Origin of the sequence: Zunongwangia sp. HRR-M8 (genome assembly GCF_027594405.1) — a bacterium.
Taxonomy (GTDB): domain Bacteria; phylum Bacteroidota; class Bacteroidia; order Flavobacteriales; family Flavobacteriaceae; genus Zunongwangia.
Genome location: NZ_CP115161.1, coordinates 288357 through 403699, shown reverse-complemented (window position 1 = coordinate 403699; position 115343 = coordinate 288357). Strand labels below are relative to the sequence as shown.

Sequence of the window (115343 nt, the reverse complement as noted above, 5' to 3'; positions counted from 1 at the left end):
CCCAAAACAGGATCACATATTTTCGAACCTATTAGTGAGTTTTTATATTTAGATTATTACTGAAGGCGCAGACATAGTGATATCTTAGGCTAAGATAGAAATTAATAAAGTCCCAGAAGCTTACAATCCCGGATGCATTTCATTATCATAATCGGTATTGAAAATGCTAGAAAGATACATTCAACCCACCAATATTTTATCGTCTTTTATCCGCACTATACTGATTAAAATCAATGAGGTTAAAAAGTTCCCGCATCCTACTTCGTATACGAATACCGTAGCGCTTTTCCAATTCCTCGGTATTAAGGCTCGTAGCAACATAGGTTTCCACCTTCCCTTTTATATCTTAAACAACTCATATATAGACAGTAATAACTCTATAAACATTGCATCTTTACCATAATATCAACGATAAGGTTACAAACCAATATCATCAAAACGAAAACTACCAGAATCTCCCTATGACTAAACGATTTTAAAACCAAGGTGATTAAAACTAAAACTACATTTCTGGGGGGGAATCATTTCATTAGGTGTCTTATTGATAACATTCATCAAGATGATATATTCAATGAGTTTTCATAATGCTTGTTTTTCCACAGCCCTCAAGGTTTCCTATGAACATGGCATATCTATAAAAGTAAATTTTGATCAGGCGGACGTCATCGAAAAAATTCGAATGCAATGTAGCGTCCCGATTTTTCATCGGGTTAGCGAAATGGAGGTCTAAATTTCTTCGATGGTGTCTAAGACTTTTGTAGAGAAGTGCTTTTCCCGAAATGAAGCTTTTGCGAAATGGAGTGGAAATGGACTGAACGGGATAAAAACAGAGACTTCTATATTTAGCGGTTCATCAACATACACTAAAAAATATTCATCATTATTGCTTATAGATCTAAGTCGAGGTAGAAAATATTAATCTAATCATTGAATCCAATTTTTATAAATCAAGGCACTATGAGAATCTTCAATAAAATAGTAACTTCATCTTATGGGTTTCAAGAAAACCTACACCAATTCACATCAATCAATTCCATCCCCGTTTCATTAGGTTATACTCTATTCTAATTATTCGCTAATCATGACTCTAATTTCTTTAAAAAGTCCTTTTACGTCAACGGGCCAATAACTCAAACTTATTGAAAATCAAGTGTATTGCTAAATTACAGTAGCCTTTCTGAAATAGGATAAGTGAACCCTATAGATTCATAGGAGCATATTTTTATTTCCTATATTTAAACTCATTATTATTGATTGATTTCTATCCATAGGAACTAGTCTTTCATTAGAATTTAATATTTATAAGTTTTTGATGGATTTTAGCGTTGATACCGATATCTGGTTTGTTTTTAGCATCCTATTCATTAGTGGATTGGGGCTATTTATGACAGGTTTCATAGTGATTCCTTACTTATTAAGAAAAAACCAGATCAAGCGTTTACAATTTAAGTTTGAAAGAAAAAGTGATCGTTATGAAAAGATCGCACAAAAAAACTCCTCTCGCAGGGAACTACTATTGAAAAAAAACAATCAGCAGTTAAAATCTGATCTTAAAATATCATTAAGAGAATTATTAAAAAACAAAGGCTCAGAAGCCGAGATCCTTAGCTTTTATTCTGATTTCGAGAAAATATATCCTCATTTCACTTCTTCTCTTCAAAAAATCATTCCGAACATCACATCGAATGAACTCAAGTTATGTGCTCTATTGCGAATGAATTTGAGTGCCAAGGAAGTAAGTGAACTGTTAAACATCACCCCAGAAAGTGTGCATAAAGCACGGTATAGATTAAGAAAGAAGATAGGCTTAACACCTAAAGAGGACTTAGATGTTTTTATTTTAAAAATATGATATTCAAACAGTTAAACCCATGTCCATTATTTGTCCATTATTGTTTTTATAATAATTGAAGGACTTCTCTATAGGTTTGTTAAAAACATAACCCATGAGAGCTTTCGAAATTATTTTATTGCTAACGGCTAGTATTTTACCCATCTTATTCATATTCAAACCCGGAATTCCCAAAAAGAACATCTTTGCAATTTTGATAGGGATTGTTTTCATTTTACATCTTGTAATGGAAGGATTACGATGGCAAATGCACCCATGCTACATCATCATTCTGGTAACTCTTATGCTATGGAAAAAAGCGGAGTGGAAAGCTTGGAATCTATTTACAAAGATCCTCATTACCGCAGGCTTTATTATTGTTTTAGTGTTTAGTTGGTGCCTCCCTATTATTTTACCGGTTTTTAAATTACCTGCGCCTACTGGTCAGTTTGCCGTAGGTTCCAGGTATATTCATATAATCACCGACCGACCAGAATTAATAACCCCAGACCAACAAGACCAAAGGGAATTAATGCTAAAAGTCTGGTATCCCGCCCAAATTGGAGCAGAAAATTTGGAAGAGTATCTGGATAAGGGAAGCAGGCTTGGCTTTGCAACGAAATATGAATTACCCAGTTGGTCTATGAATTACTTAGATCTTATAAAAACCCATACCTATAAACATCCAGAGGTAGCTAACGGAAAATTCCGGTTTTAATTTTTTCTCACGGCCACTATTCAAAAGCATTTGGGTACTATGCGCTCTTGGAAGAAATTGTAAGCCAGGGATATATTGTTGTAAACATCAATCATACCTATGAAAGTACGGGCGCCATATTTCCAAACGGAGAAATAAAACTTTACGATTCCACCTATGATAGCCTCACTAATAATGCAGAACAGGCTGAAATAGTATGGAATGCCACTCAGCAATTTCAACAAGCAGAAAGTGAAAAAGAGGAGTATGAGGCCATTAAAGATATATTGACCGATTACATTGCAGCTACAAGTATTCAACGGTGGAGTAAGGATATATCTTCAGTAATCGATCATTTAGAAAACGATGTGCACATGTCATTCCTATCTACTCATAGGAAGAAATCAGGCATTGGTGTTTTTGGCCATTCACACGGAGGAGCTGCAGCGGGTCAAGCTTTGCTTAAGGATCAACGCATACAAGCGGCAATTAACATTGACGGAACACAATGGGGAGACATGGTAAATAGCACTCTAGATCAACATTTTGCCAGTATCTCTTCAGCATGGCCTGATGGGCATCCTAATTTCAATAAACATGCATTTCGAAATAAAAGTAATGCCGACTTTTATACTATAGAAATTCAACAAACTGGACATTCCAACTTCATGGATATCCCATTAATGGTTAATTTTTCGGGGATAAACCAGGCGGGAAGCATAGCTCCACTCAAAGCTTATAAGATCACAAACTCACTTGTCCTCAACTTTTTTGATAAATACCTATTGAATAAACCGATCAACATTTCTGCAATTGAAAATAAATTTAAAGAAGTGAACGTCCAACACGAACTTTAGCTACTAAACCAACATTCATTGTGTTATAATTTGGTAATAGGTGCATGGAACGTTTTGGTACATACTACAGGTGCTTCATTATCTAAGGAACACCTATCCCAAAAATCTAAAGATTTACAGGATTAAAGACCAAAAAATCATGGCGCATTTAAACATCTGTCCGAGGTGTCAAGGCGATTTATTATTAAAAGAAGGCCGTTATGGTAACTTTTATGGATGTTCTAATTATCCAAGTGTACTTACACCAAAAACCTTAGATCGTAGTAAATTTTAATGACTACATATAAATATTTCTGTTTATCATAATTCTCATTTTATTTCATCGCGGGAAGGCTTTGTTGTATATGCTGCGCGCATTTAGTGAGTGCTATTGAGACCTCACCTTACGGGTGTACAAGTACCCTCATTATTATATTCAATCCACGATAATTATGGACTTACATCTTTTTTATAGTCTGTTGATCATTATTTTATTTCCTCTCAACTCTAAGGGGAAGGTTTGTTGTATATGCTGCGCGCATTTAGTGAGCGTAAATAGAACCTCACCTTACGGGTGTACAAGCACCCTCATTTTTAATTTTAATCCACGATAAGTTCAATTCCGGCTTTTTCAGCCTTATATTTTATTTTGGTCATAAGTTCATAGTAATTCCAATTCCTTAAAACAAATCCATTTTCCTTTTTGGCGATCTCCATTTTATCTTCCTGATTTATTAAAATGAGTGTACCTGCTTGCTGTTTGATACAAAAATCAATAAGCATCCGACTGTATACATGCAAACGGTTACCTACATAATTTTTTTCTTTTTCTTGAAATCTTTCTACTGCTTTTGTTTTGCGTTTACGACCTTTTCCTGATCTACAATAGGCAGTAGCATTTTGCACTCTTTTTAAAGCAGCCTGAATGGCTAATCTTCTATATAAAAACTCTTCTCTACTACCAATATTAAGCTTTGCTTTACTAGATTTCACTATAATAGGATATTCAAGAGATAGGGAGGCTTCTGCAATTTCTTCCGGTTTTAGGCTATGCTTTTCTTTCGGAACTTCAAATACGGCTAACCAATAAATTTTTCCTTTTTTCAGTTGAATTTTAGAAGCGCAAAGTTTGATTTGGCTGGCTACTACCTGTTCCAGCAAGCTTCGTTTATCCGTATAATCCCTACCTAAATAGGTTTTAAAAGGAATAGAAAATAAACGAAAGCAAAATGCTTTTTTCTCTTTTTTATAGGATAATCCATGAATCCCTATCGTTCCAAAGGGAAAAGGAATATCCCTTCTATAATTTGCAAGCGAGCGCTCTCCCCTCCTATATTGCACCAAGTTTTTACTAAAATTATTCATGATATTATAATTCATATAGGCTAAAATGTTGGTTGGGACCTCACCTTTAAAAAGATCAGAAACCACCCGGTAGGTACAATTGCTCTTGGAACGATTGAGCATGCCATCTTCAGCTTTCTTATCATCCACCAGCCTATATTTTATCCCTTCAGATAAATAAAAAAAATCCTTAATCATTTCCTGAATATACTGGTGGGAAACAATAAGGTTACCCGCCCTATAGCTTCGGTTCTGCCAACGGTATAGAGTATCAAGAGCCTCTTTTCTTTCTTCTTTGGTAGGTGCATCCACTAGCAACTGGATTTTTCGGGTGAGTTTTATAGTTTCTTTTCCCATGATTAAGCAGATTTCTGTTGTGTGTGTTTGCTTTGTAAAAGCTTATAAGCAGTCACAAATTCCTTGTGGACTTCTTTTTGGGATAGTTGAAGTTCTTCTGCAATAGCCGCAAAGGAATAGTGCATTTCATTACGCAGTTGTAAGACCTTTTCCTGTTCCTCTGTCATCTTGCCCTGTAGTTTTACCGTAACCTCCTGTTTTTGTTTTGAATCCAAATTTCTCCCTTGATGAATAATTTTTTTAAGATCAGCGATCGCTCTTTTTACCTCATTACTGGTATAGGTAGTGCTTGTTCCCATAACCCGAGCAATATTTTTATACTGAAAACCGTATTTTAAGCAGAGTTCAATGAGACGTCGTCTTTCTGGGCTGAGTAAAGGAAAAACACGGCTTATCTGATCGAATGCTTTTTGGTCGGCTTCCTGAGCCTGTAAATGATGATCCTCTTTTTGAGGATCATAACCGTGCATATACTCCTGGTAGTTCTCATAATTATCCAACCTGTTGATGTTCCTATGAAACCTGTTCCTAGGTCGTGTATAGTAATAGGTACAATCCCTCTTCATCACATAGCGGAGAAAAAAGAAAATATGTTCCGGTTCCTGTATCCGGTCCCTATTCTCCCATAGTTTCAGAAATGTATCCTGGAGGATGATTTCAATGACAAATTCGTCCCGAATTAATTTCTTTCCTAACCCAAAAAGCCTACGATGATATCTAGCATAGATAAATTCCATAGCATCGGGATGCCCTTCTTTTAAAAGTTTAAACTCACGTTCCATAGTCAACAGTTTTTAATGTTGGATCAGATCTTCAAAAAGGGACTGTACTAACAAATAATACGAGTCTAGCGGTGTGGAGTATAGTTTTCATAATTTGCTGTGGTTTTGTTTGTCTTTAATTAGTTTATGAAACCATAGGCCTTCCCAAAAAAGCCGTTAAACTTAGGGAAAGGCTTATGCTTGAGGGAAGGCTTTCTGGCTTCTAGCCTAGACTAAATAGCTAATTCATTAAACGTTGGTTTCTTCTTATAGGTTTGGTTTTAAAATCTCAAAGAATTTTACATGATAAATTCAATGATGAAATCACGGCTTAACGTAAAAGGCTGTACTTGTAGTTGTTGGATAAAGATATAAATAATTTTTTAAATGTTGTAATATACACCAACAATATTTTTGATTTTTTTATTCATCTTAGGCTTAGAAAGGGCTAAGATGCAAAACGAGAAAGATAAAGTTGATTTTTTAATCCAATTTGGAGCTAATTTTGGTAAAATTAGAAAAATGAAAAACTTAAGTTTTAGAGCTCTTTCCCAAAAATGTGATTTAGACTACGCTGATCTTAATAAAATTGAGAAGGGAAAAAGGAATATTACTCTTACTACTATAGCTGAACTAGCAAGAGGACTCAGTGTACATCCTAAAGATTTATTTGAATTTGATAAATAAATATGTGAAATATATTTATAAATAGTTGACTTTCAAATATTATTAAAATGTTCTAAATTTAGAACATGACTATATCATATAAAAATGATGAAGTACGAGAATATTGTTATTTATTAGGTACTTTTGCAAAAAATTCACCATTTACCTCTGATGAAATAAAAGAATTGAGAGCCTTCATTTCTGATTTAAGAGCATCCCCTAGATTAGTTGATTCTCCTATCAACTACTTAATAGATCGTAATAGAAATTTAGTAATAATTGAAAACAATTCTTTTAAGATAATAAGCGAAATAATTAGCTCCTATGAATCCCCAAATGATAATCAAATTGAAAGATTAAAGATTATTCAAATTATGAAAAAAGGGCTTCAAATTGATTCAACGGATAAAAGGAATAGATATAAGTAAAATTCAAATGAACACAGATTACGAAATAGCTTCTCCCCCAAGTGATACAATTCTAAGAAGAATTTCTGAACTTGACATTAACTTGAAAATGTTTAGAGAATATCTAGATCTAAGTATAGATGATTTTGGAAATTTAGTGCATGACCAATTAAAAATTAGCTCCAAAATTGCATATCAATTATCTCAAATTTTAGGAGGGTCGGAAATATTTTGGATTAATCGTTACAATAATTACATAAAAGATACTGATAGATGTAATTCAAAAATTTACAAAGAATATAAATTGATTCTGGATGAGCTATGTTCTTCAAGACAAACTGATATTAACAACTTGCTCAGTGATTTTCAATATTCATCGTTCGAACATTTAGTATTAGACTATTTTGAAAGCCCAATTATTCTATACAGTAAAACTCAGAGGTTTGAACCTTCACCTATTAAAATAGCAAATTGGATAAGAGAATGTGAAAAAGAAGCAGAGTCTTTGATTTATGATGGGAAAATAAATATGTTTTCTCGAGAAGCATTGAGTACACATTTATCTGAAATTGTATCACTAACAAAAGTCAATCGAGTTGAGAAAATTCTGAATAAAATTAACGAAATTTGTAATAGGTGCGGTATAGTAGTTCTTTTTAAACCAAGTAAATCAGGTTATGGTGTATCTGGTTTTACTAAGAAAATTCTAAAAGATTACAGGTTGGTTGTCGTTACAGATAGATACAAAAACAACGCTGCCTTTTGGTTTACGCTTTTACATGAGTTGTCGCATTGCCTTTTACATAGTCTTCGGCAACCCTTAATTCATTATTCTGATGATGAGTTTCAATTAGCTTCTCTTAAATCAGATAATATATTTGAAGAACAGGAAGCTAATGAATTTGTGGAGTCCCTACTTTTCCCAGATAACATTAAAAGAAAAATTAAAAATTGTAATTCCTATAAAGATATTCTATCATTAGCAGTAAAATATGATATATCTGCTTCACTTATAGTAGCCCAAGTACATAGGGATAAAATTGCTCCATACAGTTGGTATAGAAAAGTTTATCGTAAAATTGAATTCTAAGGGACTATCTCAAAAACTGTGTAAGTAGAAAATATCGGGGTTTGCAAACCCCGATATTTTTTTAATCTTGCCTGTAATTTCAGGCCTCTAATATTTACACAGTAATGAAAAAAGAAGATTTATTTGACGATGATTTTTTAAAGCAGTTCAAATCCGGAGAAGAACTCAGTAATTTCCTAAAACAACTCCAAAAGCGTGGTCTGGAAAAAATGCTGGAAGGTGAGCTTGATGGTCACCTTGATTACGAGAAAAACCAGCGATCTAAAGAAGGTAATACCCGCAACGGCTATTCCCAGAAGAAGGTTCGCAGTTCCTATGGAGAAGATTCTATAAAGGTTCCAAGAGACAGGGACGGATCCTTTAATCCCATGATTGTTCCAAAGCGGCAGAATATGGTTGATGGAATCGAGAATGTAATTGTCTCTCTTTATGCCAAAGGAATGAGCAATAGTGATATCGAAGAACAGATCTCTGAAGTCTATGGTTTTGATGTTTCTACTTCCACCATATCCCGAATAACTGACCGGATTAGCAATGATATTGTCGCCTGGCAGAACCGCCCTTTAGAGCCGGTTTATCTTATTGTCTGGATGGATGGGATTGTGTTTAAGGTACGAGAGAACTCCAAGGTAGTCAACAAAACGATTTATATCGCAGTAGGTCTTAGGAGGGATGGAAAGAAAGAGGTTCTTGGCCTATGGCTGGGTAAGAATGAATCTGCGGCTTTTTGGATGAGCGTACTTACTGATATGAAAGCCCGTGGTGTGGAGGATATTCTGATCACCGCTACAGATAACCTGAATGGATTTACCGATACCATTAGAAACGTATTCCCGGAATCCAGAACGCAAATATGTGTAGTCCACCAGATCAGGAATGCTTGCAGGTATGTGGTCTGGAAAGATAAAAAAGCCTTTACAAAGGATATGAAGCTCATCTATGATGCTCCGACCAAACAGGCCGCAGAAGCTGCCCTAGAGGATTTTGCACGCAATTGGAATGACAAGTATTCCTATGCTATTAAAAGCTGGAGAGACAACTGGGAAGATCTTACAGTTTTCTATGAATTCCCACTCGAGATCAGGCGTATCATTTACACCACCAACCTGATTGAAAATTTAAACGGTAAGATCAGGAAGTACACCAAGAATAAATTATCCTTCCCAACAGATGATGCTGTTATGAAATCAGTATATTTGGCATTAAGGGAAGCCACAAAAAAGTGGACTATGCCGGTTAGAAACTGGGGAATTATCCTCAATCAGTTCTTAACTATATATGAAGAAAGGGTTCGACTTTAAGTAATAAAGCCAAACCCCCTTATTTAAAACTTACACACTTTACGGGATAGTGTCAATTCTAATTTTTTTAACCACTATACTTAATATATTTTCTAGTATCTTTCTGCCAATTACAAATTGCATCTTCAAGTACTTGACCTACCATAAAAATTTCACTGTGTTTACTAAACCAATCTACTAAATCCTTACTTAGTCCTATTTGTGACTCTTTTGAGGTATTGCTATTGGTCATACTTAAAATTAATTTTAAGCCTTGTAAAGGTCCTGTACTATTTTCTGCATACATTGATTTTGGTTCTTCAACATTGAAGCCACATTTAACAAGAGAGCTTGTAAAATCAAATCCAGCTAATCTACCAAAATTGGGTATACGTCTGGATAATTTGTACATTTTATCAAAACTAATTTTTTCTTTCGGTAAGTACATTTTAAAGTTATCAACGAAAAAATTTGCACTTTGGAAAAACCCATTGTCTCCATGTAATCTTTTTGCTGTAAATTTTCTATGATTTGAAAACTGGCATTGGTCAAAAAAATCAAAACTAGCTAAATACTTAAAATACTTATCCAAATCAGATATAATACTATGAAATGAAATTAGAGTTTGATTTCTATCAAATGCAGCTCTTTCAAAAAGAGTCCATTTTGATTTATTACTTTTTCCGAAATATGTAGCTAAATAAATTATCCAAATTCTTTCTTCAAAACTTAAATCTTCTCTTTGAGCTAAAACAAAAGGATTAGATGTATAAATAAATTCTTGTTTATCTTTAACAGCTCTGTAAGCTCTAGATTTGTATACTTTATAAACTTCTATTCTTCTGACACTATCATTAGTTTGATTTGCCAGAACATTTAATTCCTCACCACCTATTTGGCTATTTAAAAGTTGGCTGATTGAATCCGACCAAAGTAATTCTAATTGATTTATTTCCATTATTTCGAAATACTATTAGCTGCGATACTACGCATTTCTTCATTAATAAATTTTTCCTCCCAAGTTCCAATGTTTTCTTTTTTACAGCAATTGTTAGAAAATAAAATATAATCTTTCCAGTAAGAATCTAGACTTTCAGCCTCCAAACTAGATAAAGTTTTATTAAAGGCCTTAGAAACCAAATTCAATGTTTCTGTATCACATTTAGTTATATTTGGCATTTCAATTGGTTCGTGTTTTCCTTCCGAAAGATAATCCTTTATATTTTTTATATGCCTCGGATAAATATGCATCGATGTAGAGTAATGTGTATAATCTCCTAAAGGTATATTTGTTCTACAAGAAACTAACTCTTGCAACATTGTAAAACAAAATATATCATGAGGAAGACCATAATAAGCATCATTACTTCTCATATATACTGATAGGTTTAATTTTTTCTTTCTAACATAAAAATGTAGACCTATAGTACATGGTGGACTCTTAAATTTTTGTTGCCTAAATTTATATTCTTTGCTTTCACTTATAACTAAAAATGCTTGCTTAGTAGCCCGTCGCTTAATTATTTGTTCAATGACTCTTTCAAATTGCGATTTTTGATTACATTTCGAACCAAAAATTTTAGGACCATATGCTCCTAAAATTTTATCATTCTGCTTTTCCTCTTTATCATACACTGATATATAAGGTTTAATATAATCAATATTTGAGTCCTTCGATAAATACCATGCAAACTCAGCAAATTTACTTCTTACTAGCTTTCTATCCAAAGACCTAGAAGTTCTAACTCTTGGGTTTGTTAAAGTCGCAGCATATTGCGTAATTTCTAAAATATCAATATCTCTTTTACTATTGATTAATGTTCCCTCATTTAGTAAAGTTTTATAAGTAGCAAATAATAAATCATCGAGCGAAAAAAAACTACTCGGTTTATTTAGCATAAATCATAACTAATGTTAATACATTTAAATATACATTAATATTATGAGTTTTATTCAAAAATCCATCATCAATTGAGATTAGATGAAAGAAATAATTCCATTGCCAAATCATAGGTATTCATTTGAATAGTTTTCTATTATGAATTCCAACTGTGTAACATTTTCATCATCTAAAAGATATTCATCATTAACAGCCTGTATAGTAAAAAAATTGTTTTTCGCATTTTCAACCGGAAAATTATAATGTCCATAACCACTTAATTTAGAATCTTCAAATTCAATTTTATCTAAATTAATTTCAGAGGTGTCAATTTTAATTGATAGGCCACTCATTTGATAACGCGTTTCATATCTACTAGCATACACAGAATTCACTTTTTCAAGCAAAATACTATCATTTAAAGCTCTATTAATGATTTCCCTAAAACTGCCTTTAAATTTTTCCTCTACTCTTAATTTCTTAGCTAACCTGACATTATTTATAAACTTAATATATTGATCAGTAGTCGTAGAATCAGCTTTAATTCCTCCATAAATACCCCATTCCGGCAAATCCCTATCGAAATAATAATAATATCTATATTCATTATAACTGATGAAAAATCCGTCTTCAACTGCTGTTAAAATAAATCTTGTTTGATCTGGCTTATAACCTGAAAAAATATCATTACTTAAAGAATACTCTAAAATATTATAACATATATCTCGTCTATGCTTTTCAGAATTAAAAATATCAATCGGCAATCTGACATAGATTGTTTTTCTGTTCAATTCTTTTTTATAAATAAGCGAAAGAGGCTCTGTTGGAACATAAGTCTTATTTGATTTTTCATGAATAGCCATTACATATCCTCCATGTACTAAATCAATAGGGAAACTTTCTTTAGGAATTTTACGCAAAACCCTTTCTGAAATATTTGCAAATGTAAATGAGTATTTGTACTGATATACACTTAGAATCAAATAGACACCTGATAATAAAAGAATGATCGAAAGAGAAGAATACATATTGCTTGAATATGTCTTATTCACTAATTTAATTTTCAGAAAATAATCTAAAATGTGAAACTTTCCCAGACTAATTAAAGAAACTAAAATATCGGATATAAGAAATACTATAGAAATCTTTATTACAAAGGACGCATCCTGATTAATTATTTCTTTGTTCCAATACGGAAATTCTGTTATTATAGTAATTGGATTAAGGGCTGGAACGAGAAAGACTAAATAAACTAAATACTTGAAAAAAAGTTGAATTTTTAAACCCTCTTTTCCCAACCATTGCAAATTTACTATCTGTTTTCCTAAAGTATTACGAAACAGTATTATCGGGCAAACAAAGACAAATATAAAAGTGACCGAAAAAAGAAAATTTAAGTGAGAATGGATATACTCAAAATCCGCAACTATCGTAAATAAAAGAAATACAACTACATATAGGAAAAAGTCAATGAAATTTGATAATAATCTTTTGAGTAAAAAAATCATTCACTTTGCTTTTTAGCGTTTTTTATTCCAAAATAGTAAACACCACAAAAGATTATTATGGCCATAAAAAAAAACTGGAAAGTATTTTTATATACATACCCTTGAAAACCACTTACATAATAATCGTTTTCAAAAAATCCATCTCCATCATCATACGTTACTAATATGTTCTGGTTTACTGGACTTTCAGTAAAACTACCCCAGATATTAATTATGACTTCTTTATTGGGAGGTAAATCAATTGGATTTTGAAAATAAATAATTTCTCTTTTATCGTCCAAGATCAAATTATCGTAAAGATAATTTTGTTCATCGCTTGTTAGAAAGGATGAAGTAATACTAAAAGCACTAAGATTTTTTGTGTTAAGGTGTTTGAAATTAACATTTTTTAAAGTTTTGGAACTGGTATTTCTCAAAATTATCCTCTTGATATCTGTCGTTTTTAATAAAAACTCATATATTCCAAAGCTTTCAACAACTAAAGTATCTTTATCTGACAAGTAATCATTTACTTTTCCAAAGCTTTCAGAAATGCTACGAGGATATACCACCGCTTCCGTGGTAACACTAACTTTTAGATCAGAAGGAGCTATAATAATGTTGTAAAGCCATATAAATATACCTCCAAAAAAAATCAGCATACCTATTAATGCATGGTAAGGTGTCAATTCCTCTACCGCTTTCTTTATATCGATTTTCATTTAGATAGTTTTAACAAACATAGTTAAAATAATAAATTTATTACGAACCTTATTACCCACCAAAAATAAAAAAAGCTATTAACTGTAGTGTTTAAGGAGCCTATAGAGTTATAAATATGGCCCCACCTGGGTTCGAATCAGGGACCCCTTGATTATAACCAGCTTTATTACAACTATTAGTTCAAAATCATTTTTCCATTCCCTTAGCAACAACCTGCATATCCTTAGCAATTTTATCATCCAGAACTTTTGCATAAATCTGAGTAGTTTTTAAAGATTTATGTCCTAACATTTTCCCTACAGACTCGATTGGCACGCCTTTAGAAAGCGTTACCGTTGTCGCAAAGGTATGTCTAGCCAAATGAGTGGTTAAATTCTTTTTTATTCTACAAAGGTCTGCTATTTCCTTTAGATAGGCATTCGACTTTTGATTAGACATTACCGGCAGAACATTGTCACTAAATTTAACTCTGGGATGATCTTTATATTTCTCCAAAATGTTCTCCGGGATTTGTAATAGAGGAATACTACTTAAAGAATTTGTTTTCTTCCTTTTGGTCTTTATCCATCGTTGATCTCCGTTAGAAATGATATCATCTTCAGACAGCTTCTCTATATCTGCAAAAGCAAGCCCTGTATAACATGAAAAAACGAACATATCCCTTACCAAATCTAATCGGGTGATATCAAAATCTTTTTCTGACAACCTTTTTAATTCCTCATCATTTAAATAAGCCCTATCTGAAGATTTCCAGGTTCCTTTCCAATGGAAAAAAGGATCACTACTAATCCATTCATTTGCTAAAGCGATCCTAATAATCTTTTTAAAATTCACAATGTATTTAATCGAAGTATTATGCCCGCATTCCTTTTGAGATTTTAAGAAGTGTTCGAAACCAGTGATAAATGAATAATTAACCTCTTTAACCGGTATATTCTTTACTTCAAATTTAAATTCGAGATAATCTTCAATATGCTTTTTGCAGGCTTTATAACGCTGTAAGGTTCCTTTTGTATAGCCTTTTCCAATCAGCCGTTCCATTTGTTCATTATGCTCATTAAAAACTTCCAAAAGCGTGTATTGCTTCTCCTCTTTTCCAAGATAAGTATCTCTTATAATTTTCGAGGAGATATTCTTTTGCTCCCGAACTAAACGATCATGGATGTCGTATAATCTAGTACGCATGTCATCAAGATATCTTTTAATGATCCTGGACTCTCCAGAGTTACCTCGAGTACTATTTGTATGAGAATTCCATTTACTCACCTCTATTTTTCTGGAAGTACTAAAGTCTGATCGATTACCATTGTATGTGATTCGAGCATAAATAATAGCTTCATTCGAATGTCTTGAAGTGGTTTTTTTTGGATAAAAAATGATTGATAGTGAATTATTCATCGATGCTGGCATTAAAATATGCACCTCAAGTTAGCAAAAGCAAATGTTAAAGAAAAGCCCCAAGACATTTATTAACAGTGCATTAGGAGTTTCGAGGTGCATATAAAATGAGCTAAATAATATGCACCGAATTCAGCACCAAACACTTAGGTTAATATGCGTTAAAATGAAGGTAGGGAAATAAAAAAAGCCTTTAAATCATTGATTTAAAGGCTTTTTGCTTTTATTTGATACTTTAAAAGCGGTCTGGACGAGACTCGAACTCGCGACCTCCTGCGTGACAGGCAGGCATTCTAACCAACTGAACTACCAGACCGTTGCGTTATTGCGAGTGCAAATATACAGCTGTTTTTCACTTCCACAAACTTTTTTTTGAGTTTTTTTGATCTTTTTTTTAGCCCGTTATGCAAGCTTTTGTCTTTCAACAAAATAAGACTGTAAAATTTTATTGAAATTTTTATTGATATCTACCGGAACGTAACTTATCCGGTACTTCGCGCATTCCAATTTTAGATTTTCAAAGTAGCTTTTAATCGCTTTTTTATAATTTTCCTGAATATTTTCCGAATATAAGTCTATCTCATCTCCCGTTTCTACATCAAAAAATCGCTTCGGCGCATTTTCAAAATCAAATCCAAGCTCTTTTTTATTATCTAAAACATGAAACAAGATTACTTCGTGCTTATTATATTTAAGATGTCGTAAAGCTTCAAATAGTTCGGCTTCCTCTTTATCGCTTTGAAACATATCAGTAAACAGAAATACCAAAGATCTTCTTTTTAGTTTTTCCGCAATTTGGTGCAAATAGGTATAGGTTTCTGTTCCGCGTTTAGACCCGCCAGAATTTACCGCGTTTTCTAAATGATTCAGCAATAAATGATGATGGCGTTCTCCTGCTTTTTCTGGCGCATAAAATTCAAACTTATCACTATACACACTTAAACCCACTGCATCACGTTGTCGCTTTAGCATATTCATAATACACGCTGATGCTAGAGCCGAAAAACCAATTTTATTTAGTTTTAAGAGACTTTGTTTCTTTAAAGAAGGATAATGCATCGAAGCAGAATTATCGATGATAAGGTGACAGCGCAAATTGGTTTCTTCTTCGTAGCGCTTCGTGTACAATTTATCAGTCTTCGCATAAAGCTTCCAATCGATATGCTTGGTACTTTGTCCCTGATTGTAAATCTTATGCTCTGCAAATTCCGCAGAGAAGCCGTGAAACGGACTCTTATGCATCCCCGAAATATAACCTTCGACAATTTGCCGCGCCAATATTTCAAGATTTAAAAATCCTTCAGTTTGATGTACCTGTTGTTGTAATTTCAAAGTAAAATTATTTGTTGCAGGAATATACAAAAAACGAGTTGACAGTTTACAAAATACAATAAGCAATGAAGAATGAACGGTGAACAGAAAAGTCTTCATTGAAAAGCAATTCAGAATTCAGCATTTTATAATAATTATCTTGTCTCTTTTCAATATTCTATGTTAGAATAACTGAATTCAAAAAAATCTCTCCACAAGGTCGAGATGACGATAGCGCTCAAGGTAAAAGTGTTGTGTCGAGAACTCTGTTTTCTGTATACAGTTTACAGCTATTCAACTTTTCAGCATTTAGAATTCAAATTCATGGTTCTCTACTCTATTTTCTAACTTCTCAATACTAACTACGTCAAATCAAGAAACAAAAAACCCGGCAAAAGCCGGGTTCAATATTATTCAAAAATCGCTATGGATTATAAAAGCTCGTTTAAAGCACTTGCATAAGTATCTTTTGGAGCAACACCAACCTGGCGACCTACAACTTCTCCGTTTTGGAAAATAAGTACTGTTGGGATATTTCTAACTCCGTATTTTGCAGCAAATTCCTGGTTAGCATCAACATCTAATTTTCCAACAACTGCTTTCCCTTCATACTCGCCGCTAAGCTCTTCGATTACCGGTCCTACCATTCTACAAGGTCCACACCATGCTGCCCAAAAATCAACCATTACTGGTTTATCGCTTTTTAATACTGTTTCTTCAAAATTTGCGTCGGTTATTTCAATAGCCATAATCTTTATTTTTCTAGTAAATTATCAATACGTAAAAGTAGTCAAATATTTTCGGAAACCTTACAAATCAAATATCAGATTTCGTTATAAGCTGATTGTCAATAATTATACGGCGGGCTCCTTCCTTCAGATTTCATCTTCAGGAAGGACCGGGCTTTACGCGCTACACGGTAGCTTGCTTCAATCCCTGCCCGAAAGTAAAAAACCTCAGCTTTAGTTCAATTTATAAACCACATGCTCAGCTTCCAAACTTTCTAATAATTCAGGACAGATCTTTATTTTTTGGCGCTTACTAGGCATATGTAATTTCAGTTGCTCTTTCATTTCATACACCACAAAATTCAGTTTATGATCACCGCGATAACTTCTAAAAATCTCTTTTAAAATATCGATTTTCTCTTCCTTCAAATCATTTATATCTAACTGAATGGTAAGTTTTTTCGCGTATGAATCCATGATATCGTGCAATAGCTGAAAGCTATTAAACTGAATTCTAGGCTCTCCTTTTTTGCCGGTATCTTTGTTGGTCCACCCTTCTTTAATAAAAGCTTTTATATGCACAAAGGAGTTTGGAACCAGAAAATGTCGGTTTTTAAGATATTCTTCGCCAAACATTCTAAACTCGTAAGATTCGGTATAATCTTCAACGGTAAACATTGCCCAACCTTTTCCCATTTTTGAAGTTCTGTGTTGAACATCGCTAATCACTCCGCCAAAAGAAATTTCACGATTTACTATTTTTTCAAGCTCTCTAAAATCTGATAAACTTCCATTACAGAAATACTGAATCTCTTTCTTAAAATCATCCAATGGATGCCCAGAAATATAAATTCCCACCACTTCTTTTTCACGACGTAACTTTTCCATCGTCCCCCACTCTTCACAAGGCGGCACACTTGGCTCTGGAATCTGCACTTCGCTGGCTTCGCCAAATAAACTTACCTGAGACGAATTTTCATTTTCCTGAAATTTAGCAGCAAATTTCACCACTTTCTCCAAAAAGCTCATTCCGTCTCCTTCATCGTGAAAATACTGTGCGCGATGCGTTTCTTTAAAACAATCAAATCCACCTGCCAAAGCTAAATTCTCAAAAGCTTTTTTATTGGCTGCTCGCAAATCGATTCGTTTTGCCATATCGAAAATAGATCGATAATGCCCAGCTTCGCTTTTACGATTTTCTACGATAGTGGCTACTGCACCGGCTCCAACTCCTTTAATAGCTCCCATTCCAAACCGGACAGCGTAATCTTTGTTTACAGAGAATTTATAGTAAGATTCGTTTACATCGGGACCAAGTACGTTAAGTTTCATTCGCTTACATTCTTCCATAAAGAAGGTAACTTGCTTGATATCGTTCATGTTATTAGACAATACCGCAGCCATATATTCCGCAGGATAATGGGCTTTTAAATATGCCGTTTGATAAGCAATCCAGGCATAACAGGTAGAGTGCGACTTGTTAAACGCATAAGAAGCAAAAGCTTCCCAGTCTTTCCATATTTTCTCTAAAACTTCTCGAGGATGGCCTTTCTCTTCTCCACCGTCAAGAAACTTGGGTTTCAGTTTTTCCAGTAAAGCAAATATCTTTTTACCCATTGCTTTACGTAGCATATCGGCTTCACCTTTAGAAAAGCCGGCTAACTTTTGCGAAAGCAACATTACCTGCTCTTGGTAGACCGTAATACCATAGGTTTCTTGCAAATATTCTTCCATATCTGGAAGGTCATAACTTATCTCTTCGTCCCCGTGTTTTCTGGCAATAAAGCTTGGAATATATTCCATTGGCCCTGGGCGATACAAGGCGTTCATTGCAATTAGATCGTCAAAAACCGTTGGTTTTAACGCCTGCATGTGTTTCTGCATTCCTGGAGATTCATACTGGAATATTCCTACTGTTTCTCCACGTTGGAAGAGTTTATAAGTTTCTTCATCATCCAAAGGAAATTCATCGGGAACTAGATCGATCCCATGTCTTCCTTTTACAATTTTAATGGTATCCTTAATTAGGGTTAACGTTTTTAACCCCAAGAAGTCCATTTTTAGTAGACCCGCATCTTCTACAACCGAGTTATCGAACTGCGTTACATATAAATCGGAATCCTTAGCCAACGAAACCGGAACGTGATCGGTAATATCACTAGGGGTAATAATTACCCCACAGGCATGGATCCCGGTATTTCTAACCGACCCTTCTAAAACTCGCGCCTGATTTACCGTTTGCGCTTCAAGATCGTCTCCTTCAGAAATATTTAGCAGCTCGTTAATACTGTCTATTTCTTCGCTTCGGAATTTCGATTTTATCGTCTTTTCATCCATTGCGAAAAGCTTCCCTAGTTTGGTATTAGGGATCAATTTCGCTATTCTATCGGCATCACTTAAAGGTAAATCTAAAACCCGAGCAGTATCCCTAATCGATGACTTTGCAGCCATGGTTCCGTAGGTAATAATTTGCGCTACCTGATTGGCACCATATTTCCCGATTACATAATCCATAACCCGGCTACGACCTTCATCATCAAAGTCGATATCAATATCGGGCATACTCACACGATCTGGATTTAAGAAACGCTCAAAAAGCAGATCGTACTTAATAGGGTCGATATTCGTAATTCCTAAACAATAGGCTACCGCACTACCAGCCGCAGAACCCCTTCCCGGTCCCACCGAAACATCAAGATTCCTGGCTTCACGAATAAAATCTTCAACAATTAAGAAATAACCCGGATATCCTGTTTTTTCGATTACTGATAGCTCAAAATCCAACCTTTCCTTAATATCCGGAGTGATTTCGCTGTAACGTCCTTCGGCTCCCTTAAAGGTAATATGCTTTAAATAGGCATTTTCGCCTCGCTTACCACCATCTATTTTATCCTCTTCAACCAAAAATTCTTCAGGTATGGTAAAAGCCGGAAGTAATACGTCTCGTGCCAACTCAAAAGGCTCTATTTTATCTACAATCTCTTTAATATTCGATATTGCTTCAGGCAAATCTTTAAAGAGATTTTTCATCTCTTCAGCAGTCTTAAAATAATACTCCTGGTTTGGCAATCCGTAACGATAGCCGCGGCCACGACCAATTGGTGTTGCCTGCTTCTCGCCATCTTTAACACACAGCAAAATATCGTGTGCATTAGCATCGTCTTTATTCCAATAGTAGGTATTATTGGTGGCGATTAATTTTATATCATGCTTTTTAGAAAACTCAACCAGAACTTGATTTACCCGATTTTCATCTTCCTGATTATGGCGCATCATCTCTATATAAAGATCGTCACCAAACTCTTCTTTCCACCAAAGCAAAGCTTCTTCGGCTTGCTTTTCACCAACATTTAGAATTTTACTCGGTACTTCACCATAAAGGTTACCGGTAAGCACGATTACATCTTCTTTGTATTGTTTTACAACCTCCTTATCAATTCTAGGTACATAGTAAAAACCATCTGTATACGCCTTCGAAGACATTTTAGCCAAATTGTGATAGCCTTTTTTATTTTTGGCCAACATCACTACCTGGTAACCGTTATCTTTTCTTGATTTATCGGTGTGATTTTCACAAACAAAAAACTCACAACCAATAATCGCCTTTATTTCATTGGCTTCTGCAGGCTCACCATTAGCAATGGCTTCTTCGTTTTTTGCTTTTACACTTTTATTATAATTCCCAACTTCTTTTACAAAATGAAAGGCTCCCATCATATTTGCATGATCGGTAAGCGCTACTGCCGGCATATTTTGCTCGCCCGCGGCATTTACAAGATCGGGAATACTTATAGTTGACTGTAACACGGAGAATTGGGAATGATTGTGAAGATGCGCAAAAGGCACCTCATCTAATTTTTCAAGGTTCTCCTCGATTTCTTCCGTAGTAATTTCATCGGTTGGCTGCAGTTTTTCCAGCCTTTTTCGAATTGCTTCGGAAGCTTTTTTAAGATTAATATGCTTTAAACCAATTGGCTGAAATGGCTCTGGATTAGCATCTATATAATCTTCAAAATAACCGGGAGCAGCATTTAACTCTTCCGCAGAATAAGTTCTCTTTCTCACTAGTTCCAGGAAACAACGCGTTGTTGCTTCAACATCGGCAGTTGCATTGTGTGCTTCGCCAAAAGGCTCATCGAACAGATATTCATGCAATTCGGTTAGCGTTGGCAATTTAAATTTTCCGCCACGTCCACCGGGAATTCTACACATCTCTGCCGTAGTTTCTGTACAGGTATCTAAAACCGGAAGTTCGAGTAATTGGCTATCCATACCGGCACGATGCAACTCGGCTCCCATAATATTAACATCAAAACCAAGATTTTGTCCAACGATAAATTTGGTCCTTCCCAAAGCTTCGTTGAATTTCTCCAACATTTCCTTTAAAGAAATACCTTCTTCTTTGGCCAAATCTGTTGAAATTCCGTGAACGCGCTCGGCATCATAAGGAATATCAAAACCTTCTGGGCGCACCAGATAATCCTGATGCTCCAAAAGATTACCCATCTCATCATGTAACTGCCAAGCGATCTGTATACATCTTGGCCAGTTATCAGAATCGGTTAAAGGCGCATCCCAACGCTTTGGTAATCCGGTGGTTTCGGTATCAAAAATTAAATACATTGGCTCTTAGTTATTTACACCCTGTATGAAGAAAAAGGGCAATTCAGCAACATCTTATCTTGCAAAACTAAGCATAATTTCAGTTGAGAAAAAGTGTGTTTTTCAACAATTATTAACCAATAAAAAAGCCTCACGGTAATTGAAGCAAAACTTCTTTTCCGTGAGGCTCGATACGAACATTAAAACTACTACTTCAATCAAACATCTATTCGCATCAAAATTTTATATTTTTTCTTCTAGTCAAATTTATATTCAAGAGATTTCACCTCGTTTAAAGAAGCTACTATAGAATTTTTTTGTTTCAGAAGAATATTTTGAGTTGATGCTGGCACGTTAGTATCGTCTAAGATCTTTTGGTATTCCTCAACGGCTACCTTTTCACCTCTTATAGCTTCCTCTAAAACTGCTTCTTCTTTGTTTCCAGAGAATGCTGTTTTTAAGTTCATCCAAGTACGGTGAGCATCACCTGCTAAACTAGAACCTTTATCTGGCACTTCACCATAATTTCTAATTTCAGACTTTAACTCATGTCCAAAATCGTAGCGTTCTTGTGCTCTTTCAGTGAAAAAAGATTTTAGCTTATCGTTTTTAACATTTTCAGCTGCAAATTTATATCCTTTCTCTGCATCATAGTTTTTTTCTAACAGCTCATTTAATTTTTCTGATACTTCTTCTGAATATTTCATAATCTTTTTTTTATTGTTTCGCTGAGTAAATTTACAACTCAAATACCGCCACAACAACCTATTTAACAGGGTTTAGCACTAATTAACTGCTTTTAACAAGAGTGCAGTATTTTACTGATTTTTATTGTCTTTTATTTAGTATTGATATGAGTTCATCATCGTTCTAGAAGAGCTACAATATTTTATTGCCAAGGTCTTGTATATTAGAAAAATGTAGTATCTTTGCAGCCTTATTAATAATAGGGGTCGGGAACCCCATAAATTAATTTTTATGCCTGTAAAAATAAGATTACAAAGACACGGTAAAAAAGGAAAACCTTTTTACTGGATCGTAGCAGCTGATGCACGTTCAAAAAGAGATGGTAAATTCTTAGATAAAGTAGGAATTTATAATCCAAATACAAATCCTGCAACTATCGAGTTAGATGTTGACGGAGCTGTAAAATGGTTACAGAATGGAGCACAGCCAACTGATACTGCTCGTGCTATTCTTTCTTACAAAGGTGCATTACTTAAAAATCACCTTGCTGGTGGAGTTAGAAAAGGTGCTTTAACTGAAGAAGAAGCTGAGAAGAAATTCCAAGCTTGGTTAGAGGAAAAAGAAAGCAAAATTAACAACAAGAAAGAAAATCTTACAAAAGCAGAACAAGAAGCAAAAGACAAAGCTTTAGCTGCTGAGAAAGAAGTAAACGCTAAACGTGAAGCTGCCGCTGCTGAAGCTGCTGCTGTTACTGAAGAAGGCGAACCAGAAGCTGATGTAGACAAAGAAGTAGACGCAGCTACAGGTGAAGAAGCTAAAACTGAAGAAAAACAAGGTTAATTTCTTAGCTAGCGATGACTAAAGAAGAATGTTTCTACTTAGGGAAAATCGTTAGTAAATATAGCTTTAAAGGGGAACTCCTTATCAAATTAGATACAGACGAACCCGAATTGTACACAGAGATGGAATCAGTTTTCGTTGAATACAACGATAATCTGGTTCCATTTTTTATTGAAAAAAGTTCCCTGCATAAAAGCACACTACTGCGTGCAAAGATCGAAGATATCGATACGGAAGATGATGCAGACGATATGATTGGCTGTGAGCTTTATCTCCCACTTACTTTCCTTCCTGAACTAGACGAAGATCAGTTCTACTATCACGAAATTATAGGTTTTAAGGTTATTGATGCTAAACATGGCGACATTGGTATAATCACTTCAATAAACGATAGCACCGCTCAAGCTTTATTCGAAATTAAAAAAGACGATAAAGAAATTCTTATTCCCATGAATGATGAATTTATCGAAAAAATCGACAAGCCAAACCAAACCATCAACGTTACTACTCCTGAAGGACTTATTGATCTTTATTTAGGCTAGTTAGAAGCTAAAATCTAGACCGGCTGTGCCTTTTAGAACTTAGACCGCTCCGCTTTTAGATATTAGAAAATAGACTTTATATTTAGAAGGTTGAATTTGATCATTAAATAGAAAAAATAGCTGTTTTTCATTTTTTCCTTTCAACAAAGTCCCTTTTAATTTAGGCTATATTTCGTTTCATAGACTTTACTCTCCAGTTAATTGATTACTAAATCATATTTTCTTAATAGATAATTAAACACGCAAGCAGATTTTTTACTACCGTATGGATACAGTCTTTTTGTAAGCAAAAATGTATAGTATTCAATTCCCAAATAGTGATAATAAATCTTAAATTTGTATTACATTATTTGTTAAAGTTAGAAACCTTTCTTTGATAAGCGCTCAATCCATCTTTTTTGAAAATTATGTATTATCCTATTCCATGAAACATATACTATTTTTTTTATGTATTTATACATGTTCAATAATAAATACGTTCTCTCAGGTAGGGATTAATACTACAGAACCTAACTCAAAAAGTCTATTGCATATTTCAGAAATTGACAGTCCATCTGGAAATTTCAAAAAAAGGTATTTTAATTCCAAGATTAACCCAATCTCAGCGAGATTCAATTAAGCCTAGCCAATCCGAAAACAGCCTTTTAATTTTTAATATTTCTGAGGGATGTTATAATTTTTGGGATAGTAACAATACACAATGGAGAAGTTTGTGTGGTGATGCATTATACAGTGAAGCGACCTTAGATTGTAGTGAGATTACTATCGAAGGTACTTTTTTTGAAAGAAAAGATCTTTCGCCAAATGAATATTTAACGGCATCTGTAGATGTAAAAAAAGTTGGAAAGTATTCTATTACAGCAAATACTTCTAACGGTTATGGATTTTATGCTGAAGGACGATTTTTAAATACTGGAATACAAAGAATTAGGCTAGAGGGGCAAGGACGTCCTGAAAATGTACAAAAGGACGAAGTTTCCATTACAGCATCTGGAATAGACATAAACTGCAACAATCCTGTTTCTATTGATGTTGAAGCTTTAGGGACTTTTAGTATAAATTGTAGTGGTGCTGAAGTATTGGGGAGTTACCATGTTGGGGTACCTTTGAATTATAAAAATCAAATAAAATTACAGGTAGAAGTTACTGCTCCTGGATATTATAATATTACAACCAAATCTGTAAATGGCATCTCATTTAAGGGTTCAGGCACATTTGATACATCAGGAAATCAAGATATTATTTTACAAGGCAGCGGGACACCATCTTCAACATCAAGTACAGATATTAATATCACTGATCAATCTGATTCTTCTTGCAAAGTTAGCATTCCGGTAAATATTGTTAATACTAAAAAAAGACTACTTAGCATTGGAAACGACAAAGATGGATATGGCTATAACTTTTCTGGAAATGCAGCTTCTAACAGTTTAATAACTAGCCCAATTAATTACGGAGATTTAGCAAATAGCACCGTTGATTTTAACGGGTGGAGTGAAATTATTGATGGTACCAATGCTCCAGGTGCTGTTAACCTAAAACAATGGACTACCGGTAAAAATCCGGTAGATATCATAATTATTGGCTTCTCCTGGAATCCTTCTGAAGAAGAAGCCTCAATTTTAATAGATTATTTAAATAATAATGGAGTAGTTCTTTTGTTTTCAGAAGCAACTACCGGTCTTGAAATTCTTTTTAAAAAATTATTCAATTCAGATGATATTAAAACAGGCTATTCACATCCGGCAGGTGCTTTATATGAGTTTAGCTCAAACAATGATGATATTTTAAATGGTCCTTTTGGAGATATAAGGCAAAAAGCTTGGGGAGAAGATGCCTCTTCCACAAATTTTGTAACAGGTATTCCTTCTAGCGCCATAACAGTTTATTCTCACAATACTGATATCTCACAAGCTAACCCCGATATTGAATTAGATAAAATTACAGCATTTAGGCACAATTCTTTAAACCTGATTTTTGTTGGGGATGGAGGGTTTAACTCTAATGGTTCAAATACTTCAGATACGGTTACACCATTTATGTTAGATGCTAATAATTTCCCTGTATTTAAGCCATCCTATGGCCGCGGTCCAGATTCTAGAGATAAAGATGTCTATAATTCCGTATTCACAGCGAATGCGATTGCCTGGGCAATTAAAATGGCAAATTCTTATGGTATAAACTCTAATTAATAGCTTTTTAAATGATTTTTATTGAATTAGATACTTTATCTACTTCTCGTAAAAATACATTCATTAAATCTAGTTTCTGAACAAAGTTTATTCAAAAGCTGAAAACAAAAAACCGCCTTATTCTATTGAAAAAGGCGGTTTTTTTATTGATTTTGGATAAAATTACCCAACAATATTTACAATCTTACCCGGTACAACAATCACTTTTTTAGGAGTTCTACCGTCTAATTGTTTCTGAGTACGCTCGTCTTCCATTACCGTTTTTTCGATCTCATCTTTGTTCATATCTAATGGTAACTCCATCGTAAAACGCATTTTACCGTTAAATGAAATTGGATAATTTTTAGTGCTTTCTACTAAAAATTTCTCTTCAAATTTAGGATAAGCAGCGGTTGAAATAGATTCGGAATGACCCAAGTTATTCCATAATTCTTCGGCAATATGTGGCGCATAAGGAGCAATCAATACAGCTAAAGGTTCTAGAACTTCGCGACTATTACATTTTTGTGCATTCAGTTCATTCACACAAATCATAAAGGTAGAAACCGACGTATTAAAACTGAAATTCTCAATATCTTCCGTGACTTTTTTAATGGTTTTATGCAATGTTTTTAACGAATCTGCCGAAGCTTTTTCCTCTGAAACGTCAAATTGATCGTTGTTGAAATATAATTTCCACAATTTCTTTAAGAAGTTATGCACACCGGTAATTCCGGCGGTATTCCAGGGTTTTGCCTGATCGATTGGCCCCAAGAACATTTCGTACATTCTTAAGGTATCAGCACCATAATCATTACAAATATCATCTGGATTCACCACATTATATTTGGACTTCGACATTTTTTCAACCTCTCGACCTACAACGTAAGCTCCATTTTCTTCAGTAAGAAATTCCGCTTCTTTAAATTCTGGTCGCCAGTTTTTAAAAGCTTCAACATCTAATTCATCTGAAGCATTTACAAATTCTACCGGAGCATGAATTTGCTGAACCGATTTTCCTTCAGTAAGATTTTTAGAAACAAACTTATTTTCACCTTCAAGGCGATATACAAAAGCACTCGTCCCCAAAATCATTCCTTGATTGATCAGCTTTTTAAAAGGCTCTTCCACGTTTAAATGTCCGCGATCTTTTAAGAATTTCGTCCAGAATCTCGAATATAATAAATGCCCGGTTGCGTGTTCGCTTCCACCGATATATAAATCTACATTTTTCCAATAATCCAGTGCGGCTTCAGAAGCAAAAACCTCCTCGTTACCGGCATCCATATAACGGAATAAATACCAGCTACTTCCAGCCCAACCCGGCATGGTATTTAGCTCTAATGGAAATACGGTTTCATGATCGATTTTATCGTTACTTACCACTTTATTGGCTGCTGTATCCCAAGCCCAATCGGTAGCATTTCCTAACGGCGGTTCTCCGGTTTCTGTTGGTAAATATTTTTCCACTTCCGGCAAATGCAAAGGCAAATGCGCTACATCGATTAGCTGTGGTAAACCATTTACATAATACACCGGGAAAGGTTCTCCCCAATACCGCTGGCGAGAAAATACGGCATCTCTTAATCGATAATTGGTTTTTCCGTAGCCTGCTCCTATTTCTTCTAACTTAAGAATCGATTTTTGTAGTGCTTCTTTATATGCTAATCCGCTTAAAAAATCGGAATTTGCGATTAGCGTTCCTTCTTTTCCGCTATGGGCTTCTTCAGAAATATCGGCGTTTTCGAAAATATTTTTAATTGGGATTTCAAAATGCTTTGCAAAATCGTAATCACGCTGGTCACCACAGGGCACTGCCATTACCGCTCCAGTTCCGTAACCTGCCAATACATAATCTCCAATCCAAATTGGCACCGGTTCTTTAGTAAACGGATGTTCGGCATACGCACCGGTAAATGCTCCGGAAATGGTCTTTACATCAGCCATTCGTTCACGTTCACTACGCTTTGCAGTCGCTTCAATATAAGCCTCTACTTCTTCTTTTTGCGCTTCCGTTGTAATCTCTTTTACTAATTCATGCTCTGGTGCAAGCGTCATAAAAGTTACTCCAAAAATCGTATCAGGACGGGTTGTGAAAACGCCAACTTCATGATCCGTCTCCTGAATTTTAAAATTGACATGCGCTCCAACCGATTTCCCTATCCAGTTACGCTGACTTTCTTTTAGACTGTCCGTCCAATCTAGTTCTTCCAAACCAGTAAGCAAACGCTCTGCAAAGGCAGAAATACGCATACTCCACTGCGTCATTTTTTTACGAATTACCGGATAACCGCCACGTTCTGAAACGCCGTTTACAATCTCATCGTTCGCTAAAACTGTTCCTAATTGTGGACACCAGTTTACTTCAGTTTCCGCTAAATACGTTAATCGATATTTTAATAAAATTCGTTGTTTTTCTTCGGAAGAAAATTTGTTCCACGCTTCAGCCGAAAAATCTTCAATAGCATCGTCGCAAGCTGCTTTTACACGAGTATTTCCTTCCGCAGCAAAAATTGCTTCCAATTCAGAAATCGCTCTTGACTTATTAGCTTCTAAATCGTACCAAGATTCGAACAACTCACTAAAAATCCATTGCGTCCATTTGTAATATTCCGGATTACTGGTACGCACTTCCCTACTCCAATCGAAACTAAATCCAATTTTATCTAACTGCTCGCGATATCTTGCAATGTTCTCTTTAGTAGTAATTGCAGGATGCTGCCCGGTTTGGATCGCATATTGCTCGGCCGGAAGTCCGAAACTATCATAACCCTGTGGATGCAACACATTAAAGCCTTTATGGCGCTTGTAACGCGCATAAATATCACTCGCAATATACCCTAGCGGATGCCCAACATGTAAACCGGCTCCCGAAGGATAAGGAAACATATCGAGTACATAATATTTTGGCTTATCTGAAGTGTTAGATGCTTTAAAAGTTTGGTTCTCGGCCCAATATTTTTGCCATTTGGCTTCAATTTCGTTGAAGTTGTAGTTCATTTCTATGTATTTCTGAACGTCCTTAAACGGACTATATTTTAATCGGAACTCGATAATCGAGATTAATTACTTAAGGCTAGCCTCGCAATAAAAATCTTCTAATAAAAGTTTTATGGACTTTCCTTAAAGTAATTTCCTAAATTCCGTAATTATCAATTGTTAACAATGGCTGCAAATTTACAATTTTAAACCAGTTGCAGCAATTAAGAATAAAAATAGGTTTAGATCGTTTGCAGCAGTTATTTTTTTAGTTGCCATCTCTCAGGTTTTATTATTTGGAAATTCGTGTTAAGATGCTGAAAAAAGTTCAGTAAGACAGACAACAAAATCAATCTAAATTCAATATTCAGCATTTAAAATTCAACATTTCTTGTCTAATTTTTAACATCTCAATTCTAACTTCTAACAGCGAAGCGCTCCAAACTCTTAATTCTAATTCCTCGCTTCCTTCTCCATTGGCAACAACGCCCGATAAATAAATTCGTTTACCGGAGTTTCGATTCCTAATTTCTTACCCTGTTTTACGATATATCCGTTAAAATTTTCTAATTCTGAAGGCCGCCCGGCCATAATATCTCGTTGCGTTGAAGCTGTTGCTGATTCTCCTTGCTTTCCGATAAACTGAAATAACTGTGCTATATCTTCATCATCAAAATTAACTCCCTTTGCTTGTGCGATGGCTTGAATTTCAAGACCAGTTTTCTTTAAAACATCTTGCAAATAATCATCTTGCCACATTTTTCCTATACTCACCCGGGTTAATCCACCTAAGCCACTTACCGTAGCAATAAATCCGAATTTCTTCCAGATCGCTTTATACATATCATCTGGAACAATTCCTTTAAAACCAGCATTATTAAATATTTCCTTCAGTTCTAAAACCCGATCTGATTTTTCGTTATTTAATTCTCCGAAAATAATTTCAGGATCAAACTGAAAATGATTAATTACTCCCGGCGCTTCTTTTTTACTGTAAATTCGGCAAAAACCAGCCAAAACATTCCTTTTAGGCAATATTTCCTGAAGTTTTTCCATATTATCGGCTCCATTTTGCAACGGCAATACCATAGTTTCTTCAGTAATAATCGATTTTAGTTGTTTTGCAGCATCTTTTATTTGCCAGGATTTCAAACCTAAAATTACCAATTCTGGCGTTTCAACTTCACTAATATCATCGGTTACTTTTGCAGGATGTACCGTAAAATCACCATTTACACTCTTAACGACAAGTCCGTTTTCCCTAATCGCTTTTAAACTTTCGTTCCTGGCAATAAAAGTAACGTCGTGGCTCGCCTGTGCCAGACGACCTCCAAAATAACCGCCAACACCACCAGTGCCGTATACAAGAATTCTCATAGTTTCAATTTTCTTTTATTCGAGTTTTGAGCTAAAAAATTTAATAGCATTTTCACACAATATGAATCTTATTCTTTCAAATTTACACTTATCAGAATAATTAATAAAGTTTGGGCGTTAAGAAAGTCTTGGAACCGTTTACTTTATTATTTTTACAAAAAATTGATAGCTGTTTATGAGCACATCTTTTGAAAGATATCAAAAGCGCCGTTTGATTTCATCCTATTTCTCTGTAGTTCTAAGTATCGCGTTAGTACTTTTCTTACTGGGAATGCTGGGTTTATTGGTATTAAACACCAAAAAAGTAGCAGATCATTTTAAAGAGCAAATTGCTTTGACGGTTTATTTTAATGATGGCGCCAAAGAGGAAGCGATGCAGAGACTAACCAAAAGTTTAGATACCGCTTCTTATACAAAATCGGTGACTTTTGTATCTAAAGAAGAAGCTGCTGAACAAACAAAAGAAGCTATTGGGGAAGATTTTATGGAATTTTTGGATTACAATCCACTTCAAAATTCTATTGATGTTTATATGAATGCGGATTTTGTTTCTTCGGAAAGGGTTGAAGAAATTGCAGCTCAACTCTCAGAAAATAGCGCCGTAGATGAAGTTTCTTACGACAAGCCATTAATTTCTTTACTGAATAACAATCTTAAAAAGATAAGCTTCTGGGTGTTAATCGTTAGTGCATTATTCACTTTTATTGCGGTTCTACTTATCAACAGCTCGATAAGATTATCGGTGTACTCTAAACGTTTTACAATAAAAACCATGCAAATGGTTGGCGCTACCAAAGGTTTTATACGCCGCCCATTTATTTGGAACAGCGTAAAGCTAGGAATGATTGGCGCTGTAGTAGCACTTATAGGAATGGCTGCTGTAATTTATTATCTAAACGATAGTTTTGCTGAGTTAAATTTACTGGCCGACAAAAAACTTATATTAGCCTTATTTGGTGGTGTTTTTGTAACAGGTATCGTAATAACCTGGCTAAGTACCTTTTTCGCCACCACAAGATTTTTAAATTTACAAACAGACGAGCTTTATTACTAAAGTTAAAATTACAATAGATGAGCAATAACACCAAACCCCAACATCAAGACAAAAATTTTGTATTTGGTAAAAAGAATTACAAATTCATGTTTATCGGTCTGGCGGTAATCGCTTTAGGATTTATTTTGATGGCAGGCGGTGGTAGCGACGATCCTAACGAATTTAATGAAGCTGTTTATAATTTTCAGCGTATTCGCCTTGCCCCCACTATCGTTTTAATTGGTTTTGGGATTCAGGTTTTCGCTATTTTAGTAAACCCAAACAAAAAATAGAAATTGGATACTTTAGACGCCATTATCCTGGGAATTATTCAGGGATTAACTGAATTTTTACCCGTTTCTTCTAGCGGACATTTAGAATTAGGAAAAGCCATTTTAGGTGACAGTAGTTTGCCAGAAGAATCTATGATGTTTACCGTAGTCTTACATTTTGCGACGGCCTTAAGTACGATCGTTGTTTTTAGAAAAGACATATTGGACATTTTTAAAGGACTTTTTCAGTTTAAATGGAACGAGGAAACGCAGTTTTCAGCCAAGATTATTATCTCTATGATTCCGGCTGCACTAATCGGTGTCTTTTTTGAAGATTATTTAGAAGAACTTTTTGGTGGCAGTGTTGTTTTTGTGGGCTTTATGCTAATTATTACCGCACTTTTACTCTGGCTTGCTGATAAAGCAAAAGATACAGGTAAACCGGTAAGTTTTATGAATGCCTTCGTGATTGGTGTTTCACAAGCTATCGCCATGTTACCGGGGATTTCACGAAGCGGTTCTACAATCTCAACTTCAGTTCTTTTAGGAAACGACAAAACCAAAGCAGCTCGTTTTTCATTTTTAATGGTAGTACCATTGATTTTTGGAAAAATAGCCAAAGATTTAATGGATGGGAATATTACCGAAGAATCTGTTGGTGGTTCCCATTTAATTATTGGTTTTGTTGCCGCATTCTTATCTGGTCTTGTTGCCTGTACCTGGATGATTTCTCTCGTAAAAAAGAGCAAACTCTCTTATTTCTCTATTTACTGTTTTATCGTAGGAATTATCGCTATTGGCTTTGGCTATTTTGCATAACTCATTCTGAATTTATTGCTGAAGATCTAAATAGAAATTTCAACAAAAACTGAAATTATTGCTTTCGATCCTAAATTTGTATTTAAGTTTGAAGCCCTAAACAGATTTTAATCTATGGATCATCCTATAATTACTGCTGAAGAATTTAAAGCAGGACAAATCTTACTTTTCGACAAACCATTAAACTGGACCTCTTTTCAGCTTGTGAATAAAGTACGATGGATGATTCGTAAAAGCTGCGATATTAAAAAGATTAAAGTTGGCCATGCCGGCACTTTAGATCCCTTGGCAACCGGGCTTCTAATTATTTGCACCGGGAAATTCACCAAAAGAATACCTGAACTACAGGGACAAATTAAAGAATACACCGGAACATTTAAATTAGGTGCAACAACGCCTTCTTATGATCTGGAAACTGAAATCGACGAAACTTTCCCGACAGACCATATTTCTGAAGAAAATATAACCGAAACTACCAAAAGCTTTATTGGAGATATTGAACAATATCCGCCGGTATTTTCAGCATTAAAAAAAGACGGAAAACGACTTTACGAATATGCTCGAAAAGGCGAAAAAGTTGAAATAAAATCTAGAAGAATAAGTATCCAAGAATTTGAAACTGATGCTTCAGATTTTCCAAATATTAACTTCAGGGTAGTTTGCAGCAAAGGAACTTATATAAGAAGTCTTGCCCACGATTTTGGTAAAAAACTTGATAGCGGCGCACATCTTTCCGCATTAAGAAGAACTAAAATTGGTGATTTTAGCGTAAAAAATAGTTTAAGCCTTGATGATTTTGAAAAACAATTACCAAGGCCTATTTCAAATTCCTAGAAACGTTTACCTATAGAAACGCCAAGCCTAGGATAAACTTCAAAATCGTTGCTGTCGCCAAAAAGCCTACCGGCACCGGCATAAATTTCACCAATATAATTGTTTCGTGTTAACAGTTTAAAACCAACTGCAGCCCCTAAACCAAAATTGGTCGTTTTTTCATCATAAATATTAGTTTGTTCTTCATAATAGTAACCGTCATCATCGTAATTATAGGTATACTCATTATAATAATCATGATAAGAAGCTATTGCAGCATTAGCTTCTATAAAAAAACCAGCATTCTTCTTTTTTCCAAAGAAAAGCCGGTAATAAGGCGTAGCAATAAAACGTAGCGCCAAATCCTCGGGCTCGTCTAAGCCTACTCCGATAGATAAACCTATACTGCTATTATCTTCTAAAAAATACTCGTAACTTACTTCTGGAATCCCTGCTACAGCCATTCCTAAATTTAATTTTAACTCTTGTTTTGTAAGATCAATTGATTCTTCAGTTTCTTGTGCTGAAATAAAAAAGCTTGTGCATAAAAAAAGCAAGGATAATAATCTAGTTCTCATTTGATTGATGTTTATAAAGCTAAGATACTTAAATATCGATATGGTTGCATTTTTTTTTACATTCTCCAATTTTGGAATACATTCTGCAGCATTACTCAGTAAAAAAGCAAGTAAGGTTTGATGCTAAAACATCAAAGTGTTTTATTGATTATAAGTTTGAAAGATACTAACTTCACCAAAAAAATTGTAAGACGTATATATTGATGTCATTTTTTGAAAAACATAAAGCACTGCTTTTAACCATTCTAATATTTATGGTGCTTTTGTTATTGCTTTTTAATTGGCATTTAGAAAATAGCTCTCAGAAAAACCAGGAATTTTTGGTAGACCTAAGCGCTGTTACTGAAGCTTTAAAGACTGAAAAAAAGGAACCTGAAAACGATCAAAAGCAAGAAATTACAAGTAGTAAAACACAAACACATCGCGCTTTTAATCAAAACCAGGAAGCAAGATCATCCAATTTCAACAGAGAATTAAATGCTATTTTTGAGAAAAATTCTGCTTCACAACAGGCGACATCAAAAAATAGTGAAACTGCTACATCTGGCAGTTATAATCTTAAAAAATCGGGAAGTAGAGAAAAGCAACAGTCTGATGGAAATAATTCGACCTCCAAAATTTCTAGCAAATCTGGTAGTTTAAAAAACAGTTCTATTTCCTTTAATCTTAAAGGTAGAACGGCTGTAAACATCCCCAACCCAATTTACACATGTAGTCTTTCAGGAAAAATTGTAATTAATATAAAAGTAGATGAATCTGGCAGGGTAAAATCAACCTCTTTTAACGAAGCTAGTTCTTCTACAGATAATAAATGTCTTGTAGAAAATGCTTTATTATATGCTTCTGAAGCAGTTTTTAGCAAGCTTTCTGGCAGAGATGACCAACCCGGTACAATTACTTATCAATTTAAACCTTAAAATAATTTATGACTGAAAAACATAGATGTGGCTGGTGTTTAGGCGACAATTTATATGAAGCTTATCATGATGAAGAATGGGGTGTGCCGGTACACAATGAACAAAAGTTATTTGAGTTTTTGATTTTGGAAACTTTTCAGGCTGGTTTAAGCTGGATCACTATTTTACGAAAGCGAGAAAACTTTAGGGAAGCTTTTGATAATTTCGATTATAAAAAAATCGCTGATTATTCTGAAGATAAAATTCAGGAATTACTTCAAAATTCGGGTATTATTCGGAACAAATTAAAAGTAAGAAGCGCGGTTTCCAATGCACAGCATTTTATAAAACTTCAAGAAGAGTTTGGCAGTTTTGATCACTATATCTGGAGCTTTGTAAACCATAAACCAATCCAAAATAAAGTTGAAAATTATAAAGAGGCACCTGCCACTACAGCTATTAGCGATAAGTTAAGTAAAGACCTTAAAAAAAGAGGATTCAAATTTGTTGGTTCTACCGTGATGTATGCTTTTATGCAAGCCACCGGAATGGTTAACGATCACGAAGTTTCTTGTTTTCGATATAAAAAAGTAAAACAACTTTCGCAGTAAATGGCAGTCGTTTAATCCCAGTATTTAGAAGAACAAGAAACAAATACAATAAAGGCCAATAGTAAAATTAGTGATTTTTTAATCTGTTTTTGATTAATATCATAAATGAGACAACCGCCTTTTATTTCAAAAAATTCAAAAACTCGTTTCTAGAAATTTCCTCAGCACCAAGGCTTTCTAAATGATGAGTATATACCTGGCAATCGATAAGTTGCACGCCATTTTCCTGAAGTTTCCTTACTAAACTTATAAAACCATATTTTGAAGCATTACTTACTTTAGCAAACATACTTTCCCCGCAAAATACTTTTTTATGTTTTAGATAAATCCCATACAAACCTCCTACAATTTCGCCATTCTCCCAAACCTCAACAGACTGTGCAATTCCTTTTTGATGCAAACCAGAATATGCTTGTTTCATCTCTGGCGTAATCCAGGTTCCTTGCTGTCCCTTTCTACTTATTTTAGCACAATTATCTATTATCGTTTCAAAAGCTTCATTATAAGTCACTTTAAAAGCTTCTTTCTTCAGCAATTGTTTCATGCTTTTTGAAACTTTTAATTTCTGCGGAAATAAAACCATCCTGGGATCTGGACACCACCACAAAATCGGCTGAGAATCATCATACCAAGGGAAAATTCCTTTAGAATAAGCTTCTATTAAGCGGTCTTCTGTTAGCGACCCGCCAATAGCAAGCAATCCGTCATCTGAAGCGTAAGCTACATTAGGAAATGGATCGTATGGTTTTAGAATTTGCACGTTTAGGGGTTTTAGTTTTCAGAAAATTACAAAAACAAAAAAGCTTAGTACGTTAAGTGCATACTAAGCTTTTACAAAAAATTGTGCTAATATTTAGAAAGGAAGATCGTCGTAATCTTCGTCTTTAAAATCTTGTGCAGGCTCAAATTGATCTGCCGGTGGCGGCACATTTTGACCACCCGGCTGTGATGGTTGTAGATTTTCAATTCTCCATCCCTGGATAGAATTAAAATATTTGGTTTCCCCCTGTGGGCTTACCCATTCTCTACCACGAAGGTTAATACCAACTTTAACAGGCTGCCCTACCTGATAACTGTTTAAAAGATCTGTTTTATCCTGAACAAACTCAATCATTAAATGCTGTGGATATTGCTCTTCTGTAGTGATAACTAATTCTCTTTTTCTAAATCCGTTATTACCAAAAGTTTTGGTATCTCCGATTAATTTAATCTTTCCTTGTACTTCCATCTTCGTTTAAAAATTTGCTAGTAATAATTTCCACGCTTCTATCACTCGTTCTTCATTTAGCAATAACTGCGCCTGTTTATGAATTGCTTCTGTTTCTTTTGCTGCAATAATCTCTGTAAACAAATCATCTTCAGAAACATATAATTTCGACTCTTCTAAAGTAGGCAGATTTTCTACATTTCCTAATTTACCAAGATCATTTCCTGTTAAGATATTACTTTCTCTAATTTCCTGCGGAATTGCATCTACTCCAATCCCTAAATTGGCAATTGGTTTTGGTACTTCGAACATCCCATCTTTGGCACGAGTATACCAATTTCCACCCATTCGAGCAACCTGATCGATCTTTACCTGGTCGATATAACCATCTTCATCGAGAATTTCTTCTTTAATATGTGTTTTTAAAATTTCACATATTACCAAATTTCCTGCTCCGCCTTCATCTCCAAGTTCTATAATTTCGTTTACTTTACATTCAAACTGAACCGGAGATTCTGCGACCCTAAATGGCTTCACCAAATCTGATTGCTGCATGGTAAGCCCAGATTTTTCAAATTCGTTTACACCTTCAGCATAATCTGTACTACTTAAAGACATTTGCTGTACCATTTTGTAATCTACAATATTGATTACACATTCCTTAACAACCTGCAGATTTAAAAATGTATGTTTCAGGCTACCATCTTTACCTCGTCTTACGGGTGAAAACACCAATATTGGAGGATTGGCACTAAACACATTAAAGAAACTAAAAGGAGCCAAATTTGGTCGTCCTTCAGCATCTAACGTACTTGCAAATGCAATAGGCCTTGGTCCTACCGCACCGCTCAAATATCTGTAAAGGGCGCCAGAAGGTGATTCCTTAGAATCTATACTTAACATGCTTTGATTTTTCACAAAGGTAATAATTAGGATAAGGAATTTAAAGCATGTCTTCACAATAATATTCATATTAAAACGCTTATCTTTAACCGCTTTTAAAATGAAGAGGAACTCTTTATGAATTTTAATGACGAACGAAAGTTTAATCGCTGGTTTATTATATTTGCAGGTCTCGCTGTAATTATTTTAGTCTTGTGGAATACGACCATCTTTTTTAACCGGCTTAAAGATGAAGAGCGCACAAAAATGAGCATTTGGTCTGAAGCGCTATTGGAACTGGATCGCGCTAGCAGCAACGAAAATTTGAGTCCGCTTATCTTAAATGTTTTAAATAGTAACACCAGTATTCCAACAATACAAACAGACGAAGAAGGAAATATAGTTTCTACCCATTATATCGATCCTGAAAAAATCGATACTCCTGAAAAAGCTGAAAACTACCTTAATCGACTAAGAGCTGAAAACGAGCCTATAATTATGCATTTAGATAGGTTTAGGACTCATTTGGTTTTCTACGGAAATTCTCCCGTTCTAAATAGTCTTAAGTACTATCCACTAGGATTGGTAACCATTGGTTTTCTAATTATCGGAGTAATTTATTTTTTCTATACTACCACAAAAAACAGTGAACAAAATAAATTGTGGGCAGGAATGGCAAAAGAAACTGCACATCAAATTGGTACGCCATTAAGTTCACTAATAGGATGGACAGAAATTCTGAAACAAGAAAATGTAAACGAAGTTTATATTACTGAAATCGAAAAAGACATAACCCGCTTACAAACAATTACAGAACGCTTTTCTAAAATTGGTTCTGCTCCTTTATTAGAAGAAACCGATCTTGTAGAAGCCACCCGAGAGAGCTATCGATATTTACAATCCAGAAGTTCTAAACTTATCGATTTTAACCTCATAGTACCGAGAGAAGAAATAAAAGTTAACTTAAACACGCAACTTTACAGCTGGACGATAGAAAATTTAGTAAAAAATGCCATTGACGCAATGCGAGGAAAAGGAAAACTTTCTCTTGAAATTAGACAAAATGAAAAACAGGTTTTTGTTTATGTACATGATACTGGAAAGGGAATCGACAAAAATCGCTTCAAAGTAATTTTTGAACCAGGACAAACCACCAAAAAACGAGGATGGGGATTGGGACTGTCTTTGGCGAAACGAATTGTAGAAGAATATCACGATGGGCGTATTAGAGTAGCAAAAAGTGAAATTGGCGAAGGAACTACTTTTGAAATTATGCTTAAAAAAACCTAATATCGATCTAAGATTTTCCTTAGACTTTCTGGTATTGCATTTGTTTGTTTCTCGTTGAAATTATAAAACACAGCCACATCTTTACCTATTGCACAAATTTCTTGTTTCTCGTTTAAAATATGATGTTCTATTTTAAAACTTTTAGTGCCAATTTCAGTGATTCTTGTTTTCACGAGAACATTTCCCGGGTAGTATAATGCGTTTTTAAAATCACAATGCGTAGAAACTAACATTGCACCTTTTTTACTATCAGTATACATTTTATGCAATCCGGTAGCTTCCCAAAGATTTACTCTACCAGATTGCATAAAACGCATAAAGCTGAGATTATTTACATGGCGATACATATCCAGATCGCTCCAATCTATTCTTAATTTTAATTCAAGTTTAAACAAGGATAAAAGCTCTTATAGATTTACATGAATTGATGCTGCGAGTTTCTGAAGCTCTTCTTCACTCATTTCGTGATGGTTTGCAAAATTCATATCCCCCATGTTATTTAACGGAATTAAATGTACATGCACATGAGGAACCTCCAATCCAACAACGGCGACACCTACCCTTTTGCATTCTACCGTTTTTTCTAAAGCCAACGCGACTTTTCTTGAAAAACGCATAAGCTCCATATACATTTGTTCATCCATATCGAAAATATAATCGACTTCTTTTTTAGGAATACAAAGGGTATGACCTTTAGCATTCGGCCGAACATCAAGAAAAGCTAGAAACTGACTATCCTCGGCTACTTTGTAAGCAGGAATTTCACCATGAACTATTTTTGTAAATAACGTAGACATATCGATTTGGTTTTTAATTAGGTAGTTTAAAAATAAAAATCCTTTTCTTCAATCTTAGTTAAAAGACTTAGAAAAGGATTTTTTGAACTCTTAAATATATTTTATTATTCTCTCCAGATTTCAAGTACTTCAAACTTCATTACACCGTTCGGCACGGCAATATCGGCGACTTCACCTACTTTTTTACCCAAAAGGCCTTTTCCGATAGGAGAATCTACAGAAATTTTGCCGGATTTTAAATCGGCTTCGCTTTGTGCAACCAACTTATATTTTACTTCTGCTCCGTTGTTTTGATTTTTAATTCTCACGTGGGAGTGAATCAAAACCTTAGAGGTATCTAATTGAGATTCGTCTATTACTCGTGCATTTGCAACAACTTCTTCCAGTTTTGAAATCTTCATTTCTAAAAGCCCCTGCGCTTCTTTTGCCGCATCATATTCTGCATTCTCACTCAAATCTCCTTTATCTCTAGCTTCAGCAATAGCTTCAGAAGCTCTTGGACGTTCTACATCTTTAAGATGATTTAATTCTTCTCTCAACTTTTTTAGTCCTTCCGCAGTGTAATAAGATACTTTACTCATAACTTCGTCGTTTTTATAATTGGTAAAGGGCCTTGGTAAAGAGGCCTGTTTCCAAAAAATAATATGTTTTTAATGATTGTTTTAAATCTAATGACCTTAACCAGGTATAGTGTATAAAAAGATTATCACTAATTGTAAATTGCCAAGTATCGCGGTCTGACTGCGAACTTGAATATTCTAAGCTGCATTTTCATTAGATTAATATTTTATAATAAAAAAATCCCACCTATAATGGGATTGATTCTAACAAATATAACAAATTTACATTTGCGATAAAAAAGAAATTGAATGAAGGGTTTTTTATTTTTTAATTTGCTATTGGTTTTATTAACAGGCTGTTCTTCTAGCGACGACAACCTTAATAATAATCCAAATTTAGTCAACATCAATTTTGGCTTCAACATAAATCTAGACTTACCGCAGTACAATCAACTAAATTTTCCGGGAAATCAAATCGCTATTTACAACGAAGGCATCGGGATTAAAGGTGTGGTTATTTATAATATAAACAACGATCTTTTTCTAGCCTACGAATTAAGTGATCCAAACCACGCACCCAATGATTGTTCTGCAATGGAAATGAACGGAATTGAAGCAACTTGTAGTTGCGAAGGCAATGTATATAACATTATAAGCGGTGAGCAAGTAAAAGGCAACGGTGAATATGCCATGAAGCCTTATCGCGTAGAGAAACGAGGCAATACAATTACAATCTCTAATTGAGATTCTTTAAAAGCTACTGAAAGCAGCAGTTGCTTTTCTATAGAAATTGATAAATTACTTATAATAAAAAATGAAACAAATCTATTATTCTTTAAAATTTAAGCGTGATACCGGTTAAAAAATTTATTCCTGCTTGGGGATAATAACCAACATAGCCTCCATCATAATAGCCGTTCGAAACATATTGCTCATCAAAAATATTATTTACTAAACCAGTAAACAGAATTTCCTTAAAAAATGGTGCATTATTCCAGGTGTACTGAATATTTAAATCGTTTACAAGATAATCATCCAACTCTGAACTTTCTGCTTCGATATTACTCATATACTGCTTGCCCACATACTTTGTTAACCAGTTTACCTGGAAATTCTTAAAAGGATTCACCTGTATCATATTCCCGCCTACAATAGAAGGAGAAAATGAAATATCGGTATCGCCTAAGTTTACCTGCTCTCCATCTATCGTACTTACAAAATCTATATTTTTATTTCTACTTAAAGCAATATTTGGTCTTATTGTTAAAAAATCTGTTATTCTAAAAGTTGCGTCGATCTCTAAACCCAATCGATAACTCTCACCACTATTCTCCCTAATTGCAGCACCTTCGTCATCGATTTGACCGGTAAGCACTAATTGATCCTGATAATCCATAAAATAAAGATTAGCGTTTATTTGGGTTGCAGCAGTATTAAAGCGCCACCCAAACTCAAAATCGTTTAAGGCTTCCTCTTTTGGCTGCGATCTATCGTTAAGTATGGCATTTTCGTAATCTACTCTAACGGGTTCACGATGTGCTCTCGCAAAAGATCCATATAATTGATGTGCTTTATTGAACTGGTAAGTAAATCCAAATTTTGGATTGAAGAAAGAAAAGTGATCATCTACAATAAACTGATCAAGTTTTTCTGTTGGCCCCTCTGCTTCATAATTTATAGTTCGTAATTGTAAATCTCCATAAACTGCTAAAGATTCTGTCAAAGATATTGTTGCTTTAGTGTAAACATTGAAATCAGTTTTGATAGCATTGTTCAGATAGAAAGGCTCAAATGGATCATTATTCTGAGCAAAACGTGTATAAATTACTTCACCAAAATGATCTCCGTCATAACGATTCCAGCCTCCCCCTAAAATAGCGTCTATTTTACTATTCTTATAATTCAAACTAAAAGTGGTTCCATAAAAATGGTTATCCAACCAGCTGGTATTTACAAGATCTGATGTAGTTACTTCTTCTCCATCAGCGCTAAAATTAGATAATCCATAGGAATTTAAATCGGCGTCTTCCTCGTATTCTTCATAATATCCTCTTCCGTAGGTATAATGCAATGCTAAGTTAGACGACCAATTATTATTGAAGGTCTGATTCCATAGTAACTGATAATGATCTTGTTGATAATTATCGGTTTGATTATCATAGAATTGATTATTCCCATCTTCATCGGTGTATTGTCCTGCTGGATTATAGGTACGATCATTTTCTAAAGTTTCAGCATCAATTCCGTACCAAGCTTGATAGGTTTTTTCTTTCCCTCCAAAAACCAAAGCTTTAATTAACGTATTATCTGCTACATAAGCGCCTTGCAAAAAGTAAGATTTTAATTCAGAATCTGCTCGATCAATATACCCGTCACTTTTAATTAATGAAGCCCTTCCTGAGAAATCCCAGTGCTCATTAAAAAGACCTGTATTAAATTTAGCCGTATGTTTATGGGTATTGAAAGATCCATAACTATTGGCAACCTCTGCAGATGCTTCTTCACTATACCTATCGGTTAAAATATTAATGCTCGCACCAAAAGCTCCAGCTCCATTTGTAGAAGTTCCTATTCCACGTTGCAACTGAATATTCTCTGTAGAAGAAGCAAAATCTCCCAGATTTACCCAAAAAGTACCCTGACTTTCAGCATCGTTATACGGCACTCCGTTTATGGTCACATTTGTACGCGTAGCATCACTACCACGAACTCGAATCCCGGTATACCCAACACCATTACCGGCATCGGTAGTAGTTACTACAGATGGTAGATAATTCATTAAAACGGGAATATCCTGCCCTAAATTTCTACTTTCTATTTCTTCATTGGAAAGATTACTAAAAGTGATTGGAGAATCTGCATCTACACGAATTGATTTCAGAAAAACTTCTGCCAAAACCTCTTCGGCATCGCCAAAATCTACATCTAATGTTTGATCTTCAGTAAGGTTTACTTCATAGGATTTTCTATTTCCAAAAACAAAATCGATAGTATAATCGCCTTCTGGCAAAACAAGTTTATATTCTCCTATATCATTGGTTTGCGTACCTTCTTTTTCTTCAGAAACATAAACTGTTACTCCGCTTAAGGCTTCTCCTTTTCGACTTACTGTACCTTTTAGTTCATATTGCTGCGCAAGAGCAGACATACTAAAAAGCATAATTAAACTACTGAATAATATATTTTTCATTCGTAACAATGATTTACGAATAAAAGGGGCCATTATTCCATTTAAAAATTTGGTTGAAAAAATAAAATCCTGAATTTCTCAAATAAATTTTAGAGCATATCCAGGAGTACTAGTGCTTTTTTAGCACTTTATCCCTTGGCAGCATTACCCGCCCAGGTTCATTGGGTATAATCTCAGCCCGTTAGGCACCCCTTATGAGATCGCTGCAAATGTAAAACGCTTTTTTTGATTTACTGCTATCATTGCAATTGATTTAAATCCTGTATTTTTGAAGTGTTTGAAAAAGATATGCAAAACACCAAAAGATCTATAACCTTAAAAGTAGTTACGGGCTACGTTCTTATCGCAATTTTAGTGGTTGTAGCAGTCTGGTTTATTTACAATCGCGTTGTCATGTTTAGCAACATGGCGCAAAGCAACAGTAATAATAATGCGCAATTATTTTTGGTAAGCGAAATCACAAGCGATCTTTATGAAACTGAAAATGTTAGTCGACGTCTAATTCAAACTGGCACTAAAGAAGATATAAAACTCTACCAGGAACAATTAGATTCAATTAAATTAAACTTGATTGAATTAGATCAAGAATACGACGAAAACAATCTGCATACCGAGTTAGACAGCATTTATAAACTTCTGGATTTAAAAACAGAGAATCTGGGAGCACTACTAAAATTACGCGAGCAGGAAAGAAACACCAATTACTATAAGCAAGTAATGGAAGAACTTAACCGCGTAAACGAAAATTTTGAAGCCAATCAAGGCTACGAGGATCGTTTTAATGACCTGGAGCCTTATCAAAAAAAGGTATTAGTAAAATGGCTGGAATATGCCAAAGAAGATAACGCTAAGTCGCTTACCAATCAGACAGCAGATTCGTTGGTTAGCGCAGTAAAAAAAGTATTAAACGACTTTCAAAAAGCTAATATTCGATTTAGAAACTCGGTATTTGAAAAAGAAAACGATCTGTTGGATAACGACATGGTTCTTAATCAGCAATTAAGAAAAATTCTTGCTAATATAGAACAGGATGAACGTGAAGCGTCTATAGAACGAACAGAAAAAGCACAGCAAACTTTAGAAGACACTGTAAGCATTATAATGATTTCGGGTAGTGTTTGCGTGATCGTAATCCTATTATTCTTGATGCTAATTATACGAGATGTACGCCGCAGCCAGCAATATCGAATAGAATTAGAAGAAGCGAAAAACTTTGCAGAAACATTGCTAAAAAGGAGAGAGCAATTAATGGCAGCCATTACCCACGATCTTCGTTCGCCTTTAAATACTGTAATTGGCTATTCTGATTTGTTGGACAAAACCCAACTTGCCAGTAAGCAACAACATTATTTGAGACAGATCAATAAATCATCTGAATTTATTCTTCATCTGGTAAATGATTTACTGGATTTATCGAAACTGGAAGCCGGCAAAATGCTGGTTGAAAATTTACCATTTAATCCTAGAAATTTAATTACCGACACGGTACAAAACAATATTCCTGCAAAGCAAAATAATGATCTTGAAATAAAAATTGAAGTTTCTGAAGAGGCAGATGCGCAATTTTCCAGCGATCCTTTCAGGATCAAACAAATTATTGCCAACCTTGTAACCAATGCCATTAAATTTACTGAAAAAGGTGAAATTCTAGTAACAGGAGCTATTCAGAAAAAAGCTAAAAACTCTTCCTGGTTAATTATAAAAGTAAAGGATACGGGAATTGGAATTTCCAAAGCGAAACAAGAAGTAATATTTGAAGAATTTAGCCAGGAAAATAGCGGAATCGAAAAAAAATATGGCGGCAGCGGTCTTGGCCTTACCATCACAAAAAGCCTTACGTCGCTCCTAAAAGGAAAAATTGAGCTACAGAGCGACCAAGGCAAAGGAAGCGAATTTACAGTAAGCATTCCTGTAAAAGAATTGAGGAAGAAGGATGCCAAGAATAAACAAATAGAGCCTACTCCCAAAACACAGAATATTGACTTCGGAAATAAAAAGGTTTTGGTAGTGGACGATGAGCCGGCACAACTAGCACTAACTTTAGAATTTCTAAAAAGTCATCAATTGAAGTTTGATACCGCAGAGAACGGAAAAAAAGCCTTGGCGCTTTTAAACAAAAATCAATACGATCTAATTCTCACCGATATCCAAATGCCTATCATGGACGGATTTCAGTTGATAAACAACATTAAAAAAGATGAGAGACTGAAAAAAATCCCGATTATCGCTTTATCCGGTCGCACCGATATGAAAGATGAAGTATATAAACTTACCGGTTTTACCGCAAAACTGACTAAACCTTTTAAAGCAAACGATCTTTTAATGAAGATCAGCGAAATATTTGATCTCAATCTGAACAACGGACATGTTTCAGCTGAAAGCAAATACGATTCAATTTCTAACGAAACTGAATTATATAATTTAGAGGATATCTATATGTTTTCAGGAGAAGATAAAGAAGCGATGTTAGTTATCATCAAAGCATTTATAGAAAGTTCAGAAGAAAGTATTGAAAAACTGAAGTACCATAATAAAGAACAAAATCTGGAAGCTATGGGGCAAATTGCACATAAAATGCTACCCATGATCAGGCAAATGAAAGTTCTTCATTTAATTACAATTCTAGAAAAGTTGGAGCGTAAACAAGAAACTACAGTTGCTGAAGTAAATCAGCTAATTAATCAGTTAGAGATATTAGTCCAATCTTTAGAAACCGAGATTACAGCTTAATATCATACTGTTTTAATTTGTTGTAAAGCGTTTTTCGATCTATTGATAACATTCTTGCCGCTTTACTTTTGTTTCCTGCAGTTTTCTCTAAAGCTTCAAGAATCATTTTTTCTTCATTCTTATTTTTGAAAAGTCCGTAGTCTTCCTCATCCTTTTCAGCTGTAGCAATTTCATGCGGTAAGACCTTCATAGGAATCAATTTATCCTGAGTTAACAGCACCGCACGCTTAACCATATTTTTTAGCTCTCTTAAATTCCCCGGCCAAGAATAGTTTTTAAAAGCATCCACAGCATCATCGGTAAAACCTAAAACTTCTTTTTCCAAATCAGTATTTGCTTCTTCTAAAAAGTGATCGGCAAAAAGCATCAAATCTTCTTTACGATCTTTTAATGAAGGAACTTTTACCGAGAATTCGTTTAAGCGATGATATAAATCTTCTCTAAATTCACCATCTTTCACAGCTTGTGCAAGATCTTCATTTGTTGCCGTGACTACGCGAATATCTACTTCAATCTCTTTATTGCTACCAACCGGTTTAATACGTCGCTCTTGCAAAGCTCGCAGTAATTGCACCTGTAACTCGTAACTTAAATTCCCTATTTCATCCAGAAACAAAGTCCCACCATTGGCCGCCTTAAAATGTCCAATCTTATCGTTAATGGCACCCGTAAAAGAACCTTTAATATGTCCAAAAAATTCACTTGAAGCAATTTCTTTAGGAATAGCGCCACAATCTACTGCGATAAATGGAGCGTCTTTACGTTTGCTTTGGTAATGGATACTTTTAGCAACATTTTCTTTCCCTGTTCCACTTTCCCCGGTTATCAATACAGACATGTTGGTGGGAGCGACCAGCTCGATATAATCATTCAACTTTCTAGAGGCATCACTTACACCTTTTATGTACTGTATATTTGATTGCGGAATTGTTTTTTTTACTTCTGTATTTTGCTTCTCTGGCTTTTTCTCCTCAACAACCTTTGTTTGTAGCGCGTTCTCTATAGTCTGCAAAATCGACTCTGGTCTAAAAGGTTTACTTACATAATCAAAAGCCCCATCTTTCATTGCTTTAACCGCCATACTGATTTCTGCATAACTAGTCATAACAATAACTTGTGTTGCTGGATTTTTGGCTTTTACTTCTTTAAGAATTGCTAATCCATCCTTGTCTGGAAGCCTAACATCGGTAAGTACAAGGTTAAAATTTGATTTAGATATAATTTTCAATGCATCTTCACCTGAAAAACACAATTCTGTCTCATAATCTCTTTTAGATAAAAATGTTTTGAGCATTGTACCGAAAGGAACGTCATCTTCTACTATGAGAATTTTGGGCATAATCAAATTTTAAATCGAGATGACAAATTTAGTAAACATAAGTTCAACTTTTTAAAAAGAATGCATAAAAAAAGAGGTCCGCAATGTGACCTCTTTAAATCTAAATTCGAATATAGCCTATAAATTAATTCCCATTTTTTGGCACAATCGGCTAGCAAAATCGCCAAATTTTAAATGTATTTTTTTGAATTGCCCTAATGTTAGTTAGTAGTTCCAGGGCTATCATTATTTAATACGTGCTAACCGATTGTTGCTCAATGCCGCAAAGTTGGTCTCTTTGAAATTCGGCTTTTGTTCTCTTAATAACTAGTCTATAACTTCATCTTCTTTTAACCATTCTCCGTTAGTGTTTGCATAAATCATTTTGCTTTCACCATCTACGTCAACTTTTAATTTGTAAATTTTCTGATCGTTTTGCATTTTAACCCAGGCATCAGAAGCTACAGCGTTAAATTCTGTCATTGTAGCATCTTTAATGGGTTGTGGTAACGCTAGCACGTCAATAGATTTAAATTCTGAAATATCTGAAGCAGATTTTACTTCTTCTACTTCTGTAGTTTCTGGTTCCATTGGTTCTTCTTCCTGTGCTTGTATAGACTGTGTAACAAAAAATAATCCCAAAATTGCAACTGAGGATAATATTGACTTTTTCATAATTTGAGCTTTTTGATAATTTCTTCCGATCTATTTTTTAGATCTTATAAATAAAGTAGTAAAGATTATGCCGCAATCTCAAAATAAGCACAAACCAATGAATAACAGCGCTTTATACTAAACTTAAAATCCTACAAAACGAGAGATTCTGTAGAAATTACGAGATATTATGATTCTATTATGTAGAAAATCTGCACATAATAATATACTCAGCGATAAATAAAATGTGGAAATGCGATTTGGTAATAAAAAAAGAGGCCACCACAGCCTCTCTTTAATCCGAAAATCTAAATTATACAACAGTATGAGCTGTTGCGTCAGTTATTTAAAATCCTTCAATAACCCTAACATTTTATCATATAGAAAAATTATGCCATAACGCTTTGCACCTAAAATAACATGTATAACACTATGTTACAGCCACTAATAAGTAAAAGCGAAATTAAATAAGTTTTAAAATTGTGGAATTCTACAGTTCACAAGTCCACAATTGTAGAAATATTACACAATTCTATTTCAATGGATTTTTTCTATTTTGTTTCTTTTCTGACTGAATTTTCTTTTTTCTTAGCCTTTTCAGTTTAGCCATTTTACTGGGTTTTGTTTTCTTTCGCGCTTTGGGTGCTTTTGTTCCAGATGTAATCATCGATAAGAATTGACTTATTACGGCGTCCTTATTTTTATGTTGACTTCTGGAATTTCCGTTTTGCAGAATAAAAACCTTTTCTTTTGTGATTCTGGTTGCAAAGTTTGCGAGTAATCGCTCTTTTTGAATCTCTGAAAGTGATTGAGATTTCTCTATATCAAAATATAACTCGACTTTAGAAGCTGTTTTATTAACGTGCTGCCCACCGGGACCGCTACTTTTTACAGCTCTAAAGTCGAGTTCTTTTATTAATTCTTCTTCGTTAATCATTCATCCGTCTGGTGACTTTCTTTTAAAAGGTCTGCTACTGTCTTTACTGGATTAAATGTCGTTACAGGAACTTCTACAAAAACAGTATTCCATTTCGCCATTGCACCATTCCATAATCCTGGACGTTCTAAGGCTTTTAAAGGTTTACCATCTTTAGTTTTGTTGGCAATAAAACTCATATTAGGATCTACATATTTCTCAAGATCATAAGTACTGCCATCTGCTTGCTTTACACTACAAACAATATCAACAGGATTAAAATGTGTAGATTCTTTAACGATTTTTACCTGTTCTGGATTATTATCATCAATTTGCGCACCTTCAATAATCTGAAGCGAAATCTCACCTTCTTCATCTTTCACCAAAAATGGACCACCACCAGGTTCTCCTTCATTTTTCACCATACCGCATATACGTAATGGTCTATCTAGCTTCCCTAATAATTCTGAAGCCGACTCAGATCCTTTTAAAGATTTAACAAATAATTGCTTACGCAAAAATTCTGAAGCTTCTTTTAAATCTTCTTCGGAAGGATTTCCCTGAAGTTTATTTATTAAACCGAAAGTTTTGTCTTTTAATTCTAACAGCTTACCTGCAAGCATTTTTTTGTAATCAACTACATCGCCAAGGTTAGACCATGTCACTACATTATCGATATTTTTTACAAAAATTAGATCTGCGTTCTGCTGATTTAAATTATCGATTAACGCACCATGACCTCCTGGACGGAAAAACATTTTACCCTCCTCTGTTCTAAATGGTGCATTTTCATCATCAACAGCGATCGTATCTGTTTTTGGATCTTGGTAAGAGTAAGAAATTTCAAACTTTAAACCTGTTTTCTCTTCTACTCTCGTTTTAATCTTATCAAACTCTGCTTCAAATTTTTCTTTATCACCTTGCCCAACTGTAAAATGCGATTTTACTACACCTTTACTGTCGGCATATTTTGCTGCTTCATATAAATGTTCTTCAAAAGCAGTTACAACAATATTATCATACTTATGAAATGGAACCAGACCTTTTGGAAGATCACTTAATCCGAGACCTTTTTCGTATAAAACATTTTCAGCTATCACTTTCTTTTGCTCGTCGTTGCTAAGCTCGTCGAAACTGCTGTTATCTTTTTTAGCTGCTGTAATTGCCTCATTATAAAAAGGCAGTTTTTCTATATGGTTAAAAAATAACTGTAAGCTAGAATCCCCTTTTTCATCTAAATAATCCCGTAAATCTTTTTCTTTAGGATCAAACTCGTCTACAAAATTATGCAATGCTTTAAACATTCTCGTTGCTGCACCAGATGCAGGAACAAATTTTAAAAGATCTAGCTCATCCTTTTTGTGTTCAAAGTCTTTTATGTATTCAGTCCGCTGCTCGTCTGAGATTTCAGAAATTCCATTTCCTATTGTTGCCGCTTCTTGAATATCAACTTTAATATTTCCACGCTTAAAAATTTCAATTTGTCTATTTACTTCTTCAGTATTTAATCCTTTTTCCTGAATTTGCAGGATATCTGATTCGTTAAATTTCACGGTTTAGTTAGTTTTAGTTAGTTGATTAATTGCTGATATTATATTTTGTAGCCATTGTTTTTGACCACATTTTAATTTCTTAGCTAGTTTATTTGATTATTTTAAGGAACTCTGAAATTTGAAGAACTTTGCTCCTCCTTCCTTAATATTTTTATACCCATTATAAAAATCTAAGGCTTGTCAATATACGTTAAAAAATAGAATTTTAGGGCGTCAATTAACGCATATTTAATAATTTCAAGATTAAATAAAGATCATTAAACAGCTTCTTAACAGCACTTTAATCAAATAACTCCGCAAAATAACTTCACTTAAAGACAGCGGGCTTTAACATAGAATTTAAAAATTTCAGCACAATTAATTTCATTAATATCTATTAGGAATCAACGTGACTTCCAATATTTCTCTTCCAAACAAGATACCCCTGAACTGCCATAACTGTAAAAATAATATATTGCAAGGCTAACACACCTAAACCTCTGTAGGCATAAAGAGGAACCGTAATTAAATCTGCAAAAATCCAAAGCGTCCAGTTTTCTAACTTTTTTATTGCCATATACCACATGGCGGTAAAAAATATTCCTGAAGTAAAAATGTCGATATAATTTGCGGTTTCGATCTCTCGACCAAAGGCTTTATAAACGCCAAATGTTACCAGCATGGTAAGCACAAATAATCCGAAGCCAATTATTTTTTCTTTTTTATTTGTTCTAGAAATTGGCAATAAAGGCGTTCCATCTTTTTTTCTGGCCCAATTGATCCAACCGTAAATACTCATCACCGAATAATAGAAATTCATCATCATATCTCCATAATATTCGGCTTTAAACAGAAGATAAACAGTGATAATGGTTGCAACAAGCCCTGTAGGATACACCAGAATATTTTCCTTTTTAGAAAAATAAACACTTGCAATCCCAAAAATGAAGACAGTTGCTTCTAGAACGATATCAAACGTAGTTGCTCCTTCATAATAATCCAGAAAAAAATTCGAGATCTGCTCCATAATGCTAATAACTAATTTTAATAGAATCCAATGACACTGCAAAAAGAGCGCTTAAAAACAATACCTGAAATTCTACAATTTTATACCATAATTTTAAAAACCCTGAAAGTACTTCCTTTTTCACACGGGAATGATCTAATAAAAATTCTTTAATAAAAACCGACTGATAATTTTCTGCTGAAATATTCATTTATTCTATCTAAAATTCATTCTCAAAAATAATCATTATAAAGTGCGAAAAAGCCCTATTTTAATGAGAATTGCTTATTTATTTTAGGTTATTTGAAGATCGATTTTCGGTAATTTCACTCATGTTTTCGTTTGCCCATTGCACCAGACTTTTTAGCTTCGGTAAAAGGCTAAAACCAAGTTCTGTAAGCGAATATTCAACTTTTGGCGGCACCTGTGGAAATACTTTTCTAGCCACCAATCCATCTGCTTCCAGCTTCTTTAAAGTTACTGCCAGCATTTTTTGAGAAACGGTACCAATCATTTTCTGCAATTCGTTAAATCGAAGCTTGTCATAATCCCCTAAGATCAAAATAACCAGTGTAGACCATTTATCTCCAAACCGGTCTAATATATTACGAACCGGACAATTTTCAGCTTCCGAATAATTTATTTCTATTTTCATTCCCATAACAGTTTGATTTTCAATAACAGTTACTTCTTAGTAACTTAACTACCAAGTTGAAACTTCTTGATTTTTCACTTCTCTTTAATTACCTTTACTTACCAAAAGTAACTAAATATCTATTGGTAATTAAAAAATATTGAAATGAAAAAGACATTGATTACCGGTGCAACCGGAAGTTTAGGACAACTTGTAATTAAAAATTTAATCGAAAACACCGATCCTAGTAACCTTGCGGTATTGGTTAGAGATACTGAAAAAGATATTGTAAAAGAATATAAAGCTCAAGGTTTTGGAATTAGAGTAGCCGACTATGACAACCCGGCAAAATTAGAAGAAGCTTTAAAAGATATCGAGCAGGTTTATCTAATTTCAGGTAGTGATTTAGAAGCACGCCTAGAGCAACATAAAAACGTGATTGCTGCAGCAAAAGTTAATAATGTACAGCATATTTTCTACACGAGCACCGTTAGAAAAACTGAATCTTCTGATGCGCCACTCGATCCTGTTGTAAGCAGCCATTTGCAAACCGAAAAACTATTGATTGATTCTGGTTTAAAATATACCATTTTACGTCATAATTTATATAGCGATGTGGTGCCTATGTTTATTGGCGATAAAGAACAACTTCTAAAAACCAAATCTATTTATCTTCCTACTGAAGACGGAAAAGTTGCCTATGTGCCGAGAGAAGATTTTGCTGAAGCTGAAGCTAAAATGCTAATTTCACCAAAAGATCACGTTAATAAAATTTATGAATTCAATGGAAATGAGAAAGTTTCTTACGAAGAAATTAGCGAGATGCTAACTGAAATTCTTGGTGAAAAAATAGCTTATATTTCTCCTTCAGTTGAAGAATTCGAGTCTCAAATGAAAGAAGCTGGCTTACCAAATGAAATTGTGGGTATGCTTAGCATGTTTAGCCAGGGCGTAGCCAATGGTGAATTTGATTTTGACACTACAGATCTTGAAGACATTCTTGGTCGAAAAACCAAAACAATGAAAGAATTTTTAACTGAAGTTTACGCTTAGTTAGTAGTGAGATCTGAGTAGTGAGATTTTAGATTTGAGACTATTTACGGAAGTATTGATTTGTTCATAAAAAAGCTGAAAGCTTCTGCATTCTATTATCTAATTTCTCACTACTCAATTCTGAAATCTCATATCTCATATCTATTTTCTCACTCAAATTCTCCATTTTCAAAAGCGGTTCCTATAACCACTAAATCAGCTCCGGCTTTATAAGCCTTTTCTAATTGTCTTGCATTTCGAATACCGCCACCTACGATTAAAGGGATGCTTAAATCTTTCTTTACCTCAGCAATAACTTCGTCAAAAACCGGAATTTTAGCTCCACTACCCGCTTCAAGATAAATTAGTTGTTTCCCCATCATCTGGCCGGCAAGCGCAGTATTTTTAATTAGCTCTATTTCATTTTGATTGATAGGCTGGGTCTTGCTTACTCTTGCTACAGCGCTTTGATTACCACCATCCAGCAATAAATATCCTGTTGGAATAATTTCCAAACCAGAATTCAACAATTTTGGCACTGCTTTTATATGCTGCTCGATTAAATATTCAGGATTACGGCCGGAAAGTAAACTCAGCAATAAAATCCCGTCTGCTTTTTCAGTAATTTGACCTTTATCGCCGGGAAATAAAATTACCGGTAATTTGGTTTTACTTTTTATAAAATTTACGCAAATCTCACTTTCTTCAGTTGTTACAGTACTTCCACCAACAAAAACATGAGTGACTGCTTCAGGAAGATTTTCGATAAAATCTGCATATTTTTCCGCAGAAAATTTTTCAGGATCTATTAAAACTGCAAGTAGTTTTTTTTTGGTTTTGGATGCTTTAAATATCGCATCTAAAAGTGTAGGCATCAATTTTAATTTAACAGAAAGGTATAAACGCAGGTAAATCCTTCAAATTCTAGAAATTCCAGTTCATACTCGGTTTTTTCGCCTTCAAAAGTAACAGTTCCGCTAGTATTGGCATCTTCAAAATCAAAATCTTTAATATAAATATGCTGTAAAAAAGCCAATCCCGGCTGTGCATGCACTTTATAAATCGATTCCTTACTTCCCCAAACGATGGTTAATTTTCGAATAATTGCTTCTTCGTTTGCCAGCGTATGATATTCTTTTAGCGGAGTAAATTTATTAGCGATTTTCAATATTTTATCACGCTGTTTTTCAATATCGATTCCTACCGGCTGGTCGCTCACAATAATCGCGGTAAAATTAAAGGAATGCGTTATCGATATGAATTTTTCATCATTCAAATGTGGCTTTCCTAACTCATCATACCACAAATCTTGATCTACATAACCGGCTTCCGCCATTAAATGCCTAATGCTCATAAAACCACGACGATGGATTTCAGATTTCATCCCTGCAACTCTACTATTGCAGTGATCAGTTAATTTTATGCCGTCGCTAAGCCACTCAAAAGATTCTTCTACCTTCCAAATGAAGACTTTAGTTCCTTTTCGCGGTGTTATTGTTTTGAAAAGAGGCATGCCGGTTTATTAAATATTAGTTACTTTTGCGCTGTAATATTAGAGAATAATCAAATATAATAATATGTCTACGAACACAGTGCCTTATACGGCGTATAAAGTAAAAGATATTTCCCTTGCTGCATGGGGACGTAAAGAGATTGAACTGGCAGAAGCAGAAATGCCGGGATTAATGGCGCTTCGTGAAGAATATAAAGAAGAACAACCGCTTAAAGGTGCTCGCATTGCTGGTTGCTTACATATGACGATACAAACTGCGGTACTTATTGAAACACTTATTGCTCTTGGTGCTGAAGTAACCTGGAGTTCTTGTAATATTTTCTCTACCCAAGATCAAGCTGCAGCTGCTATTGCTGAAGCAGGTATTCCTGTATACGCCTGGAAAGGAATGACGGAAGAGGAATTTGACTGGTGTATCGAGCAAACACTTTTCTTTGGTGAAGATCGTAAGCCGTTAAACATGATCTTAGATGATGGTGGAGATTTAACTAATATGGTTTTGGATAAATATCCAGAGCTTGCGAAAGACGTTAAAGGACTTTCTGAAGAAACGACTACCGGAGTTCACCGTCTTTACGAGCGTATGAAAAACGGAACACTTCCTATGCCGGCAATTAACGTAAACGACTCGGTTACCAAATCTAAATTCGATAATAAATTTGGATGTCGCGAGAGTGCGGTAGATGCGATTCGTCGTGCTACCGATGTGATGCTTGCTGGTAAACGTGTTGTAGTTTGTGGTTATGGTGATGTTGGGAAAGGAACTGCAGCTTCTTTTAAAGGAACTGGCGCAATTATTACCGTTACAGAGGTTGATCCTATCTGTGCATTACAAGCAGCTATGGACGGTTTTGAAGTAAAGCGTTTAGAAACAGTAGTTGAAAAAGCAGATATCGTTATTACCACTACCGGAAATAAAGACATCGTTCGTGGAGAGCACTTCCAGGCAATGAAAGATAAAACAATTGTATGTAATATTGGGCATTTTGATAACGAAATTGATGTTGCCTGGTTAAATGATAATTACGGAGAAACTAAAGATGAAATCAAACCACAAGTAGATAAGTATACTGTAGATGGTAAAGATATTATCTTACTTGCTGAAGGGCGCTTGGTAAACCTTGGTTGCGCTACCGGTCACCCAAGTTTTGTTATGAGTAACTCTTTCACCAACCAAACATTGGCACAAATAGAACTTTGGAATAATACCGATAAGTACGAAAACAAAGTGTATATGCTACCTAAGCATTTAGATGAAAAAGTGGCTGCGCTACATTTAGAAAAAATTGGTGTTGAATTAACGAAGCTTAGTGAAGACCAGGCGAAGTATATTGGTGTTGAAGTTGAAGGACCATTTAAACCGGAATACTATAGATACTAAATGAAGTTTGAAGTACGAAGTTAGAATGCTGAAATACGAAAACTGAAGTACAACCTTTAGGAATAAGAAAAAATCCGGGACTATCTCAAAAACTGTGTAAGTAGAAAATATCGGGGTTTGCAAACCCCGATATTTTTTTAATCTTGCCTGTAATTTCAGGCCTCTAATATTTACACAGTAATGAAAAAAGAAGATTTATTTGACGATGATTTTTTAAAGCAGTTCAAATCCGGAGAAGAACTCAGTAATTTCCTAAAACAACTCCAAAAGCGTGGTCTGGAAAAAATGCTGGAAGGTGAGCTTGATGGTCACCTTGATTACGAGAAAAACCAGCGATCTAAAGAAGGTAATACCCGCAACGGCTATTCCCAGAAGAAGGTTCGCAGTTCCTATGGAGAAGATTCTATAAAGGTTCCAAGAGACAGGGACGGATCCTTTAATCCCATGATTGTTCCAAAGCGGCAGAATATGGTTGATGGAATCGAGAATGTAATTGTCTCTCTTTATGCCAAAGGAATGAGCAATAGTGATATCGAAGAACAGATCTCTGAAGTCTATGGTTTTGATGTTTCTACTTCCACCATATCCCGAATAACTGACCGGATTAGCAATGATATTGTCGCCTGGCAGAACCGCCCTTTAGAGCCGGTTTATCTTATTGTCTGGATGGATGGGATTGTGTTTAAGGTACGAGAGAACTCCAAGGTAGTCAACAAAACGATTTATATCGCAGTAGGTCTTAGGAGGGATGGAAAGAAAGAGGTTCTTGGCCTATGGCTGGGTAAGAATGAATCTGCGGCTTTTTGGATGAGCGTACTTACTGATATGAAAGCCCGTGGTGTGGAGGATATTCTGATCACCGCTACAGATAACCTGAATGGATTTACCGATACCATTAGAAACGTATTCCCGGAATCCAGAACGCAAATATGTGTAGTCCACCAGATCAGGAATGCTTGCAGGTATGTGGTCTGGAAAGATAAAAAAGCCTTTACAAAGGATATGAAGCTCATCTATGATGCTCCGACCAAACAGGCCGCAGAAGCTGCCCTAGAGGATTTTGCACGCAATTGGAATGACAAGTATTCCTATGCTATTAAAAGCTGGAGAGACAACTGGGAAGATCTTACAGTTTTCTATGAATTCCCACTCGAGATCAGGCGTATCATTTACACCACCAACCTGATTGAAAATTTAAACGGTAAGATCAGGAAGTACACCAAGAATAAATTATCCTTCCCAACAGATGATGCTGTTATGAAATCAGTATATTTGGCATTAAGGGAAGCCACAAAAAAGTGGACTATGCCGGTTAGAAACTGGGGAATTATCCTCAATCAGTTCTTAACTATATATGAAGAAAGGGTTCGACTTTAAGTAATAAAGCCAAACCCCCTTATTTAAAACTTACACACTTTACGGGATAGTGTCAAAAATCCCGTTCATTTCTGAACGGGATTTTTTCTTTTTCATAACACTATTATTTATTCTACTCTTTCATAATAGTAGTATTCACCATCACAAGCTGCACCGACACTATTTATTAATTGACCTTCAGAAAAATAGAGAAATTCCTTCTTAGATTGACTACTACATTTTGTGTTTATACTAGATTCCTCAAAATATTCCAGAATTATAAACTCACGATCATCAATTGAAAAAGTACCTTCTGCAACAATCGTTTCTCCCTCGATTTTAGATTTTTTCTGAAAAGTAAGGTCTTCATTAAAAATATAGCTCTCAGAACCATCTTCAACTTTTCCAACTTCAGCATTAACAAACATCGAAGCTCGCACTCCAACCAACTTCCATACCTGCGGAAAATTACTTGCAGAGAAATCCTGTACTGTGAATTCCTCCCGCTCAGGTTCATCTGAATCGCAAGAAATTAAGCTTATTGATAATAAACAGAAAAGAAACTTAAAAAATGTTTTCATACATAAGGAGTTTATAAAATAGATACCACAACATTAAAAAGGTTGCGTTCATTTAATTTCTCGCATAGGTCCTGTTGTAATAAAGTTAATAAAAAAGTATCGGTTATTTTTCAAAATCTCAAATCACGTTAAAACCCTCTGAAAAATATTAATCCTTTGTTAATCCCCGAAATTTAAAAACCGACACCAAATCTTAATTCGTAAATATTGCAAATCAAAACAACTTAATTTATGAAGAATTTAAAACACATTTTTTTAGCAGGTTTAACCACAATTACCTTAGCCTCTTGTAGCGATGACGACGATGGAATGATCGAAACCGACGACGGAATGGAAGTAGAAGCTCCAATGTTATTTGCCACAACGCATACTGGAAATATTGCCGGTTACAATTTAGACACCGGAGACTCCTACACTTTAAATACAGATTCTAATGATGCTGAAGGAATTATCTATGATGATGATACAGATGCACTAATCATTGCTTCAAGAGATCCCCTTGGCATTCAGCACTATGGAGATGTGAGCATGTGGGACGATATGTCTACAGAAGCTACGGCAGATTTTATGAGTTCAGGTAATGTCGATAGTCCACGCGATATTGCTGTATCAGACGATATGGTTGTAATCGCCGATAATGCCGATACCAACGGTGACGATGACGACACTCCAAACGGACGTTTCTTTATTTATACAAGAACTGCAGACGGGATGACGCTAAGAAATACCGTGATGGTAGATTTTGATGTATGGGGAATCGAATTTGTAGACAATACACTTTATGCCGTTGTAGATAAAACAAATATGCTGGCAAGTTTCGATAATTTCCTATCTAATTCTGGAGACGGAATGGTAGAAGCAACCAAAATGATCGCATTAGAAGGAATTGGAAGAACACATGGTTTAGATTATGATGATGGAACAATGATCATGTCTGATATTGGTGATGCTGGTTCAGATTCCGATGGTGCATTACACGTAATTATGGATTTTGACGATAAATTTAATGCTACAGAAGACGGAGCAACGCTTGCTGTTGGAGAGCAAGTACGAATTGCCGGAGCAAGTACCATGCTGGGTAATCCTGTAAACGTTTCTTATGATGAAGATTCTGGAATGATCTACGTAGCTGAATTAGCTAACGGGGACGGAAGAGTTCTTGCTTTTTCAGATGAAGATTCTGGAGACGCAACTCCTGCTATAAACAATATGTTAAGCAAAGTTTCTGCTGTATATTTTGAAGACTAATTTTATATAATTTCAGCATAAAAAAATCCTCGCAATGCGAGGATTTTTTTGTTTTTATTGGCACCGCCAAAGGGTATAATACCCAGAGGTACTTTATTTAATTCCAACCGAATCATACACCTGCACTCGCTTCCACAAATGCTCCGATTCCTCGATAAATTTTAAATGCGCTTTCTCCTTTTGATATTTATCCTGAATCTCTTTTGAAGGAAAACTAAGAATCAAAGAATAGGTAAATGATCCATCAACCACTTCTCTTGGTGTTCCCGCCGGCTCTCCGATAAATTTAGTCTTTGCGTAAAGACTGTTTTCCATAAATTTGTTCAGAGATTTTAGAAAATCGGCTCGATCCTGCTCACTATCTGGATTGTTAAGCCAGAAATAGACCACATGGGTAAAGTTTTTATCGAATTCTGGTGTTGTATCCTGTGCTTTCATATTGCTGAAAGTTAAGCAGAAAAAAAGTCCAATGCCTATTTTCAAAATTGCCTTCATTTTTATCGAATTTCATTTTACTTTAAAAATACACTATTTTAGGTTTAGAAATTAAAATATTTCTAAAAACAAAAAATGCCGGTAAACTTAAAGCTTACCGACACTTTTCTTCAGAATCAAACAATTATTCTTCAGTTTTCTTCGGCTCTTTTAATCGACTTAAATCGTGATAAAAGAAATTACTTTCATCATTATCATTCATAGAAACGAATAACCCATTGGGAAACTTTTCGCCTAAAGACGCTGTAGTCACTTCACAACCATCAGTTTCTGTAGTTCCTAAATTCAGTGCATACTCAAAACTATTATCTTCTCTACTGAAGAAATTAAAAGTTCCTTCCTGCTGATTAGAAACTATAATCTGTCCTTTTCCGTTTGGATACGTAGAAATAGCAATACCTTCGATATCATCTTTAAAATACTCCCCTCCAAAAAAACCAATCTCTTCGTTCCCCATATCTGGCTCGGCATAATACTTTCTAATCCCATCACCTTCATCAGAGCAGTACACAAACCCAAGCTCATCATCTACAGCGATAGCTTCGATCTCTTTTTTCCCACTGAACTTGGCAAATTCACGCACCAATTTGGGCGCTAAATGATCCCCAGCAGGTTCAAGTTCTATTTGATGTAGATAACCTTCTCTAGGACCATTTTTACGACCAACGATAGCATAGGTTTTACCAGATTTTGGTGATTTATAGATCGAAATTCCCATCGGTAAACTCATTTCATTCTCACGAGTATCCTGAAATACTTTAAATCCGCCATTATCCAAAGGCTTCATATCTGGCACCGAAAAAATTCGAATCTGTTCGCGTTCTCTTTCTGTAAAGATCATGATATCTGTTACAGTACTATCCGAAAGCTTTACATCATATTCTACATCTACATTGTTTGGACGTTTAAAGTTTCTCATGGTTTTAGATTCGATAATCTTCCCATCAAGATCAAAAGCGTAAATCGCACCATCGGTATCTTTATCGGTTCCAAAAACAATACTTTTTTCAGGGTTTTCTTTGTTTACCCAAATTGCCGGATCGTCGGTATCGTGCAATGTTTTTTCAGTAACCACATCGGGTGCGATTTCTGGTAATTGCGTTCCACATGAAGCTAAGATTAGGCAAATAAGGATCGATTTTATTTTTGTCATTTTAATATTTTTGAATTTTAAGTACCATCTACAGGCTGGTAAGCCAAGACTTAAAATTGTATGTTTTTAAATTATTTTTTCTACTGAATTAGTACACCTTAGTATAGGTCGTATTTCAAACCAAAAGTTAAACGCTGGCTGTAATATTCCATTTGCATGGTACGATTGGCAACTCCCTGGTAATAACGTAATGGCTGATTGGTAATATTGTTAAGATCTGCAAAAATTCTAAGATTTTTATTGATCGAATACGACATATTAAAATCTACAAACAACTGCTCATCGTAGTAACGATCTTCAAATGCATTTCCTCCTAATTCATCTAAATAGGCATCAGAGAAATTTGCAGAAAGTCTAGCGCTAAAACGTTTATCTGAATATGAAAGTGAACCATTGAACATGTTTGGAGAAGAACCTGGTAAAGACAACTCATCTTCTCTAAGATCACCATCTTCATTTCTAATTCCGTTTGCTTTAGAATGTAAATAAGTATAGTTAAGATAAATTCCGAAGTTTTTAGCAAATCCTGGCAAGAAGTTTAATTGTCTCTGGAAAGAAACCTCAGCTCCGTAGATATTTGCCTGGTCACCATTTAATGGCTGAAATAAATCGTAACCGGTAGCTTCATCTTCACTTATGTAAGTATACACAAAATCCTCTATATCTTTATAAAACAAGCCTCCTGAAAGGATCCCAACAGACTTAAAATAATACTCTGCCATAAAATCGAAGTTCATTGAAGTTGAAGGATTAAGATCTGTATTTCCAACAGAAATTTCTTCATCTTCGTTATTTACAGCGCGGTAAGGTACAAGATCGATATAATTAGGGCGCGCCAAAGTATTGGTCCAAGCAAAACGAAGTACGGTACTATTGTTCACATTATATTTTAAATGCACCCCAGGTAAAATATTGGTGTAATCACTTTCATCTCTAACTGGCGCAGCTTCTTCAAAATCTCCGTCTTCATTAAAAATCAATTCGTTTCCTAAACTACTAATCTTAGTCGCTTCTAGACGAACACCGGCTAAGATCGAGAAATTCTGAGATAGATTTTGATTTGCCATGATGTAACCGGCATATACATTCTCTTCAGCTTCAAAATTCTCCTGAAGATATTCATCTGGAAGATCTTCACTTCCAAATTGATCTGAATTTAGATCTAAAGAACCCAGATATTCTGGCGATGTAAAGAATCCCGGGCGGTATTGTTCTCCAGCGAGAAAATCGTTTCCATCTTTTCTGATAACATCGGTCTGAGCCATATTTTCGAAACCATTTTCGGGTTCGTATTCAAAGAAATTGTTATCTCTATTCTTATTCTTAAAACGCCCTCTTACTCCAAATTTTACGATTCCAGAACCCTGATTAAAAAAGTCTGCCGGTAATTCGAAATTCGCAAAAACGTTGACATCTTCTTCTTCAGTGAATTGATACTCTTCAGTGATTTCCTTCAGCTCAAAATCTGAGGGTGAAGATGTATTTACCGGAGTTTGTAATGGTTCTTCAGGATCGATTCCGTTATCTACCATATACTCGGTTTCCCAGCTTATATAACGCTCGTTAGGGCGCTCTTCTGAAGCTTTTGCGTAAGAGCCCATCCAATCGAATTTTAGGTTTCCGAACAAATGATCTCCCCCTAAAGTATAATTTTGCATCCGCTGATCTTCTAATCTGCGATTTTGAATTCTTCCGCCAGGAATACCTCCTTTGGTTTCTCTTTCTGCTTCCGCAGGAAATCGAACTAAATTCCCATTAGTAACCGTAAAATCACCTTCACCAATATCTTCAGCATCTAAAATTTCTGAAGCATAAGCAAAACGATTTTCACGATCGTCACGCCAGTTGTACATCGACTTAAAATAAAGACTGTTATTATCGTTGAAATCGTAGTTTAAGTTTGCAGAAAAACTTCTTCTAACCCGCTGCACTAAATACTTTCTAATTTCGAAAGCACTAGCATAAGGATTTACATCGACCTCTTCCAGAATATCATCGCCATTCTCATCTGGAAGCCCCGTATTGTATTCAAACTCATCAGACCATTCGGCTTCAACATTATCAGATCCAAAATCGTTATCATTTATCGAAGCGGAAATCATATATCCAAACTTCCCGTCTTTAGTACGATCTCCCAATAAAAAGGATCCACTAAGAATTCGTTTATCGGTAATAAAGTTGATCCCAGATCCTAGCGTTGCTGCAAGTCTAAAATTTTCTGGTGCAGATCTAGTCACTAAATTTACAGAACCACCAAGTGCATCACCATCCATATCTGGTGTTACTGCCTTACTAACTTCTATCGTTTGGATCATATCAGATGGAATAAGATCCATCTGTACATTACGGTTATCACCTTCAGCCGAAGGGATACGGCTACCGTTTAAAGTTACCGAGTTAAGCTGAGGTGCTAAACCTCTTACGATAATGTTACGGGCTTCCCCCTGGTCTACCTGCATGGTGATCCCAGGAATTCTTTTTACAGCATCCCCAATATTGGCATCGGGAAATTTACCAATCTGTTCTGTAGATACAATATTGGTAATATTGGTTCTATTTTTTTGCGCGTTTAATGCACGGGCCTGCGCGCTAAGACCGCCACCAATTAACTGTACAGCCTCTAATGTGGTTGTAGAAGAATTTAAAACGAGATCTACATCTACAGTTTGATTAGCCGTTACGGTAACTTCTTTATTTAAGTCTTCGTATCCCATATATTTAATCACCAACGTATAGGTTCCTTCTGGTATTTCTACCATTGTAAAGTTTCCATCAAAGTTGGTTGTGGTTCCTTTGTTAATTTCAGGGATCATCACTTCAGCACCTGGAACATAAATTCCTGTCTCATCTGCAATAGTTCCCCTAATTGCTCCCGTTTGCGCCTGCGTAAAACTAAAATTTAGAGTTACAAAAAGCGTTACAAGCAAAAATTTTAAGTAGTTTTTTTGATTCATTTTTTTAAGTTTAAGAATACTCCAAAACTATATATTACAAGACTTTACCTATAAAAAGCTATAGCAACAAAGAGTTAACAAATCATTTTTTAACAGCTACATCAAGGCAACAATTAAGATTTCTTTACATTACAGTAACCTTCTCTAAAAAGAGGCCGATTTTAGTTAAAATTGAAGCATAAAATTTACTAATTCCTGCTTCTGCTCTATTGGTAATTTTCTACGTAATCGATAACGCGCTACCCGAACACTATCTGGTGTGACCCTCAAAATCGCTGCAATTTCTTTTGACGATAAATTAAGCCGAAGTAACATTGCCAATCTTAACTCGGTTGAAGATAATTTTGAAAGTGCACGTTCTGACAACTGCTTTACAAATTGCGGATGTATTTCCTGGAAGAAACTCATAAATTCGTCCCATTCTTGTTCTTCTGCAAGACTTTTATCTAATTCTTTGGCCAGACTTTTAATTTTAGGAACTGGATCTATGGAAGATCGCGAAGCTAAATTTTGTAGAGTTGAAGAAGTTTCAGCAATCATCTTATTCTTCTGTGCCATATTAAGACTGTATTTTGAAAGTGATGCTGTTTTTAACCGAATTTCATCCTGAAGTTTTTTCTCTTCTATAGCCTTTCTGTCTAATTCAACTTTCAGTAGCTTTTGCTCATACGCCTGAAGTTTTGAAGTTTCCTGTCGTTTTCTATTATAAAAGAAAAATGAAATGCCGCTTAATAAAATCAACAAAGCAACGCCAAAAATCAACAAATTCTGATTGGCTTCATTTACTTTATTTTCCTGTTTCAACAAAGCAATTTCAGACTCCTTTTGTTTGGTGTCAAAAATGGTTTGCAGCGTATTAAGCTGCTTAAAATTTTGAGAATAAAACCCTTCTTCCTGGAGCTCTTCATAAATGAGACGATGATCGTAAGCTTTTTTAAATTCGCCCATTAAAGCATACAATCTCGCCAGATCTTTATGCGCACTTTCTATTTGATGACGATCTTCAAACAATTCGGCGAGCTTTAAAGCGCGGTTTGTAAAGGTCATAGCATTTGTATAATCGCCAGTTTTTCGATAAACATCTGCAAGATTATTTAGTACATTGATTCGACCTTTATGATTAAGTTCATTAAAAAGGCTATTCGAAATTTGAAAAAATTTAAGGGCTTTTTCAAACTGCTCTAAATCTTCGTAAACGCTCCCTATGTTTTCATTTACCGTAGCAATTCCCAATCGATCTTTAGCTTCGGTATAAAGACTTAAACTTCTATTTTGATGTTCTAAAGCTTTTAAATAATTTCCTTGTTTCTCGTAAGTGGTACCCAAAAGACTTTCAGCCAGAGCTAGTCGCTCTTTTAGTTTTTTTTCTTCGGAAATACGAATGCTTTCATTTAGATATTCTCGTGATTTCGCATAGTTTTTCAGGTTGATATACGAAAGCCCAATCCTATTTTTAATGTCTGCTTCTAATTCTGGGATTTCTTTTTCAATTACTGATAATGCCTGGTTATACTGCTCGATCGCCTGAGTATTAATTTCTATCGAATGGTAATAATCGCCAAGCTGAACGTATTTTTTGGCAATTTCAGCTTCATCTCCCATTTCATAAGCCGAATCAAGCTCGCCTTTCAATTCAAAAAATATTGAATCGGTGGATTGTTTCGTGGAATAATTCTGACTAAAAAGAAGGTTTGAAATTGTAAAAAGGTATAGAAAGAGAGTCGATTTCATAAAACGATATTATAAAACCTGAAATATACCCTTTGAGCTTAATGTAATAGTTAGGTCTTTATTATATAACTGTAAACAAAATCATTTCGAAAAAAATAGTATATTAAACAAATAGACCATTTCTAACAACCATGATAAATAAATTACAACTAAAAAGACTGATTTTGACATGCATGCTATTAGCGCTGTCTGCTTATTTTATATATCAATTTGGATATATAATTGGAGAATTTACGTATTATATAACGCATTAATAGCATTCGATTTCTTTAAAACTGAAAATGCTACATTGTGAATTTTATATTATTCCCGGATTTGTTGAAACATAAAAAAGCCTTTCAGAAAACTGAAAGGCTTTTTTATGTTATAAACTAATTATTTCTTAAGCCTCGAAAGGAACTATAGAAACGAAAGATTTGTCGTCTTTCTTTTTAGTGAATTTTACAATACCATCGATTTTTGCGTGTAAAGTGTGATCTTTACCTGCATATACGTTTTCACCAGGATTGTGTGCAGTACCTCTTTGTCTAACAATGATGTTACCTGCAGCAGCAGCCTGACCTCCAAAAATTTTCACTCCAAGACGTTTCGATTCTGACTCTCTACCGTTCTTGGAACTACCAACTCCTTTTTTATGTGCCATTTTATAAGGTTTTTAGTAATTTAATAATTTAGCTTAAAGCCTCGATTAATTCAGCTTTTTTCATTGAAGAATATCCTTCAATTCCTTTTTCCTTAGCCATTTCTTTAAGTTCAGCAACTGTGTGCTTACTTAAATCATTCTCTGCTTTAGTCTCTTCTTTCTTCTCAGCTTTGCTTTCAGAAGCTTTCTTACCGCCTTTAGCAGTAATACTCTCGATTACAATTTCAGTTAAAGACTGGCGGTGACCATTCTTTACTTTGTAACCTTTACGTCGTTTCTTTTTGAAAACAATTACCTTGTCTCCTTTAAGGTGACGATTAATTTTTGCTCCTACTAGAGCACCTTCTATAGCCGGGGCGCCAACAGTTATGCTGTCACCATCTCCAGTTAAAAGAACTTTATCGAAAGAAACGCTGTCTCCTTCTTCTCCTGGTAAACGGTGTACAAACACTTTCTGGTCTTTTGCAACTTTAAATTGCTGCCCTGCTATCTCTACAATTGCGTACATAGTGTTCTGTTAATTAATTAAATATACTTTGCTTCTATTCAAAGCGGGTGCAAATATAATTCTAAATAATTAATTAGCAAAGACTTCATGAAAATTTGAACAAAATTTGTACACTACTACAACACCAATTTTAAAGTGTATGTTTTTCTGCTTCTTGTGTATTCCAGCTATTTTTAAATAATTGCATAAATGCAAGGGTAAGGGCAAAGGTGCTCGCCGCTCCCATAGCGTATACCGTAAAAAGGGTAACACCTAAACCTGTTTTATAATCACTACGCCAAACCGTAAGGTATTGATCTAGAAAATCTGTATTGAGTTCGCTCGCATAAATACCAAAAAATACTGTGAAAATTGTGGTGGCAATAAAGCCGGTTACTAATCCTGTACTAAATCCTTGTGCATATTTAAACCTCCCAGATTCCTGACTTTGCTTTGCCTTAATAGCAAACCATATACCTAATCCCATTATTACACCATTAAAAAAACTAAATAATGGATTGGTATGTAAACCCACTAAAGATAGTGCTAAAAAGTAAACAATAAGACCTACTGCTATCATGATTCCGAATTTTGCAGGAACACCTATTTTTTTCATAATTATTAGTTTTAAAAATAAAGTTCTTAAAAAACTTCGAAAACTATCTTTAACAGCTTGTTAATTAAGATAATTATACGTTTTGTGTTAAATTAATACCAAATTTTATCACTTTCTTATTGTAACAAAATTGTATCTTTCCACACTAACGCATAGCATAACTATAAACCATACACAATGATTAACAAATTAAAGCTGGTCACAGGTGCTTTATTATTAGGATCTGTTGGCTTTGCCCAGGAAGTTGAGTATACAGAATATGATCTCGATAATGGGCTTCACGTTATTTTACATCAGGATAATTCAGCTCCTGTAGTTACAACTGCTGTAATGTATCACGTAGGTGGTAAAGATCGAGAAGAAGGTAGAACTGGTTTTGCCCATTTTTTCGAACATTTATTATTTGAAGGCACAGAAAATATTGAAAAAGGAAAATGGTTTGAAATCGTTAGTTCTCATGGCGGAGATAATAATGCCAATACAACTAATGATCGCACATATTATTATGAAACCTTCCCTTCTAATAATCTAGAACTAGGACTATGGATGGAATCTGAGCGAATGATGCATCCAATTATTAAGCAAGAAGGTGTAGATACTCAAAATGAAGTGGTAAAAGAGGAGCGTAGAATGCGTATGGATAATTCTCCTTATGGAAACATTCTCCCTGCAGTGCAGAAGAACATGTTCAAAAAACATCCATATAAAGATCCTAATATAGGCTATATGGAAGATTTGGATGCCGCAACACTACAGGAGTTTAAAGATTATTTCGATAAATATTACGTTCCTAATAATGCTGTTCTTGTTGTTGCCGGAGATATCGACATAACAGAAACTAAAGGAATGATCAAAGATTACTTTGGCCCAATCGAGGCTGGTGAAGAAGTAACCAGAGATTACCCAAAAGAAGATCCTATTACTAAAGAAATTCATGGCGAATTTCATGATGCTAACATTCAGATCCCAATGGCAATCACCGGCTATAGAACGCCTGAATTTGGCAACAAAGATTCTTACGTATTAAACATGATCTCTACCTATTTAAGTGATGGAAAAAGTTCAAAACTTTACAAAAAATTAGTAGATGAGAAAAATATTGCTTTAGAGGCTGGGGCGCTAAATTTAGAACAAGAGGATTACGGTATGTATCTTATTTACTCTCTTCCACAGGGAGAAACAAGTGTTGATAAACTCAATGAAGAAATCGAAGAGGAAATCACAAAGCTTAGAAATGATTTAATTTCTGAAAATGACTTCGAAAAACTTCAGAATAAAGCTGAAAATAATTTTGTTAACTCGAACTCTAGTATTGCCGGCGTAGCTAATTCTTTAGCTCGTAATTACCTTCTTTACAAAGACACTAGTCTAATAAATGAAGAAATAGATATTTATCGCAACATCACTAGAGAAGACATTAAAGAAGTTGCTAATAAATATCTTAAGCCAAATCAACGAGTAATTATCGATTATCTGCCAGAAGCAAAAGAAGCAGAATAACAACAAACTACAGAAAGATGAAAAAAAATATAGTAGCAATAACAGTATTCCTTTTAGGAACTGTAGGCCTCAATGCTCAGGTAGATCGCAGTACCATGCCAGAACCCGGGCCGGCACCAAAAGTTAAAGTAGAAGAACCAGAAACATTTAAGCTAAACAACGGCTTAACTGTAATGTTGGTAGAAAACCATAAATTACCTAGGGTAGCCATGGCACTTAGGTTTGATAACCCTCCGCATTCCGAAGGTCAAAAAGCAGGAGTAAGCGGTATAATGGGCGAACTTCTGGGACAAGGAACTACTAACATCCCTAAAGATGAATTTAATGAAAGAGTGGACTATTTAGGCGCTAGAGTTAACCTATCTTCTGGAGGAGCTTATGCAAATACGCTTTCAAAATATTTTCCTGAGATACTTGGACTAGTTGCAGATGGAATTATTAACCCAAAATTTACAGAAGAAGAATTCGATAAATCTATAGCTCGTACTAAAGACTATTTGAAGAATAACGAAAAAGATGTTTCTTATAACGCGGGTAGAATAAGATCTGCTTTAGCTTACGGTAAAAACCATCCTTATGGTGAATTTAAAACTCAGGAAACAATAGACAATATAAGTCTTACTGATGTAGAGAATTATTATAAAACCTGGTTTTCTCCTGCAAATGCTTACTTGGTAATAGTAGGTGATGTAGAAAAGAAAGAAGTAAAGAAACTTGTGAAGAAGGAATTTTCTAATTGGAAAAAGACTTCAGTACCTGAAATTAAAATTCCTGAAGTTAAAAATGTAGATAAAACTGAAATTAACTTTGTAGACATGCCAAATGCAGTACAAAGTGAAATTGCTTTAGTAAATACAATTAACCTTCAGAAAAAACAGGAAGATTATTTTCCTGTAATGGTAGCCAATAAAATCTTAGGCGGGGGAGGCGAAGCTCGTTTATTCTTAAACCTTAGAGAAGATAAAGGATATACATACGGCGCCTATTCGAGAACTGGTAATGACAAACATGTTGCAACTTTCGTAGCAAGTGCAAGTGTTCGTAACGAAGTAACCGATAGTTCAGTTGTAGCATTTTTAGATGAAATCTACAGAATAAGAAATGAAAAGGTTTCTGAATCTGAATTAGCTAATGCTAAAGCGAAACTTACAGGGGATTTTGTGCTTAGTTTAGAGCAGCCCTCTACTATCGCAAGTTTTGCAATGGAGGTTGAAACTGAAGATTTAGACGAAGACTTCTACAAAGAATATTTAGAAAACATCGATAAGGTTACCTTAGAAGACGTTCAAAGAGTTGCTAAAAAATATTTCCTTGCCGATCAATCACGAATTGTAATTGCAGGAAAAGGAAACGAAGTAGCTGAAAATCTTGAAAAGATGCAATATAAGGGAAAAACTTTCCCAGTTAAATATTACAACAAATATGGTGAAGAGATTGATAAACCAGACTACAACAAAGCTTTAGACCCTTCGGTTACTGTAGAGAAAGTATATTCAGATTATATTGAAGCCATTGGAGGCGCAGAAGCTGCCGAAGCCATAAACACTATTGCTTTTACTGCCACTACGTCTATACAGGGACAAGAATTAAGTTTAGAACAACGTAAAAGCAGCGCCGGTAAATTCTCTCAAACTGTTAGCGTTTCTGGTAATGTGATGCAAAAACAGGTTTACAATGGAGAAACTGGATATATGATGGTCCAAGGACAAAAAATGGATATGAGTCAGGATCAAATTGATGCTGTAGCCATTGAAGCTAACACATTCCCAGAACTTAGCATAAGTAAAAATGCGAAAGTTACGGGTATCGAAGATGTTGAAGGCAGCGATACTTACGCGGTAAAAGTAAACGAAAGCACTACCAATTATTATGACGTGGAAAGCGGACTTAAAGTGAAAACACTTACCACTATTTCACAAATGGGACAAACAATGAGTATCCCTACAATTTATAGTGATTATCAAGAAGTAGAAGGCATAAAAATGCCTTTCACTATTTCTCAGAGTATGGGACCACAGTCTTTCGATCTTAAAGTTAAGGAGTATAAAATTAATGAAGGAGTACAAGATTCAGATTTTGAATAATCTTCTTTTTAGTTAATGTTAGATAAAGCCGGCTTTTTAAGTCGGCTTTTTTATTAAACTAACTTCTTTTTTCTTTTTATTGAAATTACCTTCGCACGGTTCACAATCAAAACACCAATAATTACAAGCATTGCAAAGAATAACTGATTCAAACTAAAAACCTCATCATCCAAAATCCCCCAAGCCAAAGCAACAATAGGCATCGTATAAGTTACTGAACTGGTGAAAACGGGATCTGTAATTTGCACTAGTCTATTGAATAAGATCATCGCAACACCAGTCCCCAAAACTCCCAAAATTGCAATAAAACCTATCGATTTCTGCAATTCAATATTCGATAAATTTTCAGTAAAAAATCCAGACAGTACCAAAATGGAGAACGCAGGAATCAATAAAACGGCAAAACAACCAGAAGTTACTGCCACAGCAGGAATATCACTTAAATATTTTTTTAAGAGATTTACGTTTATGCCATAACAAATCGCGGCTAAAATGCCCAATATTGAATACAAATAATTCTCACTTCCATTAAAATTTGCGTTACTAAAAATTAAACCCGCAGTACCTATTAAACCAACCACAACACCAATCCCTTTATTACTATTCAATCTATCCTGAAAGAACATAACGCCCAGAATAAGCGTCATTAAAGGCGTAACCGCATTCAGGATCGAAGCGATCCCGCTGCTTATTTTTGTTTCAGCAAAAGCAAAAAGAAAAATTGGGAAGAATGATCCCACAAAACCAGAGACAATGATCCACTTCCATTGCGAAGTTTTAAGCTTAATGATTTTTCTAAAACCTACAAGAATTAAAAATAAAGCGGCGAAAATAATCCGAAATGCACCAACCTGAAGCGGAGAAAGACCTACGAGTCCTTTCTTGATAAGAATGAAAGAACTGCCCCAAATTAAGGATAATATAAAAAGGTATATCCATTTTTTGTTTCCTGCCGCCATAGCTCTAAAATTTGCGGCAAAAATCATCATTCTATGTTAGAATCGAAATCGAAAAGAAAAAAATTATTGCCATCTAATTGTTTCCATTAAATACCGCATATCCTTCATAATGTAGCTAGCTGCAGGATAAATGGAGTCGTAATTAGGCTGCGTATTGAAATAAACCGAACCTGTTAAAAAATGGCTCGTACTATCGGTAATATAAAATTGTGCCTGTGAGGCAGCATCACCCTGAAGTTCATAAAACATACCATAAGCTTTATGGATATCGTTGGTATAAATATCGCCTTCTATGGCTTCTGCTTTTATAGTATGCTCTAAAGGCAATTTTTGTGCGTCCCTTAATAATGAATCTAGATTATTATTTACCGATTGATAAGTGATAAATATAGAACCGTTTAAAGAAGGGTAATCCAGATTGATCCAGCATGGTCGCCTATTTTTAGAAGGTGCGATTTCAGCTATTTGATTTATTTCAAATGTATAAGGACAATTAATGTTTATTGGTTGATACTCTGGCCTAGGATACTCTAAAGCTAACATTGCTTTTGGTTTCGGCTGGACTTCATTTCCGCAGGAAACCATAAAACAGAATACTATAAAAACTACCAAATAACTTAAATACCTCATACAGGCAAAATCGTCAATTTAATTTGTTTGATCCTTCTATCGTCTACAGCTTCAACTTTAAAATTATAATTGCCAAAGTTGATAATTTCGTTTTTGTGAGGAAAGTCTCCAGAAATTTCAAGTAAAAATCCGGCTAGTGTTTCAGATTCTCCCTTATTGTCTTCAAATAAAGAAGGCTCTTCCAACTTGATAATTTTATAGAAATCCTTCAATGGAGTACGACCTTCAAAGACATAATTAAATTCGTCTAATTTCGAATAGATTAGATCCTCATCATCAAATTCATCACTTATATCGCCAACAATCTCTTCAATTATATCTTCTAAACTAATCAGTCCACTGGTACCACCATATTCATCCACGACAATTGCAAGGTGATTTTTCTTTTCCTTAAATTCGTTTAAAAGATCATCTAATTTTTTATTCTCCGGAATAAAATAAGGTTCTCTTAAAAGAGACGTCCATTCGAAATCTTTCGTATTTAGATAAGGTAATAAGTCTTTGCTATATAAAATACCGGTTACATTATCGATATTCTCCTTGTAAACCGGAATTCTAGAATATCCATTTTCGATAAGTGCAGGGATAATTTCAGCATAGGTATCTTCGTCGCTCAACGCAAAGATATCCATCCTAGGGCGCATCACTTGTTTGGTATCGGTATTCCCAAAAGACACAATACCTTTTAGAATTTTCTGTTCTTCTTTAGTTGTATCTTCTTCACTAGTTAGCTCTAATGCCTGTGAAAGATGGTCTATACTAATAAAAGGACGTTGTTTACCTAATTTTTCGTGTAAAAAAAGAGTAACGGCGCGCATTGGTGTACTTAGCGGAGAAAATAAAGTATCTAAAATATTGACCGGCTGCGCCATAAAATTTGAAAACTGAACATTATTACGACTAGCATAAACTTTTGGTAAGATCTCACCAAAAAGCAAGATTAGGAAAGTAACAATACCAATTTCAAAAATCAACTTAAAGTTTAAACCAAAAATAACAAAATCGAGCCCGCCAAATAATTGGTCTGAAACGGAATCAAATAACAAAACAATAGCAATATTGATGAAGTTATTGGCTACCAGTATGGTTGCTAAAAGCTTCTTTGGTTTTTCTAGGAGCTTTATTACAATTTCCTGAGATTTTGTTCTCTTACTCCCATCCTCTGTTATAAAGTCTGCAGGAGTTAGCGAAAAGAAAGCTACCTCTGCACCAGATATCATGGCAGAGCATAGCAATAGCAGTAATAAAAATATAAGGCTTATTACCTGGGTGTAATCAAACGCGGCCCATAAAATAATACTGGGGGGTTCTGGATCCAAATGCAATAAATTTAATTAAACTTAAAATGGTAAATCATCTTCTTCCTCATCGTTACCATTAAATGGTTGACTGGCAAAATTAGTATTATCGCCCGAATAACCCGAATTACTGTTTGCCGTATTATTTGGCTTTGCTCCCTGGCTACCCGCATTGTTTTGTGGTGAAGGATTACTACCATTACTTTCTCCTTTAGGAGTTAAAAAAGTAAACTCGGTACATTGTACTTCAGTAGAGTAACGTTCCATCCCTTTATCATCGGTCCATTTACGCGTTTTAATTCTACCTTCGATATAAACCTTGTCCCCTTTTTTAAGGTATTTCTCACAAACTTCAGCCGCTTTATTACGCACAACAACATTATGCCACTCGGTATTATTTACACGTTCGCCGCTGGTTCTATTGGTGTAAACCTCATTAGTTGCAAGCGGAAAACGGCCAATCGAGCCACCGCCTTCAAAATAATGCATCTTTACATCATCTCCGGTATGTCCTATAAGCATTACTTTATTTAGCGTCCCTGTCATAAAATATTGTGTTAGATTTATTTAAAGTTATCTTTCTAATTTAATGAAAAAATCAATCCGATTAAAATCGGAATACAGTTAAATTGAAAAACAGCAAAATTACAAGTTTTCTATGTCAATTTCATTAAGAAAATTCTGAATTAACACCGGCACTGGATATTCTTTCACTTTTTCTGTGGAAATGCCGTCTTCAAGCAAGTTTTCTGCTTCAACAAACCAAAAACGGGCAAAAATATGCTGATGCGATAATTTATGCACAATCGCCTGATCGTTATACAGACTAACAGCAACATTTTTTGCTTGTGTTAATTGCTGAAATTGGATATTATTTTCAATAACTTCTGCTTGCTGAATATCAGTTTTGGTTTCAATTAAAGGAAACTCATACAAACCATGCCATATTCCTTTTCCTTTTCTTTGCTGAAGTAAGGTTCTATTCTCTTCCGAAGAAAAAACCAGATAATTAAAATATCGATTTTTGATTTTTCCTTTCTTAATTTTAACCGGCAAATCACCAATCTTGTTTTCTTTTAAGGCCAAACAGCTTATATTAAAAGGACAAGTATTACAAAGCGGATTTTTAGGTTTGCACTGCAAAGCACCAAACTCCATCAAAGCTTGATTAAATGCTGAAGGATTTTCTCGATCTAATAACTCTGTCGCTAATGCTTTAAACTCTTTCACTCCTTCTGTACTATTAATAGGAGTGTCTATATTAAAATAACGTGAAAGTACACGGTAAACATTTCCATCGACAACAGCTACAGGCTCGTTATAACTTATAGATGCAATTGCACTAGCCGTATAATCGCCTACTCCTTTTAATTTTAGTAATCCCTTATAATCCTTTGGAAAAATCCCATCAAACTCATAAGCCACATGTTTTGCTGTGGCATGAAGATTTCTAGCCCTAGAATAATATCCTAATCCCTGCCATAGCTTCATCACTTTATCCTGAGGAGCATCAGCAAGATCAAAAACGCTAGGAAACTCGTCTATAAATTTCATATAATAAGGTAATCCTTGCTCTATTCTTGTTTGCTGAAGCATAATTTCGCTTAGCCAAATGTTGTAAGGATCACGGGTTTTTCGCCAAGGCAAATCACGCTTAGATTTTAAGTACCAGTTAATCAAAGTTTTAGAAAAATTCATAATTTAAAATCTCTTATCGCAATATAAATTGTTTATTCCGTTATTATTTAATGATTTAGGTTTGAAATATTGAATATATAATTCTTATATTTGCCCCCTTGAAAATTAAGAACCCCAATTTATAAATATTAAATAGCACGAAAATGACGAAAGCAGATATCGTAGCGAATATTTCGGAGAAATTAGGAATGGAGAAAGGTGATGTACAAGCTACAATTGAAACCTTTATGGAAGAGGTAAAATCTTCTTTAGAAAGTGGAGACAATGTTTATCTAAGAGGTTTTGGAAGCTTTGTTGTAAAAACAAGAGCTGAAAAAACTGGAAGAAACATTTCTAAAAACACAACTATTAAAATACCTGCTCATAACATTCCGGCATTTAAACCAGCGAAGATTTTCGTGGAGGGAGTTAAGAGTAATGTAGATGTAAAATAAGCTATCCAGAAGTAAGAAGCTGGAATAATGAAATAAATTTATTAATTAAAACGTAACACTATGCCAAGTGGTAAAAAAAGAAAAAGACATAAGGTAGCTACGCACAAGCGTAAAAAAAGAAGAAGAGCTAACCGCCACAAGAAAAAGTAGTTTTCATACTACTTTTTTTATTTAAAAGATTTTGCTTTAACAGCAACGTTCTTTGACATCGAGATTTTAAATAAAAGCATGGTATTAAATTACTATGCCGGTATATTTATAAATCTCTTCAGGCTTCAAACACCTGTGATAAAATAATGTTTAATCCATCCCGAGAATTTTCGGGCTTAAAAATCTAATAGAGTGGACAAAGAATTAATTATACGGTCCGAATCCTCTGCTGTAGATTTTGCCTTATTAAAAGATGGAAAACTTGTTGAACTGAACAAGGATGAAGACGACAATAATTTTAATGTTGGCGATATAATGATTGCTAAGATTAGAAAGGCTGTCCCCGGGTTAAATGCCGCATTTGTTAATGTTGGCTATACTAAAGATGGTTTTTTACACTATCATGATCTGGGCCCTCAGGTTTCATCCTTGCTTAAGTTTATAAAACGTGTAAGCACAGGTAAATTAAAAGATTATTCTTTAAAGAATTTTACTTTTGAAAAAGAAATAGACAAAAACGGAGTTATCTCTGATGTCTTAAAATCAAATCAGTCGTTACTGGTTCAAATTGTAAAAGAACCTATATCTACCAAAGGGCCTCGTATAAGTAGCGAGTTATCCCTACCAGGAAGATATATCGTTCTTGTTCCTTTTTCTAATAGAATTTCAGTTTCTCAAAAAATTGAAAGTAAGGAAGAAAAAGATCGATTAAAACGCCTTGTTAAAAGCATAAAACCTAAAGGTTTTGGCGTTATCGTAAGAACCGTAGCCGAAGGCAAAAAAGTAGCAGAGCTGGACAAAGACCTTCAAAATTTGATGGGTCGATGGACAGCGATGTGTAAAAAATTGTATAAGCCTCATTATCCATCAAAAGTTTTGGGAGAATTAAATCGAGCATCATCTCTTTTAAGAGATGTGTTCAATGATACATTCACCTCTATTACTGTAGATGACGAGACGCTTTACACACAAATTAAGGACTATGTGGGCGAAATTGCTCCTAGCAAAGAATCAATTGTAAAACTACATCAGTCCAATGTTCCAATTTTTGAAAAGTATGGTATCGAAAGACAAATAAAAACCTCTTTTGGACGCACTGTATCCATAAGTAAGGGCGCCTACCTGGTTATAGAACATACAGAAGCTATGCATGTTATAGATGTGAATAGCGGGAATCGTTCTAATAAATCCAAAAACCAAGAAGATACCGCACTAGAGGTAAATCTAATAAGCGCTACAGAAATTGCTCGCCAATTAAGACTTCGCGATATGGGCGGCATTATAGTAGTCGATTTTATTGATATGAATAAAGCTGAAAATCGCAAAGCATTATTCGATCACCTTAAAAACGAAATGAGCGACGATCGTGCTAAGCACAAGATCCTCCCTCCTAGTAAATTTGGACTAATACAAATTACAAGACAACGCGTAAGGCCAGAAATGAATATTAAGACCCGAGAGGAGAATCCTAATGGCGATGGTGAGGTTGAGGCACCAATTATCTTAATACAAAAAATCAAAGCCGATATAGAGCGACTTCTTAAGAAGAATCATAAGAAAATAACGCTTACTGCGCATCCATTTATTGCAGCTTTTCTAACGAAAGGCTTTCCATCTCCCAGATCTAAATGGTTTCTAGACCATAAACGCTGGGTTAAAATTATACCTAGAGACGCTTACACGTATTTAGAGTATCATTTCCACGATCAAGAAGGAAAAGTTATTCGATAAAACTAAAACGCCTAACAAAAATTTTGTTAGGCGTTTTTTTATACTCCAAATTCAAATAATATAACCACTCACAATTGGCAAAAAGCTAAGAAAGCTTTCTTATCTATTTAACTATACTGGTTTGGTTTATAGGATACATTTAACCTATAACAACCTAATTATTAAAAAGATGAAAGATTTAAAGGAATTATTCGAACACCAGTTGAAAGACTTATATAGTGCTGAATCGCAACTTCTAAAAGCATTACCTAAAATGGTAAAAGCAGCAAATAATGATGCTCTAAAAAAAGCATTTGAGGGTCATCTAGAAGAAACTAAAGAGCATAAAGAACGCTTATCTGAAATTTGTAAAGAGCTAGGCATTAAACCTACTGGCGAAACCTGCAAAGCGATGAAGGGACTTATCGAAGAAGCTGAGGATTTCTTAAAAGAAAAGACTTCTGAAGAGGTTAGCGATGCCGGTATCATTGCAGATGCGCAACGCATTGAGCATTATGAGATTTCGGGATACGGGACGGTTGTTCGCTACGCTAAAGAATTAGGCTATAAAGAACTTGCTACAAAACTTCAAAAAACACTTGATGAAGAATATGCCGCAGACAACAAATTAGATAAACTAGCTGAAAAAAGATTGAATAAAAAAGCTATGGCCTAATCCATAAATAATATGTTAAGAAACCGTCGCTATGGCGGTTTTTTTATTTCAATCGCACCGCAAAAGATTTAGCTTTGCAACATGAAACAAGCTGCACATAAAACGCATACACTAAAAGAAGCTACCGTCAAGCTAATGCAATATTGTGCCTACAGAGATAGAACTCATAAAGAAGTTGAAGAAAAGCTTAAGAGCATGAATATGATTCCTGAAGCCCAGGAACAAATTATCATGGAACTTATGCGGGAAAATTTCCTTAATGAAGAGCGATTCGCAAAAAACTTTGCCAGGGGTAAATTCAGAATTAAAAAATGGGGCAAAAAAAGAATTACTAATGAGTTGAAAATAAAAGGAATTTCAGCTAGAAATATTCAAACCGGACTTAAAGAAATTTCAGAAACCGACTACCTTACTACTTTCCATGAAATTTCAGAAAAGAAATGGGAAACCATCAAGGAAACTTCAGTAATTAAAAAGAAAAAAAAACTTGTCGATTACTTACAATATCGAGGTTGGGAAAGCCACCTTGTTTTTGATAAAGCTAACGAATTATCTAAGCTGAACGATTGAATACCGCCTTAAAAAGCCTATTAAAAGCCATAGATATAAATAAAGCAATTAAGCACCCTAACAACACACAGCCAGCTCGTTGCAAACCTACCAGCCAAGCCGTATCGGCTTTATCTTCATTTATAATAACAATAATTACTGCTGCCAAGGCAGATCTAATAGTGGGTTCTATTTTTAAAAATATCCCTAGAATAACGGTAAAAGCAACCCCAAGACAAAACATCACAACACTTGGAATTGGTAAAAAATAGACCGCCAAGCCAACAAAAGAACCCAGAAAATTAGACTTAATTCTATTAAGCGCCAGTTCACGGTCATTCTCCTGAGAGAACACCAATAAACAAGAAATGATACTCCAGTAAAAAGGATATTGGGGAAAAGCATCAAACAACGCATAACAGACAATTGTACCAATAATGCATTTTAGAAGATAGATCCCTTCAGAAGATGAGATTTTATAATTGAGGGGTGGTTTCAAACCGAATTGTTTTGCAATTCAAAGTTAACAAACCTTAATCTACAGGGCTAGACTTATGCTAATAATTATTCAAACAACTAATTAATTAAGCATACTTATTAGTCTTCTTAACTGCTACTCGATTTTTGTAATCAATCCATTTTTGCCCTCTTAACTTACGCATAAGATTATCAAAATTGCGCATTACTACCAGATTATAAATAGCTTTAGAAAAATTGGTGACGGTACGCGGTGTAGCTCTTAAACTCATCGAAAAACCAGCAGTAAGATAAGTCATCTGGTGCCAGTAGCCTTCAGGCATATAGAGTGCTTCACCATGATTAAGCTCAGTAACATAGCCTTTTGCTTTTTTCAGAACAGGAAAATTATTAAAATCTGGATTGGTAAAATCGATATCTTCTCTTGAAATTAAAGCATGCGGAACTTTGTAAAGATATTTACTTTCTGAAGGTGGATAAAGAATACATTGCTTTTTACCATGAAATTGGAAATGAAGGATATTTGCAAAATCAATATCATAATGCATAAACACTTTAGAATTCTCACCTCCAAAAAAAAGCATGGGTAATTGCTTTATCATTCGCAAACCGATGTTCGGAAATTTAAAATCTTTTTGCAGCGCTGGCACCTCTTTCATTAAGTGATAAAGAAAAATCCTGTAATCTGTAGGTTCAGATTTTAAAAGATCGATATAATCTGACATTTTCATTTCGGCATGCGGCTCGTTGAATTTAAATTCTGAAGTTATTGGGCGATCATCATACAAAGGAACGACCTTTTCTCCCGCAACATCTTTAATATAATCCAAACCCCATTTTTCGAAAGCCGGCCAATCTTCAATCAAATTCTCTATTACAACTGGCTTTTGTGGCTTCACATATTGCTTCACAAAATCCTCTTTAGAAATCCTTTTTACTCTTGGAATTTCTGCCAACTGCAAACCTCCATTCTTCATTATTCGATATTCGCTTTTTTATGAGTATTCTTTATTGCTCTTTGATTTTTATAATCAATCCAGTCCTGCCCTTTTATTTTACGCATTAGATTATCGTAATTCCGCATAAATAAAAGATTATTTAGCACCTCTAAAACTTTACCGGGCGATCTAGGAAAAGATCTTAAGGTAATCGACAAACTTGCTGTTTCATATTTTATAAAATGCCACCATTTGCTTGGCATAAATAAACCTTCACCATGACCAAGATTAGCTTCAAAACCCTTGGCTTTAGCAAGTGCAGGATAGGTTTTAAAATCTGGATTATCCATATTTATAATTTCCATACTTACAATTGAGTGTGGAACTTTATACAGATACCGTGTTTGATCTGGCGGATACAACAATACGCGTTTATTACCAGAAAAATTAAAATGAAAATTATTCGCAAGATCCATGTCGTAATGCATCACCACGCTAGAGCCTTCCCCACCCACAAATAGAACAGGTAATTTTTTAAAGAACTTCACACCAAGATCTGGATATTCGATATCATTTAAAAGTTCAGGTGAATTTTGCAAAAGATTAAAAAAGAACATTCTTAAATCTGAAGGTCCTTTTTCAAGAATGTCAAAATACTCTTTAATGGACAGTTTAATGGCAGCGCCATGCGAGTTTTGCCTACCTTTTGCCGGAGTGCTATCGTAAAGTGGCACTACAACATCACCGGCTTTCTGCCTAAAGTAATCGAAACTCCAGTTTTGATATGCTGGCCAGTTTTTAGCCAGATCTTCAAAAATTACCGGTCGCTGCGGAATAAAATATTCCTGCTGAAATTCCTCTTTTGAAATTCCTTTTACTCGTGGTACTTTCTGAAGATCCAACTGCATAACTCTATTTAAGCTTTGGCCTTAGCTTTTTGTTTTTCTTCTGTTATCTTGTTTCGCTCTATAGTATGCCCTGGTCTGGACCATTTTGGCTTTTCATTCAGCGAATTATATTTAGATGCTGCTGCCTCTACCGTTTCTGGTTTCGATTTTTTAGTGAATGGTTTTTGCGGATTTAAACCTAAAGCCTTAAACATTTGCATGTCCTCACTAACATCTGGATTTGGCGTGGTTAACAACTTGTCACCTGCAAAAATTGAATTTGCACCAGCAAAGAAACACATCGCCTGCCCTTCTCTACTCATTTGTGTACGCCCGGCAGATAATCTTACCTGAGTTTCTGGCATTACAATTCTGGTTGTAGCAACCATTCTTACCATTTCCCAAATAGAAACCGGCGCCTGCTCTTCCATTGGCGTTCCTTCTACAGGTACTAAAGCATTAATAGGCACAGATTCTGGCTGCGGATTTAAAGTTGAAAGTGCCACTAACATACCGGCACGATCTTCCTCTTTTTCTCCCATTCCAATAATTCCGCCGCTACAAACCGTAACATTGGTTTTTCTAACATTGTCGATAGTTTCTAAACGATCATCGAAACCACGAGTAGAAATTACTTCTTTATAATATTCTTCAGAGGTATCTAAATTATGATTGTAGGCGTACAATCCTGCTTCAGCTAAACGCTGCGCCTGGTTTTCAGTAAGCATCCCTAACGTACAGCAAACTTCCATATCAAGTTTGTTAATGGTACGCACCATTTCTAAAACATTGTCAAACTCTGGACCGTCTTTTACATTTCTCCAAGCTGCTCCCATACAAACACGAGAACTACCGGCAGATTTTGCACGTAATGCCTGCGCTTTTACATGATTTACACTCATAAGATCATTACCTTCAATATCGGTATGGTAACGAGCTGCCTGTGGGCAATAGCCACAATCTTCTGGGCATCCGCCTGTTTTTATAGAAAGCAAAGTAGAAACCTGGACAGTATTAGGATCATGATGTTTTCTATGAACCGTAGCTGCTTCGTAAAGCAGTTCCATTAAAGGTTTATTGTAAATCTCTAAAATTTCTTCTTTGGTCCAGTTATGTCTTGTCGCCATGAAAATAGATTTATTCAAAAATAATCAAAACTTCGCTAAAAGAACAGCGAGGATTTTTTGCTCATTAGAGCTAAAAAATATTAAATATTATTAATTAAAATAGAAACGGCATTACCGCCAAAACCAACTGCATTTACCAGAATATTCTGTAATCGTGTAGGTTTTTTACTAATATCGGAAAAAGGAACCGAAATAAACTCCTGATGTTTTAGCATTAACATTGCCAATTCCAGGTTCAGGATTCCCGATGTTGCAAACGTATGCCCAATTTTCCACTTATTGGAAGTCATTGCCGGTAAATTTTCACCAAAAACAGCTTTTATCGCGTTTACTTCACCAAGATCGCCTTTTATTGTCCCCGGTGCGTGCATCACAACCACGTCAATTTCAGTAGGATCCAGATCTCCAATGGCCATTTTCATTGAATTTTGCATACATTTCCCGTCTTCTGAAATTGATACACTATGCTTTAATTTTTCTGCGGAATAACCGATTCCGGTAATTTTAGCCAGTGCTTTTTCTGAAGCTGAAGTTTCTAAACACAACAACCCGGCACCTTCGCCTAAAACCATCGTATTTCGGGTTTTATCAAGATTCAATGCCTGGCAAGGATATTCTAGATCTTCTGAAGCATAGGTTTTAATCGCTTTCATCTGGGCAATTGTAAAAGGGGTAAGTGCTGCTTCGCTCGCTCCGGCGATAAATTTATTAGCTAAACCAGATTGAAGCCAAGCAACCGCATTTAAAACCGAATGTAAACCGGTAGAACAAGTGACACTATGCGAAAAATGAATTCCGTTATTTTCTAAATCCTGGCCAACCCAGGATGAAATATTCCCCAAAGTGGTTGATGGGGAAGCCTGAGTAGACGCCTGCCGATTTTCGATAAATTCAGCATGAAATTTTTCAAACAATCCAGTCGCACCACGAGAACTCCCAATATTGATTCCAATATTTTTTTCATTTTGCCAATCGGCGCGTTTTATCGCTAGCCGCGAAGTATAAATTGCAAACAACACCGAAAGATCTAGCTTGCGATAATTTGCAGATTCAGTTCTTAGATTATCTATTTCTGCACGTAATTTTTCTGGCAAAAAAGCAGCAAAAGCTTCCTCTTCTTCAAAATTGTGCTTTTGTATAAAATGATGATTGTTTTTATAAGCCTCCCAAATTTCTTCATGGTCTTCTCCCAAAGGAGAAACGGAAGCCATGGAAGTGATATAAATTGGATTTTTCATCTTTACGGTTTACGGTTTACGGTTTACAAATTTGGAACCCAAAAGATTGAGCAAACTGATTTGAAAAAATTTTTTAATCTTTTTTTGCCACAGCACATCTTCAAACTGTCTAACATCTAAATTCTAACAGCAAAGCGTTCTAAGCTCAAGCTTCTAACTTAAAATCTGTCAAAAACCCCTTCAATCGTATCGTAAATCTTCTGCATTTCTTCGTCTGAAGTAATAAAAGGGGCCGTAATATAAATGGTGTTTCCTAGCGGACGAAGATAAACGCCGTTTTCCATAAAATAATTAAAAAGCTGATTTCGAATATTTCCGTAGCGCTCCATTTTTATATTCAGATCGAAAGCAAAAATGATTCCCAAATACCTAATATTGGTCACTTTTGGGTGATCTTTAATTTTATCTGCAAAAGCCTGATGTAAATTTTCAATTCGCTTAATATTGCTTTGCATTTCTTTCGAAGTCAGTAATTCTACTCCGGCTAAAGCCGCGGTACAAGCTAATGGATTTGCACTATAGGTATGCCCGTGAAAGAGTCCTTTTGCAATCTCATCAGAATAAAAAGCATCGTAGATCTTTTGCGAACAACTGGTTAAGCCCATTGGCAATAAGCCGGCCGTTAAGGCCTTGGACATACAAACAACATCGGGTTTAGTTTCTATATAATCTGAAGCAAAATACTTACCGGTTTTCCCGAAGCCCGTCATTACCTCGTCTGCAACACAAACGATATCATTTTCTTTACACACTTTCAGGATTTCATTTAACCCATTGGCATCGTGCATTTTCATGGCTGCTGCCCCCTGAACTAAAGGTTCGTAAATAAAGCCTGCGATATTATTTTCTTGAATCACTTGATTTAACAGCTCTAAAACTTCCTGATTGTTATTTCCATTTGGAACCGGAATTCGCTTAACGGCAATAAAGTGATCCTCGAAAGCGCCATTATAAACCGACAATCCTGAAACCGACATTGCTCCAAAAGTGTCACCATGAAAACCTTCCTCAAAAGCCAGCATCACCTTGCGATCGTTCCCAAGATTATGATGATACTGCAAAGCCATTTTTATCCCAATCTCTGTCGCTGTAGAGCCATTATCGTTAAAGAACATTTTTTGCTGCCCTTTAGGTAAGATTTTCATTAAAGCTTCAGAAAGTTCTACAGCTGGTTTATGTGTAAATCCGCTAAACACCACCTGATCTAAATTCTTCATTTGTGTAGCTACACGGGCTGTAATAAATTCATTACAATGGCCGTAAACGCAGGTATACCATGACGAAATTCCGTCGATATATTCTTTGCCGTTTTCGTCGTAAAGCTTAACGCCTTTCGCTCTTGTAATTCCTAAAGCATCACCAGCGATCTTATGCTGCGTAAGCGGATGCCATAAATGTTTTTTATCTCTTTCAGCTAAACTTAAATTCTCTTGCATTCCTTACTTTTTCAGATTCTCACGAAATTTATCTGCGTATTTTTTAATCACTTCTGCAGTAAATTCTTCCTCTTCTTCTACCCTTCCAATCACAGGCACGCCGCTCATTTTTTGGATAATATCTTCAGTGGTTTTTGTTTCATTTCCGCTATAAATAATTCCGAAGCAATCTAAACCGCGACTGCGCAAAGCTTCGATACTTAATAAGGTATGATTAATGCTTCCCAGGTAATGACGGGAAACCAGAATCACTTTATCTTCTGGCTGAATCAAATCGGCGATAGTTTCAGAATCACTTATAGGAACCAGTAAACCACCGGCTCCTTCTACAACCAGATCATTATCGGTTTCTGGCCGAATCATAGTTTTTGAAGAAACTACTACTCCATCAATTTCAGCAGCTGCATGCGGACTCATAGGAGTTTTCAATGCAAAGGCATTTTTATGGAATTTGGTTTTTTTATTACTAATTAAACGCTCCACTTTATGCGTATCTGAATTATCCAGATCACCCGCCTGGATGGGTTTCCAGTAATCGGCTTCCAAAGCTTCGGTCACAATTGCCGATATCATGGTTTTACCAACTTCAGTATCGATACCGGTGATAAAATAAGATTGTTTCATTTTAAATTAAATTTGTGTTAGGGCTACTTTTAAAATATTCACAAGCTCTTTTATTTCTTCTTCGGAATTAAAACTATGCAAACAAAACCGAAGTCGCTCGCTACCTTTTGGAACGGTTGGCGAAAGAATGGGTTTTACCAGATATTGATTTTGCTGAAAAATTGATGCTATTTTCTTCACAATCTCATTTCCCGGAATTATTGCACATTGAATAGCTGATTCACTTTCAACAAAATAAGTATTGATTTTTGTGATTCTTAACTGCTTTTTAAAATACTGAATATTTGCTTTTAGCGTCTCTATCTCAGTTTCTCTCATTTTTAATCGCTGAAAAACTGAATAAATAGTTGCAATAGCGTGTGGTGGAAGTCCCGTCGTGTAAATAAAACTACGCGCGAAATTTACTAAATACGACTTTAGTTTTTGGCTACCCAAAACAACTGCGCCGTGGCAACCTATTGCTTTTCCGAAGGTATGAATGCGGGCAAAAACTTTTTCCTGAAGCTCAAGTTCGCTCACCAATCCCATTCCACTTGTCCCTATAACTCCGGTACTGTGCGCTTCATCTACTATTAAAAAATGATCATTATTTTCGCAAAATTTGGCTAATTCTGGCAGAGGAGCCTTATCGCCATCCATAGAAAATATAGCTTCGGTTACGATATAAACAGCCGAATTTTCTGAAAGATTTAATCGTGAAATTTTGCGCTGTAAATCTTCAATATTGTTATGCTGAAATTTGTACGCCTTAGCATGATTCAACAAAATACCATCACGAATACTGGCATGAATTAGCTCGTCATAAAAAATAAAATCAGCTTTTTGTGGCACTGAAGAAAAAAAACCAAGGTTGGCATCGTACCCAGAATTAAAAATAAGTGCTGCTTCAGCTTGATGAAATTCAGCTAAAAAATCTTCGGTGATTTCGTATAATTTGTGATTCCCGGAAATGAGTCGGCTGCCGGTCGCGCCATTTTGCTTCAGGTTATACTTTTCGCAAAGCTTTTGGGCTTTAGCAAAAATAGATTCGGCATTGGCGAATCCCAGATAATCATTAGAGTAAAAATCGACACCTCCTGCAGCAGTTTTTAATTCTCTAAGCGAATTATCCTGCGATCTTGCATCTAGGCTTTTTTTAAGCTTGGAAGGGAATCTATTCATGCAGGCAAAATTACAAGATTACCTGAATATGCCCTTACAGATTGACGAAAATTGAGTTTTAAAAAGAAAGCTTACCTATAATTGAAAAGTAGCGCACTATAAATAAAAGAATTACATTTTGGTGTGATCTACATTATCCTCTGGCGTATCGTCGATTTCACTTTTTAATACATGAGAATTTCGCTGATATTTCCCCTGCAAATCATCCATTTTGGATTTATCCCAAAGTTTATTCCCAATAAAATATGACGCTCTACCTATTAAATGTGCGCCTACGGGCGCTGTTAAGAACAAAAATAATATGATTATAAATGCTCTGGAGGTAGTACTGAGGTCGTAAAAGTATAAGGCTACACCAACCAGCAAAAGCCCAATTCCTAATGTAGCAGCTTTAGTATTTACTGATATTCGTAAATAGGTATCTGGCATTCTTATAAGTCCTACTGCTGCGAGCAGAACGAATAATGTTCCTAAGGTGATAATTATTCCTATTAAAATATTCATTTCTTCTTACTTCTTCGTTCTAAATAATAACTTAAAGCTACGGTACTTAAAAATGCGATAAGCGCCAGAATCATACCTGTATCTAACAACGTCGAGCTACCCGATGTTATCGTATAGATCCCGATTATACCTATCCCTGTGGTTATCAAAAGATCTAAAGCAACGATTCTATCTGCAATACTTGGGCCCTTAAAAAATCTCACTAAGATAAGTATCACAGAAAAAGCCAAGACAGGCAAGATTATTATTCTACAATATTCAACTAAAGTCATTATTTTAAAATCTCTAAAATTCGTTTTTCAAAACCGTTTTTTATACCGGCAATGAATTTATCTTTATCTTTTATATACATCGCGTGTACATAAAGCACTTTCTTATCATTTGAAACATCCAGACTAAGTGTACCCGGAGTCAAAGTTATCATATTCGCTAATAAAGTTATTCCTGCATCGCTTTGTACCGTTAGTGGAACTTTTACGATACCGGGAGTCATGTTTAATTTAGGTGTCATTACTTCCCAAGCAACTTCTAAATTTGCTTTTATCAATTCCCAGAAGAAGAATAGTATGATATAAATAAGTCTAGGAACAATGGTAAAATATTTGGCTTTTTTTGAACCTCTGGTAATCACCATTAATATCACATAGCTTAATATAAAGCCGAACAAATAGTTAGAAACATGAAAGTCTCCTGTGAGCACCACCCACACAAATGTTAGAAGAATATTAGATACAAACCTGTTTTTCATTGTTTCCTTCCTTAACTATTGTTTAAAACTGTATCAATATATTGCTGACTATTCATAAGTTCATTTGCTATTCTAGCAGATAATAATTGAATATGCTCTGCTCCAAAACCAATATAAAGTGATATTAAACTTAAGAAAATGATTGGTACAATAAACTGCGTTTTCTTTGTTTTATTTAGATCACTGAAATATTCGAACTTAGGCTTTTCAGGAATTTCTTTCGCATCTTTCCAGAAAACTTCTGCCCATAATTTAGCGATTATCACTAAGGTAATAAAGCTGGCAAAAATAATTGCTGCTACCGTCCAATAACTCTCGGTTTTAAATCCTTCACCTATCAATGAAATTTTAGGCCAAAACCCTGACAATGGCGGAATTCCTACCAATGAAAATAAAGGAATAAAAATCAACAAACTGAGCTTTGGATAATTCGCATAGAAACCTCCCAATGCTCTCATGCTGTTTGAAGATTTTATTTTGAAAATTATTCCGCTCACCATAAAGAGATTTGTTTTCACCATGATATCATGAATCAGATAAAAAATAACTCCGGTAATAGCCACTTCAGTAAACATTCCCAAACCAGCTATCATATAACCAATATGGCAAATAATTAAATAAGAAAAAACTTTACGAACGTTATTCTGAACCAACGCACCAACACCTCCACTAAAAATAGTAAGAATAGCCAGTACCATTAAGATCTCCCCTAAGAATACATCGCCTACAAAAATTAATGTAAACACTCTTATCAAAGCATAAACACCTACTTTAGTTAGCAGCCCACCAAATATTGCTGAAACAGCTGCGGGTGGCGTATGATAAGATGCCGGTAACCAAAAATACAGTGGAAAAATAGATGCTTTTGTACCAAAACCTATAAGGAATAAAATAGCGGCAACTTCTACGAGTCCGCGATTTTCTACAGCAGCAACTTTACCTGCAAGATCTGCCATATTCAACGAACCAGTTAAACCATATAGTACTGCAATAGCAGTTAAGAAAATGGTAGACGCCAGTATGTTTAAAGTAAAATATTTTACAGCACCTTCTAACTGTGCTTTTTCACCACCAATTGTAATTAATACAAAGGAGCTTATAATTATAATCTCAAACCAAACGTAAAGGTTAAATAAATCGCCGGTTAAAAATGCACCGGTCAAACCTAATAGCAGAAAATGAAATATAGGATAATAACCAAATCGTAGGCGATCTTTAATTACAGAACCGGCCGAAAAAACCGATACCGCTAAACCAGACAATGCTGTTAAAAGTACTAAAGTAACGGCGAGAGTATCTGCAACAAAGACAATCCCATAGGGCGCATCCCAATCTCCAGCATTTACTTTTTGAGTACCATTTTCCCAAACAAAATAGAATACATAAGCTGAAAGCGCCACAGCGATAATACTACCACCAATACTTATAATTTTTTGCGCATTAATCTTATTCCAAAAAAACATTAAAACTATGCTTAGGAATAATTGAAATAATAAAGGGTATATGATTAATTGTTGCATCATGAATCTTCGTCGGTTGCGTTCATTTCGTCCAGATCGTCTGTTCTTACCACCTTATGAGCTCTTTTCACAAGAATGATGGCAAAAGATTGCAATCCAAAACTAATTACAATAGCAGTTAATATAAGTGCCTGCGGAACGGGGTCTGCATAAGCTTCTGTAAAAACTTCAGAATTTTCTGGTATTATAGGAGGTAAACCTTTCGTTATTCTGCCTAAAAGAAAAATCAAAAGATTAGCTCCATTCCCTAACAGAATTATTCCAATAATTAGTTTCACCAAACTACGACGTAGGATCATATAAATCCCCGCCGCATAAAGCAAACCTATTAAAATAGCTAATAATATCTCCATAATTAAGGTGCTTCAGAAATTGTAAAGATTATGGTTAATGTTACCCCTACAACTACAAGATAAACTCCTATATCAAAAAACAATGCCGAACCTACACTTCCTAATACAGGAACATGCCCATGATACCATAGACCAGTCATAAATGGATCTCCTGCAAACAACATAGGAGAAAGTCCACTAAAAAAAGACAGTGCAAGACCTGCGGGCATTAAAAATCCCGGATGGAATTTGAGTAAAGCTTTTGTATTTTTTAGTCCATTAGCGAAAGAATGTAAGACAAAAGCAATAGCTGCTACAAGACCGCCTACAAATCCACCACCCGGCAGGTAGTGTCCACGCAAAAGGATAAAAATTGAGAACATCAACAAAACCGGCAAAAGGTAATTAGATGCTGTTCTTAATATGATGGTTTTCATAATCTTTTAATTACTGAACTCTATCTGTTCTTTTTAATCTTAATTTCAATAATCCAAATACCCCAATAGCGGCAATAGTAAGTACTGAAATTTCTATCATAGTATCTGCTCCTCTAAAATCAACCAAAATAACGTTTACCACATTTTTACCGTGAGCCATTATATACGAATTTTTGGCGTAAAAATCACCAATTTCAGTATTTACTGGTTCAGATAAAACCTCGAGTGCTAAAACGGCTATCATACCTCCAAAAAGCAAGGATAATATTCCATCTCGAATACGCATTTTATGATCCTGAATCTTGAGGTATCTTGGTAAACGATATAACACCAGTACAAACAGAATCACCGTTAAAGTATCTATGGAAAACTGCGTCATTGCTAAATCTGGTGCACTATAAAATACAAAAACAAGGCATATCGTTAAGCCAACCACTCCCATTGCGACAACGGCAGATAATCTACTGCTGGTAAATACCGTGAATAATATAGCAATACACATTATAATACTTACCACTAGCTCGTAAAAACTAATATTAGATAAAATTGCAGGATCTAAATTAAACTTGGTACTTCCTACCATAGTATAGCCAACCATTCCTACCAGGAAGAAAATAATAATAAAAACATAATTCCTCAAATAACCATTCTGAAAAACACGAGTCCAGAATGAAGAAACCTGCGTAAATCCAATATTAAATTTTTCCATAAGACTTTTAGGACTGGCCACTTCTAATTTTCCAATCATCCTTTCAAGTTTTTTGGAAGGCTTAATTACAAAGTATAAAATTGTCCCCACAGTAATGGTCACTAAACTTAAGACAAACACCGTGTTAAATCCATGCCATAGGGCAAGATGGATTTCACCAGTTTCACCTCCTAAAGCAGCGACCACAGGCTTAATCAAAGAGCCTTCAATAATAAAAGGCAGCACTCCAAACACTAAACTTAGCACTGCCAGAATTATTGGTGGAACCCACATTAATGGTCCTGGCATTTTGGTATCCTTTAGACTATCGGGCAAACTCCCCTGAAACGGTTTTATACCGGCTACAAAACCTGCCCAAAGCAACAATATTTTTGTAATAACAATCCCCACAATCAATAAAGTTGCTATTATCGGTGCATGCATAGTTGCCTCGTAAGTAAGTTCTTTGCCTAAAAATCCAATCGTAGGGGGAATACCGGCACTAGAGATTGCAGCAATAATTGCAGCAATACCAACAGGCATTAAAACTTTACGCAAACCAGAAAGCACAGTTACATCACGAGTTCCTGTTTGATGATCTATAATTCCAGTAGTTAAGAAAAGCGTAGCTTTATACAAAGCATGGACTATAATAAAAACCGCTGCGGCAGTAAAAGATTCAGTAGTTCCCATGCCGATTAAGAACATTAAAATTCCTAAAGCCGATATTGTTGAATATGCTAGAACTCCTTTAAGATCGGTCCTAAATAAAGAATGAATTGCAGAGTAAAGCATCGTCACCCCTCCGACAATTATTAATGTTGTATTCCAAATTTCTTCACCACCAAGAACAGGTGTAAAACGCATTACTAGGTAGATACCTGCTTTTACCATCGTTGCCGAGTGCAAATAGGTAGAAACCGGTGTTGGTGCTTTCATCGCACCAGGCAGCCAAAAATGAAAAGGAAACTGTGCAGATTTTGTAAAAGCTGCTCCAAATAAAAGAATCACTGCTATTGAATAATACTCATGTCCCTTAATAAGTTCAGGTGCCATATTGAGCATTTCTGCAATGCTATAGGTTCCTGTTATGTTACCTAAAACGATAACGCCAGCAAGCAAAAACATTCCTCCTAAACCTGTTATACCAAGCGCGGTTAATGCAGACTTTCTTGAAGCCTCTTGCGTGTTATTAAAACCTATTAAAAAGAATGAGCTTATACTGGTAAGTTCCCAAAAGGTAAAAAGGCTTATTACGTTATCAGATAAAACTAAACCTAACATCGCAGCCATAAACACACTCAAATAGGCGTAAAACCTGTCAAGATATTTATGATGATGTAAATAAGCTGATGTATAGGCGAAAACCAGGGTTCCAATCCCAGTTATCATTAAGCAGAATAAAAGTGATAGACCGTCTAAAGTAAAACCGAGGTTTACACCAAATGAAGGCACCCAGTTATAACTTTCCTTTACAACATCCCCATGCATAACTTCAGGAATAAACTGAAGAAAATAGACAAAAAGTCCAAGGGGTATTAAAGAAGATAAAACAGCAAACTTTCCTTTAAAAAACTTTCCTGCAAAAACTAAAAGTAAAGCAAATAAAAATCCTAGAAATATTGCTAATAGCATAGTTGATTAATAATCCGTTTCTCGCAAATATAATAGTTATTATTTAAGTTTTATGCGAATATTAAACGTTAAATATACAGATATACGCAGACTTTGCAATAACTTAATGTTTGAATATGAAAAATAGCAATTTAGAAAGCGTCTTCATAATTAAATAAATTAATTTTTATAAATAAATTATCGAAAAACGATAATTAAACGTATACTTGTTATCGATAAACAATAACAATCTTTGCCATGAAACCACCTATTCTGCTAAAAACAATTTTAGATATTTGTTTTATTTTTTCTGCCTTATCGTTAATAGCTGTCATGATACTGCTAGTACTAGCGTTTTTCACAGGGCTTGATCTTTCTTTTGTTTCTGTAGAAACTCCTCCAGAAAATGTAAACATTTTAGCATTGTGGGGATTTGCCCTACTAGAATTAGTTAAAATAACCGCTTTTGTTTATGGCTTATATGTTCTTCGGAAATTAATCAGAAGTTTTTTTGGAAACAAGCTTTTTACGAGATTTCAAATAGCATCATTAAATCTAAGCGGAAGATTGATTTGTCTATCGATGTTTTTAGAAGCCATTTCTGAATTTTTAAAAAAGATAATTATTGAAAATCGTATAGGATTATTCTTTGGGATGGAATTTTCATTTAGTTCTTTTTGGATCATTCTTGCCTTTGGTATTTTTCTAGTCTTCCTAAGTAAAGTCTTCGAGAATGCTCGGACGCTTCAAAAAGAAAATGAGTTAACCGTATAATCTTGTAAATATGAAATGGCATTTAAACATTCTAAAAATTTTAGTAATCACTCTTATTGCAGTTTTAATAACTTCCGCACTAATTAATATTCTGGGAGCTATTCATCAATTTACCATGTTTAACGATATATCAAACTCATTTTACTTTAAAAGCTATTTCCCTGAAAGAAGCTTCGAATATTCTGAAAACGGAGAAAGACTTTTTTACATACTAAACTCCGCAGTATTCATATATCTAGCCATCGGCTTAAGAAAAGCACCCAAATTAATTAATGACATCGCGAAAGAAAACCTATTCTACCCTTATCAAGCAAAGGAAATAAGAAAAATATCATCAACAATCATAGGATATGCAAAGCTTAAATTTCTCATTATTCTATGTTGTGGTGCATTCTTTTTAATGGCTCCCTTTAATATTTTAGGATTCATACCGTCATTCATAATTCTTTATATTTTAGGCAAAGTAATGATCCTTTTAGGTAAAGTTGTAGCCAAAGGTGAGTTCATAAAACAAGAAAACGAACTTACGATCTAAACGATGGCGATAATCATTAATCTAGATAGAATTTTGGAACGCGAAGGAATGAAGAGTAACGAACTTGCCGATAAAATAGGGATTACCACGGCAAACCTTTCTATTCTGAAAACCGGAAAAGCCAAAGCAGTAAGATTCTCAACATTAGAAGCGATTTGCGAAATACTAAACTGCCAACCTGGGGATATTCTTGAATACCAGGAAGAAAATTAATTACTTAACTTTAGCACTAAAATTTAGTTTATGCGTTTACCCCTACTTTTACTTTTTGTCTGCACGATTGGTTTTGCTCAGCAAAATAGGTACAGCATTTCTTTTGAAAATGCCTTGCATCACGAAGCTAAGATCCACATTGAATTCCCAGAAATAAAAACCGACACATTCACCGTAAGAATGAGCAGATCTTCTCCCGGACGCTATGCTATTCATGAATTTGCAAAAAACGTTTATGATTTTAAAGCTACTGATAGCAAAGGAAAACAACTGGAAGTCTTTCGTCCAGACCCATACTCTTGGGCGATTACCAATCATAGCGGAATCGTAAATATAGAATACACTCTTTTCGCCAACCGCGGTGATGGCACTTACTCGCAGATTGATCCCACGCATGCACACTTAAACATGCCGGCGACATTTATGTTTGCTGAAAGCTTGCAGGATAGAGCTATAGAGATCGATTACAATACTGAAAGTCAGCCAAATTGGAAAGTAGCTACACAGCTTAAGCATATTAAAGGGAATACATACACCGCTCCCAACCTTCAGTATTTTATGGATAGTCCAACTGAAATTAGCAATTTCAGAATGGAAAAATTTGAACTGGACGGAAAAACCATTCGGTTTGTGTTACACGATCCAAGTAGCGATGAGCTTTTCGAAGAGTACTTTCAGAAAGTAAAAAAGATCGTGGAACAAGAAATGAACGTTTATGGCGAATTGCCCAATTTCGATTATGGCGAATACACTTTTTTAGCCTGTTACATGCCTAATGTTTCGGGAGACGGTATGGAACATCGCAACAGCACAATTTTAACAGATACTGAAACTTTAGCCAATGGAGGCATGGAGGGAAATATTGGCACTGTTTCCCACGAGTTTTTCCATGCCTGGAATGTAGAAAGAATTCGCCCAAAATCTTTAGAGCCTTTTGATTTCACAAAAGCGAATATGAGTGGTGCACTTTGGTTTGCTGAAGGTTTTACAAGTTATTACACCAATTTGATTTTATGCCGTGCAGGGATTATTTCTGCGGAAGATTACATAAACGGGTTAAATGGTAGCTTCAACTATGTTTGGACATCTCCGGCACTTCAGTATTTTAATCCTATTGAAATGAGTTACCAGGCGCCTTTTGTGGATGCTGCAACTTCTTTAGATCCTGTAAATCGTGAAAATACGTTTATTTCTTATTATTCCTACGGAAGTGTTTTAGGACTCGCTTTAGATTTGCAATTAAGAGAAAACAACCTGAATCTGGATGATTTTATGAAATTGGTTTGGGAAACTTACGGAAAGCCTGAAAAGCCTTACGTAGTAAAAGACATCGAAAATTTACTAAAAGAATACGCGGGTAAAAGCTTTGGAAAAAGCTTTTTCAATAAATATATCTACAATAGCAAAATGCCAGAATACGAACCGCTTTTGGCCAAAATGGGAATCAATATTTCAAGAAAATCAAAGGAATCTGATCTGGGGATTTCCGTAGAAAACAAAGATAGTTTGGTGGTTATGACGAACAACCCTAAAATAGGCACATCAGCTTATAAAGGAGGTTTGGATAAAGGTGCTGAAATTATTTCAGTAAATGACACACTTATAAAAAATAAGGAAGAATTCAACAATATCACTTCAACATTAAAACCTGGAGAAAAAATCAGTATAAAATTCAAGAATTATGGTGAAGAGAAGACCGCAGAAGTTACTGTTGGAAAAAATCCTTCTTACGAAATAAAAGTAAACCCTGACGCCAAGAAAAAGGAAGTCGAAAATCGTGAAAAATGGCTTTCAAAGAAATAGTTTTCAGATAAAAGTCAATGGTCTTCATTTAGCAGATGTTATAACTAACTTCAAGAACTAATGAAAATATTATTTGAAATTCAATAATTTCAATATTAAACTCATTTTTTCAGCGATAAAATTCAAATGACCGCTAAAATTAAAAAAGGATTATGCCAGGATAGATTAGATGAACCTCTATATTCAACAAAAACAAAAAGCCTGTTGCAATTGCAACAGGCTTTTTTATATACTATCAGAATTATATTAGTCGGCTAGAATGATTGCTTTATTATCTTTCATCTCTAACACTCCACCTTTAATGTGGTAGAATAATTCTTTTCCTTCTTGTTTAAATTCTGAAGATAACTTAGAAGTCACTTCAGTATTTGAAGCAGCAAGATTGATCTTTACCGTACCTTCTGTTAAAGTAGAAACGATGGGTGCGTGATTATTAAGCATCTGAAACTCACCATCAATTCCTGGAACCTTTACAGCTTCAATTTCAGATTGAAAAACAACTGCTTCTGGAGTTACGATTTCTAAATACATAGTTTTTAGTATTGAGTACTGAGTAGTTAGTAGTTAGTTTTAAATCACTAACCGCTAATAGCTCTATACTATTATGATTCAGCTAGCATTTTCTCTCCGGCCTCGATCGCTTCTTCGATAGTCCCTTTAAGGTTAAAAGCTGCTTCAGGAAGGTGATCTAACTCACCATCCATGATCATATTAAACCCTTTGATCGTTTCTTTAATATCTACAAGCACACCTTTAAGACCAGTAAACTGCTCTGCTACGTGGAATGGCTGAGAAAGGAAACGTTGCACACGTCTTGCACGCGATACCGCAAGTTTATCTTCTTCAGAAAGTTCTTCCATACCAAGAATCGCAATAATATCCTGTAATTCTTTGTAACGTTGTAAAAGCTCTTTTACTCGTTGAGCACAATCATAATGATCATTACCTAAGATGTCTGGAGTAAGGATTCTTGAAGTAGAATCCAAAGGATCTACCGCAGGATAAATACCTAGCTCGGCAATCTTACGAGAAAGTACTGTTGTTGCATCTAAGTGAGCAAAAGTTGTTGCTGGTGCAGGATCGGTAAGGTCATCTGCAGGTACGTAAACCGCCTGTACAGATGTAATCGAACCATTTTTAGTTGAAGTAATTCTTTCCTGCATCGCACCCATCTCGGTAGCTAGCGTTGGCTGATAACCTACCGCTGAAGGCATACGCCCAAGAAGTGCAGACACCTCTGAACCAGCCTGAGTAAATCGGAAAATATTATCTACGAAGAAAAGAACATCTTTACCTTGTCCTTCTCCTGCGCCATCACGGAAGTATTCTGCAATAGTAAGACCAGATAAGGCAACACGAGCACGTGCTCCCGGTGGCTCATTCATCTGTCCAAATACGAAAGTAGCCTTAGATTCTCTCATTACATCTTTATCTACTTTCTTAAGATCCCATCCTCCATCTTCCATAGAGTGCATAAAATCGTCACCGTATTTGATAATACCAGATTCTAGCATCTCTCTAAGAAGGTCGTTACCTTCACGAGTACGTTCACCTACACCGGCAAATACAGAAAGACCACCATGACCTTTTGCAATATTGTTAATTAATTCCTGAATAAGTACAGTTTTACCTACCCCGGCACCACCAAATAATCCAATCTTACCACCTTTTGCATAAGGTTCGATAAGGTCGATTACTTTAATACCAGTAAATAAAACTTCAGTAGAAACAGATAAGTCTTCGAATTTTGGCGCTTCACGGTGAATTGGCAATCCTGCTTCACCTGCTTTGGGTAGATTTCCTAAACCATCGATAGCATCTCCTACTACGTTAAATAAACGGCCGTATATATCTTTACCAATAGGCATCTGGATAGGAGCTCCGGTAGCTACAACTTCTACGCCACGGCTTAGCCCATCGGTAGAATCCATCGAAATAGCTCTAACAGTATTTTCACCTATATGTGTTTGCACCTCTAAAACTAAAATAGAACCATCTTCTCTTTTAATCTCCAAAGAATCGTAAATCTTTGGTAATTCTACGTTCTCTGAGCTGAAGGAAACATCAACTACAGGGCCAATAACCTGGGCAACTTTACCTGTTACTTTAGACATTATTAATTTCTTTAATGTTTTTTTATTTAAATCTACCTACAACCTACCTAACTGATTTATAATTCTATAAATAACAATAGGCCATAAATTTGGCTGCAAAGATAGTTTTTTCTTTATAATTTCATACTTCCAAAGAAATAACTTTTTTTATAGTCTAAAAAGTTACGTTTTATCGCGTAAAATTACTTTGTAAATAAAAATTATCATCCTGTACTTACCTTACTCTACCGTTACCGATTTTGCAAGATTCCGGGGTTGATCTACATTTTTACCTAACATTACTGCAATATGGTAAGAAAGTAATTGCAACGGAATTGTAGTTAGTAACGGAGTAAAAGATTCGATTGTTTCAGGAATTTCGATCACATGATCTGCAAGTTCCTTCACCTCTGTATCGCCTTCAGTCACTACACTTATAATCTTACCTTTTCTGGATTTTATTTCTTGAATATTGCTTACTACTTTTTCGTAATGTCCTTTACGAACAGCGATTACCACAACCGGCATTTCTTCATCAATTAAAGCGATTGGCCCATGTTTCATCTCTGCCGCAGGATAACCTTCAGCATGAATATAAGAAATCTCTTTAAGTTTTAAGGCACCTTCTAACGCTACAGGGAAATTGTATCCTCTACCTAAATAAATACAGTTTCGGGTGTTTTTATAAGTTTCAGCGATTTCTTTAATCACCTTATCAGTTTGCAATAATTTTTCTACTTTTTGCGGAATGGCTTCCAACGCTTGTAGATGCAATCTAAAATCTGAATCTGAAATTGTCCCTTTATATTTACCAAGTTTTAAAGCCATTAGGGTTAAAACCGTAATTTGAGTTGTAAATGCTTTTGTTGAAGCTACTCCAATTTCGGGACCTGCATGAGTATAAGCGCCTGCTATTGTTTCTCTGGAGATTGATGATCCTACCACATTACATACACCAAATACAAAAGCGCCCTTTTCTTTCGCTAATTTTATAGCAGCCATGGTATCTGCTGTTTCTCCACTTTGAGAAATAGCGATTACAACATCATCTTCGGTAATAACGGGATTTCTATATCTAAATTCTGAAGCATACTCCACTTCTACCGGAATACGAGCCATATCTTCAAAAATGTACTCAGCTACCAATCCTGCATGCCATGAAGTACCACAACCTACAATTAAAATACGCTTAGCCTTTGAGATGCGGTCTATATTATCATCTACCCCAGCCATTTTAATAATTCCCTGATCGGCCAACAATCTGCCTCTATAAGTGTCTCTTATGGCATTGGGTTGCTCGTAAATTTCCTTTAGCATAAAGTGATCGTAACCACCTTTTTCTATTTGCTCTAGATTAAGTTGAAGTTCATGAACGTACGCTGCAACTTCAGAATCATTATGGATTTTACGGACCTTTACATTTTTACCATCTCTCACAACCGCCATTTCACCGTCTTCCAGATAAATAGCGTTATTGGTGTACGCGATAAAAGGAGAAGCATCTGAAGCGATAAAATATTCATCTTCACCTATTCCAATTGCCAAAGGACTTCCTAACCGGGCTACTACTATTTCATCTGGTTTTCTTTTATCAAAAACAGCAATAGCATAGGCGCCTATTGTTTGATTTAAAGCGATCTGAACTGCTTTACCTAGCTTAACACCTTCATTTTTAATCACATCTTCTATAAGATTCACCAAAACTTCAGTATCGGTATCACTCTTGAATGTGTAGCCACGTTTCTTTAATTCTTTACGAAGAGAATCGTAATTTTCGATAATTCCATTATGGATTATAGCAAGATTACCAGAATTTGATAAATGCGGATGTGAATTAATGTCATTGGGTTGACCGTGCGTTGCCCATCTGGTATGACCTATTGCAATAGATCCATTTGATGTAATAGACTCCTGAACTTTTTGCTCTAGATCTGCTACTTTACCCTTTGTTTTACAAACCTTAAGTTGTTCTCCATCATAAAGTGCAATACCCGCACTATCATACCCACGATACTCTAAACGTTTTAAACCTTCTATAACAACATTATAAGCATCTCTATGCCCAATATATCCAACTATTCCGCACATATAAGATTTGGTTTACTGGTCTGTATCTGTATAGTATATTTTTAACTTTAGTCTTCTTTCTTCGTTTGCAGCTTCCGATCCATAAAATACAGCTCCCTCTGGAGTAATCGCTGAAGCAGCCGGAACAACGTCTAATTTATTATCGCCAGTTAATACCGGTGTACTTTCTTTTGCAGCTATATTACCAGCCTGATTAATATTAGAAGTTACCGCAATTCCTAATCTTACATTTGTAGAATCGTTTTCTATTAAATTAAAGATGTGTTGCGTTAATCTCAAGGTATACTTTGTAACTCCCGTTTCCTCATCTGTTTCAGGTTTCGATGAAAATATTGTTCTAGAATTAAGAGGACTGTTCGTATTTACGTCACTTTGATTTATATTATAATCCACTAAAACTGAATTATTATTGATATCATAAAGGTAAAGTCGCGATGGTTCTTCAGCACCGTTCATTTCATCACTTTTAAGATATAACTCCAGGTTTGCTTCATTGATAATAAAATTCTCAGATCTTAAATCTTCTAATTCTCCTTCATTAAAAAGCTCTACAACTCCAATAGTTCCTTCACCTCCATCAATATAAAGATTTTCAGATCTATTAGCAATATTCTCTTGAACTTGCTGAGGGTACTCTCCTTTAAAGGTATTTACTCTATTACCAGTAAAGTTTAATCCAAGACTGTCTATTACTTTTACATCTACAGTTTGATCTTCATCATCTGTAGTTTCTTCTTCGTAAGAATAGTACATTTTCACACCAGAACTTGAAGCAAAATTGAAAAGAATCATACTTCCACTATTCCCAACAGGCTCCGCCTTAAGGAAAAGTCCTCTAAAATAATCTTTAAAATTACTTTGACTTGATAATTCCTGACTTCCTTCTTTATCAAATATTTTCTGCTGAAAAAATTCTTTATCTAACTTAACCCGTAATGAAGGCGCACTGTAAACGGTGTCATTTTCACCTTCTCCATTGGGTCTTATAATCCGTATTCTATTTGCTGAAGGCCTAAAACTCTCATTCACATAAATAGGATCGTTATTTAAGAATTGCTCAAATACATCCTGTTGATCTGAATAGTATTTTTGTCTTTTCTCAAAGTTTTGTTCAGGATCGTAATCGCTTAAAAAGTAATTAGACTCATAGATACTTAATTTAAAAGCGCCACTACCATAAATACTATCTAGTGTATATTCTGTATCCCCATCTGCGTTTCTTGTTTGCCTACTGTAATATGGCATATTAAGTACCACACTATCCAAAATTGCACCATCGGGAAATTGAGGCGAAGTTTGCGAGATACTCACTTGTGAAAGTACACTGGCTAATTTTTGCCCAAAAATGGGATGATTATAAACCCCTAAAAGTCTGGGATAGTGAGTAGTCCGATTAGAACCTGCTCCTACCAAAAAATTTCGGTTAGACTCGATCGATTTTAAATCGACAGTATAGGCATTGATGTCGTATTCACGCACCTCTACGCCAGATGGATTTCCGATAACCTCTCCACCAACATTACTAAAATCATCATCGCAAGATGCTAAAAGAAAAATAACAACAGGAACTGTTGCTATTTTTAAAATCCTTCTGTATAAATTCATGTAAATAAGAATTACTATTCCGCTAATACTTTTGTAGTGTAAAAATCTTGATATGCTTGCGAGAACTCTTCTCTTGTTTTGTATGGAAGTAATGGTTTATTGATTTTCTTTAAATAATCCAGTAAATCTTCAGGAAGATCATCACTCCCCACAATCAAAGCGTCAGAGTTATCTGCTGCTGTTTTTGCTAAGTTAACAAAGCTTGGCTCCTTTAGGTGCTTAAGATCTCTCTTTTCCATTCCGTCAAACAAGATTTTCTCTCTCATCTCTTCATCTAACGTTCCTTCAAAGTTTTCATTGTAAATTGAAGTAACTATTTTCGCATCTTTAAAAAGAGGCTCATTACCATAGTAATTTCTTAGATATAACGGCAACATATACGCAAGCCAACCATGTACGTGTATAACATCTGGAGACCAGTTTAATTTCTTTACAGTTTCGATCACACCTTTGGCAAAAAAGATGGCGCGCTCGTCATTGTCTTCAAAAAGATTACCATCCTCATCAGAAAGTGTTGCTTTTCTTTTAAAATAATCTTCGTTATCTATAAAATAAACCTGCATTCTCTCTTTTGGGATCGAAGCAACCTTTATGATTAATGGCATATCCAAATCATTAATCACCATATTCATCCCAGAAAGCCTTATAACCTCATGAAGTTGATGGCGGCGCTCATTTATATTACCAAACCTTGGCATAAAAATTCGAATTTGCCCTCCAAGGTTATTCACCATTTTTGCGGCTTCAAAAGATGTGGATGATATTTCGGTTTCAGGTAAGTAAGGTATAACTTCAGACGAGACGTACAATATCCTCTTATCTTTCATATAATTTTTCTTTAAAGTGCGATTGCGAACAAAAAACACGCAAAATTACAAAATTTTATGCAGATTGCCAGAGATATATTAAGTTTGCACGCTGTTAATTTTAATTTACGATGCAGGTTTTTAAAGAAAAGGAACAGCTAAGGGCTACCTTAGCAAACATCAAGTCGGCCAATAAAACGATTGGTTTAGTCCCTACAATGGGGGCTTTGCACGACGGCCACTTATACCTTGTTAATGAAGCTTTTAAATCCTGTGATCAGGTTGTGGTAAGCATATTTGTTAACCCAACACAGTTCGACAATCCCAGCGACCTAGAAAAGTATCCCAGAGACCTCGATAAAGACATCGATTTAATTAGAAAAATATCTGAAAATATCATTGTTTTCACTCCAAATGCAAACGAATTGTACGGTGATAAAGTCATTTCGCAACATTTTGACTTTGACGGATTAGATAGTGTGATGGAAGGAAAACATAGAAACGGACATTTTGACGGAGTAGGAACTGTGGTTAAACTTTTATTTGAAACCGTAGAACCAGATAAAGCCTTTTTTGGTGAAAAGGATTATCAGCAATTACAGATTATCAAAAAACTTACAGAGATAGAGCGTATTCCCGTAGAAATCATTGGTTGCCCTATACTTCGAGAAGAATCTGGCCTCGCAAGGAGTAGCAGAAACGAACGACTTAATGACTTACAAAGGGAAAAAGCTGCCTTTATCTATGCAACATTAAAAGAAACTCAAACGTTATTTGGCACAGAAAGTGCAAATTACATTAACGATTGGGTAGAGCAACAGTTTAAGAATTATCCATTTTTAGAACTGGAATATTTTGAAATATCCGATGCTGAAACTTTAAAAGAAATAACAGAAAAAAGAGAGGGAATATCTTACCGGGCTTTTATCGCTGCTTATGCAGGCGATATTAGACTTATAGATAATCTTGCTCTTAATAATTAAAAATCATGCAAGTTCACGTAGTTAAATCTAAAATTCATCGTGTAAAAGTAACCGGCGCCGATCTAAATTATATTGGCAGTATCACCATAGACGAAGATCTAATGGATGCAGCAAATATTATTGAAGGTGAAAAAGTTCAAATTGTAAATAACAACAATGGCGAGCGTTTAGAAACTTATGCAATCCCAGGACCAAGAAATTCTGGAGAAATCACCTTAAATGGTGCTGCGGCTAGAAAGGTGGCTAAAGGTGATGTGCTAATTTTAATCTGCTATGCTATAATGGATTTCGAAGAAGCTAAAGCTTTTAAGCCGGCTATTGTTTTCCCTAACGAAGAGAATAATCTGCTTAACTAAAAATAACTTTTTTGAATAGTAAGCTTAAAAAAACACTTAAAACGATAATCCCCCTTATGCTGGGGATTTTTTTAATTTGGTATAGTTATAACAGCGCCACACCGGCAGAGCGTGCCGAGCTGATTCTAAATATCAAAAAAGCTGATCCTTTTTGGGTAATTCTATCTTTGATTTTGGGAACTTTATCTCATCTTTCCAGAGCATACCGATGGAAATTTATGCTCGAACCTTTAGGATACAAACCAAAATTCAGCAATAGCTTTATGGCGGTTATGGCTGGATATCTTGCAAATCTAGGTATCCCAAGATCAGGAGAATTTTTAAGAGCCGCAACCCTAAAAACGTACGAAGAGATTCCTATAGAAAAAGGCTTTGGGACAATTATATCTGAACGTCTGGCAGATCTCATCATTCTAATGGCTATAATTTCGCTCGCAGTTATTTTACAAACCGATCACGTTCTTAGTTATTTTTCAGAAAATGATATTAATCCCATCTTTACCATAGGTATTTTTGTCTTACTCGTACTATTTGGAACCATAACCCTGATCATAATTAAAAAATCTAAGCTTCCTATTCTCAGAAAAATAAAAAATTTCGCAAAAGGTATTCTAGAAGGTATGCGCAGTATTTTAAAAATGCGTCAAAAATGGGCATTTATTTTTCATACATTTTTTATCTGGACCATGTATGTAATGATGTTTTATGTTGCCACTTTTGCAATTCCAGAGACTAGCGATGCAGGATTTGGTGCAATTTTAGCCGCATTCGTGGTGGGATCTTTTGCAATTTCAGTAACCAATGGCGGTATTGGAGTTTATCCCATTGCTATTGGCGGAGTCTTAACACTTTTTAGTATCTCTAAACAGGGCGGGGAAGCCTTTGGATGGGTGGTTTGGGCATCCCAAACGCTCTTAAACCTTGTACTTGGCGGACTCTCATTTATTTTCCTACCAATCCTTAACAGAAGAAAATAATTATTTATATTGAAGTCTGCTAAATGATTACCTATGATAAAAAAACTACTATTGGCAGTAGCCATTATCTTTCCATGGATAATTGCTGCTCAAACTACCTACGAAACAATAGCATCAGATAAACTTGGTGCAAGTCGCGAAATAAAAATTCAGCTACCAAGAAATTACGATAAAAATAAAGAAAAATCATATCCAGTTATGTTAGTATTGGATGGTGATTATTTATTTGAACCAGTAGCCGGAATGATAGATTATTATTCTTATTGGGAAGACGCTCCAGAAATGATCGTAATTGGAATAAATCAAAATAACAGCAGGGAAGCTGATTCTTATTACGATGAAGAACGCTATTTACCGAGCGAACAAGGAGCTGCTTTTTTCGAGTTTTTAGGAATGGAACTCATGAGGAGTATTGCAGAAAAATATCGTGTTGCGCCTTTTCATGTAATTGTGGGGCACGACCTTACGGCCAATTTTATGAATTACTATCTTTTAAAAGACAAACCAATATTTGATGCCTACATCAATCTAAGCCCCGATTACGCACCAAAAATGACGGTAAGATTGAATGAAATTTTTCAAAAATCTGAAAAAAGAATTTGGTATTACCTTGCTACAGGATCAGATGATATCCCACAATTACAAGAAAGCATTATAAGTTTTGATGTATTATTAAAAGATTTAAATAACACATTAATTGAATACGATTTTGATAACTTCGAAAATTCAACGCATTACTCGTTAGTTGGGAAAGCGATACCAGCGGCTATCGATAATATTTTCGAAATTTATCGTCCTATTTCTCAAGAAGAATATCAAACCAAATTACTACAAACAAGTATTAGCCTTTCTGAATATTTACAGGATAAATACACTACGATTAATGAGCTTTTTGGTCTTCAGAAACAAATTAGACTCCATGATTTTCTTGCGATCAATCAAGCTATTGAAAAAACCAAACGCTGGGAAGATTTTAAAGATTTAAGTAAAATGGCTGCCGATCATTATCCCAACACGATGCTTGCTACGTATTTTGAAGCCAGATGGGAAGAAGAAACCGGCAATCCCCAACGCGCTATTAAAATCTATCAAAAAGCATACAGCCAAAAACCAATTTCATTTCTAACTACAGATTTTATGTTGGAAAGAGCCGAAGAAATTAAAAAAGCCAATCGTTAATAATTATCTTTGCGGCTATGGCGAAGGTTAAAACAGCTTATTACTGTCAAAATTGCGGTGCGCAATATTCTAAGTGGCAGGGACGATGCAATTCCTGCGGAGATTGGAATACTATTGTAGAAGAGGTAATTGAAAAACCAGACAAAAAGGACTGGAAAACCTCAGCAAAAACCGAGAAAAAAAGAGCTGCTAAGTCCTTACGTCTTAATGAGATTGAAACTGCTCCTGAATACCGCTGGAAAACCGGAAACACCGAATTAGATCGTGTTTTGGGTGGCGGCCTGGTTCCAGGCTCACTTACCTTACTTGGCGGAGAACCCGGTATAGGAAAAAGTACGCTATTATTACAAATCTCGTTAAGTTTTCCTTACAAAGTACTATACGTTTCAGGGGAGGAAAGCCAGCAGCAAATAAAAATGCGTGCAGAACGTATAGATCCAAATTCGACAAATTGCTATATTCTTACTGAAACAAAAACGCAGAATATCTTCAGGCAAATTGAAGAAGTTTCTCCGGAAGTTGTTATTATTGATTCCATCCAAACCATACATAGTGATTACATTGAAAGCGCTCCCGGTAGTATTTCTCAAATTAGAGAATGTACGGCAGAATTAATAAAATTCGCCAAAGAAAGTAATGTTCCCGTAATTCTTATTGGGCATATCACTAAAGAAGGTAGCATTGCGGGTCCAAAAGTATTAGAGCATATGGTAGATACGGTACTTCAGTTTGAAGGAGATCGTAATCATGTATACCGAATTTTACGTGCCAATAAAAACCGTTTTGGAAGCACTCACGAATTGGGCATTTACGAAATGCAGGGAAGCGGTTTACGCGAAGTAAGCAATCCTTCAGAAATATTAATTAGTAAAAACGATCAAGATTTAAGCGGTACTGCTATCGCAAGTACTTTAGAAGGAATGCGCCCGCTAATGATTGAGATTCAAGCATTAGTAAGCACCGCTGTTTATGGTACTCCGCAACGCTCAGCAACCGGTTACAATGTTAAGCGACTTAATATGCTTTTAGCCGTTTTAGAAAAGCGTGCAGGCTTCAGATTAGGCGCAAAAGATGTTTTTCTAAATATTACTGGCGGAATTAGCGTAGATGATCCTGCAATTGATCTTGCCGTTGTCGCAGCCATTCTCTCTTCTAACGAAGATATTGCTATTGAAAAAGATATTTGTTTTGCTGCTGAAGTTGGTTTAGCCGGAGAAATACGCCCAATAACTCGCGCCGATCAAAGAATTTTGGAAGCTGAAAAACTTGGGTTTGCAAAAATTATGATTTCTACTCAAAGTAAACTTCCCAAATCTAGTTATGCAATTAAGGTTATACGCGTTTCTAAAATAGAAGATGTAGTTAGCCATTTATTTGAATAAATATTGGCACAATTACTGCGTCTATTTTACTGAAAAAGAAAAAATTAGACGTTGAAGCATTTTGTATATTACATACTAGTAGCTGCTTTTTTTGCCTCTTGCTCTCGCTTAAATAAAGCAACCGATTTTATTACTAACCCTAGTGCAAAAGAAGTTTATAAGAGAGATTATAATATTTCAGATGAATTATTTACAATCTGGGAACAACAACATGATTTAGGATTAAAGGACAGCTTAAAAATAGATTTACCTTATGCCGAAAATGGTCATTTTATGCCTAAATCTTTCCCAATTTATGCTTACGAACTCAATTTAAATGCAGGAGAAATTTTTGATCTTGAAATTTTCACCGATTCTATAAACGATCTTGTTTTTATCGATTTTTACCGCACGACCGATAACAGCTTAAAAAGAATTGAAAGTGCTGAAATTGATCAAAAAATATTTCAATATGAGATCAAAGAATCTGGATTATACAAAATACTAATTCAACCAGCCATAGAAACTCAGGCAGAATTTGTATTCAAATTTAACAGTAAACCGGCTTATATATTTCCGGTAGCTGATGGAAAGAACAATAATATACAAAGTTATTGGGGCGCTGCTCGCGATGGTGGTGCCAGAAATCATGAAGGTATCGATATTTTTGCAAAGCGAGGCACGCCTGTACTCGCTGCAACCATTGGCCGTATTGGTTTTACCGGCGAAAAAGGCTTAGGAGGAAAACAAGTTTGGCTTAGAGATCCTAAAAGAGGACAATCATTGTATTATGCACATTTAGACAGTATTGCTAAAACCTCGGGTAATGTAAATGCGGGTGATACTTTGGGTTTTGTAGGAAATACCGGAAACGCCAGAACTACTCCGCCTCACTTGCACTTTGGAATCTATAAACATGGCGCCATAAATCCGCTTTACTTTGTAAAAAAAACTGAAGAATTTAAGCCCCAAATAGCAAAATTCGATAAAAAATTGACCAATTTGATCACCAAAAGCAGTATTGCAAATCTTCGAGACAAACCTACAACTTCTAACTCCCAGATCTTAGGACAGGCGAAAAATCAGGATACGCTTCAGCTTTTAGGAAAAACTGGTGATTGGTACCATGTTCGCCCTAAAAACAAAAGCGCATCATTTATTCACGAAAGTTTAGTGGCTCCGTTGTAATTCAGCTTGCAGCTGTTAGCTTTGAAAAAATAGCTTAGAAATATCGAATCTTATTTAATAGTCGATCTTGAATCTTATATCTAAAAGCGAAGCGATCTAACATCTAATTTAAGGCGCCGGATTTGGATATTTTTCGTGTACTTTTTCGATATCTTCTAAAACCTCATCAGAAAGCTTGAGATCGATACTGGCAATATTTTCTTTTAACTGATCCATTTTAGTGGCTCCAATAATATTACTAGTCACAAAAGGCTGCTCATTTACAAAAGCAAGTGCCATTTGCGTCATCGATAACTCGTGTTTTAACGCAACTTCTTTGTAAGCTTTAGTAGCTTCCACTGCTACTTCTCCGGAATATCTTTTATACTGCGGAAATAAACTTAGGCGTGTATTCTCTACAATACCGTTTAGGTGCTTTCCTGAAAGTGTTCCCATTCCCAGCGGAGAATAAGGCAATAATCCTACATTTTCGCGATGAAGCACTTCAGTAAGCCCTATTTCATCTTTTCGATTCAGCAAACTATATGGATTTTGAACCGTAATCATTTTCGGCAAATCATGAAGTCGACTTTCTTCTAAAAACCGACTTACCCCATAAGCAGTCTCATTCGACAAACCGACATGACGCACCTTTCCGGTTTTTACCAATTCCTGAAGGTTTTCTAAAACAGCTTTAAAATTATCCTGCCACTCTTCATTTTCCTGATGTTTATAACCACGTTTTCCGAAGAAATTAGTGTTTCGTTCTGGCCAGTGCAATTGATAAAGATCTAAATAATCGGTGTTTAATCGCTTAAGACTTTTATCGATCGCGTCGTTAATTGCCTCTTTACTGAAGCCCATATTCTCACGAACATGAGAAACCATCTCTGCCGGGCCGGCAACTTTAGATGCCAAAACGATATCTTTTCGTTTACCGGTTTTCTTTAGCCAGCTCCCAATAATTTCCTCTGTACTTCCCTGCGTTTCTGGCTTTGCCGGCACCGAATACATTTCGGCGGTGTCCAAAAAATTCACACCTTGATCGAGCGCATATTCAATCTGCTCGTGGCCTTCGGCTTCTGTGTTTTGTTCTCCCCAGGTCATCGTTCCCAGGCAGATCTTACTTACTTTAATATCGGTATTTGGTAGCGTAGTATATTTCATAACTTTTTTATATAAAAATAGTCGTTAAAAACAACGAATTTCAAACAAAGATCAAAAAAGAAATGCCCTTCTGAAAACTTCAAAAGGACATTTAAATATTATTAACGTTCCGTAGAAAATATTAGTCTACTTCATTTAAAAGCTTGGTCACCTCATCTAATTTTGGTGTTAAGATCACTTCGATTCTACGGTTTTTCGCTTTTCCTTCCGCCGTATCGTTACTAGCAACAGGAGCATATTCACCACGCCCGGCTGCAGTTAAGTTCTGTGGATCGATACTGTTATTTTCTCTTAAAATCTGTACGATCGCAGTGGCTCTTTTTGTAGAAAGATCCCAGTTATCTTTTAACGGCCCATTGCCACCGTAAGGAACATTATCTGTATGCCCTTCGATCAACACACTAATATCTGGATTTTGAGCCAGTACATTCCCTAACTGATTTACCGCCTGGCGACCATCTGTATTTACCGCCCAGCTACCAGAATTGAAAAGTAATTTGTTTTCCATAGAAACATATACTTTCCCGTCACGTTGCTCTACGGTAAGCCCCTTACCTTCAAAATCTGTTAATGCTTTAGAAATTGCATCTTTTAAAGCATTCATCTTAGCGTCTTTGGCTGCGATTAAACCTTCTAACTCATTCACTCGTTTAGAGCGAGCTGCCAAATCTTTCTCTAGTTTTTCTAATCTTGCCTGTTCAGCAGCGAGTGCTTTCTCTTTTTCTTCAAGCTGCGCTAATAATTCACGATTTTGACGTGAATTTTCTGCAATTGCTGCGGAAGAATTTTCTTCTAAGGCATCATACGAACTCTTTAAGTTATCGTAATTAGATTGCAGGCTAGCCAAATCACTTTTAAGTTTATCCCTTTCAGCAGTAAGACTTTCGTGTTCAGATTTTAATTCAGCTAATTCTTCATCTACACCTTTTAATCGATCTAATTCTGAATTGAGCTCTCGATTTTCACGTTTTAGATCGGCATGCCTACTTTCTAGATCTTTATAAACTTTTGATGAAACACAGGAAGTAAGCATTAAAACACTTCCTGAAATAGCTAATATGGTTCTTTTCATTTCTGTAAAATTTAATTATTCCAGCTCTACTAAAATAGGACAATGGTCGCTATGATAGGCTTCTGGTAATATAACGGCGCGTTTTAATTTTTCTTGTAAAGGCTCTGCAACTAAATTGTAATCGATTCGCCATCCTTTATTATTTGCCCTTGCATTCGCTCTGTAGCTCCACCAGGAATACTGATCTGGCTCGTCATTAAAATACCTAAAACTGTCTATAAACCCACTTTTCATAAAATTATCGATCCATTCGCGCTCTACCGGAAGAAAACCTGATGTATTTTTAAGCCGAACCGGATCGTGAATATCGATTGCTTCGTGACAAATGTTATAGTCACCACAAATTACAAGATTAGGAACTACACTTTTAAGATTATCGATATATTTCTGAAAATCGGCCATAAACTGAAGCTTAAATTCCAATCTATTTATGTTGGTTCCTGAAGGTAAATATAAACTCATCACAGAGCAATTCTCAAAATCAGCTCGAATATTTCGACCTTCAAAATCCATATAATCGATCCCTGTACCGTATTCTACATGCTTAGGTTCTATTTTGCTTAAAATTGCAACACCACTGTAACCTTTTTTCTGAGCCGGATACCAGTACTGGTAAGGATAACCCGCTTCGGTAAATTCATCTAAGTTTAATTGATCTGGATTTGCCTTTATTTCCTGAATACAAATTACATCTGGATCTGCCTGTTGTATCCAATCTAAAAAGCCTTTTCTTACCGCGGCACGGATTCCGTTTACGTTATAGGAAATTATCTTCATGAATTTCGATTTTGGGCAAAAATAGCTTTCTTAATTTTCACAGCAAGAGCTATCTTATTATAACCTTTTATTTCACTATAAATCGTTTCACTTTCCCCACTTTTCTGGTTCCTATTCTCACTAAATATACACCACGCGCTGCATAAGACATATCTAGGTCGTAAACATATCCATCTTCGGTATTTTCAACTTTATTCTCTAGCATTTTTTGACCTAGTACATTGTGAACAGTAATACGCAGTGGCTCTTTATAACTTGTTTCCAGAACTACACGATACTTACCATTATTTTCGTTTAAAACTATTAATTCGGCTTCATTCAGAATAAAGTCCTCGATATCTAAACTAGAATCGATAATATTTACTGAATAGTCGTGTGTAGTACCATAATCCATCACATTACATGGATTATTTAGCTCACCATCAAAACTAGTATCGCCTGCTCTAATTCTTAATAAATGCTGACCTAGAGGCGCATTTTCAGGAAGACTAAAATCGTATGAATAGGAGGTATTAGAAGCCAAAAGTGGCTCTGAAGAAATAAGGCGCTCATTGGCCTCGAATTCACCATTATCATTCAAATCTATCCACATTGAAAATTTTTCTTCATCTTCGTCTGGATTAAAAAAGGTTTGAACAGTAAGTGTGTAAGTATCTTCAGATCGATCTAGATCTGTAGAAAAAGTAATGTAGTCGCTATACCCATTACTACAAGGGATGCGTTCATTCAAAATATCACCAAGTTCAAAATAAGAAATACCGTCGCCATAGCTGCAATCTGAACCTTCTGGAATGCAATTAAGATTTGCAACAAAGGCCTGCTCTACATCATTTGTTGTATCAAAATCGTTCTCTAAAGCTGTACCAGACGTTATGCGGTAACGACCATCTTTAGAAAGATTAGCATTTTGTTGAAAATTAAAAACTGAATTTTCGCCCACAGTAACACTACCAGCAAAAATTTCTTCAACCCGATTATTGTTACCTATTTGATACCACACGGGGATATTGCTTTGAGCTTCTCCTCCAAAATTTTCTATAGTGACTGAAATTTGCTCGTTATCGCCTAAATTCTCTTTGGTTGATGGTGCATTAATAGCGGTAACACCAACATCATTTGGCGGTAAATTTTGCACTATTTTTGTAATCGTATCATTTTCTGAATTTTGGTCTCCTTCTAAATTTGTTCTAGCGAAGACCTCATAACTTCTACCTATTTCTGAAAAGTTTCCGGTTTCTGAAAATGTAAATTTTTCCGAAGAAGATCCCTCAATCCTGTCTGTAAAAATTTCGGTTACTGTTTTCCCATCTAAAGTATAACTCACAGGAATATTCGATTGCGAGTTTGCACCAAAATTTCTTAAGGTTATTGTTATTCTTTCATTTTCTCCAAGCGTCGCATCTATTGGTGCCGAAATTTCAGTAACACCCACGTCTCTGGTAAAATCTGGAGCTAACCTAAATTTCGCTATCCTATTAATTCGATTATTTCCTTCAAAGTATTCGGCATTATGCCAAAAGGTTAAACCATCAAGTGGATCTACGGTTAGATGCGCATAATCTCCATATCGTGTACTGGGATTAGGACTATTCCCTTCCACAATACTTTGCTCCTCTAGCGTCATTACACCCAACTCGTCATCTCTATACCTGCCAGTATATCTTATAGAAGGATAAATAGGGTTTGCAGGACTGTCATCCAAAATCGTAAATCCCAAACCAATATTCCCCATATCGTCTATACCAATACTCCCGCTAAAACGATCACTTTTATCTGGTGCATATGTTCCTTCTTGATAAACACTCCACTCGCCATCGTCGCTATATTGTCTTAATTCATACCACCTAATCCCGGCATGCTCGGCTTGTGTAGGATCTACATCTACCACAAAATTCATCACTACTGAATTATGATCGGCAAATCTTCGATATTGCGTCATATACATCATGGTTGCCTGCAAAGCGTCTATATCTGGAGCTTCATTTGGCTGAGATAAATTACTGAAAGATCCTCCATCGAAAGTTGCCGTAAATGGCGACACGCCGCTAGATGAACCTAACTCCTGAGATTCTTCTATAGTTGAATTAGATAAATCTTCCCAATCTACGTTAACCAGCCAAATTTTTAAATGATCTTCTGGCACTCCTGCCCACGCATCGTCCTGAAGGTAGATAATTGGTGCATTTCCTCTAGGCGGCATATTTTCTCCCATTGCATTAAAACCAGCAGGACTATAAAATCCATTAGTTTCTATCCCCGGCAAAGGAAAAGAGACAAACTGCGCTGTTTCTCCTATCAACATACGATCACGCTCCATCACATAAATTACCTGACTTTGGTCTGCTGTATTAGAATTCTTGTTTGTGGTAATATAATATCCATCACTCCAAACCGAAATTTTAGGATAATCTGGCAGCACATTATTTGTAGAAAAACGATAGGTATACCATCCATCATTAACGGGATCTGAACCTCTACTAACTGCGATTAAAAAACTATTGGGAGTATCGCTAAACTGACTTATTAAAAATCTATCTGCAAATTGATCGTAAACCACGATAGGGTCTCCTAAAGTTTCGCCTTCAAATTCTCCACCTATGCTTGCCAAAGAAGCGGGCTGCATAAGAATATTACCTTCTTTATCATAGATCGAAAACGCAGAATTCCATGCATTTAGGTAATGATTTAATCCTGCTACACCCGTAGGATCAGATGGTGTAGAACGAGTGGTAACTGCATCAAAAGATAACGATGGCAGCTTAGAAGGCACTAAACCTTTCTTGCTTTGCAAAGCAGGATCTACTCCCTTTGGGTATCCTTTACCGGGAATAACTTTATTAATTCCGCGATTTCTAGGATTATATATTTTGTGTTCATTTTTTGGGGGCACCAATCGACTTTCTGAGATCGACGATGAAAATATTGCTTGAGCGGAATCCCGAAAAACGGGTTTTGCTATATCCTTTTGTGCAAAAGATTGGATCTGAAAAAAGGTGCAAAATATAAGTAGTAAAAATAATTTCTTGTTCATTCGGGCATTTTAAATCTTCGCAGGCTGTCTCAAAATTAAATAATTAAAGCCTTAAAACTGCTAATAATTTAATGCAATTCAGAAAATACCTCGTGAAATAAAAAAAGCAGGTAAAAAATATTACCTGCTTTTCGCCTAAATCGTATATTATATTTTAATCTCTGGAACCCATAAAAATTCCTATGAAGTATAGAAGGGTCGCGAGCGATCCAAGAGCCGCAACTACATAAGTTCTTGCAGCCCATTTTAAAGAATCCTTTGCTGCATCGTGTTCTTGACCAGTTAACATGTTTTCGGTTTCCAACCAAGCTAAAGCCCTATTACTCGCATCGTACTCTACAGGAAGTGTTATAAAACTAAACAGCGTTCCTAATCCAAAAAGTACAATTCCGATAAAGAAAATAGTCGGCCCCATGGTGCTGGTATAAAGCAATACCAAACCTGCCAATATCACCCATTGTGATAAGTTTGAAGCCACACTTACTACCGGAACTAGCGCACTTCGCATTTTTAACCAGCCATAAGCATTAGCATGTTGCACTGCGTGGCCACATTCGTGAGCAGCAACCGCTGCTGCAGCTGCATTTCGTTGCGAATAAACACCCTCACTAAGGTTAACCGTTTTTTTACTGGGATTGTAATGATCTGAAAGCATACCGGGTGTAGAAATTACATTTACATCTGTAATTCCGTTATCACGCAGCATTTTTTCAGCAATCTCTTTACCACTCATTCCATTTTGCAATTGCATTTTGGAATACTTCTTAAACTTACTTTTAAGCTTATTGCTTACATACAGGCTCACGATAAACATGATCCCTGCTATTAAATAATATCCAATCATCTTTTATTCTTTTTCAAATAACTTCAATTTAATGATAACAAAAATCCAGCCATTTTAGCTTCTTAGACACTTTGGCAAGCGTTTGAAATACTAAATTATTCTTAAGGTTTAGATTTTTAATTGATAAGATTTTTCAAATTAAGATATTAGCTATATTTGCATCAATCATCTT

General features: G+C 35.3%; 108 protein-coding genes and 1 tRNA gene. 40 read left to right on the top strand and 69 right to left on the bottom strand.

The features are described 5' to 3' along the window. The first annotated feature begins 1312 nt into the window (after positions 1 to 1312). The 4 genes from PBT89_RS01865 to PBT89_RS16825 all read left to right on the top strand — a co-directional run bounded on the left by PBT89_RS01865 (position 1313) and on the right by PBT89_RS16825 (position 3659). Positions 1313 to 1852 (top strand): helix-turn-helix transcriptional regulator, encoded by a 540-nt coding sequence (locus tag PBT89_RS01865; RefSeq protein WP_270063139.1) that lies wholly within the window; start codon positions 1313 to 1315, stop codon positions 1850 to 1852. Between the two features lie 94 nt (positions 1853 to 1946). Beyond that, positions 1947 to 2549 carry a hypothetical protein gene (locus PBT89_RS01860; protein WP_270063138.1) on the top strand — a complete coding sequence of 201 codons (603 nt, stop codon included), beginning with the start codon at positions 1947 to 1949 and terminating at the stop codon, positions 2547 to 2549. Beyond that, positions 2537 to 3385, top strand: a complete 849-nt coding sequence (locus PBT89_RS01855) for an alpha/beta hydrolase (protein WP_333474153.1) — start codon at positions 2537 to 2539, stop codon at positions 3383 to 3385. Before PBT89_RS01860 ends, PBT89_RS01855 begins: the two co-directional genes overlap by 13 nt. Positions 3386 to 3524: 139 nt before the next feature. Beyond that, positions 3525 to 3659: a topoisomerase DNA-binding C4 zinc finger domain-containing protein gene (locus PBT89_RS16825; RefSeq protein WP_443089619.1), complete on the top strand. Its 135-nt coding sequence runs from the start codon at positions 3525 to 3527 to the stop codon at positions 3657 to 3659. 305 nt (positions 3660 to 3964) lie between these two features. On the opposite strand, the gene PBT89_RS01850 is transcribed toward PBT89_RS16825, so the two are convergent. Further along, positions 3965 to 5065, bottom strand: coding sequence for a hypothetical protein (locus tag PBT89_RS01850; RefSeq protein ID WP_270063137.1), 1101 nt, complete (start codon positions 5063 to 5065; stop codon positions 3965 to 3967). 2 nt (positions 5066 to 5067) lie between these two features. Next, positions 5068 to 5847, bottom strand: coding sequence for an RNA polymerase sigma factor (locus tag PBT89_RS01845; RefSeq protein ID WP_270063136.1), 780 nt, complete (start codon positions 5845 to 5847; stop codon positions 5068 to 5070). 432 nt (positions 5848 to 6279) lie between these two features. Here PBT89_RS01845 and PBT89_RS01840 point away from each other — a divergent pair, with 432 nt between their 5' ends. The 4 genes from PBT89_RS01840 to PBT89_RS01825 all read left to right on the top strand — a co-directional run bounded on the left by PBT89_RS01840 (position 6280) and on the right by PBT89_RS01825 (position 9290). After that, on the top strand, positions 6280 to 6513 hold the full coding sequence (locus tag PBT89_RS01840) for a helix-turn-helix domain-containing protein (protein ID WP_270063135.1): 234 nt from the start codon (positions 6280 to 6282) through the stop codon (positions 6511 to 6513). Positions 6514 to 6578: 65 nt separating this feature from the next. Then, positions 6579 to 6920 (top strand): hypothetical protein, encoded by a 342-nt coding sequence (locus tag PBT89_RS01835; RefSeq protein WP_270063134.1) that lies wholly within the window; start codon positions 6579 to 6581, stop codon positions 6918 to 6920. Between the two features lie 7 nt (positions 6921 to 6927). After that, on the top strand, positions 6928 to 7989 hold the full coding sequence (locus PBT89_RS01830; RefSeq protein ID WP_270063133.1) for an ImmA/IrrE family metallo-endopeptidase: 1062 nt from the start codon (positions 6928 to 6930) through the stop codon (positions 7987 to 7989). Between the two features lie 104 nt (positions 7990 to 8093). Continuing rightward, complete coding sequence (locus tag PBT89_RS01825) at positions 8094 to 9290, top strand: IS256 family transposase (protein WP_270061650.1); 1197 nt, start codon at positions 8094 to 8096, stop codon at positions 9288 to 9290. Between the two features lie 67 nt (positions 9291 to 9357). On the opposite strand, the gene PBT89_RS01820 is transcribed toward PBT89_RS01825, so the two are convergent. From PBT89_RS01820 to PBT89_RS01775, 10 genes are all read right to left on the bottom strand, one after another. Then, positions 9358 to 10227 (bottom strand): alpha-glutamyl/putrescinyl thymine pyrophosphorylase clade 3 protein, encoded by an 870-nt coding sequence (locus tag PBT89_RS01820; protein WP_270063132.1) that lies wholly within the window; start codon positions 10225 to 10227, stop codon positions 9358 to 9360. Continuing rightward, a complete protein-coding gene (locus PBT89_RS01815; protein ID WP_270063131.1) occupies positions 10227 to 11168 on the bottom strand; it encodes a thymidylate synthase in 942 nt (313 codons plus the stop codon). Before PBT89_RS01815 ends, PBT89_RS01820 begins: the two co-directional genes overlap by 1 nt. 108 nt (positions 11169 to 11276) lie before the next feature. Next, positions 11277 to 12656 carry a hypothetical protein gene (locus PBT89_RS01810; protein ID WP_270063130.1) on the bottom strand — a complete coding sequence of 460 codons (1380 nt, stop codon included), beginning with the start codon at positions 12654 to 12656 and terminating at the stop codon, positions 11277 to 11279. Then, positions 12653 to 13357 carry a hypothetical protein gene (locus PBT89_RS01805; protein WP_270063129.1) on the bottom strand — a complete coding sequence of 235 codons (705 nt, stop codon included), beginning with the start codon at positions 13355 to 13357 and terminating at the stop codon, positions 12653 to 12655. Before PBT89_RS01805 ends, PBT89_RS01810 begins: the two co-directional genes overlap by 4 nt. 187 nt (positions 13358 to 13544) lie before the next feature. Next, a complete protein-coding gene (locus PBT89_RS01800) occupies positions 13545 to 14756 on the bottom strand; it encodes a site-specific integrase (protein WP_270063128.1) in 1212 nt (403 codons plus the stop codon). A 242-nt stretch (positions 14757 to 14998) separates the two neighbouring features. Continuing rightward, positions 14999 to 15072, bottom strand: a tRNA-Asp gene (locus PBT89_RS01795). Positions 15073 to 15158: 86 nt separating this feature from the next. Continuing rightward, positions 15159 to 16088, bottom strand: coding sequence for a DUF58 domain-containing protein (locus tag PBT89_RS01790; protein WP_270063127.1), 930 nt, complete (start codon positions 16086 to 16088; stop codon positions 15159 to 15161). A gap of 410 nt (positions 16089 to 16498) precedes the next feature. Further along, positions 16499 to 16816, bottom strand: coding sequence for a thioredoxin (gene trxA / locus PBT89_RS01785; RefSeq protein WP_270059428.1), 318 nt, complete (start codon positions 16814 to 16816; stop codon positions 16499 to 16501). A gap of 213 nt (positions 16817 to 17029) precedes the next feature. Continuing rightward, positions 17030 to 21418, bottom strand: a complete 4389-nt coding sequence (dnaE, locus tag PBT89_RS01780) for a DNA polymerase III subunit alpha (RefSeq protein ID WP_270063126.1) — start codon at positions 21416 to 21418, stop codon at positions 17030 to 17032. A gap of 236 nt (positions 21419 to 21654) precedes the next feature. Next, positions 21655 to 22104 (bottom strand): ferritin-like domain-containing protein, encoded by a 450-nt coding sequence (locus PBT89_RS01775; RefSeq protein WP_270063125.1) that lies wholly within the window; start codon positions 22102 to 22104, stop codon positions 21655 to 21657. 271 nt (positions 22105 to 22375) lie between these two features. On the opposite strand from PBT89_RS01775, the gene PBT89_RS01770 reads away from it, so the two are divergent. From PBT89_RS01770 to PBT89_RS01760, 3 genes are all read left to right on the top strand, one after another. Then, on the top strand, positions 22376 to 22924 hold the full coding sequence (locus PBT89_RS01770) for a 30S ribosomal protein S16 (protein ID WP_270063124.1): 549 nt from the start codon (positions 22376 to 22378) through the stop codon (positions 22922 to 22924). A 14-nt stretch (positions 22925 to 22938) separates the two neighbouring features. Then, positions 22939 to 23466, top strand: coding sequence for a ribosome maturation factor RimM (gene rimM, locus PBT89_RS01765; protein ID WP_270059432.1), 528 nt, complete (start codon positions 22939 to 22941; stop codon positions 23464 to 23466). Positions 23467 to 24008: 542 nt separating this feature from the next. Then, positions 24009 to 25658, top strand: a complete 1650-nt coding sequence (locus PBT89_RS01760; RefSeq protein WP_270063123.1) for a hypothetical protein — start codon at positions 24009 to 24011, stop codon at positions 25656 to 25658. A gap of 162 nt (positions 25659 to 25820) precedes the next feature. Here the strand turns inward: PBT89_RS01760 and leuS are convergent, their stop codons facing one another. Together leuS and PBT89_RS01750 are read right to left on the bottom strand one after the other, a co-directional pair. Then, a complete protein-coding gene (gene leuS, locus PBT89_RS01755) occupies positions 25821 to 28637 on the bottom strand; it encodes a leucine--tRNA ligase (protein WP_270063122.1) in 2817 nt (938 codons plus the stop codon). A gap of 432 nt (positions 28638 to 29069) precedes the next feature. Then, positions 29070 to 29993, bottom strand: a complete 924-nt coding sequence (locus tag PBT89_RS01750) for a ketopantoate reductase family protein (RefSeq protein WP_270063121.1) — start codon at positions 29991 to 29993, stop codon at positions 29070 to 29072. A gap of 175 nt (positions 29994 to 30168) precedes the next feature. Between PBT89_RS01750 and PBT89_RS01745 the strand changes: the two genes are divergently transcribed. The 4 genes from PBT89_RS01745 (at position 30169) to truB (ending at position 32951) form a co-directional block, all read left to right on the top strand. After that, on the top strand, positions 30169 to 31047 hold the full coding sequence (locus PBT89_RS01745) for a cell division protein FtsX (RefSeq protein WP_270063120.1): 879 nt from the start codon (positions 30169 to 30171) through the stop codon (positions 31045 to 31047). 17 nt (positions 31048 to 31064) lie between these two features. Then, positions 31065 to 31319, top strand: a complete 255-nt coding sequence (locus PBT89_RS01740) for a DUF3098 domain-containing protein (protein ID WP_270063119.1) — start codon at positions 31065 to 31067, stop codon at positions 31317 to 31319. Positions 31320 to 31322: 3 nt separating this feature from the next. Further along, positions 31323 to 32117 (top strand): undecaprenyl-diphosphate phosphatase, encoded by a 795-nt coding sequence (locus PBT89_RS01735; RefSeq protein WP_270063118.1) that lies wholly within the window; start codon positions 31323 to 31325, stop codon positions 32115 to 32117. A 114-nt stretch (positions 32118 to 32231) separates the two neighbouring features. Beyond that, on the top strand, positions 32232 to 32951 hold the full coding sequence (truB, locus tag PBT89_RS01730) for a tRNA pseudouridine(55) synthase TruB (protein ID WP_270063117.1): 720 nt from the start codon (positions 32232 to 32234) through the stop codon (positions 32949 to 32951). On the opposite strand, the gene PBT89_RS01725 is transcribed toward truB, so the two are convergent. Then, positions 32948 to 33508, bottom strand: coding sequence for a hypothetical protein (locus tag PBT89_RS01725; RefSeq protein WP_270063116.1), 561 nt, complete (start codon positions 33506 to 33508; stop codon positions 32948 to 32950). The two genes, truB and PBT89_RS01725, sit on opposite strands and share 4 nt — an antisense overlap. A 203-nt stretch (positions 33509 to 33711) precedes the next feature. Between PBT89_RS01725 and PBT89_RS01720 the strand changes: the two genes are divergently transcribed. After that, entirely contained in the window at positions 33712 to 34425 is a 714-nt protein-coding gene (locus tag PBT89_RS01720) for a hypothetical protein (protein WP_270063115.1), read from the top strand. A gap of 8 nt (positions 34426 to 34433) precedes the next feature. Beyond that, positions 34434 to 35015: a DNA-3-methyladenine glycosylase I gene (locus PBT89_RS01715; RefSeq protein ID WP_270063114.1), complete on the top strand. Its 582-nt coding sequence runs from the start codon at positions 34434 to 34436 to the stop codon at positions 35013 to 35015. Between the two features lie 121 nt (positions 35016 to 35136). Here the strand turns inward: PBT89_RS01715 and aat are convergent, their stop codons facing one another. The 3 genes from aat to PBT89_RS01700 all read right to left on the bottom strand — a co-directional run bounded on the left by aat (position 35137) and on the right by PBT89_RS01700 (position 37125). Further along, complete coding sequence (gene aat / locus PBT89_RS01710) at positions 35137 to 35775, bottom strand: leucyl/phenylalanyl-tRNA--protein transferase (RefSeq protein ID WP_270063113.1); 639 nt, start codon at positions 35773 to 35775, stop codon at positions 35137 to 35139. 93 nt (positions 35776 to 35868) lie between these two features. Further along, on the bottom strand, positions 35869 to 36243 hold the full coding sequence (locus PBT89_RS01705; RefSeq protein WP_270063112.1) for a DUF3127 domain-containing protein: 375 nt from the start codon (positions 36241 to 36243) through the stop codon (positions 35869 to 35871). Positions 36244 to 36249: 6 nt separating this feature from the next. Beyond that, a complete protein-coding gene (locus PBT89_RS01700; RefSeq protein ID WP_270063111.1) occupies positions 36250 to 37125 on the bottom strand; it encodes a flavin reductase family protein in 876 nt (291 codons plus the stop codon). Positions 37126 to 37242: 117 nt separating this feature from the next. Between PBT89_RS01700 and PBT89_RS01695 the strand changes: the two genes are divergently transcribed. Beyond that, a complete protein-coding gene (locus PBT89_RS01695) occupies positions 37243 to 38394 on the top strand; it encodes a sensor histidine kinase (protein ID WP_270063110.1) in 1152 nt (383 codons plus the stop codon). Here the strand turns inward: PBT89_RS01695 and PBT89_RS01690 are convergent. The 3 genes from PBT89_RS01690 to greA all read right to left on the bottom strand — a co-directional run bounded on the left by PBT89_RS01690 (position 38391) and on the right by greA (position 39772). Continuing rightward, the gene (locus PBT89_RS01690) at positions 38391 to 38789 is read right to left on the bottom strand and encodes an acyl-CoA thioesterase (RefSeq protein WP_270063109.1); all 399 of its coding nucleotides are present in this window, start codon (positions 38787 to 38789) and stop codon (positions 38391 to 38393) included. The genes PBT89_RS01695 and PBT89_RS01690 overlap by 4 nt on opposite strands. Before the next feature lie 12 nt (positions 38790 to 38801). Then, positions 38802 to 39191, bottom strand: a complete 390-nt coding sequence (locus PBT89_RS01685) for an HIT family protein (RefSeq protein WP_270063108.1) — start codon at positions 39189 to 39191, stop codon at positions 38802 to 38804. A gap of 104 nt (positions 39192 to 39295) precedes the next feature. Next, on the bottom strand, positions 39296 to 39772 hold the full coding sequence (greA, locus tag PBT89_RS01680) for a transcription elongation factor GreA (RefSeq protein ID WP_270059448.1): 477 nt from the start codon (positions 39770 to 39772) through the stop codon (positions 39296 to 39298). A 288-nt stretch (positions 39773 to 40060) separates the two neighbouring features. Between greA and PBT89_RS01675 the strand changes: the two genes are divergently transcribed. Then, a complete protein-coding gene (locus tag PBT89_RS01675; RefSeq protein WP_270063107.1) occupies positions 40061 to 40495 on the top strand; it encodes a Rieske (2Fe-2S) protein in 435 nt (144 codons plus the stop codon). Positions 40496 to 40586: 91 nt separating this feature from the next. On the opposite strand, the gene PBT89_RS01670 is transcribed toward PBT89_RS01675, so the two are convergent. After that, complete coding sequence (locus PBT89_RS01670) at positions 40587 to 42941, bottom strand: TonB-dependent receptor (protein WP_270063106.1); 2355 nt, start codon at positions 42939 to 42941, stop codon at positions 40587 to 40589. A 288-nt stretch (positions 42942 to 43229) separates the two neighbouring features. Between PBT89_RS01670 and PBT89_RS01665 the strand changes: the two genes are divergently transcribed. Then, positions 43230 to 45671: a hybrid sensor histidine kinase/response regulator gene (locus PBT89_RS01665; RefSeq protein ID WP_270063105.1), complete on the top strand. Its 2442-nt coding sequence runs from the start codon at positions 43230 to 43232 to the stop codon at positions 45669 to 45671. On the opposite strand, the gene PBT89_RS01660 is transcribed toward PBT89_RS01665, so the two are convergent. The 7 genes from PBT89_RS01660 to PBT89_RS01630 form a co-directional block, all read right to left on the bottom strand. Further along, entirely contained in the window at positions 45661 to 47010 is a 1350-nt protein-coding gene (locus PBT89_RS01660; RefSeq protein WP_270063104.1) for a sigma-54-dependent transcriptional regulator, read from the bottom strand. The two genes, PBT89_RS01665 and PBT89_RS01660, sit on opposite strands and share 11 nt — an antisense overlap. Positions 47011 to 47316: 306 nt before the next feature. Beyond that, on the bottom strand, positions 47317 to 47664 hold the full coding sequence (locus PBT89_RS01655; protein WP_270063103.1) for a hypothetical protein: 348 nt from the start codon (positions 47662 to 47664) through the stop codon (positions 47317 to 47319). Positions 47665 to 48175: 511 nt separating this feature from the next. Then, positions 48176 to 48580: an alternative ribosome rescue aminoacyl-tRNA hydrolase ArfB gene (gene arfB / locus PBT89_RS01650; protein ID WP_270063102.1), complete on the bottom strand. Its 405-nt coding sequence runs from the start codon at positions 48578 to 48580 to the stop codon at positions 48176 to 48178. Further along, positions 48577 to 50112, bottom strand: coding sequence for a DUF4301 family protein (locus PBT89_RS01645; RefSeq protein ID WP_270063101.1), 1536 nt, complete (start codon positions 50110 to 50112; stop codon positions 48577 to 48579). The genes arfB and PBT89_RS01645 overlap by 4 nt, the downstream gene beginning before the upstream one ends. Positions 50113 to 50488: 376 nt before the next feature. After that, on the bottom strand, positions 50489 to 51118 hold the full coding sequence (gene pnuC, locus PBT89_RS01640) for a nicotinamide riboside transporter PnuC (protein WP_270063100.1): 630 nt from the start codon (positions 51116 to 51118) through the stop codon (positions 50489 to 50491). A gap of 4 nt (positions 51119 to 51122) precedes the next feature. Continuing rightward, positions 51123 to 51308 carry a hypothetical protein gene (locus PBT89_RS01635; protein WP_270063099.1) on the bottom strand — a complete coding sequence of 62 codons (186 nt, stop codon included), beginning with the start codon at positions 51306 to 51308 and terminating at the stop codon, positions 51123 to 51125. Between the two features lie 78 nt (positions 51309 to 51386). Further along, on the bottom strand, positions 51387 to 51752 hold the full coding sequence (locus PBT89_RS01630) for a winged helix-turn-helix transcriptional regulator (protein WP_270063098.1): 366 nt from the start codon (positions 51750 to 51752) through the stop codon (positions 51387 to 51389). 144 nt (positions 51753 to 51896) lie between these two features. Between PBT89_RS01630 and PBT89_RS01625 the strand changes: the two genes are divergently transcribed. Then, on the top strand, positions 51897 to 52784 hold the full coding sequence (locus tag PBT89_RS01625; RefSeq protein ID WP_270063097.1) for an SDR family oxidoreductase: 888 nt from the start codon (positions 51897 to 51899) through the stop codon (positions 52782 to 52784). 149 nt (positions 52785 to 52933) lie between these two features. On the opposite strand, the gene PBT89_RS01620 is transcribed toward PBT89_RS01625, so the two are convergent. Both PBT89_RS01620 and PBT89_RS01615 read right to left on the bottom strand, forming a co-directional pair. Next, the gene (locus tag PBT89_RS01620; protein WP_270063096.1) at positions 52934 to 53638 is read right to left on the bottom strand and encodes a geranylgeranylglyceryl/heptaprenylglyceryl phosphate synthase; all 705 of its coding nucleotides are present in this window, start codon (positions 53636 to 53638) and stop codon (positions 52934 to 52936) included. Between the two features lie 5 nt (positions 53639 to 53643). Further along, complete coding sequence (locus PBT89_RS01615) at positions 53644 to 54276, bottom strand: 4'-phosphopantetheinyl transferase family protein (RefSeq protein ID WP_270063095.1); 633 nt, start codon at positions 54274 to 54276, stop codon at positions 53644 to 53646. A 64-nt stretch (positions 54277 to 54340) separates the two neighbouring features. Between PBT89_RS01615 and ahcY the strand changes: the two genes are divergently transcribed. Beyond that, positions 54341 to 55657, top strand: a complete 1317-nt coding sequence (gene ahcY / locus PBT89_RS01610) for an adenosylhomocysteinase (RefSeq protein WP_270059461.1) — start codon at positions 54341 to 54343, stop codon at positions 55655 to 55657. Between the two features lie 180 nt (positions 55658 to 55837). Beyond that, the gene (locus tag PBT89_RS01605; RefSeq protein ID WP_270061650.1) at positions 55838 to 57034 is read left to right on the top strand and encodes an IS256 family transposase; all 1197 of its coding nucleotides are present in this window, start codon (positions 55838 to 55840) and stop codon (positions 57032 to 57034) included. Positions 57035 to 57141: 107 nt separating this feature from the next. Here the strand turns inward: PBT89_RS01605 and PBT89_RS01600 are convergent, their stop codons facing one another. Continuing rightward, a complete protein-coding gene (locus PBT89_RS01600) occupies positions 57142 to 57594 on the bottom strand; it encodes a hypothetical protein (protein ID WP_270063094.1) in 453 nt (150 codons plus the stop codon). A gap of 231 nt (positions 57595 to 57825) precedes the next feature. On the opposite strand from PBT89_RS01600, the gene PBT89_RS01595 reads away from it, so the two are divergent. Further along, positions 57826 to 58842 carry a hypothetical protein gene (locus PBT89_RS01595; RefSeq protein ID WP_270063093.1) on the top strand — a complete coding sequence of 339 codons (1017 nt, stop codon included), beginning with the start codon at positions 57826 to 57828 and terminating at the stop codon, positions 58840 to 58842. Between the two features lie 93 nt (positions 58843 to 58935). Here PBT89_RS01595 and PBT89_RS01590 read toward each other — a convergent pair whose 3' ends face one another. The 7 genes from PBT89_RS01590 to PBT89_RS01560 form a co-directional block, all read right to left on the bottom strand. After that, the gene (locus tag PBT89_RS01590) at positions 58936 to 59280 is read right to left on the bottom strand and encodes a Dabb family protein (protein ID WP_270063092.1); all 345 of its coding nucleotides are present in this window, start codon (positions 59278 to 59280) and stop codon (positions 58936 to 58938) included. 181 nt (positions 59281 to 59461) lie between these two features. After that, positions 59462 to 60490 (bottom strand): phytase, encoded by a 1029-nt coding sequence (locus PBT89_RS01585; protein WP_270063091.1) that lies wholly within the window; start codon positions 60488 to 60490, stop codon positions 59462 to 59464. 98 nt (positions 60491 to 60588) lie between these two features. After that, entirely contained in the window at positions 60589 to 63444 is a 2856-nt protein-coding gene (locus PBT89_RS01580; protein ID WP_270063090.1) for a TonB-dependent receptor, read from the bottom strand. 165 nt (positions 63445 to 63609) lie between these two features. Beyond that, positions 63610 to 65076 carry a tetratricopeptide repeat protein gene (locus tag PBT89_RS01575; protein ID WP_270063089.1) on the bottom strand — a complete coding sequence of 489 codons (1467 nt, stop codon included), beginning with the start codon at positions 65074 to 65076 and terminating at the stop codon, positions 63610 to 63612. Between the two features lie 481 nt (positions 65077 to 65557). Next, positions 65558 to 65818: a 50S ribosomal protein L27 gene (gene rpmA, locus PBT89_RS01570; RefSeq protein ID WP_270059468.1), complete on the bottom strand. Its 261-nt coding sequence runs from the start codon at positions 65816 to 65818 to the stop codon at positions 65558 to 65560. Positions 65819 to 65846: 28 nt separating this feature from the next. Continuing rightward, positions 65847 to 66326: a 50S ribosomal protein L21 gene (rplU, locus tag PBT89_RS01565; protein ID WP_270063088.1), complete on the bottom strand. Its 480-nt coding sequence runs from the start codon at positions 66324 to 66326 to the stop codon at positions 65847 to 65849. A gap of 130 nt (positions 66327 to 66456) precedes the next feature. After that, positions 66457 to 66921, bottom strand: coding sequence for a DUF4199 domain-containing protein (locus PBT89_RS01560; protein ID WP_270059470.1), 465 nt, complete (start codon positions 66919 to 66921; stop codon positions 66457 to 66459). Positions 66922 to 67098: 177 nt separating this feature from the next. Between PBT89_RS01560 and PBT89_RS01555 the strand changes: the two genes are divergently transcribed. Together PBT89_RS01555 and PBT89_RS01550 are read left to right on the top strand one after the other, a co-directional pair. Continuing rightward, entirely contained in the window at positions 67099 to 68421 is a 1323-nt protein-coding gene (locus tag PBT89_RS01555; protein ID WP_270063087.1) for a M16 family metallopeptidase, read from the top strand. A 17-nt stretch (positions 68422 to 68438) separates the two neighbouring features. Further along, complete coding sequence (locus tag PBT89_RS01550) at positions 68439 to 70505, top strand: M16 family metallopeptidase (protein WP_270063086.1); 2067 nt, start codon at positions 68439 to 68441, stop codon at positions 70503 to 70505. 53 nt (positions 70506 to 70558) lie between these two features. On the opposite strand, the gene PBT89_RS01545 is transcribed toward PBT89_RS01550, so the two are convergent. The 5 genes from PBT89_RS01545 to mutY form a co-directional block, all read right to left on the bottom strand. After that, positions 70559 to 71494, bottom strand: a complete 936-nt coding sequence (locus tag PBT89_RS01545; RefSeq protein ID WP_333474144.1) for a DMT family transporter — start codon at positions 71492 to 71494, stop codon at positions 70559 to 70561. A 33-nt stretch (positions 71495 to 71527) separates the two neighbouring features. Further along, positions 71528 to 72094: a gliding motility lipoprotein GldD gene (gene gldD / locus PBT89_RS01540; RefSeq protein ID WP_270063085.1), complete on the bottom strand. Its 567-nt coding sequence runs from the start codon at positions 72092 to 72094 to the stop codon at positions 71528 to 71530. Next, positions 72091 to 73413 (bottom strand): gliding motility-associated protein GldE, encoded by a 1323-nt coding sequence (locus tag PBT89_RS01535; protein WP_270063084.1) that lies wholly within the window; start codon positions 73411 to 73413, stop codon positions 72091 to 72093. Before PBT89_RS01535 ends, gldD begins: the two co-directional genes overlap by 4 nt. A gap of 21 nt (positions 73414 to 73434) precedes the next feature. Continuing rightward, positions 73435 to 73938, bottom strand: coding sequence for a single-stranded DNA-binding protein (locus PBT89_RS01530; RefSeq protein ID WP_270063083.1), 504 nt, complete (start codon positions 73936 to 73938; stop codon positions 73435 to 73437). A 99-nt stretch (positions 73939 to 74037) separates the two neighbouring features. Then, the gene (mutY, locus tag PBT89_RS01525; protein ID WP_270063082.1) at positions 74038 to 75090 is read right to left on the bottom strand and encodes an A/G-specific adenine glycosylase; all 1053 of its coding nucleotides are present in this window, start codon (positions 75088 to 75090) and stop codon (positions 74038 to 74040) included. A 143-nt stretch (positions 75091 to 75233) separates the two neighbouring features. Here mutY and PBT89_RS01520 point away from each other — a divergent pair, with 143 nt between their 5' ends. The 4 genes from PBT89_RS01520 to PBT89_RS01505 all read left to right on the top strand — a co-directional run bounded on the left by PBT89_RS01520 (position 75234) and on the right by PBT89_RS01505 (position 78630). Then, positions 75234 to 75524 (top strand): HU family DNA-binding protein, encoded by a 291-nt coding sequence (locus PBT89_RS01520; RefSeq protein WP_013073853.1) that lies wholly within the window; start codon positions 75234 to 75236, stop codon positions 75522 to 75524. 342 nt (positions 75525 to 75866) lie between these two features. Then, positions 75867 to 77405 carry a ribonuclease E/G gene (locus PBT89_RS01515; RefSeq protein ID WP_270063081.1) on the top strand — a complete coding sequence of 513 codons (1539 nt, stop codon included), beginning with the start codon at positions 75867 to 75869 and terminating at the stop codon, positions 77403 to 77405. A gap of 169 nt (positions 77406 to 77574) precedes the next feature. Continuing rightward, positions 77575 to 78060 (top strand): YciE/YciF ferroxidase family protein, encoded by a 486-nt coding sequence (locus PBT89_RS01510; protein ID WP_270059478.1) that lies wholly within the window; start codon positions 77575 to 77577, stop codon positions 78058 to 78060. Positions 78061 to 78141: 81 nt separating this feature from the next. Further along, positions 78142 to 78630, top strand: coding sequence for a regulatory protein RecX (locus PBT89_RS01505; protein WP_270063080.1), 489 nt, complete (start codon positions 78142 to 78144; stop codon positions 78628 to 78630). On the opposite strand, the gene PBT89_RS01500 is transcribed toward PBT89_RS01505, so the two are convergent. The 15 genes from PBT89_RS01500 to PBT89_RS01430 all read right to left on the bottom strand — a co-directional run bounded on the left by PBT89_RS01500 (position 78614) and on the right by PBT89_RS01430 (position 92361). Then, positions 78614 to 79108: an FUSC family protein gene (locus PBT89_RS01500; protein WP_270063079.1), complete on the bottom strand. Its 495-nt coding sequence runs from the start codon at positions 79106 to 79108 to the stop codon at positions 78614 to 78616. The two genes, PBT89_RS01505 and PBT89_RS01500, sit on opposite strands and share 17 nt — an antisense overlap. 85 nt (positions 79109 to 79193) lie before the next feature. Then, positions 79194 to 80063 carry a cupin-like domain-containing protein gene (locus tag PBT89_RS01495; RefSeq protein ID WP_270063078.1) on the bottom strand — a complete coding sequence of 290 codons (870 nt, stop codon included), beginning with the start codon at positions 80061 to 80063 and terminating at the stop codon, positions 79194 to 79196. Next, positions 80063 to 80932, bottom strand: coding sequence for a cupin-like domain-containing protein (locus PBT89_RS01490; protein WP_270063077.1), 870 nt, complete (start codon positions 80930 to 80932; stop codon positions 80063 to 80065). The genes PBT89_RS01495 and PBT89_RS01490 overlap by 1 nt, the downstream gene beginning before the upstream one ends. Positions 80933 to 80940: 8 nt before the next feature. Further along, positions 80941 to 82038, bottom strand: a complete 1098-nt coding sequence (bioB, locus tag PBT89_RS01485) for a biotin synthase BioB (protein WP_270063076.1) — start codon at positions 82036 to 82038, stop codon at positions 80941 to 80943. A gap of 80 nt (positions 82039 to 82118) precedes the next feature. Next, positions 82119 to 83276 (bottom strand): beta-ketoacyl synthase N-terminal-like domain-containing protein, encoded by a 1158-nt coding sequence (locus tag PBT89_RS01480; protein ID WP_270063075.1) that lies wholly within the window; start codon positions 83274 to 83276, stop codon positions 82119 to 82121. Positions 83277 to 83434: 158 nt separating this feature from the next. Beyond that, positions 83435 to 84712: an adenosylmethionine--8-amino-7-oxononanoate transaminase gene (bioA, locus tag PBT89_RS01475; RefSeq protein WP_270063074.1), complete on the bottom strand. Its 1278-nt coding sequence runs from the start codon at positions 84710 to 84712 to the stop codon at positions 83435 to 83437. Positions 84713 to 84715: 3 nt separating this feature from the next. Then, positions 84716 to 85336, bottom strand: a complete 621-nt coding sequence (gene bioD, locus PBT89_RS01470; RefSeq protein ID WP_270063073.1) for a dethiobiotin synthase — start codon at positions 85334 to 85336, stop codon at positions 84716 to 84718. A gap of 6 nt (positions 85337 to 85342) precedes the next feature. Beyond that, complete coding sequence (locus PBT89_RS01465; RefSeq protein WP_270063072.1) at positions 85343 to 86497, bottom strand: aminotransferase class I/II-fold pyridoxal phosphate-dependent enzyme; 1155 nt, start codon at positions 86495 to 86497, stop codon at positions 85343 to 85345. 111 nt (positions 86498 to 86608) lie between these two features. Beyond that, complete coding sequence (gene mnhG / locus PBT89_RS01460; protein WP_270059488.1) at positions 86609 to 87001, bottom strand: monovalent cation/H(+) antiporter subunit G; 393 nt, start codon at positions 86999 to 87001, stop codon at positions 86609 to 86611. After that, positions 86998 to 87273: a monovalent cation/H+ antiporter complex subunit F gene (locus PBT89_RS01455; RefSeq protein ID WP_270059489.1), complete on the bottom strand. Its 276-nt coding sequence runs from the start codon at positions 87271 to 87273 to the stop codon at positions 86998 to 87000. The genes mnhG and PBT89_RS01455 overlap by 4 nt, the downstream gene beginning before the upstream one ends. After that, on the bottom strand, positions 87273 to 87749 hold the full coding sequence (locus PBT89_RS01450) for a Na+/H+ antiporter subunit E (protein WP_270059490.1): 477 nt from the start codon (positions 87747 to 87749) through the stop codon (positions 87273 to 87275). The genes PBT89_RS01455 and PBT89_RS01450 overlap by 1 nt, the downstream gene beginning before the upstream one ends. A gap of 11 nt (positions 87750 to 87760) precedes the next feature. Continuing rightward, complete coding sequence (locus tag PBT89_RS01445) at positions 87761 to 89272, bottom strand: proton-conducting transporter transmembrane domain-containing protein (protein ID WP_270063071.1); 1512 nt, start codon at positions 89270 to 89272, stop codon at positions 87761 to 87763. Continuing rightward, complete coding sequence (locus tag PBT89_RS01440) at positions 89269 to 89622, bottom strand: Na+/H+ antiporter subunit C (protein WP_270059492.1); 354 nt, start codon at positions 89620 to 89622, stop codon at positions 89269 to 89271. Before PBT89_RS01440 ends, PBT89_RS01445 begins: the two co-directional genes overlap by 4 nt. Positions 89623 to 89624: 2 nt before the next feature. Further along, positions 89625 to 90038 (bottom strand): Na+/H+ antiporter subunit B, encoded by a 414-nt coding sequence (locus PBT89_RS01435; protein WP_270059493.1) that lies wholly within the window; start codon positions 90036 to 90038, stop codon positions 89625 to 89627. Positions 90039 to 90048: 10 nt separating this feature from the next. Further along, complete coding sequence (locus PBT89_RS01430) at positions 90049 to 92361, bottom strand: putative monovalent cation/H+ antiporter subunit A (RefSeq protein WP_270063070.1); 2313 nt, start codon at positions 92359 to 92361, stop codon at positions 90049 to 90051. A gap of 312 nt (positions 92362 to 92673) precedes the next feature. On the opposite strand from PBT89_RS01430, the gene PBT89_RS01425 reads away from it, so the two are divergent. Genes PBT89_RS01425 through PBT89_RS01410 form a run of 4 tightly spaced genes read left to right on the top strand, consistent with a single transcriptional unit; the run spans position 92674 to position 95665 of the window. Beyond that, positions 92674 to 93114, top strand: a complete 441-nt coding sequence (locus tag PBT89_RS01425; RefSeq protein ID WP_270063069.1) for a DUF2975 domain-containing protein — start codon at positions 92674 to 92676, stop codon at positions 93112 to 93114. 10 nt (positions 93115 to 93124) lie between these two features. Continuing rightward, the gene (locus PBT89_RS01420) at positions 93125 to 93649 is read left to right on the top strand and encodes a DUF2975 domain-containing protein (protein ID WP_270063068.1); all 525 of its coding nucleotides are present in this window, start codon (positions 93125 to 93127) and stop codon (positions 93647 to 93649) included. 3 nt (positions 93650 to 93652) lie between these two features. Continuing rightward, the gene (locus tag PBT89_RS01415; protein WP_270063067.1) at positions 93653 to 93862 is read left to right on the top strand and encodes a helix-turn-helix domain-containing protein; all 210 of its coding nucleotides are present in this window, start codon (positions 93653 to 93655) and stop codon (positions 93860 to 93862) included. Between the two features lie 30 nt (positions 93863 to 93892). Then, positions 93893 to 95665: a M61 family metallopeptidase gene (locus PBT89_RS01410; RefSeq protein ID WP_270063066.1), complete on the top strand. Its 1773-nt coding sequence runs from the start codon at positions 93893 to 93895 to the stop codon at positions 95663 to 95665. 246 nt (positions 95666 to 95911) lie between these two features. Here PBT89_RS01410 and PBT89_RS01405 read toward each other — a convergent pair whose 3' ends face one another. The 5 genes from PBT89_RS01405 to PBT89_RS01385 form a co-directional block, all read right to left on the bottom strand. Further along, on the bottom strand, positions 95912 to 96196 hold the full coding sequence (locus PBT89_RS01405; protein WP_270063065.1) for a F0F1 ATP synthase subunit epsilon: 285 nt from the start codon (positions 96194 to 96196) through the stop codon (positions 95912 to 95914). Between the two features lie 71 nt (positions 96197 to 96267). Further along, positions 96268 to 97779: a F0F1 ATP synthase subunit beta gene (gene atpD / locus PBT89_RS01400; RefSeq protein WP_270059499.1), complete on the bottom strand. Its 1512-nt coding sequence runs from the start codon at positions 97777 to 97779 to the stop codon at positions 96268 to 96270. A gap of 219 nt (positions 97780 to 97998) precedes the next feature. Continuing rightward, positions 97999 to 99846: a glutamine--fructose-6-phosphate transaminase (isomerizing) gene (glmS, locus tag PBT89_RS01395; protein ID WP_270063064.1), complete on the bottom strand. Its 1848-nt coding sequence runs from the start codon at positions 99844 to 99846 to the stop codon at positions 97999 to 98001. A gap of 12 nt (positions 99847 to 99858) precedes the next feature. Next, positions 99859 to 101451: a DUF4270 domain-containing protein gene (locus tag PBT89_RS01390; RefSeq protein ID WP_270063063.1), complete on the bottom strand. Its 1593-nt coding sequence runs from the start codon at positions 101449 to 101451 to the stop codon at positions 99859 to 99861. Between the two features lie 14 nt (positions 101452 to 101465). Further along, a complete protein-coding gene (locus PBT89_RS01385) occupies positions 101466 to 102278 on the bottom strand; it encodes a glycogen/starch synthase (RefSeq protein ID WP_270059502.1) in 813 nt (270 codons plus the stop codon). A 110-nt stretch (positions 102279 to 102388) separates the two neighbouring features. Between PBT89_RS01385 and panC the strand changes: the two genes are divergently transcribed. From panC to PBT89_RS01355, 6 genes are read left to right on the top strand one after another with little or no spacing between them, the layout of a single operon-like run. Then, positions 102389 to 103240, top strand: coding sequence for a pantoate--beta-alanine ligase (panC, locus tag PBT89_RS01380; RefSeq protein ID WP_270063062.1), 852 nt, complete (start codon positions 102389 to 102391; stop codon positions 103238 to 103240). A 5-nt stretch (positions 103241 to 103245) separates the two neighbouring features. Continuing rightward, positions 103246 to 103596, top strand: coding sequence for an aspartate 1-decarboxylase (gene panD / locus PBT89_RS01375; protein ID WP_270059504.1), 351 nt, complete (start codon positions 103246 to 103248; stop codon positions 103594 to 103596). Positions 103597 to 103652: 56 nt separating this feature from the next. Further along, positions 103653 to 104573 carry a lysylphosphatidylglycerol synthase transmembrane domain-containing protein gene (locus tag PBT89_RS01370; RefSeq protein ID WP_270063061.1) on the top strand — a complete coding sequence of 307 codons (921 nt, stop codon included), beginning with the start codon at positions 103653 to 103655 and terminating at the stop codon, positions 104571 to 104573. Positions 104574 to 104606: 33 nt separating this feature from the next. Then, the gene (locus PBT89_RS01365; RefSeq protein WP_270063060.1) at positions 104607 to 105752 is read left to right on the top strand and encodes an alpha/beta hydrolase; all 1146 of its coding nucleotides are present in this window, start codon (positions 104607 to 104609) and stop codon (positions 105750 to 105752) included. Between the two features lie 17 nt (positions 105753 to 105769). Beyond that, complete coding sequence (gene radA, locus PBT89_RS01360) at positions 105770 to 107134, top strand: DNA repair protein RadA (RefSeq protein WP_270063059.1); 1365 nt, start codon at positions 105770 to 105772, stop codon at positions 107132 to 107134. A gap of 51 nt (positions 107135 to 107185) precedes the next feature. Then, positions 107186 to 108301 (top strand): M23 family metallopeptidase, encoded by a 1116-nt coding sequence (locus PBT89_RS01355; protein ID WP_270063058.1) that lies wholly within the window; start codon positions 107186 to 107188, stop codon positions 108299 to 108301. A gap of 108 nt (positions 108302 to 108409) precedes the next feature. Here PBT89_RS01355 and PBT89_RS01350 read toward each other — a convergent pair whose 3' ends face one another. From PBT89_RS01350 to PBT89_RS01330, 5 genes are all read right to left on the bottom strand, one after another. Continuing rightward, complete coding sequence (locus PBT89_RS01350; protein WP_270063057.1) at positions 108410 to 109447, bottom strand: NADP(H)-dependent aldo-keto reductase; 1038 nt, start codon at positions 109445 to 109447, stop codon at positions 108410 to 108412. 121 nt (positions 109448 to 109568) lie between these two features. Beyond that, positions 109569 to 110519 carry an OmpA family protein gene (locus PBT89_RS01345; RefSeq protein ID WP_270063056.1) on the bottom strand — a complete coding sequence of 317 codons (951 nt, stop codon included), beginning with the start codon at positions 110517 to 110519 and terminating at the stop codon, positions 109569 to 109571. 15 nt (positions 110520 to 110534) lie between these two features. Then, entirely contained in the window at positions 110535 to 111296 is a 762-nt protein-coding gene (locus PBT89_RS01340) for an exodeoxyribonuclease III (RefSeq protein WP_270059511.1), read from the bottom strand. A 67-nt stretch (positions 111297 to 111363) separates the two neighbouring features. Then, positions 111364 to 114327, bottom strand: coding sequence for a GEVED domain-containing protein (locus PBT89_RS01335; protein ID WP_270063055.1), 2964 nt, complete (start codon positions 114325 to 114327; stop codon positions 111364 to 111366). Positions 114328 to 114481: 154 nt separating this feature from the next. Continuing rightward, a complete protein-coding gene (locus PBT89_RS01330; protein WP_270059513.1) occupies positions 114482 to 115171 on the bottom strand; it encodes a zinc metallopeptidase in 690 nt (229 codons plus the stop codon). Positions 115172 to 115343: the final 172 nt, after the last annotated feature.

Excerpts from the sequence above, each read along its gene's own strand:
- bioB (WP_270063076.1), bottom strand. The coding sequence starts at position 82,038 with ATGGCGACAAGACATAACTGGACCAAAGAAGAAATTTTAGAGATTTAC.
- PBT89_RS01810 (WP_270063130.1), bottom strand. The coding sequence starts at position 12,656 with ATGATTTTTTTACTCAAAAGATTATTATCAAATTTCATTGACTTTTTC.
- PBT89_RS01670 (WP_270063106.1), bottom strand. The coding sequence starts at position 42,941 with ATGAAAAATATATTATTCAGTAGTTTAATTATGCTTTTTAGTATGTCT.
- arfB (WP_270063102.1), bottom strand. The coding sequence starts at position 48,580 with ATGATTAACGAAGAAGAATTAATAAAAGAACTCGACTTTAGAGCTGTA.
- leuS (WP_270063122.1), bottom strand. The coding sequence starts at position 28,637 with ATGAACTACAACTTCAACGAAATTGAAGCCAAATGGCAAAAATATTGG.
- PBT89_RS01820 (WP_270063132.1), bottom strand. The coding sequence starts at position 10,227 with ATGGAAATAAATCAATTAGAATTACTTTGGTCGGATTCAATCAGCCAA.
- PBT89_RS01440 (WP_270059492.1), bottom strand. The coding sequence starts at position 89,622 with ATGGAGATATTATTAGCTATTTTAATAGGTTTGCTTTATGCGGCGGGG.
- PBT89_RS01600 (WP_270063094.1), bottom strand. The coding sequence starts at position 57,594 with ATGAAAACATTTTTTAAGTTTCTTTTCTGTTTATTATCAATAAGCTTA.
- PBT89_RS01745 (WP_270063120.1), top strand. The coding sequence starts at position 30,169 with ATGAGCACATCTTTTGAAAGATATCAAAAGCGCCGTTTGATTTCATCC.
- PBT89_RS01445 (WP_270063071.1), bottom strand. The coding sequence starts at position 89,272 with ATGATGCAACAATTAATCATATACCCTTTATTATTTCAATTATTCCTA.
- PBT89_RS01415 (WP_270063067.1), top strand. The coding sequence starts at position 93,653 with ATGGCGATAATCATTAATCTAGATAGAATTTTGGAACGCGAAGGAATG.
- radA (WP_270063059.1), top strand. The coding sequence starts at position 105,770 with ATGGCGAAGGTTAAAACAGCTTATTACTGTCAAAATTGCGGTGCGCAA.
- mnhG (WP_270059488.1), bottom strand. The coding sequence starts at position 87,001 with ATGAATATTTTAATAGGAATAATTATCACCTTAGGAACATTATTCGTT.
- panC (WP_270063062.1), top strand. The coding sequence starts at position 102,389 with ATGCAGGTTTTTAAAGAAAAGGAACAGCTAAGGGCTACCTTAGCAAAC.
- rplU (WP_270063088.1), bottom strand. The coding sequence starts at position 66,326 with ATGTACGCAATTGTAGAGATAGCAGGGCAGCAATTTAAAGTTGCAAAA.
- PBT89_RS01625 (WP_270063097.1), top strand. The coding sequence starts at position 51,897 with ATGAAAAAGACATTGATTACCGGTGCAACCGGAAGTTTAGGACAACTT.
- PBT89_RS01480 (WP_270063075.1), bottom strand. The coding sequence starts at position 83,276 with ATGAAAAATCCAATTTATATCACTTCCATGGCTTCCGTTTCTCCTTTG.
- PBT89_RS16825 (WP_443089619.1), top strand. The coding sequence starts at position 3,525 with ATGGCGCATTTAAACATCTGTCCGAGGTGTCAAGGCGATTTATTATTA.
- ahcY (WP_270059461.1), top strand. The coding sequence starts at position 54,341 with ATGTCTACGAACACAGTGCCTTATACGGCGTATAAAGTAAAAGATATT.
- PBT89_RS01635 (WP_270063099.1), bottom strand. The coding sequence starts at position 51,308 with ATGAATATTTCAGCAGAAAATTATCAGTCGGTTTTTATTAAAGAATTT.
- PBT89_RS01490 (WP_270063077.1), bottom strand. The coding sequence starts at position 80,932 with ATGCAGTTGGATCTTCAGAAAGTACCACGAGTAAAAGGAATTTCAAAA.
- rimM (WP_270059432.1), top strand. The coding sequence starts at position 22,939 with ATGACTAAAGAAGAATGTTTCTACTTAGGGAAAATCGTTAGTAAATAT.
- PBT89_RS01410 (WP_270063066.1), top strand. The coding sequence starts at position 93,893 with ATGCGTTTACCCCTACTTTTACTTTTTGTCTGCACGATTGGTTTTGCT.
- PBT89_RS01675 (WP_270063107.1), top strand. The coding sequence starts at position 40,061 with ATGAAGGGTTTTTTATTTTTTAATTTGCTATTGGTTTTATTAACAGGC.
- PBT89_RS01385 (WP_270059502.1), bottom strand. The coding sequence starts at position 102,278 with ATGAAAGATAAGAGGATATTGTACGTCTCGTCTGAAGTTATACCTTAC.
- PBT89_RS01390 (WP_270063063.1), bottom strand. The coding sequence starts at position 101,451 with ATGAATTTATACAGAAGGATTTTAAAAATAGCAACAGTTCCTGTTGTT.
- rpmA (WP_270059468.1), bottom strand. The coding sequence starts at position 65,818 with ATGGCACATAAAAAAGGAGTTGGTAGTTCCAAGAACGGTAGAGAGTCA.
- PBT89_RS01370 (WP_270063061.1), top strand. The coding sequence starts at position 103,653 with ATGCTGGGGATTTTTTTAATTTGGTATAGTTATAACAGCGCCACACCG.
- panD (WP_270059504.1), top strand. The coding sequence starts at position 103,246 with ATGCAAGTTCACGTAGTTAAATCTAAAATTCATCGTGTAAAAGTAACC.
- PBT89_RS01345 (WP_270063056.1), bottom strand. The coding sequence starts at position 110,519 with ATGAAAAGAACCATATTAGCTATTTCAGGAAGTGTTTTAATGCTTACT.
- PBT89_RS01805 (WP_270063129.1), bottom strand. The coding sequence starts at position 13,357 with ATGAAAATCGATATAAAGAAAGCGGTAGAGGAATTGACACCTTACCAT.
- PBT89_RS01555 (WP_270063087.1), top strand. The coding sequence starts at position 67,099 with ATGATTAACAAATTAAAGCTGGTCACAGGTGCTTTATTATTAGGATCT.
- PBT89_RS01590 (WP_270063092.1), bottom strand. The coding sequence starts at position 59,280 with ATGAAAGCACAGGATACAACACCAGAATTCGATAAAAACTTTACCCAT.
- greA (WP_270059448.1), bottom strand. The coding sequence starts at position 39,772 with ATGAGTAAAGTATCTTATTACACTGCGGAAGGACTAAAAAAGTTGAGA.
- PBT89_RS01725 (WP_270063116.1), bottom strand. The coding sequence starts at position 33,508 with ATGAGAACTAGATTATTATCCTTGCTTTTTTTATGCACAAGCTTTTTT.
- PBT89_RS01840 (WP_270063135.1), top strand. The coding sequence starts at position 6,280 with ATGCAAAACGAGAAAGATAAAGTTGATTTTTTAATCCAATTTGGAGCT.
- PBT89_RS01530 (WP_270063083.1), bottom strand. The coding sequence starts at position 73,938 with ATGACAGGGACGCTAAATAAAGTAATGCTTATAGGACATACCGGAGAT.
- PBT89_RS01845 (WP_270063136.1), bottom strand. The coding sequence starts at position 5,847 with ATGGAACGTGAGTTTAAACTTTTAAAAGAAGGGCATCCCGATGCTATG.
- PBT89_RS01770 (WP_270063124.1), top strand. The coding sequence starts at position 22,376 with ATGCCTGTAAAAATAAGATTACAAAGACACGGTAAAAAAGGAAAACCT.
- PBT89_RS01815 (WP_270063131.1), bottom strand. The coding sequence starts at position 11,168 with ATGCTAAATAAACCGAGTAGTTTTTTTTCGCTCGATGATTTATTATTT.
- PBT89_RS01620 (WP_270063096.1), bottom strand. The coding sequence starts at position 53,638 with ATGCCTACACTTTTAGATGCGATATTTAAAGCATCCAAAACCAAAAAA.
- PBT89_RS01505 (WP_270063080.1), top strand. The coding sequence starts at position 78,142 with ATGAAACAAGCTGCACATAAAACGCATACACTAAAAGAAGCTACCGTC.
- PBT89_RS01615 (WP_270063095.1), bottom strand. The coding sequence starts at position 54,276 with ATGCCTCTTTTCAAAACAATAACACCGCGAAAAGGAACTAAAGTCTTC.
- mutY (WP_270063082.1), bottom strand. The coding sequence starts at position 75,090 with ATGAATTTTTCTAAAACTTTGATTAACTGGTACTTAAAATCTAAGCGT.
- PBT89_RS01330 (WP_270059513.1), bottom strand. The coding sequence starts at position 115,171 with ATGATTGGATATTATTTAATAGCAGGGATCATGTTTATCGTGAGCCTG.
- PBT89_RS01365 (WP_270063060.1), top strand. The coding sequence starts at position 104,607 with ATGATAAAAAAACTACTATTGGCAGTAGCCATTATCTTTCCATGGATA.
- PBT89_RS01720 (WP_270063115.1), top strand. The coding sequence starts at position 33,712 with ATGTCATTTTTTGAAAAACATAAAGCACTGCTTTTAACCATTCTAATA.
- PBT89_RS01580 (WP_270063090.1), bottom strand. The coding sequence starts at position 63,444 with ATGAATCAAAAAAACTACTTAAAATTTTTGCTTGTAACGCTTTTTGTA.
- gldD (WP_270063085.1), bottom strand. The coding sequence starts at position 72,094 with ATGAGGTATTTAAGTTATTTGGTAGTTTTTATAGTATTCTGTTTTATG.
- PBT89_RS01800 (WP_270063128.1), bottom strand. The coding sequence starts at position 14,756 with ATGAATAATTCACTATCAATCATTTTTTATCCAAAAAAAACCACTTCA.
- PBT89_RS01700 (WP_270063111.1), bottom strand. The coding sequence starts at position 37,125 with ATGTTAAGTATAGATTCTAAGGAATCACCTTCTGGCGCCCTTTACAGA.
- truB (WP_270063117.1), top strand. The coding sequence starts at position 32,232 with ATGGATCATCCTATAATTACTGCTGAAGAATTTAAAGCAGGACAAATC.
- PBT89_RS01685 (WP_270063108.1), bottom strand. The coding sequence starts at position 39,191 with ATGTCTACGTTATTTACAAAAATAGTTCATGGTGAAATTCCTGCTTAC.
- PBT89_RS01740 (WP_270063119.1), top strand. The coding sequence starts at position 31,065 with ATGAGCAATAACACCAAACCCCAACATCAAGACAAAAATTTTGTATTT.
- PBT89_RS01585 (WP_270063091.1), bottom strand. The coding sequence starts at position 60,490 with ATGACAAAAATAAAATCGATCCTTATTTGCCTAATCTTAGCTTCATGT.
- PBT89_RS01850 (WP_270063137.1), bottom strand. The coding sequence starts at position 5,065 with ATGGGAAAAGAAACTATAAAACTCACCCGAAAAATCCAGTTGCTAGTG.
- PBT89_RS01595 (WP_270063093.1), top strand. The coding sequence starts at position 57,826 with ATGAAGAATTTAAAACACATTTTTTTAGCAGGTTTAACCACAATTACC.
- PBT89_RS01665 (WP_270063105.1), top strand. The coding sequence starts at position 43,230 with ATGCAAAACACCAAAAGATCTATAACCTTAAAAGTAGTTACGGGCTAC.
- PBT89_RS01340 (WP_270059511.1), bottom strand. The coding sequence starts at position 111,296 with ATGAAGATAATTTCCTATAACGTAAACGGAATCCGTGCCGCGGTAAGA.
- PBT89_RS01425 (WP_270063069.1), top strand. The coding sequence starts at position 92,674 with ATGATACTGCTAGTACTAGCGTTTTTCACAGGGCTTGATCTTTCTTTT.
- PBT89_RS01605 (WP_270061650.1), top strand. The coding sequence starts at position 55,838 with ATGAAAAAAGAAGATTTATTTGACGATGATTTTTTAAAGCAGTTCAAA.
- glmS (WP_270063064.1), bottom strand. The coding sequence starts at position 99,846 with ATGTGCGGAATAGTTGGATATATTGGGCATAGAGATGCTTATAATGTT.
- PBT89_RS01660 (WP_270063104.1), bottom strand. The coding sequence starts at position 47,010 with ATGCCCAAAATTCTCATAGTAGAAGATGACGTTCCTTTCGGTACAATG.
- PBT89_RS01455 (WP_270059489.1), bottom strand. The coding sequence starts at position 87,273 with ATGACTTTAGTTGAATATTGTAGAATAATAATCTTGCCTGTCTTGGCT.
- PBT89_RS01630 (WP_270063098.1), bottom strand. The coding sequence starts at position 51,752 with ATGAAAATAGAAATAAATTATTCGGAAGCTGAAAATTGTCCGGTTCGT.
- PBT89_RS01495 (WP_270063078.1), bottom strand. The coding sequence starts at position 80,063 with ATGAAGAATGGAGGTTTGCAGTTGGCAGAAATTCCAAGAGTAAAAAGG.
- PBT89_RS01520 (WP_013073853.1), top strand. The coding sequence starts at position 75,234 with ATGACGAAAGCAGATATCGTAGCGAATATTTCGGAGAAATTAGGAATG.
- PBT89_RS01335 (WP_270063055.1), bottom strand. The coding sequence starts at position 114,327 with ATGAACAAGAAATTATTTTTACTACTTATATTTTGCACCTTTTTTCAG.
- PBT89_RS01865 (WP_270063139.1), top strand. The coding sequence starts at position 1,313 with ATGGATTTTAGCGTTGATACCGATATCTGGTTTGTTTTTAGCATCCTA.
- bioA (WP_270063074.1), bottom strand. The coding sequence starts at position 84,712 with ATGCAAGAGAATTTAAGTTTAGCTGAAAGAGATAAAAAACATTTATGG.
- PBT89_RS01655 (WP_270063103.1), bottom strand. The coding sequence starts at position 47,664 with ATGAAAAAGTCAATATTATCCTCAGTTGCAATTTTGGGATTATTTTTT.
- PBT89_RS01430 (WP_270063070.1), bottom strand. The coding sequence starts at position 92,361 with ATGCTATTAGCAATATTTCTAGGATTTTTATTTGCTTTACTTTTAGTT.
- PBT89_RS01435 (WP_270059493.1), bottom strand. The coding sequence starts at position 90,038 with ATGAAAACCATCATATTAAGAACAGCATCTAATTACCTTTTGCCGGTT.
- PBT89_RS01510 (WP_270059478.1), top strand. The coding sequence starts at position 77,575 with ATGAAAGATTTAAAGGAATTATTCGAACACCAGTTGAAAGACTTATAT.
- PBT89_RS01545 (WP_333474144.1), bottom strand. The coding sequence starts at position 71,494 with ATGATGATTTTTGCCGCAAATTTTAGAGCTATGGCGGCAGGAAACAAA.
- PBT89_RS01550 (WP_270063086.1), top strand. The coding sequence starts at position 68,439 with ATGAAAAAAAATATAGTAGCAATAACAGTATTCCTTTTAGGAACTGTA.
- PBT89_RS01405 (WP_270063065.1), bottom strand. The coding sequence starts at position 96,196 with ATGTATTTAGAAATCGTAACTCCAGAAGCAGTTGTTTTTCAATCTGAA.
- PBT89_RS01835 (WP_270063134.1), top strand. The coding sequence starts at position 6,579 with ATGACTATATCATATAAAAATGATGAAGTACGAGAATATTGTTATTTA.
- PBT89_RS01705 (WP_270063112.1), bottom strand. The coding sequence starts at position 36,243 with ATGGAAGTACAAGGAAAGATTAAATTAATCGGAGATACCAAAACTTTT.
- PBT89_RS01860 (WP_270063138.1), top strand. The coding sequence starts at position 1,947 with ATGAGAGCTTTCGAAATTATTTTATTGCTAACGGCTAGTATTTTACCC.
- PBT89_RS01350 (WP_270063057.1), bottom strand. The coding sequence starts at position 109,447 with ATGAAATATACTACGCTACCAAATACCGATATTAAAGTAAGTAAGATC.
- PBT89_RS01465 (WP_270063072.1), bottom strand. The coding sequence starts at position 86,497 with ATGAATAGATTCCCTTCCAAGCTTAAAAAAAGCCTAGATGCAAGATCG.
- pnuC (WP_270063100.1), bottom strand. The coding sequence starts at position 51,118 with ATGGAGCAGATCTCGAATTTTTTTCTGGATTATTATGAAGGAGCAACT.
- PBT89_RS01420 (WP_270063068.1), top strand. The coding sequence starts at position 93,125 with ATGAAATGGCATTTAAACATTCTAAAAATTTTAGTAATCACTCTTATT.
- PBT89_RS01825 (WP_270061650.1), top strand. The coding sequence starts at position 8,094 with ATGAAAAAAGAAGATTTATTTGACGATGATTTTTTAAAGCAGTTCAAA.
- trxA (WP_270059428.1), bottom strand. The coding sequence starts at position 16,816 with ATGGCTATTGAAATAACCGACGCAAATTTTGAAGAAACAGTATTAAAA.
- PBT89_RS01750 (WP_270063121.1), bottom strand. The coding sequence starts at position 29,993 with ATGAGAATTCTTGTATACGGCACTGGTGGTGTTGGCGGTTATTTTGGA.
- dnaE (WP_270063126.1), bottom strand. The coding sequence starts at position 21,418 with ATGTATTTAATTTTTGATACCGAAACCACCGGATTACCAAAGCGTTGG.
- atpD (WP_270059499.1), bottom strand. The coding sequence starts at position 97,779 with ATGTCTAAAGTAACAGGTAAAGTTGCCCAGGTTATTGGCCCTGTAGTT.
- PBT89_RS01695 (WP_270063110.1), top strand. The coding sequence starts at position 37,243 with ATGAATTTTAATGACGAACGAAAGTTTAATCGCTGGTTTATTATATTT.
- PBT89_RS01775 (WP_270063125.1), bottom strand. The coding sequence starts at position 22,104 with ATGAAATATTCAGAAGAAGTATCAGAAAAATTAAATGAGCTGTTAGAA.
- PBT89_RS01560 (WP_270059470.1), bottom strand. The coding sequence starts at position 66,921 with ATGAAAAAAATAGGTGTTCCTGCAAAATTCGGAATCATGATAGCAGTA.
- PBT89_RS01715 (WP_270063114.1), top strand. The coding sequence starts at position 34,434 with ATGACTGAAAAACATAGATGTGGCTGGTGTTTAGGCGACAATTTATAT.
- bioD (WP_270063073.1), bottom strand. The coding sequence starts at position 85,336 with ATGAAACAATCTTATTTTATCACCGGTATCGATACTGAAGTTGGTAAA.
- PBT89_RS01830 (WP_270063133.1), top strand. The coding sequence starts at position 6,928 with ATGAACACAGATTACGAAATAGCTTCTCCCCCAAGTGATACAATTCTA.
- PBT89_RS01450 (WP_270059490.1), bottom strand. The coding sequence starts at position 87,749 with ATGAAAAACAGGTTTGTATCTAATATTCTTCTAACATTTGTGTGGGTG.